This window comes from Mesorhizobium sp. BE184, from assembly GCF_031457045.1.
Lineage (GTDB): Bacteria > Pseudomonadota > Alphaproteobacteria > Rhizobiales > Rhizobiaceae > Mesorhizobium.
This window is the reverse complement of record NZ_JAVDVU010000002.1, coordinates 1-111,555: the sequence shown is the minus strand read 5'-3', so window position 1 is coordinate 111,555 and position 111,555 is coordinate 1. Positions and strand designations below refer to the sequence as shown.

111 protein-coding genes, 1 tRNA gene and 7 pseudogenes (1 of these 119 only partly in view) are annotated in these 111,555 nt (G+C 63.2%); 82 read left to right on the top strand and 37 right to left on the bottom strand.

The window, feature by feature from the left end; genetic code table 11:
* On the bottom strand, positions 1-1,293 hold the 5' portion of the coding sequence (locus J2X35_RS08760; protein WP_310183978.1) for an AsmA family protein. It extends 573 nt beyond the left edge of the window; 1,293 of the gene's 1,866 nt are visible here — the first part of the coding sequence; it begins with the start codon at positions 1,291-1,293; its stop codon lies beyond the left edge, outside the window.
* Positions 1,294-1,527: 234 nt separating this feature from the next.
* Between J2X35_RS08760 and J2X35_RS08755 the strand changes: the two genes are divergently transcribed.
* Complete coding sequence (locus J2X35_RS08755) at positions 1,528-3,429, top strand: acetoacetate--CoA ligase (protein WP_405023216.1); 1,902 nt, start codon at positions 1,528-1,530, stop codon at positions 3,427-3,429.
* Positions 3,430-3,687: 258 nt separating this feature from the next.
* On the opposite strand, the gene J2X35_RS08750 is transcribed toward J2X35_RS08755, so the two are convergent.
* Positions 3,688-7,560 carry a PAS domain S-box protein gene (locus J2X35_RS08750; RefSeq protein WP_310183973.1) on the bottom strand — a complete coding sequence of 1,291 codons (3,873 nt, stop codon included), beginning with the start codon at positions 7,558-7,560 and terminating at the stop codon, positions 3,688-3,690.
* A gap of 250 nt (positions 7,561-7,810) precedes the next feature.
* On the opposite strand from J2X35_RS08750, the gene J2X35_RS08745 reads away from it, so the two are divergent.
* The 3 genes from J2X35_RS08745 to J2X35_RS08735 all read left to right on the top strand — a co-directional run bounded on the left by J2X35_RS08745 (position 7,811) and on the right by J2X35_RS08735 (position 9,049).
* Entirely contained in the window at positions 7,811-8,260 is a 450-nt protein-coding gene (locus J2X35_RS08745) for a phasin (RefSeq protein ID WP_056115044.1), read from the top strand.
* A 276-nt stretch (positions 8,261-8,536) separates the two neighbouring features.
* Positions 8,537-8,613, top strand: a tRNA-His gene (locus J2X35_RS08740).
* Between the two features lie 178 nt (positions 8,614-8,791).
* Complete coding sequence (locus tag J2X35_RS08735) at positions 8,792-9,049, top strand: DUF768 domain-containing protein (protein WP_056115047.1); 258 nt, start codon at positions 8,792-8,794, stop codon at positions 9,047-9,049.
* 86 nt (positions 9,050-9,135) lie between these two features.
* Here the strand turns inward: J2X35_RS08735 and xseA are convergent, their stop codons facing one another.
* On the bottom strand, positions 9,136-10,779 hold the full coding sequence (gene xseA, locus J2X35_RS08730; RefSeq protein ID WP_310183971.1) for an exodeoxyribonuclease VII large subunit: 1,644 nt from the start codon (positions 10,777-10,779) through the stop codon (positions 9,136-9,138).
* 54 nt (positions 10,780-10,833) lie between these two features.
* Positions 10,834-11,790, bottom strand: a complete 957-nt coding sequence (locus tag J2X35_RS08725) for a LysR substrate-binding domain-containing protein (RefSeq protein ID WP_056115053.1) — start codon at positions 11,788-11,790, stop codon at positions 10,834-10,836.
* A gap of 174 nt (positions 11,791-11,964) precedes the next feature.
* Here J2X35_RS08725 and J2X35_RS08720 point away from each other — a divergent pair, with 174 nt between their 5' ends.
* The gene (locus J2X35_RS08720) at positions 11,965-12,255 is read left to right on the top strand and encodes a DUF1127 domain-containing protein (protein WP_056115056.1); all 291 of its coding nucleotides are present in this window, start codon (positions 11,965-11,967) and stop codon (positions 12,253-12,255) included.
* Between the two features lie 128 nt (positions 12,256-12,383).
* On the opposite strand, the gene J2X35_RS08715 is transcribed toward J2X35_RS08720, so the two are convergent.
* Entirely contained in the window at positions 12,384-13,337 is a 954-nt protein-coding gene (locus J2X35_RS08715; protein ID WP_310183966.1) for a DUF937 domain-containing protein, read from the bottom strand.
* Between the two features lie 88 nt (positions 13,338-13,425).
* A complete protein-coding gene (locus tag J2X35_RS08710; protein WP_056115062.1) occupies positions 13,426-14,799 on the bottom strand; it encodes a glutamate--cysteine ligase in 1,374 nt (457 codons plus the stop codon).
* Positions 14,800-15,067: 268 nt separating this feature from the next.
* On the opposite strand from J2X35_RS08710, the gene J2X35_RS08705 reads away from it, so the two are divergent.
* Positions 15,068-15,313 carry a hypothetical protein gene (locus J2X35_RS08705; protein ID WP_310183964.1) on the top strand — a complete coding sequence of 82 codons (246 nt, stop codon included), beginning with the start codon at positions 15,068-15,070 and terminating at the stop codon, positions 15,311-15,313.
* Positions 15,314-15,323: 10 nt separating this feature from the next.
* On the opposite strand, the gene J2X35_RS08700 is transcribed toward J2X35_RS08705, so the two are convergent.
* Positions 15,324-15,962 (bottom strand): DNA-3-methyladenine glycosylase I, encoded by a 639-nt coding sequence (locus J2X35_RS08700; protein ID WP_310183961.1) that lies wholly within the window; start codon positions 15,960-15,962, stop codon positions 15,324-15,326.
* A 207-nt stretch (positions 15,963-16,169) separates the two neighbouring features.
* Between J2X35_RS08700 and J2X35_RS08695 the strand changes: the two genes are divergently transcribed.
* A complete protein-coding gene (locus J2X35_RS08695; RefSeq protein WP_056115073.1) occupies positions 16,170-16,925 on the top strand; it encodes a L,D-transpeptidase in 756 nt (251 codons plus the stop codon).
* A 238-nt stretch (positions 16,926-17,163) separates the two neighbouring features.
* On the opposite strand, the gene glcF is transcribed toward J2X35_RS08695, so the two are convergent.
* Genes glcF through J2X35_RS08680 form a run of 3 tightly spaced genes read right to left on the bottom strand, consistent with a single transcriptional unit; the run spans position 17,164 to position 21,178 of the window.
* Positions 17,164-18,462, bottom strand: coding sequence for a glycolate oxidase subunit GlcF (glcF, locus tag J2X35_RS08690; protein ID WP_310183958.1), 1,299 nt, complete (start codon positions 18,460-18,462; stop codon positions 17,164-17,166).
* On the bottom strand, positions 18,462-19,682 hold the full coding sequence (glcE, locus tag J2X35_RS08685; protein ID WP_310183955.1) for a glycolate oxidase subunit GlcE: 1,221 nt from the start codon (positions 19,680-19,682) through the stop codon (positions 18,462-18,464). Before glcE ends, glcF begins: the two co-directional genes overlap by 1 nt.
* Positions 19,682-21,178 (bottom strand): FAD-linked oxidase C-terminal domain-containing protein, encoded by a 1,497-nt coding sequence (locus tag J2X35_RS08680; protein ID WP_310183953.1) that lies wholly within the window; start codon positions 21,176-21,178, stop codon positions 19,682-19,684. Before J2X35_RS08680 ends, glcE begins: the two co-directional genes overlap by 1 nt.
* Positions 21,179-21,374: 196 nt before the next feature.
* Between J2X35_RS08680 and J2X35_RS08675 the strand changes: the two genes are divergently transcribed.
* Genes J2X35_RS08675 through J2X35_RS08665 form a run of 3 tightly spaced genes read left to right on the top strand, consistent with a single transcriptional unit; the run spans position 21,375 to position 24,133 of the window.
* On the top strand, positions 21,375-22,172 hold the full coding sequence (locus J2X35_RS08675; RefSeq protein WP_056115086.1) for an FCD domain-containing protein: 798 nt from the start codon (positions 21,375-21,377) through the stop codon (positions 22,170-22,172).
* A gap of 30 nt (positions 22,173-22,202) precedes the next feature.
* Entirely contained in the window at positions 22,203-23,339 is a 1,137-nt protein-coding gene (locus J2X35_RS08670) for an alpha-hydroxy acid oxidase (protein WP_056115089.1), read from the top strand.
* 26 nt (positions 23,340-23,365) lie between these two features.
* A complete protein-coding gene (locus tag J2X35_RS08665; protein ID WP_244478800.1) occupies positions 23,366-24,133 on the top strand; it encodes a metallophosphoesterase family protein in 768 nt (255 codons plus the stop codon).
* Here the strand turns inward: J2X35_RS08665 and J2X35_RS08660 are convergent.
* Both J2X35_RS08660 and J2X35_RS08655 read right to left on the bottom strand, forming a co-directional pair.
* Entirely contained in the window at positions 24,106-24,237 is a 132-nt protein-coding gene (locus tag J2X35_RS08660; protein WP_274533102.1) for a hypothetical protein, read from the bottom strand. The two genes, J2X35_RS08665 and J2X35_RS08660, sit on opposite strands and share 28 nt — an antisense overlap.
* 285 nt (positions 24,238-24,522) lie before the next feature.
* Complete coding sequence (locus J2X35_RS08655) at positions 24,523-25,221, bottom strand: type 1 glutamine amidotransferase (RefSeq protein WP_310183947.1); 699 nt, start codon at positions 25,219-25,221, stop codon at positions 24,523-24,525.
* Positions 25,222-25,351: 130 nt separating this feature from the next.
* Here J2X35_RS08655 and J2X35_RS08650 point away from each other — a divergent pair, with 130 nt between their 5' ends.
* Together J2X35_RS08650 and J2X35_RS08645 are read left to right on the top strand one after the other, a co-directional pair.
* A complete protein-coding gene (locus J2X35_RS08650; RefSeq protein ID WP_310183944.1) occupies positions 25,352-25,996 on the top strand; it encodes a hypothetical protein in 645 nt (214 codons plus the stop codon).
* Between the two features lie 48 nt (positions 25,997-26,044).
* Complete coding sequence (locus J2X35_RS08645) at positions 26,045-26,782, top strand: 16S rRNA (uracil(1498)-N(3))-methyltransferase (RefSeq protein ID WP_310183942.1); 738 nt, start codon at positions 26,045-26,047, stop codon at positions 26,780-26,782.
* Positions 26,783-27,062: 280 nt separating this feature from the next.
* Here J2X35_RS08645 and J2X35_RS08640 read toward each other — a convergent pair whose 3' ends face one another.
* The gene (locus tag J2X35_RS08640; RefSeq protein WP_310183939.1) at positions 27,063-27,431 is read right to left on the bottom strand and encodes a hypothetical protein; all 369 of its coding nucleotides are present in this window, start codon (positions 27,429-27,431) and stop codon (positions 27,063-27,065) included.
* Positions 27,432-27,814: 383 nt separating this feature from the next.
* On the opposite strand from J2X35_RS08640, the gene hisS reads away from it, so the two are divergent.
* The 4 genes from hisS (at position 27,815) to J2X35_RS08620 (ending at position 33,175) form a co-directional block, all read left to right on the top strand.
* Positions 27,815-29,359 carry a histidine--tRNA ligase gene (hisS, locus tag J2X35_RS08635; RefSeq protein WP_310183937.1) on the top strand — a complete coding sequence of 515 codons (1,545 nt, stop codon included), beginning with the start codon at positions 27,815-27,817 and terminating at the stop codon, positions 29,357-29,359.
* 174 nt (positions 29,360-29,533) lie between these two features.
* Positions 29,534-30,655 carry an ATP phosphoribosyltransferase regulatory subunit gene (locus J2X35_RS08630; RefSeq protein ID WP_310183934.1) on the top strand — a complete coding sequence of 374 codons (1,122 nt, stop codon included), beginning with the start codon at positions 29,534-29,536 and terminating at the stop codon, positions 30,653-30,655.
* The gene (hisG, locus tag J2X35_RS08625) at positions 30,652-31,356 is read left to right on the top strand and encodes an ATP phosphoribosyltransferase (RefSeq protein WP_310183932.1); all 705 of its coding nucleotides are present in this window, start codon (positions 30,652-30,654) and stop codon (positions 31,354-31,356) included. Before J2X35_RS08630 ends, hisG begins: the two co-directional genes overlap by 4 nt.
* Before the next feature lie 64 nt (positions 31,357-31,420).
* Positions 31,421-33,175 (top strand): AMP-binding protein, encoded by a 1,755-nt coding sequence (locus J2X35_RS08620; protein ID WP_310183929.1) that lies wholly within the window; start codon positions 31,421-31,423, stop codon positions 33,173-33,175.
* Between the two features lie 33 nt (positions 33,176-33,208).
* On the opposite strand, the gene J2X35_RS08615 is transcribed toward J2X35_RS08620, so the two are convergent.
* Positions 33,209-34,114: a LysR substrate-binding domain-containing protein gene (locus tag J2X35_RS08615; protein ID WP_310183928.1), complete on the bottom strand. Its 906-nt coding sequence runs from the start codon at positions 34,112-34,114 to the stop codon at positions 33,209-33,211.
* A gap of 174 nt (positions 34,115-34,288) precedes the next feature.
* On the opposite strand from J2X35_RS08615, the gene katG reads away from it, so the two are divergent.
* The 5 genes from katG (at position 34,289) to J2X35_RS08590 (ending at position 39,823) form a co-directional block, all read left to right on the top strand.
* Positions 34,289-36,475: a catalase/peroxidase HPI gene (katG, locus tag J2X35_RS08610; protein ID WP_310183927.1), complete on the top strand. Its 2,187-nt coding sequence runs from the start codon at positions 34,289-34,291 to the stop codon at positions 36,473-36,475.
* A 159-nt stretch (positions 36,476-36,634) separates the two neighbouring features.
* Complete coding sequence (locus J2X35_RS08605) at positions 36,635-37,921, top strand: RsmB/NOP family class I SAM-dependent RNA methyltransferase (protein WP_310183924.1); 1,287 nt, start codon at positions 36,635-36,637, stop codon at positions 37,919-37,921.
* Between the two features lie 73 nt (positions 37,922-37,994).
* A complete protein-coding gene (locus tag J2X35_RS08600; protein WP_310183921.1) occupies positions 37,995-38,447 on the top strand; it encodes a TspO/MBR family protein in 453 nt (150 codons plus the stop codon).
* A gap of 82 nt (positions 38,448-38,529) precedes the next feature.
* A complete protein-coding gene (locus tag J2X35_RS08595; protein ID WP_056115115.1) occupies positions 38,530-38,988 on the top strand; it encodes a PaaI family thioesterase in 459 nt (152 codons plus the stop codon).
* A gap of 178 nt (positions 38,989-39,166) precedes the next feature.
* A complete protein-coding gene (locus tag J2X35_RS08590; protein ID WP_310183918.1) occupies positions 39,167-39,823 on the top strand; it encodes a 5'-methylthioadenosine/S-adenosylhomocysteine nucleosidase in 657 nt (218 codons plus the stop codon).
* Here J2X35_RS08590 and J2X35_RS08585 read toward each other — a convergent pair.
* Entirely contained in the window at positions 39,814-40,140 is a 327-nt protein-coding gene (locus tag J2X35_RS08585) for a hypothetical protein (protein WP_310183915.1), read from the bottom strand. The genes J2X35_RS08590 and J2X35_RS08585 overlap by 10 nt on opposite strands.
* A gap of 92 nt (positions 40,141-40,232) precedes the next feature.
* Between J2X35_RS08585 and J2X35_RS08580 the strand changes: the two genes are divergently transcribed.
* The 3 genes from J2X35_RS08580 to J2X35_RS08570 all read left to right on the top strand — a co-directional run bounded on the left by J2X35_RS08580 (position 40,233) and on the right by J2X35_RS08570 (position 43,865).
* Complete coding sequence (locus J2X35_RS08580; RefSeq protein WP_310183913.1) at positions 40,233-40,694, top strand: MarR family transcriptional regulator; 462 nt, start codon at positions 40,233-40,235, stop codon at positions 40,692-40,694.
* A gap of 52 nt (positions 40,695-40,746) precedes the next feature.
* Positions 40,747-42,315, top strand: a complete 1,569-nt coding sequence (gene guaA, locus J2X35_RS08575; protein WP_310183910.1) for a glutamine-hydrolyzing GMP synthase — start codon at positions 40,747-40,749, stop codon at positions 42,313-42,315.
* A gap of 293 nt (positions 42,316-42,608) precedes the next feature.
* Positions 42,609-43,865, top strand: coding sequence for a site-specific integrase (locus tag J2X35_RS08570; protein ID WP_104960301.1), 1,257 nt, complete (start codon positions 42,609-42,611; stop codon positions 43,863-43,865).
* On the opposite strand, the gene J2X35_RS08565 is transcribed toward J2X35_RS08570, so the two are convergent.
* Positions 43,837-44,115: an AlpA family transcriptional regulator gene (locus J2X35_RS08565; RefSeq protein ID WP_121583338.1), complete on the bottom strand. Its 279-nt coding sequence runs from the start codon at positions 44,113-44,115 to the stop codon at positions 43,837-43,839. The genes J2X35_RS08570 and J2X35_RS08565 overlap by 29 nt on opposite strands.
* Before the next feature lie 264 nt (positions 44,116-44,379).
* Between J2X35_RS08565 and J2X35_RS08560 the strand changes: the two genes are divergently transcribed.
* From J2X35_RS08560 to J2X35_RS08510, 11 genes are all read left to right on the top strand, one after another.
* Positions 44,380-45,324 (top strand): ArdC family protein, encoded by a 945-nt coding sequence (locus J2X35_RS08560; RefSeq protein WP_132004686.1) that lies wholly within the window; start codon positions 44,380-44,382, stop codon positions 45,322-45,324.
* Positions 45,321-45,725 (top strand): DUF2958 domain-containing protein, encoded by a 405-nt coding sequence (locus J2X35_RS08555; protein WP_104959423.1) that lies wholly within the window; start codon positions 45,321-45,323, stop codon positions 45,723-45,725. Before J2X35_RS08560 ends, J2X35_RS08555 begins: the two co-directional genes overlap by 4 nt.
* A gap of 124 nt (positions 45,726-45,849) precedes the next feature.
* Positions 45,850-47,976: a ParB/RepB/Spo0J family partition protein gene (locus J2X35_RS08550; protein ID WP_310183905.1), complete on the top strand. Its 2,127-nt coding sequence runs from the start codon at positions 45,850-45,852 to the stop codon at positions 47,974-47,976.
* Between the two features lie 424 nt (positions 47,977-48,400).
* Positions 48,401-48,565, top strand: a complete 165-nt coding sequence (locus tag J2X35_RS08545) for a hypothetical protein (RefSeq protein ID WP_310183903.1) — start codon at positions 48,401-48,403, stop codon at positions 48,563-48,565.
* A gap of 194 nt (positions 48,566-48,759) precedes the next feature.
* Positions 48,760-49,308, top strand: a complete 549-nt coding sequence (locus J2X35_RS08540; protein WP_310183900.1) for a hypothetical protein — start codon at positions 48,760-48,762, stop codon at positions 49,306-49,308.
* A gap of 64 nt (positions 49,309-49,372) precedes the next feature.
* Complete coding sequence (locus J2X35_RS08535; RefSeq protein WP_310183897.1) at positions 49,373-49,789, top strand: hypothetical protein; 417 nt, start codon at positions 49,373-49,375, stop codon at positions 49,787-49,789.
* Complete coding sequence (locus tag J2X35_RS08530; RefSeq protein ID WP_310183896.1) at positions 49,782-50,426, top strand: antitoxin of toxin-antitoxin stability system; 645 nt, start codon at positions 49,782-49,784, stop codon at positions 50,424-50,426. Before J2X35_RS08535 ends, J2X35_RS08530 begins: the two co-directional genes overlap by 8 nt.
* 219 nt (positions 50,427-50,645) lie before the next feature.
* The gene (locus tag J2X35_RS08525) at positions 50,646-51,683 is read left to right on the top strand and encodes a toprim domain-containing protein (protein ID WP_310183894.1); all 1,038 of its coding nucleotides are present in this window, start codon (positions 50,646-50,648) and stop codon (positions 51,681-51,683) included.
* A gap of 344 nt (positions 51,684-52,027) precedes the next feature.
* Complete coding sequence (locus tag J2X35_RS08520; RefSeq protein WP_310183892.1) at positions 52,028-52,954, top strand: DUF2493 domain-containing protein; 927 nt, start codon at positions 52,028-52,030, stop codon at positions 52,952-52,954.
* Positions 52,955-53,220: 266 nt separating this feature from the next.
* Entirely contained in the window at positions 53,221-53,661 is a 441-nt protein-coding gene (locus tag J2X35_RS08515) for a hypothetical protein (protein WP_310183889.1), read from the top strand.
* Positions 53,662-54,260: 599 nt separating this feature from the next.
* On the top strand, positions 54,261-54,587 hold the full coding sequence (locus J2X35_RS08510; RefSeq protein WP_047166144.1) for a DUF736 domain-containing protein: 327 nt from the start codon (positions 54,261-54,263) through the stop codon (positions 54,585-54,587).
* A gap of 65 nt (positions 54,588-54,652) precedes the next feature.
* On the opposite strand, the gene J2X35_RS08505 is transcribed toward J2X35_RS08510, so the two are convergent.
* Positions 54,653-55,894: a HipA domain-containing protein gene (locus J2X35_RS08505; RefSeq protein ID WP_310183886.1), complete on the bottom strand. Its 1,242-nt coding sequence runs from the start codon at positions 55,892-55,894 to the stop codon at positions 54,653-54,655.
* A complete protein-coding gene (locus J2X35_RS08500; RefSeq protein ID WP_310183883.1) occupies positions 55,887-56,192 on the bottom strand; it encodes a helix-turn-helix domain-containing protein in 306 nt (101 codons plus the stop codon). The genes J2X35_RS08505 and J2X35_RS08500 overlap by 8 nt, the downstream gene beginning before the upstream one ends.
* A 307-nt stretch (positions 56,193-56,499) precedes the next feature.
* On the opposite strand from J2X35_RS08500, the gene J2X35_RS08495 reads away from it, so the two are divergent.
* Positions 56,500-56,748 carry a helix-turn-helix transcriptional regulator gene (locus tag J2X35_RS08495; protein WP_047166147.1) on the top strand — a complete coding sequence of 83 codons (249 nt, stop codon included), beginning with the start codon at positions 56,500-56,502 and terminating at the stop codon, positions 56,746-56,748.
* Between the two features lie 117 nt (positions 56,749-56,865).
* On the top strand, positions 56,866-57,126 hold the full coding sequence (locus tag J2X35_RS08490) for a DNA -binding domain-containing protein (protein WP_310183878.1): 261 nt from the start codon (positions 56,866-56,868) through the stop codon (positions 57,124-57,126).
* 204 nt (positions 57,127-57,330) lie between these two features.
* Here J2X35_RS08490 and J2X35_RS08485 read toward each other — a convergent pair whose 3' ends face one another.
* Positions 57,331-58,179, bottom strand: coding sequence for an SDR family oxidoreductase (locus J2X35_RS08485; RefSeq protein WP_310183875.1), 849 nt, complete (start codon positions 58,177-58,179; stop codon positions 57,331-57,333).
* Positions 58,180-58,263: 84 nt separating this feature from the next.
* Between J2X35_RS08485 and J2X35_RS08480 the strand changes: the two genes are divergently transcribed.
* From J2X35_RS08480 to J2X35_RS08415, 14 genes are all read left to right on the top strand, one after another.
* The gene (locus J2X35_RS08480; RefSeq protein ID WP_243785034.1) at positions 58,264-58,665 is read left to right on the top strand and encodes a helix-turn-helix domain-containing protein; all 402 of its coding nucleotides are present in this window, start codon (positions 58,264-58,266) and stop codon (positions 58,663-58,665) included.
* 311 nt (positions 58,666-58,976) lie between these two features.
* Complete coding sequence (locus tag J2X35_RS08475; RefSeq protein WP_310183872.1) at positions 58,977-59,252, top strand: transcriptional regulator domain-containing protein; 276 nt, start codon at positions 58,977-58,979, stop codon at positions 59,250-59,252.
* 46 nt (positions 59,253-59,298) lie between these two features.
* A complete protein-coding gene (locus J2X35_RS08470; protein ID WP_291977453.1) occupies positions 59,299-59,742 on the top strand; it encodes a DUF2285 domain-containing protein in 444 nt (147 codons plus the stop codon).
* A 135-nt stretch (positions 59,743-59,877) separates the two neighbouring features.
* Positions 59,878-60,159, top strand: coding sequence for an AlpA family transcriptional regulator (locus J2X35_RS08465; RefSeq protein WP_213324352.1), 282 nt, complete (start codon positions 59,878-59,880; stop codon positions 60,157-60,159).
* A gap of 17 nt (positions 60,160-60,176) precedes the next feature.
* On the top strand, positions 60,177-61,325 hold the full coding sequence (locus J2X35_RS08460) for a replication initiator protein A (RefSeq protein WP_310183870.1): 1,149 nt from the start codon (positions 60,177-60,179) through the stop codon (positions 61,323-61,325).
* The gene (gene parA / locus J2X35_RS08455) at positions 61,322-61,975 is read left to right on the top strand and encodes a ParA family partition ATPase (protein ID WP_310183868.1); all 654 of its coding nucleotides are present in this window, start codon (positions 61,322-61,324) and stop codon (positions 61,973-61,975) included. The genes J2X35_RS08460 and parA overlap by 4 nt, the downstream gene beginning before the upstream one ends.
* Positions 61,972-62,226, top strand: coding sequence for a hypothetical protein (locus J2X35_RS08450; protein WP_310183867.1), 255 nt, complete (start codon positions 61,972-61,974; stop codon positions 62,224-62,226). Before parA ends, J2X35_RS08450 begins: the two co-directional genes overlap by 4 nt.
* The gene (locus J2X35_RS08445; protein WP_310183864.1) at positions 62,223-62,744 is read left to right on the top strand and encodes a DUF2840 domain-containing protein; all 522 of its coding nucleotides are present in this window, start codon (positions 62,223-62,225) and stop codon (positions 62,742-62,744) included. Before J2X35_RS08450 ends, J2X35_RS08445 begins: the two co-directional genes overlap by 4 nt.
* Entirely contained in the window at positions 62,741-63,286 is a 546-nt protein-coding gene (locus J2X35_RS08440) for a S26 family signal peptidase (protein WP_310183861.1), read from the top strand. The genes J2X35_RS08445 and J2X35_RS08440 overlap by 4 nt, the downstream gene beginning before the upstream one ends.
* 68 nt (positions 63,287-63,354) lie before the next feature.
* Complete coding sequence (locus tag J2X35_RS08435) at positions 63,355-63,693, top strand: DUF736 domain-containing protein (RefSeq protein WP_310183859.1); 339 nt, start codon at positions 63,355-63,357, stop codon at positions 63,691-63,693.
* Positions 63,694-63,696: 3 nt separating this feature from the next.
* On the top strand, positions 63,697-64,473 hold the full coding sequence (locus tag J2X35_RS08430; protein WP_310183856.1) for a lytic transglycosylase domain-containing protein: 777 nt from the start codon (positions 63,697-63,699) through the stop codon (positions 64,471-64,473).
* Between the two features lie 243 nt (positions 64,474-64,716).
* Positions 64,717-66,456: a DUF3363 domain-containing protein gene (locus tag J2X35_RS08425; protein WP_310183854.1), complete on the top strand. Its 1,740-nt coding sequence runs from the start codon at positions 64,717-64,719 to the stop codon at positions 66,454-66,456.
* A 23-nt stretch (positions 66,457-66,479) separates the two neighbouring features.
* Positions 66,480-68,462, top strand: a complete 1,983-nt coding sequence (locus tag J2X35_RS08420; protein ID WP_310183851.1) for a conjugal transfer protein TraG — start codon at positions 66,480-66,482, stop codon at positions 68,460-68,462.
* A 5-nt stretch (positions 68,463-68,467) separates the two neighbouring features.
* Positions 68,468-68,899, top strand: coding sequence for a CopG family transcriptional regulator (locus J2X35_RS08415; RefSeq protein WP_310183849.1), 432 nt, complete (start codon positions 68,468-68,470; stop codon positions 68,897-68,899).
* 206 nt (positions 68,900-69,105) lie between these two features.
* Here J2X35_RS08415 and J2X35_RS08410 read toward each other — a convergent pair whose 3' ends face one another.
* A complete protein-coding gene (locus J2X35_RS08410; RefSeq protein ID WP_310183847.1) occupies positions 69,106-69,966 on the bottom strand; it encodes a LysR family transcriptional regulator in 861 nt (286 codons plus the stop codon).
* Positions 69,967-70,196: 230 nt separating this feature from the next.
* Here J2X35_RS08410 and J2X35_RS08405 point away from each other — a divergent pair, with 230 nt between their 5' ends.
* The 11 genes from J2X35_RS08405 (at position 70,197) to J2X35_RS08355 (ending at position 80,610) form a co-directional block, all read left to right on the top strand.
* Positions 70,197-70,841 (top strand): putative quinol monooxygenase, encoded by a 645-nt coding sequence (locus J2X35_RS08405; RefSeq protein WP_198650766.1) that lies wholly within the window; start codon positions 70,197-70,199, stop codon positions 70,839-70,841.
* Between the two features lie 497 nt (positions 70,842-71,338).
* Positions 71,339-72,343 (top strand): P-type conjugative transfer ATPase TrbB, encoded by a 1,005-nt coding sequence (trbB, locus tag J2X35_RS08400; RefSeq protein ID WP_310183844.1) that lies wholly within the window; start codon positions 71,339-71,341, stop codon positions 72,341-72,343.
* Complete coding sequence (locus J2X35_RS08395) at positions 72,340-72,672, top strand: TrbC/VirB2 family protein (protein WP_310183841.1); 333 nt, start codon at positions 72,340-72,342, stop codon at positions 72,670-72,672. Before trbB ends, J2X35_RS08395 begins: the two co-directional genes overlap by 4 nt.
* Positions 72,672-72,953 carry a VirB3 family type IV secretion system protein gene (locus J2X35_RS08390; protein WP_310183839.1) on the top strand — a complete coding sequence of 94 codons (282 nt, stop codon included), beginning with the start codon at positions 72,672-72,674 and terminating at the stop codon, positions 72,951-72,953. The genes J2X35_RS08395 and J2X35_RS08390 overlap by 1 nt, the downstream gene beginning before the upstream one ends.
* A 9-nt stretch (positions 72,954-72,962) precedes the next feature.
* Positions 72,963-75,455, top strand: a complete 2,493-nt coding sequence (trbE, locus tag J2X35_RS08385) for a conjugal transfer protein TrbE (protein ID WP_310183836.1) — start codon at positions 72,963-72,965, stop codon at positions 75,453-75,455.
* The gene (gene trbJ / locus J2X35_RS08380; RefSeq protein WP_310183833.1) at positions 75,452-76,234 is read left to right on the top strand and encodes a P-type conjugative transfer protein TrbJ; all 783 of its coding nucleotides are present in this window, start codon (positions 75,452-75,454) and stop codon (positions 76,232-76,234) included. The genes trbE and trbJ overlap by 4 nt, the downstream gene beginning before the upstream one ends.
* Positions 76,235-76,254: 20 nt before the next feature.
* The gene (gene trbK-alt / locus J2X35_RS08375; protein WP_310183830.1) at positions 76,255-76,539 is read left to right on the top strand and encodes a putative entry exclusion protein TrbK-alt; all 285 of its coding nucleotides are present in this window, start codon (positions 76,255-76,257) and stop codon (positions 76,537-76,539) included.
* Positions 76,540-76,545: 6 nt separating this feature from the next.
* The gene (gene trbL, locus J2X35_RS08370) at positions 76,546-77,910 is read left to right on the top strand and encodes a P-type conjugative transfer protein TrbL (protein ID WP_310183827.1); all 1,365 of its coding nucleotides are present in this window, start codon (positions 76,546-76,548) and stop codon (positions 77,908-77,910) included.
* The gene (gene trbF / locus J2X35_RS08365; protein WP_310183824.1) at positions 77,907-78,596 is read left to right on the top strand and encodes a conjugal transfer protein TrbF; all 690 of its coding nucleotides are present in this window, start codon (positions 77,907-77,909) and stop codon (positions 78,594-78,596) included. The genes trbL and trbF overlap by 4 nt, the downstream gene beginning before the upstream one ends.
* Complete coding sequence (gene trbG, locus J2X35_RS08360; RefSeq protein WP_310183821.1) at positions 78,593-79,609, top strand: P-type conjugative transfer protein TrbG; 1,017 nt, start codon at positions 78,593-78,595, stop codon at positions 79,607-79,609. The genes trbF and trbG overlap by 4 nt, the downstream gene beginning before the upstream one ends.
* Positions 79,606-80,610 (top strand): TrbI/VirB10 family protein, encoded by a 1,005-nt coding sequence (locus J2X35_RS08355; RefSeq protein ID WP_310183819.1) that lies wholly within the window; start codon positions 79,606-79,608, stop codon positions 80,608-80,610. The genes trbG and J2X35_RS08355 overlap by 4 nt, the downstream gene beginning before the upstream one ends.
* A gap of 140 nt (positions 80,611-80,750) precedes the next feature.
* On the opposite strand, the gene J2X35_RS08350 is transcribed toward J2X35_RS08355, so the two are convergent.
* The 4 genes and pseudogenes from J2X35_RS08350 to J2X35_RS08335 all read right to left on the bottom strand — a co-directional run.
* Positions 80,751-81,140 (bottom strand): HEPN domain-containing protein, encoded by a 390-nt coding sequence (locus tag J2X35_RS08350; protein ID WP_310183818.1) that lies wholly within the window; start codon positions 81,138-81,140, stop codon positions 80,751-80,753.
* Positions 81,141-81,301: 161 nt separating this feature from the next.
* Positions 81,302-81,469 (bottom strand): annotated as a pseudogene (locus J2X35_RS08345) (ATP-binding protein); the annotation flags it as partial.
* Positions 81,466-81,678: pseudogene (locus tag J2X35_RS08340) on the bottom strand (IS21 family transposase); the annotation flags it as partial. The pseudogenes J2X35_RS08345 and J2X35_RS08340, both read right to left, overlap by 4 nt.
* 163 nt (positions 81,679-81,841) lie before the next feature.
* A pseudogene (locus tag J2X35_RS08335) lies at positions 81,842-82,057 on the bottom strand (recombinase family protein); the annotation flags it as partial.
* Positions 82,058-82,340: 283 nt separating this feature from the next.
* Here J2X35_RS08335 and J2X35_RS08330 point away from each other — a divergent pair.
* Positions 82,341-83,450, top strand: a complete 1,110-nt coding sequence (locus J2X35_RS08330) for an RHE_PE00001 family protein (RefSeq protein WP_310183815.1) — start codon at positions 82,341-82,343, stop codon at positions 83,448-83,450.
* 51 nt (positions 83,451-83,501) lie between these two features.
* Complete coding sequence (locus tag J2X35_RS08325; RefSeq protein WP_310183813.1) at positions 83,502-83,702, top strand: hypothetical protein; 201 nt, start codon at positions 83,502-83,504, stop codon at positions 83,700-83,702.
* Here J2X35_RS08325 and J2X35_RS08320 read toward each other — a convergent pair whose 3' ends face one another.
* The 3 genes from J2X35_RS08320 to J2X35_RS08310 are packed head-to-tail and all read right to left on the bottom strand — an operon-like array spanning position 83,703 to position 84,577.
* Complete coding sequence (locus J2X35_RS08320; RefSeq protein ID WP_310183811.1) at positions 83,703-84,020, bottom strand: hypothetical protein; 318 nt, start codon at positions 84,018-84,020, stop codon at positions 83,703-83,705.
* Positions 84,021-84,068: 48 nt separating this feature from the next.
* Positions 84,069-84,347: a hypothetical protein gene (locus J2X35_RS08315; protein WP_310183809.1), complete on the bottom strand. Its 279-nt coding sequence runs from the start codon at positions 84,345-84,347 to the stop codon at positions 84,069-84,071.
* Positions 84,344-84,577 carry a hypothetical protein gene (locus tag J2X35_RS08310; RefSeq protein ID WP_310183808.1) on the bottom strand — a complete coding sequence of 78 codons (234 nt, stop codon included), beginning with the start codon at positions 84,575-84,577 and terminating at the stop codon, positions 84,344-84,346. The genes J2X35_RS08315 and J2X35_RS08310 overlap by 4 nt, the downstream gene beginning before the upstream one ends.
* 284 nt (positions 84,578-84,861) lie before the next feature.
* On the opposite strand from J2X35_RS08310, the gene J2X35_RS08305 reads away from it, so the two are divergent.
* Complete coding sequence (locus J2X35_RS08305) at positions 84,862-84,990, top strand: hypothetical protein (protein ID WP_310183805.1); 129 nt, start codon at positions 84,862-84,864, stop codon at positions 84,988-84,990.
* 244 nt (positions 84,991-85,234) lie between these two features.
* On the opposite strand, the gene bhcR is transcribed toward J2X35_RS08305, so the two are convergent.
* Positions 85,235-86,044: an HTH-type transcriptional regulator BhcR gene (bhcR, locus tag J2X35_RS08300; RefSeq protein WP_405023200.1), complete on the bottom strand. Its 810-nt coding sequence runs from the start codon at positions 86,042-86,044 to the stop codon at positions 85,235-85,237.
* A 170-nt stretch (positions 86,045-86,214) separates the two neighbouring features.
* Here bhcR and bhcA point away from each other — a divergent pair, with 170 nt between their 5' ends.
* Genes bhcA through bhcD form a run of 4 tightly spaced genes read left to right on the top strand, consistent with a single transcriptional unit; the run spans position 86,215 to position 90,556 of the window.
* The gene (bhcA, locus tag J2X35_RS08295) at positions 86,215-87,408 is read left to right on the top strand and encodes an L-aspartate--glyoxylate aminotransferase BhcA (protein ID WP_310183802.1); all 1,194 of its coding nucleotides are present in this window, start codon (positions 86,215-86,217) and stop codon (positions 87,406-87,408) included.
* 13 nt (positions 87,409-87,421) lie between these two features.
* Positions 87,422-88,369, top strand: coding sequence for a beta-hydroxyaspartate dehydratase BhcB (gene bhcB, locus J2X35_RS08290; RefSeq protein WP_310183801.1), 948 nt, complete (start codon positions 87,422-87,424; stop codon positions 88,367-88,369).
* Between the two features lie 11 nt (positions 88,370-88,380).
* Positions 88,381-89,544, top strand: coding sequence for a 3-hydroxy-D-aspartate aldolase BhcC (gene bhcC / locus J2X35_RS08285; RefSeq protein WP_310183799.1), 1,164 nt, complete (start codon positions 88,381-88,383; stop codon positions 89,542-89,544).
* Between the two features lie 46 nt (positions 89,545-89,590).
* Entirely contained in the window at positions 89,591-90,556 is a 966-nt protein-coding gene (bhcD, locus tag J2X35_RS08280; protein ID WP_110378297.1) for an iminosuccinate reductase BhcD, read from the top strand.
* Between the two features lie 16 nt (positions 90,557-90,572).
* Here bhcD and J2X35_RS08275 read toward each other — a convergent pair whose 3' ends face one another.
* The 3 genes from J2X35_RS08275 to J2X35_RS08265 form a co-directional block, all read right to left on the bottom strand.
* Positions 90,573-91,784 (bottom strand): MFS transporter, encoded by a 1,212-nt coding sequence (locus J2X35_RS08275; RefSeq protein ID WP_170147536.1) that lies wholly within the window; start codon positions 91,782-91,784, stop codon positions 90,573-90,575.
* Between the two features lie 162 nt (positions 91,785-91,946).
* On the bottom strand, positions 91,947-92,291 hold the full coding sequence (locus J2X35_RS08270) for a RidA family protein (protein WP_110378295.1): 345 nt from the start codon (positions 92,289-92,291) through the stop codon (positions 91,947-91,949).
* Between the two features lie 15 nt (positions 92,292-92,306).
* The gene (locus J2X35_RS08265; RefSeq protein WP_110378294.1) at positions 92,307-93,560 is read right to left on the bottom strand and encodes an FAD-binding oxidoreductase; all 1,254 of its coding nucleotides are present in this window, start codon (positions 93,558-93,560) and stop codon (positions 92,307-92,309) included.
* 172 nt (positions 93,561-93,732) lie between these two features.
* Here J2X35_RS08265 and J2X35_RS08260 point away from each other — a divergent pair, with 172 nt between their 5' ends.
* From J2X35_RS08260 to J2X35_RS08240, 5 genes are read left to right on the top strand one after another with little or no spacing between them, the layout of a single operon-like run.
* A complete protein-coding gene (locus J2X35_RS08260; protein WP_310183788.1) occupies positions 93,733-94,893 on the top strand; it encodes an extracellular solute-binding protein in 1,161 nt (386 codons plus the stop codon).
* Positions 94,894-94,922: 29 nt separating this feature from the next.
* The gene (locus J2X35_RS08255; RefSeq protein WP_110378334.1) at positions 94,923-95,675 is read left to right on the top strand and encodes a hypothetical protein; all 753 of its coding nucleotides are present in this window, start codon (positions 94,923-94,925) and stop codon (positions 95,673-95,675) included.
* 57 nt (positions 95,676-95,732) lie between these two features.
* A complete protein-coding gene (locus tag J2X35_RS08250) occupies positions 95,733-96,740 on the top strand; it encodes an ABC transporter ATP-binding protein (RefSeq protein WP_110378292.1) in 1,008 nt (335 codons plus the stop codon).
* The gene (locus J2X35_RS08245; protein ID WP_310183782.1) at positions 96,737-98,539 is read left to right on the top strand and encodes an ABC transporter permease subunit; all 1,803 of its coding nucleotides are present in this window, start codon (positions 96,737-96,739) and stop codon (positions 98,537-98,539) included. The genes J2X35_RS08250 and J2X35_RS08245 overlap by 4 nt, the downstream gene beginning before the upstream one ends.
* An 8-nt stretch (positions 98,540-98,547) precedes the next feature.
* The gene (locus J2X35_RS08240) at positions 98,548-99,072 is read left to right on the top strand and encodes a flavin reductase family protein (RefSeq protein WP_110378290.1); all 525 of its coding nucleotides are present in this window, start codon (positions 98,548-98,550) and stop codon (positions 99,070-99,072) included.
* A gap of 42 nt (positions 99,073-99,114) precedes the next feature.
* Here the strand turns inward: J2X35_RS08240 and J2X35_RS08235 are convergent, their stop codons facing one another.
* The 3 genes from J2X35_RS08235 to J2X35_RS08225 all read right to left on the bottom strand — a co-directional run bounded on the left by J2X35_RS08235 (position 99,115) and on the right by J2X35_RS08225 (position 101,491).
* Positions 99,115-99,270, bottom strand: coding sequence for a hypothetical protein (locus tag J2X35_RS08235; RefSeq protein ID WP_310183780.1), 156 nt, complete (start codon positions 99,268-99,270; stop codon positions 99,115-99,117).
* Positions 99,271-99,303: 33 nt separating this feature from the next.
* The gene (locus J2X35_RS08230) at positions 99,304-99,711 is read right to left on the bottom strand and encodes a GntR family transcriptional regulator (protein ID WP_281064295.1); all 408 of its coding nucleotides are present in this window, start codon (positions 99,709-99,711) and stop codon (positions 99,304-99,306) included.
* 250 nt (positions 99,712-99,961) lie between these two features.
* Positions 99,962-101,491, bottom strand: a complete 1,530-nt coding sequence (locus J2X35_RS08225) for an LLM class flavin-dependent oxidoreductase (protein WP_310183777.1) — start codon at positions 101,489-101,491, stop codon at positions 99,962-99,964.
* Positions 101,492-102,095: 604 nt separating this feature from the next.
* Here J2X35_RS08225 and J2X35_RS19835 point away from each other — a divergent pair.
* From J2X35_RS19835 to J2X35_RS08210, 4 genes and pseudogenes are all read left to right on the top strand, one after another.
* A complete protein-coding gene (locus tag J2X35_RS19835; protein ID WP_405023215.1) occupies positions 102,096-102,302 on the top strand; it encodes a hypothetical protein in 207 nt (68 codons plus the stop codon).
* 436 nt (positions 102,303-102,738) lie between these two features.
* A pseudogene (locus J2X35_RS19830) lies at positions 102,739-102,849 on the top strand (2Fe-2S iron-sulfur cluster-binding protein); the annotation flags it as partial.
* A 607-nt stretch (positions 102,850-103,456) separates the two neighbouring features.
* Positions 103,457-104,173 (top strand): GntR family transcriptional regulator, encoded by a 717-nt coding sequence (locus J2X35_RS08215; RefSeq protein WP_210206586.1) that lies wholly within the window; start codon positions 103,457-103,459, stop codon positions 104,171-104,173.
* Positions 104,174-104,555: 382 nt separating this feature from the next.
* Positions 104,556-104,699, top strand: a pseudogene (locus J2X35_RS08210) (ATP-binding protein); the annotation flags it as partial.
* A 470-nt stretch (positions 104,700-105,169) separates the two neighbouring features.
* Here the strand turns inward: J2X35_RS08210 and J2X35_RS08205 are convergent.
* On the bottom strand, positions 105,170-105,622 hold the full coding sequence (locus J2X35_RS08205; RefSeq protein ID WP_281064293.1) for an ATP-binding protein: 453 nt from the start codon (positions 105,620-105,622) through the stop codon (positions 105,170-105,172).
* 46 nt (positions 105,623-105,668) lie between these two features.
* Positions 105,669-105,862, bottom strand: a pseudogene (locus J2X35_RS19825) (hypothetical protein); the annotation flags it as partial.
* A gap of 423 nt (positions 105,863-106,285) precedes the next feature.
* On the opposite strand from J2X35_RS19825, the gene J2X35_RS08195 reads away from it, so the two are divergent.
* The 3 genes from J2X35_RS08195 to J2X35_RS08185 all read left to right on the top strand — a co-directional run bounded on the left by J2X35_RS08195 (position 106,286) and on the right by J2X35_RS08185 (position 110,716).
* On the top strand, positions 106,286-108,667 hold the full coding sequence (locus J2X35_RS08195) for an FAD-dependent oxidoreductase (RefSeq protein WP_170147532.1): 2,382 nt from the start codon (positions 106,286-106,288) through the stop codon (positions 108,665-108,667).
* Positions 108,668-109,010: 343 nt separating this feature from the next.
* The gene (locus J2X35_RS08190) at positions 109,011-109,760 is read left to right on the top strand and encodes an electron transfer flavoprotein subunit beta/FixA family protein (protein ID WP_110378280.1); all 750 of its coding nucleotides are present in this window, start codon (positions 109,011-109,013) and stop codon (positions 109,758-109,760) included.
* Positions 109,760-110,716 (top strand): FAD-binding protein, encoded by a 957-nt coding sequence (locus J2X35_RS08185; RefSeq protein ID WP_310183770.1) that lies wholly within the window; start codon positions 109,760-109,762, stop codon positions 110,714-110,716. The genes J2X35_RS08190 and J2X35_RS08185 overlap by 1 nt, the downstream gene beginning before the upstream one ends.
* A gap of 141 nt (positions 110,717-110,857) precedes the next feature.
* Here the strand turns inward: J2X35_RS08185 and J2X35_RS08180 are convergent.
* Positions 110,858-111,173, bottom strand: a pseudogene (locus J2X35_RS08180) (transposase); the annotation flags it as partial.
* Between the two features lie 117 nt (positions 111,174-111,290).
* Here J2X35_RS08180 and J2X35_RS19820 point away from each other — a divergent pair.
* Positions 111,291-111,500, top strand: coding sequence for a transposase (locus J2X35_RS19820; protein ID WP_405023199.1), 210 nt, complete (start codon positions 111,291-111,293; stop codon positions 111,498-111,500).
* The last annotated feature ends 55 nt before the right edge of the window (positions 111,501-111,555 follow it).

Genomic DNA, 111,555 nt, shown 5'->3' with positions numbered 1-111,555 from the left:
CTTGCGGTCGAAGCGCAGGCTGGCCTGAATCGTGCCTCCGAAGGCCGTCGCGTCGGAAATATCGAACACGGAAAGGCTGTCCTTCACCTGCGCTGTCGCCGCCACATCGGTCATCTGAACCGCGCCGGCGCTGGCGCTGGCGGCTGACAATCTGAGATCCAGGTTGACGCGCGCTGTGTTGCCCATGCCGGACGGCTCCTGTGGGGCTGGGCTTCCGGGCATGGCAATCGGTGTAAAAGCGGCCAGAAAGGCGCTCAGATCGAGCGTTTCGAACGCCAGTGTTCCGGCGACAACCGGTACCGGCTCGGAAAACGAAAAGTCCAGCGCGCCCATGCCGGGGTTCTTGTCGAGGCTGATCTCGGTGCTGTCCAGCTTGATCCTGCCCATACCGCCGCTGACTTTGCTCGATACGGATAATGCCCCGATAGCAGCCCCCGAAGCCGTGGTCGTTCCGGACCAGTCGAGAGCCCTGCGCAGCGACGGCGCCGAGAATTTGGCCAGGCCGTCGATGTAGGAGTTTTCGGACACATTGACCGTGCCATCGAACGAGAATGTAGCCGGCGTCGATTTCACCGAAACGGTCAGAGGCGCGGTGCCGCCGGCAAGAAGCAGCAGCGGTTTCGCCGACGCGATATCGACCGACACGCTTTCGCCATTCCATATGCCGTTGGCCGAAACCGTGCCGCCGCCATTCAGCGTCGCCCAGCCGACACGGCCGTTGAGGCTGGTGAGAATTTCCGTTTCCTTGCCGTCGGCGGCGGTGATGACGCGCCCATCCCGGAATTCGACTGTGCCGAACGGATCGTTCGGCAGCCGGCCGGTATCGGGGTTCGCCGGATTGGCCTCGACCACGTCGCGCGCGGTGTCGATCGAACGCGTGATGCGTCCGCCAGTCGGCAGGGCAGGCAGGAAAAAACCCTGGGCAGTGTGCTCGACCCGCAGTGTCGGCCTGATCAGCCGGGTGGTCGAGAACACCACGTCGCCGCGCAGCGCCGCCATCGCCGATAGATCGATTTCGACCCGTTCGGCATCGATGACGGGCGGACTGTCGGGTTCCGACCACTTCGACAGCGTCACATCGGTCAAGATCGCCTGGAATTTCGGCCAGACCTGGATTTGCGGGGTGCCGTCGATGGCCACGCGAAAACCGCTCCAGGCGCTCATTTCCCAGGCGATGCGGTCGCGCACGATCCGCGTTGACGCGAAATAGGGCAGGGCCACCAGCGCGAACGCGGCGACGACCACGGCAAAGCCGATCGCCAGTAAGCTGCGCCGGATAAAAACTGATGACATCGCGCCTGTTATCGTCTCGCCGAGAATCGCCGCAAAGGTGTAACCCGTGCCTGACGCATTACAAGTCTTTATGACCCGGCCATGGCGGCTTTGCGTTTTTGCACGTTGACTGGCGCGAGCCTTGCGTCTCAGTAGCGCTTTGTGCTTTTAGGCCGGGAAGAAAGCATGGAGTGCGATGTGACGTCCGACAAACCTCTCTGGGTTCCGTCTCCGCAGCAGATCGCCACGGCGTCCATGTCGGATTTCATGCAGGCGGCCAGCGCCATGGCCGGGCGGGAATTGTCCTCCTACGCACAATTGCATGATTGGTCCATCGCCGAGAGCGAGCGCTTCTGGGACCTTATCTGGAATTACTGCGGCGTGGTCGGTGACAAAGGCGACCGCGTCCTCATCGACGGCGGGAAAATGCCCGGCGCCGCCTTCTTTCCCGACGCCAGCCTGAACTTTGCCGAAAACCTGCTTCGCAAGCAGGGCGCTGCGGAGGCCATCGTGTTCCGCGGCGAAGACAAGATCGAACGCCGGCTTACCTGGAACGACCTCCACGCGCTTGTTTCGAGGCTGCAGCAGCTTTTTGTCTCGCTGGGCGTCAAGCAGGGCGACCGCATCGCGGCGATGATGCCGAACATGCCCGAGGCGGTTGCGGCGATGCTTGCGGCTGCCTCGCTCGGCGCTGTGTGGTCTTCCTGTTCACCCGATTTCGGCGAGCAGGGCGTGCTCGACCGTTTCGGCCAGATCGAACCTGTCGTCTTCCTCGCGCCGGACGGTTACTGGTACAACGGCAAGCCTCAGGAAACGGGCGCCAGGGTCGCTGCCATCGCCGCCAGGCTTCCCACGGTCCGCAAAGTGCTGATCGTCGACTATCTCGGCACATCCGTCGACGTGGCGGCGACGATCCCGAACGGCGCGGCGCTCGAAGACGCGCTTGCGCCTTTCACGGCGAAGACGGTTTCGTTCGCACGGCTTCCCTTCTCGCACCCGCTCTACATATTGTTTTCGTCGGGCACGACCGGCATTCCCAAATGCATCGTCCACAGCGCCGGCGGCGTACTGATCCAGCACCTGAAGGAGCATCGCCTGCACGCCGGACTGATGGAGGGCGACCGCTTCTTCTATTTCACCACCTGCGGCTGGATGATGTGGAACTGGCTGGTTTCGGGGTTGGCGTCCGGCGCCACGCTCCTGCTCTACGACGGCTCGCCTTTCTATCCCGACGGCAACGCGTTGTTCGATTTCGCAGACGCGGAGAAGATGACCTATTTCGGCACATCGGCGAAATTCATCGATTCCGTCCGCAAGGCAGGGCTCGAGCCGATCCGCACGCACGATCTCACCGCGGTGAGGACGATCTCGTCGACGGGATCGCCGCTTTCGCCCGAAGGCTTTCGCTTCGTCTATGACGGGATCAAGAAGGACATCCATCTTGCCTCGATCTCCGGCGGCACCGATATCGTCGCCTGCTTCGTGCTCGGCGTTCCCATACTCCCGGTGTGGGAAGGCGAGATACAGGGCGCCGGCCTCGGCATGGCCGTCGATGTTTGGGACGAGGACGGCAGGCCCATTCGTGAGGAGAAGGGCGAACTGGTCTGCACCAAGCCGTTCCCATCCATGCCAGTCGGTTTCTGGAACGATCCTGACGGCACGAAATATCACGGCGCCTATTTCGAGCGTTTCGACAATATCTGGTGCCATGGCGATTTCGCCGAATGGACGCCGCATGGCGGCATGATCATCCACGGCCGCTCTGACGCGACGCTGAACCCCGGCGGCGTTCGTATCGGCACGGCTGAAATCTACAATCAGGTCGAGCAACTGCCGGAGATCGCCGAGGCCATTTGCATCGGCCAGGATTTCGAGGACGATGTGCGGGTGGTGCTTTTCGTCAGATTAGCGGAAGGCGTCACACTCGATGCCGGCCTGGAGAAACGCATCCGCGACAAGATAAGGACTGGCGCCAGCCCGCGCCATGTCCCGGCGCGCATCCTGGCCGTTGCGGACATTCCGCGCACTAAGTCGGGCAAGATCACCGAACTTGCCGTGCGCGACGTAGTCCATGGCAGGGCCGTCAAGAACCAGGAAGCGCTGGCCAATCCCGAGGCACTTGCGCTGTTCCGCGACAGGTCGGAACTGGCGACATAGCCGGATGCGGCGGTAGCAATATGGTTAACGAATGGTGTCGCCGAAATTTACCTAGATTTCACGAGTGGTACACATTCGTAAATTTTCCGGCGGACCGGTAAGGTTTTGTTAAGCTCCGGCCTCGATAGTCGCACGTAACTTGAGGGAGAAATCCCGTTTCCGCTTTGGCGGACCGATTTCACTCAGGCCCGTCGTGACAAATCCCCTACTTCAGGCGCCCTTGCGGCGCCTTTTTCTTTTGTATTCCTAGGCTTGCGTTCAATCGGCAAGAACGCGGGTCGACGGGAAGGCGACCTCGACAAGCGTCCCCTCGCCAGGTGTCGAACTGATGGTGAACCGCGCCCGGTTGGCCTCCACCATAGCCTTCGTCAACGGCAGGCCAAGGCCGGTGCCGTCGCCGCGCCCGCGCCGCAGCGCATTGATCTGCTTGAACGGTTTCAGAGCCTGTTCGATTTCCGCCTGGTTCATGCCGACGCCGGTGTCACGCACCCGCATGACCACGTCGCCGGAGGCTTCATATGCGGTAGACACAATCACCTGTCCGCCCGCTTGCGTGTAGCGGATGGCGTTCGACAGCACGTTGAGCGCGATCTGGCGGATCGAACGAAGGTCGGCAACCACCTCCGGCACGCGCGAGGCGAAACTGGAGCGGATGATGACACGTTCGCGGTTGGCCTGCGGCTGCATCAGCGCCACGGTTTCAGCGAGCGTGTCGTTGAGCGACACTGCCTCGTAGTCCATCTCCTGCTGACCGGCTTCGATCTTGGAAATGTCCAGAAGGTCGTTGACCAGATCCAGCACATGGTTGCCGGAACGGTTGATGTCGCGCAGATAGTCACGGTAGCGGTCGTTCGAGACCGGGCCGAACTTCTCGTCCACCATCAATTCCGAAAAACCGATGATGGCGTTGAGCGGCGTGCGGATTTCGTGGCTGATGCGGGCGAGGAAATCGGTCTTCTGCGACGAAGCCCGTTCGGCGACGGCGCGGGCCTGGGTGAGGTCTTCCTCGGCGCGCTTCCACTGGGTGATGTCACGCACCACGGCACAGAAACCGCTGTCTTCCGGCAACCTGCCGATGGTCATGAACAGCGGAATGAAACGTCCTTCCGCCTCGCGTCCAATGACCTCGCGTCCGTCGTTGAGCACGCTCGCCACGCCAGGTTCGGAAAGGCCGGCGAGATAATCGCGTGCGGCGCGCTGGCTTTCGATGGCGAACAGCGATGCGAACGGCTTGCCGGCCACATCGTCGCTGTCGAAGCCGAAAAGCGCCTCCGCCGGCCGGCTGATCGACTGGATGTTGCCTTCCGGATCGATGAGGACGACACCGTCGGTCGCGGTGTCGATGATGGTGCGCATTTCAGCGACACGCGCCTTGAGTTCGGAAACGTCTGGCTGCGTAACGCCGGCGCTGCTTGCCGCGAAGGACGGACCTTCGACGCTGCCGTTCGGTTCAGTCGTCGGTTGGATCACCATCATCAACGCCTTGCCGTCGCGCCATGGCACCGAGCGAAGCAGCGCATCGACGGGCAGTTCTCGTCCGTCAGCCGTCCTCAGCCGCAGGGATCGATCCGCCGTATCCAGGGCGGTATCGTCGGTATAAGGATCGACAAAAAGGGCATCGAGGCCACCCACCGCCTCCAGCCCGGCAAGGGACTTGTAGCCTGTAAGCGCGAAGAATTCCTCGTTGGCGTAATGCAGCGCATCTCCCGAATGGATCAGCACCGGCACCGGCAGTCTGGCCATCAGCGAGGTATCGGAGCCTGTGGCCGCAAAGGCCGAGGGCAGGAACCCTTCGGCGCGCAGGGGCGGCGACTGGCGCGCAGGGCGCTCATCGTAGTCTGGCGTGGCGGCCGTCGTTTCGACGGGCAGGGTTTCGTCGTCGCGCGCATCGCGGAAATCGGCGGCGGCGGTGCTGTCATCATCGTCGGCGAAATCCAGCAGGGAGCGACCGGATTGCCGGTCATTCGAATTCGACGGGGAATCGACCCCGTCCAGCCTGGCGAGGTCTGCCTGATTCTCTGTGTCGTCGATCTCGTCGAGGTTCGCGCCGTCGTCGATCGCGCCGGCGTCTTCCTCTTCGGCAAAATCGAGCAGCGAACCGCCGCCATATTTTCCGGGCTCGGTCGCGGGGGTGCGCAAATCCCGGTCTGGATCTCCCTCGGCGGGCTCCGTTGATGCCGTAGGCGCCGCGGGTGCAACGGGCTCGGCGCTTTCGCCTGGGGCGGAACCATGCGGTTCCAGCGCTGCCGTGTCCGCCAGATGCGGTTCCGAACCAGCCTCGATATCGACTCGCGTGTTTTCCACCCCGCTTTCGGCGGGTGTCTCCCCGGATGCTGTCTCTTTTTTCTCCGCCGGGATGGCGCCGTTGTCTTTCTTCAGTCGCTCGCCGATTTCACGGAAGGCGCTGCGCTCGACCGTGGAAAGGCCCTTGTCGTTGGCGGGCTGACGGTGCTCGGCCAGCCTGATGACCTTGTCGGCAAAACGGCGGTCCTGTTTCGGCACGATGCTCAATGCCGGTACTTCACCCTTGAACGGGTCGTCCGGCGACGCTTCGCCGTGGGGCGGTGGTGCCAGTGGTCCCGAGGTGTTGTCCGGCTGCGCCGGTTGGCCGCCATTCTGTTCGCCATCGGGTGCTGCATTGGGCACCAGCGCCAGCCCGATCTTCTCCGGGTCATCGACGGCATCGCCGGGGCGCGCGACACCGAAGCCGCGGAAGCCTTCGAAGGTCCGGCTGCGGCCATAGACAGGCAACGCCGCCAGATCGACGGGCACCTTCAACCCGGTTCCGGCCAGCGGCCAGAGCACCGAGCGGCCCGACCACGTGTCGCGCCGTTCCAGGAGGCCGCTGATTTCGCCGCTCGGATCGAGCCCGAAGGCGACTGCGACGTCCCTGAAGCGCCGGCCCAGAACGTCGGCAGCCGTCTGTCCGACAGCAGCGGCGAATTCAGGCGAGACGGCGCTGAACCTCCCTTCCGCGTCCGTGCGCCAGACGAAGCGCCGAGGCGTTGCGTTGCGATCGATCGTGGGAGCAGGTTCTTCGACCTTCTTATCGATGGTTTCAGGAGCATGGGTTGCCATGACGGGTTCGCCCTCGTCCGCAGTTGTCCCGGAACCGGCTATCGCCGGTTCTCCGTCCTCGTGGCCGATCTTCGAACCATCCGCGGAGGCTTTTTCCTCGGTCGCCGAAGGTTGTTGCGGGTCGGATGGCGTCGGATCGCCTCGCTCTTCGCTGAAATACCAATGGTCGTGATGCCCGGCCCCGACTGACGTACTTTTTCCGGGTTTCGATGACGTACCGGCATCGGCTGGCGCAGCGCCCCCTGCGGCCTGCGCCACCGGTTCAGATTGCGGCGCCGTTTCCGGATCGCTTGTGCCCACGCTTGGCGGTATTGATCGATCCTTGCCGGCTTCGGCAGTCTCGGCTTGCGTCTGGAACGGCTCTTTCGTCTCGTCCTCGTCGGCCAACTGCTCCTCGTCGATAACCACCAGGAGGTGGCGCACGGGTTCGTCGGCAAGCCGCGCGAGACCCGACGGGTAGCTTCTGTCGCCTGCGGCGATCAGGCGTTTGACGATACGGTCGCTTTGATAAGCCACCTCGGCCACCAGCCTCGCCAGCGTGGCGCGCGGAATGGCGAGCGCTTCGAAACCGGTCGATGCCGCCTCGATGTCGCCATTGCCGTCGACAAAGGCAAGGAACTGCCCCTTCTGTGTGAAGCCGCTGAGAGCACGGCGCTTCATATCCGGCGCACCGGAAGACCCGGCCTGCGCCGCGGGTACGGCAAGCAGGATCGCCTTCTCGCCGTCCGGCAGCGTCATGGCGCTGGCCATGAAACCGACGGTGCGGCTCATGATGCCGCCGGCCAGCCGCACCGTGATCGGATGGTCGACGCCGATGTCCGGGAAACCTTCCACAGCCAGGATATGCCGTTTGGCCACTGGCGGCAGGTGCGGCGAAGCGCCGACCATGCTTTCAATGTCGGAATAGCCGAAGAGCGCCGCCCCCGGACCATTGGCCCAGATGACCTCCTCCATGTCAGTCGACAGAATAGCCAGCGCATCGCCGGCGGCGAAACGCTTCCGCACCGCGTCCAGCACGGTGACATCAAGGAAAGAGTAGCTTTCTGAAGGCATGCGCTTCGGCGGCTCTCGCAAATCGGAACGGTGCAGTTAACACTTTGTTAATAAAAGCCTGCGGCCCGAAGGTCCACAAGGCAGTCTACGCCCGCGGCGGAAATTCGGCACGTGGTTAACGGTGGAAACCTGTGATTATGGTGCAGCGCAACAAAAATATTGCATTGCACCATAAACTGCCTTATATTGCCCATCATACATGAACGAGACGGCTTTCTGCCAAAGCCGCTGACGCCGAAAAGGATGGAAAATGTCCAAGATCAAGACCGCCGATACCGTTGAGTTCCCGAGCTTCGACGCCGCCAAGGCCACCGATCAGTTCCGCGCCTTCACCGAGAAGGGCGTCGAGCAGTCGAAGGAAGCCTATGCCAAGCTGAAGACCGGCGCCGAGGAAACCCAGAAGGTGCTCGAAAACACCTACGAGACCGTAAAGGGCGTTTCCAACGATTTTTCGCTCAAGGCGATCGCCGCCCTTCGTGCCAGCACGGAAGCCAATTTCTCGCATCTCGAAGCGCTTCTTGGCGCCAAGTCGCTGTCCGAAGTCGTTGAGTTGCAGACCTCGTTCCTGCGCAAGCGCGTTGAAATGACCGTCGATCAGGCCAAGGAATTGCAGGCTGCCGGCACCAAGGCCGCCGAGGATGTTTCCAAGCCGATCAAGACCGCCTTCGAAAAGGCGTTCAAGGACCTCAAGGTCGCCTGAAGCCGCAGAGGCAATTGTGAATACCCGGCCGGCGGTTCCTCCTCCCTCCGTCCGCCGGGATAGCGGCCAGCACCTCCCGCTGGCCATTTATAGAAAAAGGCCGGCACCTCCTCCCGCCGGCCTTTTTCTTTGCCTGTTTGCAGGCGCATGGGTGCTACGCCTTTTTGGCATTCCAAGAGCCTTGAATTTATGTCCGATTGTTCGTAAGTGACGCATCGCCGATTGAAGGAGCGGCAGACGAAGACAGAGCTTCGTTGATCATGCTCAGGCGCTTGCGCCGTTGTAGCTCAGATGGTTAGAGCGCCGGATTGTGGATCCGGAGGTCGCTGGTTCGATCCCAGCCAACGGTACCACCTCCCAAGGAACTGAATTGACTTTGGAAATCGACTTCAATCGGGCTTCGTACCTTAAATCCGGCTTGCCGGGTTGCCTCGCCGTGGCGACTCGGATTCAATTGGCCGGGCGGCATCCTTTTGAGATGCCGTACGTTTACGGCGATCAAAGTGGCGTAACCGGAGCAGGTTATTCATTATGAGCGAACATGCGATCGAGTTTCTTCAGGAGTGGATTGGCGAGAAATGCCAAGCTCCCAGCGAACCGATCAGGATAGAAAAGCAGGCCGAGGCGCTCGCGAGAGAGTGTTGCGCCAAGGCGGCTGAGGCCGGCATCCCGCTGGAGGATATCCAGGAGGAAGTCGGCGACATTCAGGAGCTCATCGCTTCGCGGCTGGAAGACGCCGTCGAGGCCGAACAGTCCGGCGACAAGAATCCGCTCCGGAAAGCTGGATAGGCAAGACGCGGAATACCCCTGCGTCATTGATGCCGGGACACATGCCACCAACCGCCTGTCGCGATTTTCCACGTTAGAGTCTGAGCCTAGAACAGCGACCCCTGGTTTCCGGGGTCCTTCGGCTTTGGGCGCGGTTTTGCCGTCGGCGGCGCTGCCGTCGTCGCTTCGGCGTCCCCTGCTGCCACGGCATGTATGGCGCCGTCGGCAAAGCGAAGTTCCAGCCCGCCGCCCACCACGACTTCCGCGGCGCGCCTGACCAGCTTGCCCGCATCGTCGAGCACCAGTGCGTAGCCGCGCTCGAGGATCGACTGTTCCGATAGTTTGAGTGTCGAGAGCAGCCGGTCGGCCTGTGTCAGCCTCGCCCTTAAGCGTTCCATCCGCACGGTCAGCGCTTGCTCATGCCGGCGCGCGGCGCTTGTCAGCCGGTCCGCGGCCTCTCGTCTCGATCTTTGCAGCGGTTGCAAACTGATGCGGGCCTGCGCGGCGTCGAATCGCTGCCGTTTTCGCGCCAGGGCTGCTTTTGCACATTTCGGCAATTGATCGGAGGCGCGACGCAGTTCCGCCCGCCTCGTGTTTGCTATGCCGCGCAAGGCAGCCTGCCCCCGCAGCACATCCCGCTCGGTCAACTTGCGCCATTCTGCGATACGCCGCATCAGGGTCGCGGTCGAGAGCCGCGCGCCATCGAGCCGCGCCCGCTTGCGATGAACGCCGACCGTGAGGCCGCGGCCGAGCCGGCCCGTCGCTTCGTCGAACCGGCGGCGCGGTACGGCCAGCAGTTGGTCGGGCGAGGGCAGGGCGCGCGCCGCAGCCCGCACTGCCTGCCGCTTGCGGTCCACAGTTCTTGCCGTGCAGGCCTTGAGCCGCGCGCCGAGATTGGCGAGCGTCGCTTCGAGGTCTGCCCTCACGGGCACGGCAATCTCGGCGGCGCCCGTTGGTGTCGGCGCGCGGACGTCCGCCGCAAGGTCGATCAGCGTCCAGTCGGTTTCATGCCCGACCGCCGAGATGACCGGAATGTCGGAGGCGGCGACGGCGCGCACCAGCGCCTCGTCGTTGAACCCCCACAAATCCTCCAGGCTGCCGCCGCCACGCGCGATGATCAGAAGATCGGGCCGCGCGATCGATCCGCCTTCCGCCAGCGCGTTGAAACCTACAACGGCCGCGGCCGCTTCCGCGCCTGCCGTCTCGCCCTGAACCCGCACCGGCCAGACCACCACATGCAACGGGAAGCGGTCGGCCAGGCGGTGCAGGATATCGCGGATCACCGCGCCGGTCGGCGAGGTGACGACGCCGATCACGCGGGGCATGTAGGGCAGAAGCTGCTTGAGCGCCGGGTCGAAAAGCCCTTCGGCCTGCAGCTTGCGTTTGCGTTCCTCAAGCAGCGCCATCAGCGCGCCGGCGCCGGCCGGCTCCAGGCTTTCGATGACGATCTGGTATTTGGACGATCCCGGGTATGTGGTGAGCTTGCCGGTGGCGATCACCTCCATGCCCTCCTCAGGGCGGAAGCGCAGCCGGCTCATCGTGCCTTTCCACACCACAGCTTCAAGGCGGGAGCGGTCGTCCTTTAGCGCGAAATAGGCGTGGCCCGACGAATGCGGGCCGCGATAGCCGGAAATCTCGCCGCGCACCCGCACATGGCCGAACTGGTCTTCGACCGCGCGCTTCAAGGCGCCGGATATCTCGCTCACAGTATATTCGGTGGCGTTTGTGCGTGATTCGGTTGCTTCGCTCATGGCGCGATTGACCGCCCGTGGACCCGGTCCGTCAAGGGCAGCTCATGCTGCGTGTTACCAACCCGGCACAAGCTGGTTCGGCTTCCCGCGTTTCATCCTGGCGGCGGCCAGCAGGGCGAAATCGAAGCTGCCGGCATCCTCGCCAAGCGGCACGGAAATATTGTCAAGGCTCTCCGAGATGTGCCGCGCCAGCGCATCGACGATCTCCGGCCGGCTGGTCTGGCCGCGCATGATGCCGATGCGGCAATCGGGCAGGGCGCCGAAGCCGTCGGCTTCGCCCAGCACCCGCATGCCGGGCCGCAGCGCGCATTCCGGCAGTACCGAGATCGCCAGGCCGGAAAGCACCGCGGCGGTGATGACGGTGGCGGAAAAGCTGGTGAAAAGAATGCGGTAGTCGCGGTTCATGGCGTCGAGCACGTCGCAACCAGCCCGCCGCCAGATACAGTTCGGCCGGCCGAAGGCCATCGGCAGCACTTCCTGCTCATGCGTCGCATGGTTGGCCGAAGTGACCCACAGCAACGGCTCGCGCCGCACCACTTCCGATTGGCCGCGCGCGTCGTTGTGCGTCACCAGAGCGAGGTCGAGATTGCCGCGCTTGATGTGCTCGACGAGGCCCGGCGTCGGCTCGCAGACGACCGTCAGCTCCACACGCGGATTGGAGCGGGCGAAACGGGCCATGATCTCGGGCAGGAAGCGGTCGGCATAATCGTCCGGCGTGCCGATGCGGATCGTGCCTTCCAGGCGGGTGTCGTCGAAGGCGGCAAGCGTTTCGCGGTTCAGGAACAGCAGCCGGCGGGCGTAGGACAGAAGCCTTTCGCCTTCCTCGGTCAGCTTGTTGGTGCGACCTTCCTTCTCGAACAGCGGCTTGCCGATCCGCTCTTCCAGCCGGCGCATCTGCATCGAGACGGCCGATTGCGTGCGATGCACTTCCTCCGCCGCCCGGGTGAAGCTGCCGGTGTCGGCGATGGTCACAAAGGTCTGCAACTGGTCGAGATCAAGCGGCGCTTTCATCGATCTAATCCATCATGACAGTTGATGATAAAGATTAGAAACATTCGTTGGATTAATCAATTCTCCCGTGGGAGATTGTCACCGTCCACATGAATCCATGTGAATCGGATTGGAGCCGCCGCGCATCGCGTGGCGGAAGGCCTTTTCGCGACCCTGAGATGAGGAAGAACGACAATGACGACGTATGACTTCGCTGGCGAAACCTCGCGCATCACTTCGCGCCCGGCCGTTGCGACGCGCGTAGTCATTGCCGTGGCCAATTTCTACCGAGCCTGGAAAAACCGTCGCGCCTTTTATCGCCTCGGCGAGATGTCCGACGCGGAACTCGCGGATATCGGACTTACCCGTTCTGATCTGCACGTCGCCATCGACGTGCCGTTCGGCAGCGATCCCACGGTCAAGCTTCGTTGCATCACCGGCGCACGCACCGGCACCATCGAGGATTTCGCCCGGCAGGTGGCTTGAGTTTCATCGCCGCGGGTGTCGCCCAAGCGGCAAGAGTTACGCAGGCTCCCCACACTCCCACCGGTTCCCCACAACCGGTAGCCTGCTTGCTGGCCCGGTCCTCGCGGACCGGGCTTTTTTGTGCGCGACTACCGCCGGTCCATGCCCTTCAGGAATTGGTCGAACACGGAGCCGATATTCTTCTCGTAGTCGTCGCGCTGCTGGCTGCCGGTCTCGAACATCTTGCCGAAAATGTCGTCGTAAGGGTTGCGCTGCCGTCCGCTCGGGTTCTGCTGCGGTTCCGGCTCGGGCGCTCGCCGCTGCTGCGGCGCGGAGCGGCCGGTCGAGGTTCCGGCGGGACCGCCTGCCTGGCCACCCGTCTGGCCGCCGAGCATGTCCTGCAGGATTTTGCCCCATGGACTGTCGCCAAGCGGATTCTGCGGCGCCTGCTGCTGCGTCCGGCCTTGCGGTGCCTGCTGCTGGGCGCCGCCGCCGAACATGTCTTTCAGCACCTTGCCGAACGGGTTGTCACCGAGCTGATCCAGTGGATTTTGCGATTGTGGCGCCTGGCGCTGCTGCGGGGTGGTCTGGCCGCCGCCCATGCCGCCGCTCTGCTTCATCATCTCCTCGATGATCTGCCCCAGCGGATTGTTGCCGCCGAAGCCGCCCGCCCCCTGCATCTGGTTGGTGGATTGCTTGAACAGGCCGCCCATCACCATCGAGGCGATCACCGGCAGCATCTGCTGCAGCGTCTGCTGGCCGAGGCCGGTCGCCTGCGAAGCCTGGGCGGCGACGGCGCGCGAAAGGTCCTTCGAGCCGAACAGATGACCGAGTATGCCGTTGCCTTCCTGCACGCCCTGCGGGGAAAAGGCCTTCGAGGCGTCCTCAAAATATTTCGCGTGCTGGCCGCTGGCGAGCGCGCTCATGAAAGCACTGACGCCGTACGGATCGGAGGCGTTGCGCTTCAGCCCCTGGCTGAAAGCCGGCATCAGCGCCTCGACGGCGGTTTGCGCCTGCTGTTGCGAAAGCCCGAACTGCCTGGCGAGCTGGTCAATTCCCTGGCCGTTCTGCGCATTGGCCAGCATGTCGATCAAGGGAAGCATGGGGTTCCTCCTCGGATTGCTCAGGAAATAACCCTAGAGTGTTTCCCTAACCGATTGAAGGGTGAAACGCAGGCCGGCCAGCCGGCAGTCAGTAGGCGTACTCCATGAACACCGGCTCGATGGAGCCGCCCCAGCGGGTGTGATAGGCGTTGAGCATTTCCTCGGCGCTGGTGGTGCCGCGCGCGACCACTTCCTCAAGCGTGTAGAGGAACGAGGTCTCGTCATAGCCATCCTGATTGAGCTGGCCGCGGCGCTTGAGGCCGTCGCGGGAAATCGCCAGCACGTCGCGCGCCATCTCGCGCAGGGTCGTGTTGCGAAATGGCGCGCCGATGCCGAGTTCCGGCACGGCGTTGCGCATGGCCAGCACTTCCTCGTAGCTCCAGTTCGACGTGAAAGTCTCGGCAGCATCGAGCGCCGCCTCATCGTAGAGCAGGCCGACCCAGAATGCGGGCAGGGCGCAGATGCGCCGCCACGGCCCGCCGTCGGCCCCGCGCATTTCGAGGAAGCGCTTCAGCCGCACATCCGGGAATAGCGTGGAAAGGTGGTTCGCCCAATCGCCCATGGTCGGCACCGGGTCGGGAATCTCCGTGCGTGCGCCGCCTTGCATGAACTGGCGGAAGGTTACGTCCGTCATGTCATGGTAGCGGCCATCGCGGATGATGAAATACATCGGCACGTCCAGCGCCCAGTCGACGTAATCGGCAAAACCGAAATCCGGCGAGAAGCAGAATTCAAGCAGTCCAGACCGCTGGTTGTCGGTGTCGCGCCAGATGTCGCCGCGCCAGCTGCGCAGGCCGTTTGGCTTGCCATCGGTGAACGGCGAATTGGCGAACAGCGCGGTCGAGAGCGGCTGCAGCTTCAGCGACACCTGCATCTTGCGGCGCATGTCTCTTTCGCTCTCGAAGTCGAGATTCACCTGGATGGTGCAGGTGCGGTACATCATGTCCAGCCCCTGCGTGCCCACCTTGGGCATGTAGCGGGTCATGATCTCGTAGCGGGATTTGGGCATTTTCGGCGTCTGCGCCAGCGACCATTTGGGGCTGCCGCCAAGGCCCAGGAAGCGCACGCCGAGCGGCTCGGCGATCTCGCGCAGCTGCGCCAGATGGGCGTTGCCCTCGCGGCAGGTCTGGTGGATATTTTCGAGCGGGGCGCCGGACAGCTCGAACTGCCCGCCCGGCTCCAGCGAAATCGCACCCTGGCCGGTCGGCTCCACCAGGCCGATGACGCGCCCCTCGTCGATGATCGGGTCCCAGCCGAGCTTGTGCTGCATCCCCTCCAGAATGGCGCGGATTCCCTTGTCGCCGCCGTAGGGTACGGGCGCGTGGCCGTCAATGTAGAAGGGAAACTTCTCGTGCTCGGTGCCGATGCGCCACTTGTCGCGCGGCTTGCAGCCTGCGGCGAGATATTCGGCAAGCTCGTCAATTCCCTGGATAGGTTGGGAATCCGTTGTATCGCGCGCCATGTGGCACTTCTCCTTGAGCGGCGGTTGCGGGCCGCCGCGCTTGATGGACGAAATGCCGCCAGCCTATCAAGCGAAAAATCCTGAGCCACAGTTCAACAGGGCTTGATGAAGATCAGGCTGCGTTGCTGGAACCGTCTGCCGGGTTGCGTTCACGACATCTTAACGGGCGTGGCAGCAAGACCAAAAACGAAACAATTCCGCCATTTTCGCAGCATTGTGCCGACACAATCGCGGCCGATGATTTCGCATCAGGCTAGGGGGCTTTGCCATGGCGACGGCAGGCGATTTTCAGACGCTCGATCGAGACGAAGTACGCACGGGTGCGGCACGGCTGCCCCGTGCTGAATCCGGTTTGATCGCCAGCCGGCCAGCCGGACCTTTCGACATCGCCGCCGACGCGGTGAAAACCACGACGGCGAGGGATACGCTGGTCACCGCCCTGCTGGTGATCTATCCGGCTTTCGCGACCGTGGCAGCGATCGTCGTCGGGCTTGCGTTGACGCGCGGCGTCTGATGATCGGCTGTCAGGGCCGTTTGAAGGCCTTGCGCTCCGCTTCCACGCTTTCCCGGCACATGCACCCCTCGAGATGGTCATTGACCAGTCCCATCGCCTGCATGAAAGCATAGACCGTCGTTGGCCCGACGAAGCTCCAGCCACGTTTCTTCAGTTCCTTTGAAATCCTCGTCGAGACTGCCGTCTTCGGATTGGCGCGCAGATGCGCCAGATCCACGATCTGAGGCCGCTCCTCCGCCTTCGGCTCGAATTGCCAGAACCATGCGGCCAGCGAGCCGGCCTCGTCCGCAAGTTCCCGTGCGCGCCGGGCATTGTTGATCGTCGAGACGATCTTGCCGCGATGGCGGATGATGCCGGCATTGCCGAGCAACCGCTCGACGTCCGTATCGGTGAATTTCGCGACGCGATCAAAATCGAAACCGGCGAAGGCCTCGCGGAAATTGTCGCGCTTGCGCAGGATCGTCAGCCACGAAAGGCCGGACTGGAAGCCTTCGAGGCAGATCTTTTCGAACAGCCTCGTGTCGTTGGCGACCGGCCGGCCCCATTCGTGATCGTGATAGTGGAGATAGTCCGGCAGATTGCCGTGCCAGAAGCACCGCATCGCGCCGTCCGGTCCGGCGATCAGGCCATTCTCATCACTCGATGCCATTTCTGGCTCCTGCACAGCGTCTTTACCGGCGCTTTACCAGATTCTTGAACCCCCCGGTAACCACACCAAAAGGTTTACTGACAAAGCGGCATTTTAATCGTTCGCGATTCACCATTCGGTTGCTCCCGCCGCCTCAGATTGAACGCCGCAGCCGGAACTGGACACCCGTTTCCGGCAAGGTTGACGATCGAGTTGAGAGTGCATCCGATGAACAGGTTTTTATCTTCGCTTTGTGCCGTGGCAGGCGTTCTGGCGGTCGCCTCGCCTTCCATGGCCAATGACCGATATGCGCAACGCCCGCCGGTGGTGGTAAGCCCCGACCTTTCAGCGCCTTGGGTGCTGCAGCTGGAAGGCGCGCCAGGCATCGTGCGCCAGGCGCGGCCACAGGCGCCGCGTGTCCGCTATCGCGATCCTGGCATGGGACAAGTCCGGTCGGCCCCCATGCGCCCCGATCCAACGCGCACCGCCGCCGTGCGGCCAAACAGAACGGCCAGCCGCCCGCAGATCAACCCGATCTATCTGCCGCAGGAGGTCGACTACGACGGCGGCCAGAAGCCAGGCACGGTCATCATCGACACCAGGCAGAATTTCCTTTTCCTGGTGGAAGGAGACGGCAAGGCGCGGCGCTATGGCGTCGGCACCGGCAAACCGGGCTTCGAATGGGCCGGAACCCACAAGGTCAGCGCCAAGCGCGAATGGCCCGACTGGCGCCCGCCGTCGGAAATGATCGCCCGCGAGAGGGCCAAGGGCCGCTATCTCCCCACCTATCTTGCCGGCGGCATCGAAAACCCGCTCGGCGCGCGCGCTCTCTATCTCGGCTCGACGCTCTATCGCATCCACGGCACCAACCAGCCATGGACCATCGGCGGCGCGGTTTCATCCGGCTGCATTCGCATGCGCAACGAAGATGTCGTCGATCTCTATGACCGCGTGACCGTTGGCACCAAGGTCGTTGTGATGTAGTCTTTTGGGACTAAAGGGGGACAGGCCGTGTGAGGGATACGGCCAGTCGGAATAAGGGCAGCGCCACTTCCATGGCGTTGCCCTTATTCTTTTGGCGGTTTGTCACCGGATTGGGACGGTCCGGGTTTGCGCCGGGAGCGCAGGTTTTCAAAGCCCATGTAATGATCCACGTCAGATGTGTTCCTCCGGCCGCCCGCCAACAACGTTTCCATGAAAGCGATACAGGGCGCTGCGAAATTCAGACACCTGCTGGGCGTTCGCCGCCATAGGCCCAGTCGAGCAGCTTGACCGTATGCACCACCGGCATCCGCGCCGCCGAGGCGATCTGCGTGATGCAGCCTATGTTGCCGGTGGCGACGATGTCGGCGCCGGTTTCCTCGATGTTGCGGACCTTGCGGTCGCGCAGTCGGGCGGAAATCTCGGGTTGCAGGATGTTGTAGGTGCCGGCGGAGCCGCAGCACAGATGTCCCTCGCGCGGTTCGCGCACGGTGAACCCGGCCTTCGCCAGCAATTCTTTGGGTTGCCGGACGATCTTCTGCCCATGCTGCATGGAACACGCCGAATGATAGGCGACGACGACACCGGGTTCGACCATCGGTTTCGGTAGTTCCAGCGTTGCCAGATATTCGGTGACGTCCTTGGCCAGCGCGGAGACTGTCTTCGCCTTCTCCGCATAGGCGGGGTCGAGACGCAGCATGAAGCCATAGTCCTTGATCGTCGTGCCACAGCCGGAAGCCGTGATGACGATGGCGTCCAGCCCGCCTTGCTCGATCTGCCGCGTCCAGGCGTCGACGTTGCGCCGCGCGGCGGCAAGCGCGTCCTTCTCCCGGCCCATATGGTGCACCAGCGCACCGCAGCAGCCTTCGCCTTCGGGAATGACGACCTCGACGCCGAGCCGGGTCAGCAGCGAAATCGTCGCCTCGTTGATGCCGGGCTCCAGCACCGATTGCGCGCAGCCGGTAAGCAGCGCGACCCGGCCATTTGGTTTGACCTGCGGCGCATGGCGGCCGGGTTTCGAGACGGGGGAGGAGGCGGGTACGCTGGCCGGCGCCAGCGCCAGCATGGCTGCCAGCGGCTTCAATGCTGGCATGCTGTTGAACAGCCCGACGAACGGTTTGCCAAGCTTCGCCAGCCTCAGCGCCGCGCGGAAGCGGGCCGGATGGGGCAGCACGAAAGCCAGCAGCGCGCGGATGGTGCGGTCCGCCAATGGCCGCCGATAGGTCTGCTCGATATGCACGCGGGCATGGTCGACCAGATGCATGTAGTTCACGCCGGAGGGGCAGGTGGTCATGCAGGAGAGGCAGGACAGGCAACGGTCGATATGTGTGACGGTTTCCTTGTCTGCCGCCCGCCCGTTTTCCAGCATGTCCTTGATGAGGTAAATGCGTCCGCGCGGGCTGTCCAGCTCGTTGCCCAGCGTCACATAGGTTGGGCAGGTGGCGGTGCAGAAGCCGCAATGCACGCAGGCGCGCAGGATTTTCTCCGACTCCGCCACATGCGGATCGGCAAGCTGGGCAAGGGAAAAATTGGTCTGCATTACGGTTCCTGGGCCGTGGTCATGCGGCCGGGGTTGAGAATGGTCTTCGGGTCGAACTCCGCTTTCAGCCGCGCCGAAAGCGTGGCGAGCGCCGGCGGTTGCGGCTCGAACACCGGCACTACGGCGCGGTCGGCCGGCGTGGCGCGCACCAGCGTGGCGTGGCCGCCGCCGAATTGCCGCACCAGTCCGCGAATGAGACCGGCTTCCGGATCGCCAGCCTCCATGCGCAGCCAGACCAATCCGCCTTGCCAGTCGTAGAATACCTCCGCCGCCGCCTGCATGCGCAGCGCCATGACCATCCGGTGGCCCTCGGCCGGCGCCATGGAAATGCGCCACAGCGGCTGCTTGTCACCGTCGGCAAAGGGAGCGCAGTCGCGTATGTCCCGCCACAGCGCGCGCGAAGCCGCGTCGGGAATCTCATCGAGCGGTCCGGCGTTCTTCAGCAGGCTTTTGAGATGTTCTATCCGATAGGTGACGGACGGCCCGAAACCTTCGACACGCAACAAGGTCGCCGCCCCGCCGCCGATCATTCCACCGGCAACGCGCGCGGCGATCCTCTGAGGCAGGTGCGCGGCGCTGGAAACCTCGGCGCTCGATCCCATCGCCAGGGCCATCGCCGCCGCGGCCTGCTCGTCGAAAAGCCCGCGCACGGCAAGAGTCGTCTCGGTTTCCGCCGCCGGCAGCACCTTGAAGGTCACGTCGGTCAGGACGGCCAGCGTGCCCCACGATCCGGCCAGGAGCTTCGACATGTCATAACCGGTGACGTTCTTGACCACGCGCCCGCCCGATTTGAAGGCCTCGCCGCGTCCGGACACCGCGTTTATGCCGAGGATATGATCGCGCGCCGCGCCCGCCTTGAGGCGTCGCGGGCCGGCAAGGTTTGCCGCAAGCATCCCTCCCAGCGTGCCTTTGCCCCGCGCGCCGCCGAGCAGCGGTCCGTAGTCCATCGGCTCGAAGGCGAATTGCTGGCCATTCTCTGCAAGAAGCTGTTCGATATCCGCCAATGGCGTGCCCGCTCTGGCCGAAAGCACCAGTTCCTCCGGTTCATAGAGCGTTACGCCGGTTAATCGGGAAAGATCGAGCGTGTGTTCGGTCTGTAGCGGCCGGCCTATGCCGCGCTTGGAGCCGTGGCCGACGATTTCGAGCGGCATATCCTTTCCTGCCGCCCATTGGACGGCGGCCAGAACCTCTTCGCTGGAACCGGGGGTGAAAGTCGCCACTAGAACCTCGGAATATCCGGAAACGCCGTCTGGCCGCGGTGAACGTGCATCCGTCCCAGCTCGGCGCAGCGGCGCAGTTGCGGAAACACCTTGCCGGGGTTGAGCAGATGGTTCGGGTCGAAGGCGCATTTCACCCGCATCTGCTGGTCGAGATCCACCTCGTTGAACATCTCCGGCATCAGGTCGCGCTTTTCGACGCCGACGCCATGTTCGCCGGTCAGCACGCCGCCGACCTGCACGCAGAGCCGCAAAATGTCGGCCCCGAAAGCCTCTGCCTTGTCCAATTCTCCGGGCACGTTCGCATCGTAGAGGATCAGCGGATGCAGATTGCCGTCGCCGGCATGGAACACGTTGGCGACGCCCAATCCGTATTTCGCCGACAGCTCCTTCATGCCGTGCAGCACCTTTGGAAGTTCCTTGCGCGGGATGGTGCCGTCCATGCAATAGTAGTCCGGCGAAATGCGCCCCACCGCCGGGAATGCCGCCTTGCGCCCGGCCCAGAAGGTCAGGCGTTCCTCCTCCGACTGCGAGACCCGGCAGGTGGTCGAGCCGTTGCGGAAGGCGATGGCCTCGACCGCGCCGATGAGGTGATCGACCTCAACCGCCGGCCCGTCCAGCTCCACGATGAGCAGCGCCTCGACATCGAGCGGATAGTCGGCGTGGACGAAATCCTCCGCCGCGTGGATCGCCGGCCGGTCCATCATCTCCATGCCGCCCGGAATGATGCCGGCGCCGATGATGTCGGCGACGCATTGGCCGCCCTGTTCGCTGCTTGGGAAGCCGATCAGCACGGCGCGCGCCGTCTCCGGTTTCTTCAGGATGCGCACCGTCACTTCGGTGACGACGCCGAGCAGCCCTTCGGATCCGGTCATCACGCCAAGCAGATCGTAGCCTTCGCTGTCGAGATGCTTGCCGCCGAGGCGAACGACCTCGCCGTTCATCAGCACCATCTCGATGCCGAGCACGTTGTTGGCTGTCAGCCCGTATTTCAGGCAGTGCACGCCGCCGGAATTTTCCGCGACATTGCCGCCGATGGAGCAGGCGATCTGCGACGAGGGGTCCGGCGCATAGTAGAAACCCTCGCGTTCGACCGCGGTGGTGATGCCGAGATTGGTGACGCCTGGCTGCGCGACCACGGCGCGGTTCGGATAGTCGATTTCCAAGATGCGGTTGAAACGGCTCATCACCAGCAGCACCGCGTCCTCCAGCGGCAGCGCCCCGCCCGACAGCGATGTGCCGGAGCCGCGCGGCACGACACGGATACCGCGCTCGTCGCAATATTTCAGGATGCGCGACACCTGGGCGACGGTTTCCGGCAGCACCACGACCAGCGGCAACTGGCGATAGGCGGTCAGTCCGTCGCTTTCGAAAGCCCGCATTTCGTTGACCGTGTCGACGACGCCCTCGCCGGGAACGATGATGCGCATGTCGCCGACGATCTCGGCGCGGCGCGCAAGCGTCCCTTTATCTGGCGCAGGCATGACGATGCCGGACATGAAGTGCCCTTTGCTGAATGGTAAAAAGGATTTACCAGTTGGCGATACGCGTTGCAAATCCTGCTTTGGATCAAGGCTGGTATCCTCAAATCCCATGCGGTGGAACCGGTTTGACTGCCGGTGCCAGATTGGATAAATAATTTTACCAGTTGGCAATAGCCCGCATGCGAGGGCGCGAACGCAACAGGCCCTTTCAGTGAGTGATATTTTCTCCAGGATCGAGCATTCGCGCACCGCCGACGAGGTGGTCGGGCAGTTCGAGACGCTCATTCTGGAAGGCGTCCTGCGCACCGGCGACCGTCTGCCCGGCGAACGCGAACTGGCGCGGCAGTTCGAGGTGTCGCGTCCCATTCTGCGCGATGCGCTCAAGCTTCTGGAGACACGCGGACTGTTGGTCAGCCGGCCGGGCGGCGGCACCTTCGTCGCCGATGTCATCGGGCAGGTGTTCTCCAAGCCGGTGATGGATCTGATCTCCACACATCGCAAGGCGACTGCCGACTATCTCGAATACCGGCGCGAGATCGAGGGCGTCGCCGCCGAATACGCGGCCCGCCGCGCCACGCCGGACGATCTTGCATTGCTCGACGCGATCATGGCGCGCATGGACGAGGCGCATCGCACCGGCAATTTCGACGACGAGGCGGAAATCGACGTCGAGTTCCACCACGCGGTCGGCGAGTGCGCGCACAATGTCATCCTGCTGCACACGCTGCGCTCCTGCTACCGGCTTCTGTCCGACGGCGTGTTCCACAATCGCCTGCTCGTCTTCAGCCTGCCCGGCGCCCGCGACGAACTGCTTGCCCAGCACCGTGCCATCCATGCGGCGGTGAAGGCCGGTGACCCGGCCGCCGCGCGCGAAGCCGCCATGGCCCACATCAGCTATGTCGAGCGCTCCATGGCGGAAGCCGAGCGCACCGGCGACTGGCAGCGCGTGTCGCGGCTTCGGTTGCGCCAGCGCGGCGGCGATCTCGAACCTGCCCGTAAACGCTCCTGAAGCACGATTTTTAAACAATGGATTGAACCCATGAGCACAGTTCTCACCATCGCCGACCTCAAGGAGCGTGCGCGGCGGCGCGTGCCGAAAATGTTCTTCGACTATGCCGATTCCGGCGCCTGGACGGAGGGCACCTATCGCGCCAACGAGGAGGATTTCGCCAGGATCAAACTGCGCCAGCGGGTGCTTGTCGACATGACGAACCGCTCGCTGGAAACCACGATGATCGGCGAGAAGGTGTCGATGCCGGTGGCGCTAGCCCCCACCGGCCTGACCGGCATGCAGCATGCAGACGGCGAGATGCTGGCGGCGCAGGCGGCGGAAGAGTTCGGCGTGCCCTTTACGCTGTCCACCATGAGCATCTGTTCCATCGAGGACGTCGCCTCCGTCACCAAGAAGCCGTTCTGGTTCCAGCTTTATGTCATGCGCGACCGCGATTTCGTCTTCAACCTCATCGACCGGGCAAAGGCGGCGGGCTGCTCGGCGCTGGTGCTGACGCTCGACCTGCAGATCCTTGGCCAACGCCACAAGGATCTGCGCAACGGCCTGTCGGCGCCGCCGAAATTCACGCCCAAGCATATCTGGCAGATGGCGACGCGGCCGCACTGGTGCCGCGCCATGATGGGCACGCAGCGCCGCACCTTCCGCAACATCGCCGGCCACGCCAAGGGCGTTACCGACCTGTCATCCCTGTCCGCCTGGACAGCCGAGCAGTTCGACCCCAAGCTGTCCTGGGCGGATGTCGAGTGGATCAAGGAGCGCTGGGGCGGCAAGCTGATCCTGAAAGGCATCCTCGATCGCGAGGACGCGGAAATGGCGGCGAAGACCGGCGCCGACGCCATCATCGTTTCCAACCATGGCGGCCGCCAGCTCGACGGCGCGCCGTCCTCCATCTCCGTGCTGGAGGAGATCGCCGATGCGGTCGGCGACAAGATCGAGGTGCATCTCGATGGCGGCATCCGTTCCGGCCAGGACGTGCTGAAGGCTCGATGCCTCGGCGCCAGGGGCACCTATATCGGCAGGCCGTTCCTCTATGGGCTCGGCGCCGGCGGCAAGGCCGGCGTGACGCAGGCGCTGGAGATCATCCGGCGCGAGCTCGACCTGACCATGGCGTTGTGCGGCAAGCGCGACATCAACACGGTTGGCAAGGACATGCTGCACCGGTAGGACGGCATTCGACAGCGGAGGCCGCTTTGACAGCCGTCGATTTTCTGCAGGCACGCGCGCCCCAAGGCGTGCGGCTCTATGCCATTGGCGACGTTCATGGCCGGTTCGACCTGCTGTCCGCGATGCATGAGCGGATCGCCGCGGATGTGGAGCGGGACAAGCCTTTCGACTGGCGCGTCATCCACCTTGGCGACTACATCGATCGCGGCCCGGATTCCCGCCGCGTGCTGGACTTCCTGATCGCGGCGAAGCAGCGGGACGACCGCGCCATCACGCTGACCGGCAATCATGAACTGGGGCTGCTGGATTTCCTCGCCAATCCCGACCCCGACGCACTGTTCGTCCGTTACGGTGGTGTTGAGACGGCGCGATCCTACGGCGTTGAGCTTTTGCGGGACGGGTCGGTCGCGCAAGGCCACCGCGATCTGCTTGCAGCTCTGCCGCGATCACATCTGGAATTCATCCGCTCGTTGGCGTTTTCCTTCGAGGCAGGCGATTTTTTCTTCTGCCACGCCGGTGTCAGGCCGGGCATTGCGCTCGCGCAGCAGTCAAACCGGGACCTGACGTGGATCCGCGACGAGTTCCTGAACGATGGCAGCCTGCACGGGAAAATCGTCGTCCATGGCCATACGCCGGTGCAGCAGCCCGATGTCCGGCGCAACCGGGTCAATCTCGACACCTATGCCTGCGGCAGCGGACGCCTTACGGCGCTGCGCGTCGATGGCGCCGTCAAGCAGATCCTGACGGTCTCGGACGATGGCAGGTTTCAGCGCAGGGATGCGGTGACGCCGTAGCCGTCCACGGCATTGTGTTCGTTGGAGGCATCGGCGGTGTAGATGCCGAAACCGCAAAGCGCGATGGCCGACAACATGGCAAAGGACAGAAGCGCTGCTTTCACGGAAGTCATCTCTGGTTTGGCTTTCTGCATCACTGCATGCCGTTTGTTACGAATGCGTTGCTAAACGCGTTTGCTGTGTCAGGGTTTCGGTGGTTTTGAACTTCCCCTTGCCTCTGTGTCGCTGAAGCAACACAAAAGGTTCAGCCCAAGGGTTGTTCGGTGTCATTGCCGCTACAGCGCGGCGCGGCTTCTAGGCCGGGGCACGGCCTCAGGCCAAGTGGAAAAGTGATCGTCCACAGTGGATTCCAGCCGGCGTGCCAAATCTGCAACGGTTGGTCCGACTGGTCAGACCATGTCCACCCAGGCGCGGGCGATGGCCAGCCCGGCGGCGTCCGCCCCCGGGCCTTTGCGCGCCATCTCGGCTTCAAGCCGCTGCGGCCAGTCCGGGTGCCTTGCGGCGATGGTCGGGGCGAAGGTCGTGCTCCAGTCACGCACCATCTCGCTGTCGGCCTCGAAATGGAACTGGAAGCCATAGACCGCGCGCCCGATCCGGAATGCCTGGTTCGCCGTTGCATCGTTGCCGGCAAGGCGCACCGCGCCGGGTGGCAGCGAGAAGGTGTCGTCGTGCCACTGGAAGATCGGGAAGCGTTCCGGAACCTTGCCGAGGACCAAGTCCGTTTTCGCTTCCGGCGCAAGCGCCACGCCGCACCAGCCGAATTCCATGGCGCCACCGATGCGGTTTTCGCCGCCGAACGCCCGCGCGACCAACTGCGCGCCGAGGCAGATGCCAAGCACGGCGCGGTCCCGTTCGGCAAAATCGCGAAGCAGCGCCAGCAGGTCGGGGAAATAGGGATAGTCGTCGTCGGCCAGCGCGTTCTGCTCGCCGCCCAGTACGATGACGGCGTCGTGCCGTGCCGCATCCGAAGGCAACGGATCGCCAAGGTAGGGCTTGCGCAGATCGGTCGCCGCTCCTGCCTCGATTAGCGCCGTGCCGACCTGGCCAAGGCCCGTATTGTCGAAATTCTGGACGACCAGCACCCGCATTGAAAACCTGCTGACATGAAATGAGCCCGATCAGCGATATCATTGCTGCCATGAGCCGGCCAAGAGGCGCCGGCATTGCCTTGGGAAAAATCTCGTGACGGCGCAGGACAGGCCTCAAAGGAAACGGCCATTGCAGAACCGGGTCGATCCGTTCGGCGCCATCCATGCCGTACCCGAGCGCGGCCTGTTCACCGGCAATCGCGGCATCATCCACGATCCGGACACCAAGACGCTGCTGCGCAAGCGCTGGGCCTTGCGCGCCTGGATCATCTGCGCATGCGACTTCAAGAGCCGCCGCCGCGAGCCGATGGGCCGCAACCGGTTGGTCGAGGGCGAGCCGAAGCCCGGCTGGACGGAACTGTTCTTCCTCGACGAAGTGACGGCGCTCGCCGCCGGCCACCGGCCCTGCTTCTTCTGCCGCCGCGAACGGGCTATCGACTATGCAAGCCGCTTCGGCGCGGCCTTCGACATCGCCGAACCGAGGGCGCCGATGGCCGATGCGCGGTTGCACCGGGAGCGGCTGGCCTCGGGCGGCAGGCCGGTTCCGCTTGCCTGCAAAGAACTCGGCCTGCTGCCGGATGGCGCGATGATCGCGGCGGACGGGCAGGCCTTCGCCATCCGCCAGGGCAGGGGGCTGCCGTGGTCCTTCGGCGGCTATGGCGCGCCGGTCGCGCTGGACCGGATAAGCGATGCGACCCTTTTGACACCCGCGACCTCGCTCGCCGTGCTGCGTCAGGGGTACCGCCCGGTGTGGCACGCGAGCGCGGAGGATTGAACCGAAGCCGCTCTTGACGCTCCCGCCAGCCTGCCGCATGGATCGCCCATGCGCGCCAATTACCGACTGCAACGGCTTTTCGTGCCCGACGATCTTGCCGAGGGGGCGGAGGTCGAGCCTGCCCCGCAGCAGAGCCATTACCTGATGCATGTGCTGCGACTGGCCGAAGGCGCCGAGGTGCTTCTGTTCAATGGCCGCGACGGTGAGTGGCTGGCCACGGTCGCGGTGCGCACGAAGAAGTCGCTGCGCCTGAAGGTCGGCAGACCGCAGCGCCCGCAGCCGCCGCTGCCCGACCTCGTCTACTGCTTCGCGCCGCTGAAACAGGGCCGGCTCGACTACCTGGTGCAGAAGGCGGTGGAAATGGGCGCCGGCACCCTCCAGCCGGTCATCACCCAGCACACACAGGTGGCGAAAGCAGGCACGGACCGCCTTGCCGCCAACGTCATCGAAGCCGCCGAGCAGTGCGGTATCCTCGCCGTGCCGGAAGTACGCGAGGCGGTCAAGTTCGAGCGCCTGCTGGCCGGCTGGGACAGCGAACGGCGGCTGATCTTCTGCGACGAGGATGCCGCGACCGACAATCCGCTGCCGGCGCTTCGGTCCATCGGCGAAAAGAAACTCGCTCTGCTGGTCGGGCCGGAGGGCGGTTTTTCGGACGACGAGCGCCGCACGCTGCGGGCGCTGCCCTTCGTCACCGCCATTCCGCTCGGGCCGCGCATCCTGCGCGCCGACACCGCCGCCGTCGCCGCCCTTGCCGTCATCCAGGCGACGCTGGGCGATTGGGGCTGAACGGTTGGTCACATCCTTTCAGGATAGCCGCCACCTTCGTCATCCTGAGCGTGGCGTGATCGCGCCATCTGCCTTCTCCCCTTGTGGGAGAAGGTGTCGAGGCGGAGCCGAGACGGATGAGGGGTTATAGGCAAAGTGCGCCCGAATGGGTCTGGAACACCCCTCATCCGACCGCGCCTTGGCTCCGCTTGGCCCGGCCACCTTCTCCCACAAGGGGGAGGGTAAAGCGCTGACACGCGTCATCCTCGCCACGCCCGGGTTTTCGCCCGTCTGGCCATTGTCATGGAAGATGCGGCAGGTCCGCCGCGATCTGGAAACGGCCGCCGCGCAGCATGTCGTGCGTGGACGGCGAGGCGGCTGGCTTCACGATGTGTCGGGAGTGGGCATTGCCGCTGCCGGACGGTCCATCCGCATGGCCGGCGGCGACGATCGCCCTGGCGGGAACAGGCGCGCCGAACCCGCGCGCCGCATCGGCGACGCAGCGATACGCGGCTTCCTCGGCGGGATTTAAAATCGCCAGGACGCGGCGGCGCACGAACCACGACCGGCTCGATGCCTGCTCGGCCAGAACGGCGAGCGCGAACAGCAGCGCCACGATGCGCTCCAGCACATCGCGGTCCCGGTTCGCGTTCCTGTCCCAGCCGTCCATCCTGTCCTCCGCTTCGCGTGGGCAAAGTATGGATGCGGTTTTGCGGACGTGGACGGATTTATCTGTTGTGGGAGCCGTGGCGCCTGATCTCGTCCTTGCTTCGCAAGCCCGAGGGCGACACCTTCTCCCACAAGGGGAGAAGGAAGGCATTTGAGCGCGGGCCGGGTGGAGGGTCGCGACCGCGGCCGATCGAGCCAGCACAAGGACCGGGCCGTGCCCGACGATCACAGCATCAATGGATCCCGGATGGCCTGCGCTTCGCTCGGCCACCTTCACAAGGGCAAGGCCGCCCTTGCCGCATGGGGCCGCATCGTCTAGGACACGCGCGGCGCGGGACCGGCAAATTTCCGGTCTCCGCCAAGCAAGGAATGCCGGGTAACATCATGGCCGATAAATCGCAGAAGATGCTGGCGCGCCTGCCGCGCGGCTTTGCCGACCGCGGCGCCGACGACATCCGCGCCGTCGAGAAGATGATGGCGAAAATCCGCGAGGTCTATGAGCTTTACGGCTTCGAGCCGGTCGACCAGCCGATGATCGAATACACCGATGCGCTGGGAAAATTCCTGCCCGACCAGGATCGTCCGAACGAGGGTGTTTTCTCCTTCCAGGATGATGACGACCAGTGGCTGTCGCTGCGCTATGATCTGACCGCGCCGACTGCGCGCTTCGTCGCCGAGAACTACGAGCGCCTGCCGAAACCCTATCGCAGCTATCGGTCCGGCTGGGTGTTCCGCAACGAGAAGCCGGGGCCGGGCCGTTTCCGCCAGTTCATGCAGTTCGACGCCGACACAGTGGGTGCGCCGGGTGTCGCGGCGGATGCCGAGATGGCGATGATGATGGCCGACGTGATGGAGGCGCTGGGCATCAAGCGGGGCGACTACGTCATCCGCATCAACAACCGTAAGGTACTCGACGGCGTGCTGGATGCGATTGGCCTCGGCGGCGACGCGAATGCCGGGCGGCGGCTGACGGTGTTAAGGGCCATCGATAAAGCGGATAAGTTTCCGCCGGAGGAAATTCAGAAGCTTCTCGGTGCCGGCCGCTGGGATGGCGGTAAGGAAGGCGAGGGCGATTTCACTAAGGGCGCTGGTTTGAATTCCGACCAAATCGCTCAATTGAGCGGCGCATTTATGTTCCTGCTCCCCAACCCGGGGCAGGCACAATCTGACTATATTGAAGATTTCTTCCGTGACTTCCGAACCACCGTGAAGGGATCGTCCAAAGGCGAAGAAGGAATTTCTGAGCTGGAGCAAGTATCCGAGCTCTGCATCGCTGCCGGATATGATCGTGACCGCATCCGCATCGACCCCTCCGTCGTGCGCGGCCTCGAATACTACACCGGCCCCGTCTACGAGGCCGAGTTGCTGGCCGAAATCCCCAATGAAGACGGCCAGATCGTCCGCTTCGGCTCGGTCGGCGGCGGCGGGCGTTATGACGGGCTGGTGTCGCGGTTCAGGGGCGAGCCGGTGCCGGCGACGGGCTTTTCCATCGGCGTCTCGCGGCTGATGACGGCGCTGAAGAACCTCGGCAAGCTCGACATTTCAGATGTCATCCAGCCGGTCGTCGTGCTGGTCATGGATCGCGATACGGAAAGCCTCGGCCGCTACCAGAAGATGGTGTCGGAGCTTCGCCAGGCCGGCATCCGCGCCGAAATGTATCTCGGCGGCGCCGGCATGAAGGCGCAGTTGAAATATGCCGACCGGCGCGGCTGTCCCGTCGCGATCATCCAGGGCGGCGACGAGCGCGCCAGGGGCGAGGTGCAGATCAAGGACCTGATCGAGGGCGCGCGGCAGGCCGCTGCCATCTCCGGTCACGCCGAATACAAGGAGGCGCGGCCCGGTCAGGTGACGGTAGCCGAGGCCGATCTCGTGGCCGAGGTGCGGAAAATCCTCGACGCGCAGAAGGCGGAGCGCGACGGTGGCCGGTGAGGCTGCGATCTTCCCTTCTCCCCGTGTGGGAGAAGGTGGCCGAGCGAAGCGAGGTCGGATGAGGGGTGTTGGCCGGAGCGTCGGCGTCTCCTTTCTTCCAGTATCCCTCATCCGTCTTGGCGCTGCGCGCCAATCCACCTTCTCCCACAAGGGGAGAAGGGCAGGGGCTGCTCAATGACCGCCCGCCGCCCCGCCATATCCGACGCCATCGAGGCGTTGTTCGCCACGCGCGGCGCGGCGCTCGTCGACGTGCCGGTGCTGCAGCCCGCCGATCCGTTCCTCGACATGGCGGGCGAGGATCTGCGCCGCCGCATCTTCCTGACCGAAAGCGAGACCGGCCGCAGCCTGTGCCTGCGCCCGGAATTCACCATTCCCGTCTGCCTCGACCATATCGCCAGCCAGGCCGGCACGCCGCGCCGCTATGCCTATCTGGGCGAGGTGTTCCGCCAGCGCCGCGACGGCGCCGCCGAATTCTTCCAGGCCGGCATCGAGGATCTGGGCGACCGCGACACCGCGAAAGCCGACGCCCGTTCCGTCGCCGACGCCATCGCGCTGTTGGAACTCGCGCTGCCGAAAGCCGGCCTCGTGACCACGCTGGGGGACCAGGCGGTGTTCGAGGCGGTGCTGGCGGCGCTCGGCCTGCCGCGCGGCTGGCGCATGCGGCTCGCCCGCGCCTTCGGCTCGCGCGCCATGCTGGAGGCGGCTCTTGCCGATCTCGCCAATCCGCCACGCAACGGCCAGTTTCCGCCGGAAGTCGCCGCGCTCGCCGTCGATGGCGACGCCGAGGCGCTTGCCGCCCATCTGGCCGAGGGCATGGAAAAGGTGGGCCTGTCCGCTTCCGCCGGCCGCACGCCGGCCGACATTGCCCGCCGCCTGATCGAGAAAGCGCAGTTGCGCTCGGTGCGCCTGTCGGACGAGGCGTTCGCGGCGCTGAAGGCCTTCCTCGCCATCAAGGTTCCGCTCGACGGCGCGGCAGCGGCGCTGGCAGGTTTCGCCGCCGATGCCGGGCTGTCGCTGGGCGCGGCATTGGACAGTTTCGCCGCCCGCGCCGCTGCGATCGCCGGACACGGGCGGAATGCCGGCGCGATCGTCTACGATGCCGCTTTCGGCCGTCCGCTCGATTACTACACGGGCCTGGTGTTCGAGATATCCATCGACGGCGGCGACAGGCCGCTGGCCGGCGGCGGCCGCTACGACCGGCTGCTGACGCTGCTCGGCGCGACCGCGCCGATCCCCGGCGTCGGCTTCTCCGTCTGGCTCGACCGCATCGAAGCGGCGCGGGAGGGTGTCCAATGACCATCTCCCTCGCCATCCCCTCCAAAGGCCGGCTGCGCGAGCAGGCGCTGGAAAAGCTGGCGGCGGCGGGGCTTGCCGTCAGCCTGCCGGAAGACGAGCGCAAATACCGCGCCCGCATCGAGGGCCGCGGCGACATCGAGGTGATGTTCCTGTCGGCCTCGGAGATTGCCGGCGAACTCGGCCAGGGCGCGGTCGACCTCGGCATAACCGGCGAAGACCTGGTGCGTGAGAATCTGGCCGAATGGGAAACACGCGCCGAAATCCTCGCCCGGCTCGGCTTCGGCCATGCCGACGTCGTGGTCGCCGTGCCGGACATCTGGCTCGACGTCGAAACCATGGCCGACCTCGACGACGTCGCCGCCGACTTCCGCCAGCGCCACGGCCGCAGGCTGCGCATCGCCACCAAATACTGGCGGCTGACGCAGCAGTTCTTTTCCGGCAAGCACGGCATCCAGGTCTACCGCATCGTCGAGAGCCTCGGCGCCACCGAAGGCGCGCCGGCGGCGGGATCGGCTGATGTCATCGTCGACATCACCTCGTCCGGCTCGACGCTGCGCGCCAACCACCTCAAGGTGCTGGCGGACGGCGTCATCCTGCGCTCGCAGGCCTGCCTCGTCGCGTCGCGCAAGCCGCGTCAGGATGCGGACGAGGCGTTGATCCGGGACATCGCGGAAAGAATGGCGCGCGCCGACATGTCTTGAACCTGGCGGCATTGCCTCGCGCCACATGGCTGCTAGATTCATTGTGGTTGCGGAGGAGATGGTCATGGCGAACAACACGGCGCTGCAAAGCCAAAGGAACGAGCCGCATCACAGGGCTTTCATCGCCCCGCTGGGCGGCAAGGCGCATGTGTCGGGCGAGCGCACCGTTCCTCTGCTGCACAAAACCATTCCGGCGCTGTTTTCCGAGACGGCGGCTGCCAACGGCTCGCGCGACGCCGCTGTTTTCCTTGGGCAAAACAAGCGGTTTTCGTGGGAGGAGCTTTCCGATGCCGTCGATGCGCTGGCCGCCGGCCTTCTGGCGCTCGGGCTGCGCAAGGGCGACCGCATCGGCATCTGGTCGCCGAACCGCTGGGAGTGGCTGGTCACCCAGTTCGGCACCGCGCGCATCGGCCTGATCCTGGTCAACATCAATCCGGCCTATCGCCTGTCCGAGCTGGAATATGCGCTGAACAAGGTCGGCTGCAAGGCGCTGGTCACGGCGGCCAGCTTCAAGACGTCGGACTATCTCGGCATGTTGAACACGTTGGCGCCGGAGCTGGAAAAGGCGGAACCCGGCAAGCTGACGACGAAGAGGCTGCCGACGCTCAAGGCGGTCATCCGCATGGGCGAGGAAAGCTCGCCCGGCATGTTCAATTTCGGCGACGTGCTGGCCATGGGCGGCCGCGACGAGCATGACAGCCTCGACCGCATTTCGGAGGGGCTGAAACCCGGCGACGCCATCAACATCCAGTTCACCTCGGGAACCACGGGCGCGCCGAAGGGCGCGACGCTGACCCACGGCAACATCGTCAACAACGGCAATTTCGTCACCTCGGCCATCAAGCTCACCGCCGACGACCGTCTCTGCATCCCGGTTCCGCTCTATCACTGCTTCGGCATGTCGATGGGTACGATGGGCTGCGTCACCAAGGGCGCGACCATGGTGTTTCCGGGCGAAGGCTTCGATCCGGGCGCCACGCTGAAGGCGGTGGAAGCGGAACGCTGCACCGGGCTCTACGGCGTGCCGACCATGTTCGTCGCCATGCTCGATCACGCCGATTTCAAATCCTTCGACCTGTCCAGCCTGCGCACCGGCATCATGGCCGGTTCGCCATGCCCGATCGAAGTGATGAAGAAGGTGATATCGCTCATGAACATGTCGCAGGTGACGATCGCCTACGGCATGACCGAGACCAGCCCCGTCTCCTTCCAGAGCGGCACAGGCGATCCGTTGGACAAGCGCGTCTCCACCGTCGGCCGCATCCAGCCGCATGTCGAATGCAAGGTGATCGACGCTGACGGCGCCACCGCTGCGGTTGGCGCACCGGGTGAACTGTGCACGCGCGGCTATTCGGTGATGAAGGGCTATTGGGAAGACGAGGAGAAAACCGCCGAGGCGATCGACCCTGAAGGCTGGATGCACACCGGCGATCTGGCGACCATCGACGCCGAAGGCTATTGCAACATCGTCGGCCGGGTGAAGGACATGGTCATCCGCGGCGGCGAGAACGTCTATCCGCGCGAGGTCGAGGAATTCCTCTACCGGCACCCCAAGGTCAAGGAAGTGCAGGTCTTCGGCATCCCGGACAAGAAATATGGCGAGGAACTCGCGGCCTGGATCGTTCTCAAGCCGGGCGAGAACGCCGGGGCCGACGAGATCAGGGTCTTCTGCGATGGCCAGATCGCCCATTACAAGGTGCCGCGCTACATCCGCTTCAAGGACAGCCTGCCGATGACGGTGACCGGCAAGCCGCAGAAATTCATTATGCGCGAAGCAATGATGGAGGAACTGGGGCTGGTGGAAGAAAAGACCGCCTGAGCGGACACGGCTTGGCGCCAAGGTAAGGGAAGGTCAGGCCTTCGCCGGTAAGCCGATCTGCCGCACGAACCGGGCCAGTTCCATGCAATCCTCCCCGCGTGGCGCATTGCGCCGCCACGCCACGCACAATGTGCGCTCCGGAACGGGATCTGCGAACGGCAATATGCGCAGGTCCCGCATTTCCGAGGCGGAACTGACGGCGATTTCCGGGATGAGGGTAACGCCGAGCCCATGCGCGACCATCTGCATGAGCGTGGTCAGGCTGGTGGCGCCGTAGTTCGCCATGACGGCGGGGCGCACCCGCCCGCAAACGGCCAGCGCCTGCTCGCGCATGCAATGGCCTTCCTCCAGCAGCATGAGCCTCTCCAAGGCAACGCTTTCCGGCGCAACCGGCGGTGTCACGAAAGCAGGATCGGACCGGGGAACGGCGAGGAAAAAGCGGTCGTGGAAAAGCTCCTCGACCGTCAATGCGGGCGCATCCAGCGGCGTTGCCGCGATCAGCCCGTCGAGCCGGCCGCCCAGCACTTCTTCCAGCAGCACGGTGGTTACCGCTTCCCTCAGTTCAAGATGCAGGGCGGGATATCGCCGCTTCAGCGCCGGCAGGACGACGGGCAGCAGATAGGGCGCGACGGTGGGGATGATTCCGAGCCGAAGACGGCCCTCCATGGCGTTCCGCTTCAGCCCTCCCATGGCTTCGAGGCTGCGGATTTCTCCCAATATCCTCTCGACTTCAGGCGCCAGCTCCAGGCCTTTTTCAGTCAGGGAAATGCCGCGGCTTGAACGGTCGAAGAGACGGCAGCCGAGGCGCTGCTCCATCTCGGCGATCTGCGCCGACAGCGCCGGCTGGCTGACACCGGCGCTTTCCGCAGCGCGTCCGAAATGGCGCGTCCGCGCCAGCGCCTCGAAATATTCCATCTGCCGGATGGTGATCTGTATCATAGTTTAAAGTTATTGCAGTGAACAGGAAAGGCAATTTGAATTTATTGGAGGCAGCGGCTAGTCTGGAATCATTCCAGCCCGAACATCGCTCAGACCTGCACCCGCGCAGATGTCATGGCGATGGACCCATGCGCTGCGACGGACGAATTCGACAAAATCTTTTGGAGGCCAGATATGGACGCGAAGACTGACGACCCCGCCGGCAAATGCCCGGTCGCGCATGGAGGCGGCAAGTCGCCGAGGTCCAATCGGGACTGGTGGCCGAAGCAGCTGGATGTCTCGGTCCTGCACCGCAATTCCGACCTGTCCGATCCGATGGACAGGGATTTCGACTATGCCGAGGAGTTCAAGAGCCTGGATCTGAACGCGGTGATCCAGGACCTGCACGCCGTCATGACGGATTCGCAGGAGTGGTGGCCGGCCGATTTCGGCCACTATGGCGGCCTGTTCATCCGCATGGCGTGGCACAGCGCCGGCACATACCGCATCACCGACGGCCGTGGCGGCGCCGGCGCCGGCCAGCAGCGTTTCGCGCCGCTGAATAGCTGGCCGGACAATGCAAATCTCGACAAGGCGCGCCGCCTGCTTTGGCCGATCAAGCAGAAATATGGCCGCAAGATATCCTGGGCCGACCTGCTGGTCCTGACCGGCAACGTCGCCCTGGAATCGATGGGCTTCAAGACTTTCGGCTTCGCCGGCGGCCGCAAGGATGTCTGGGAGCCCGAAGAGCTTTACTGGGGTCCCGAGGGCTCGTGGCTCGGCGACGAGCGCTACAGCGGCGAGCGCCAGCTGGACGAACAGTTGGGCGCTGTCCAGATGGGCCTGATCTACGTCAATCCGGAAGGACCGGGCGGCAATCCGGACCCGGTCGCGGCGGCGAAGGACATTCGCGAAACCTTCTTCCGCATGGCGATGAACGATGAGGAAACCGTCGCGCTGATCGCCGGCGGCCACTCCTTCGGCAAGACCCACGGCGCGGGCGACCCTTCGCTGGTCGGCGCGGAACCGGAAGCGGGCGCGCTCGAGGACCAGGGCCTCGGCTGGAAAAGCACCTACGGATCCGGTCGTGGCGCCGATGCCATCACCGCCGGGCTGGAAGTGACCTGGACGCAGACGCCGACGCAGTGGAGCAACTTCTTCTTCAAGAACCTGTTCGAGAACGAATGGGAATTGACGGCCAGCCCGGCGGGCGCCAAGCAGTGGCAGGCCAGGAACGCCGCCGCGACGATTCCGAACGCCTTCGACCCGTCGAAGAAGCATGTGCCGACCATGCTGACGACCGATCTTTCGCTGCGGTTCGACCCGGAATACGAAAAGATTTCCCGGCGGTTCTACGAGCATCCCGAGCAGTTCGCCGACGCCTTCGCCCGCGCCTGGTTCAAGCTGACCCATCGCGACATGGGTCCGCGCGTACGCTATCTCGGACCGCTGGTGCCGCAAGAAACCCTGATCTGGCAGGACCCGATCCCGGCCGTGGATCACCCCCTGGCCGACGAGCAGGACATCGCGGCGCTGAAGGCGAAGGTTCTGGCTTCGGGCCTGACGGTTCCGCAGCTGGTCTCGACCGCCTGGGCCTCGGCTTCCACCTTCCGCGGCTCCGACAAGCGCGGTGGCGCCAACGGCGCGCGCATCCGGCTGGCCCCGCAGAAGGACTGGGAGGTCAACCAGCCGGCCCAGCTCCAGACGGTGCTGGACAGGCTGGAGGCGATCCGGGCCGAGTTCAACGGCGCGCACTCCGGCAAGAAGATATCGCTGGCCGACCTGATCGTGCTGGCCGGCGCCGCCGCGGTGGAAAAGGCGGCGCGGGATGGCGGCGTGGATGTCGCGGTTCCCTTCGCGGCCGGACGCGCCGATGCCTCGCAGGAACAGACGGACGTGCAGTCCTTCGCGCCGCTCGAACCGCGCAATGACGGCTTCCGCAACTACATCAACGGCAAGAAGCCGCAGTTCATGCAGCCGGAGGAAGCGCTGGTCGACCGGGCGCAGTTGCTGCGCCTGACCGGCCCGGAAATGACCGTGCTGCTCGGCGGCCTGCGCGTGCTCGGCGCCAATGCGGCCGACGCCAGGCACGGCGTCTTCACCGACAGGGTCGGTACGCTGACGAACGACTTCTTCGTCAATCTGCTCGGCATGGATACGGAATGGCAGCCGGCCGGCGACAACCTCTACCAGGGCCATGACCGCAAGACGAAGGCGGCCAAATGGACGGCGACACGCGTCGATCTGATCTTCGGGTCGCACTCGCAGCTCCGCGCCTTCGCCGAGGTCTACGCCACGGCGGACGCGAAGAAGAAGTTCGTGAAGGACTTCGTCGCGGCCTGGACCAAGGTGATGAACGCCGACCGCTTCGATCTCGCCTGAGTTCCCGGAGCGCTGAGACACGGATTTGGAGCCGGGCATCTTGCCCGGCTTTTTCTTTTCGCGCTTCGCAAGGGCCTCCGCGTGGCCATCGGGCTTGCCGTCCGCGGCCTTCGCCTGTAGCAGAACGCCAAACGGGCAAACCGACGACGGGATCACCGAATGCGACTTGGCGGAAGGCTGGCGGCAGCCATCGAAGTGCTGGAAGACATCCAGCGGCGGCACCGGCCGGTGGCCGAGGCCCTGCGCGACTGGGGTGTCTCGCATCGTTTCGCCGGCGGCGGCGACCGTTCCGCCATCGGTAACATCGTCTATGACGCCCTGCGCCGCAAACGCAGCGCCGCCTGGTTGCTCGGTGCGGACACGCCGCGCGCCGTCGGTTTCGGCGCCCTGCTGCTGGAATGGGGGCAGACGCCGCAATCCTTGAATGCGGCACTTGACGGCGACAAGTTCGCGCCGCCGCCGCTCGATGCCGATGAGCTCCAGGCCGCCTCCCGCGCCACGCTTGCCGATGCCCCGCCCGCCGTGCAGGCCGATTGCCCCGACTGGTGCGCGCCGCTTTTCGAACAGACCTACGGGCCGGAATGGGTGAAGGAGGGCGCTGCGCTGGCCGAGCGTCCGCCGCTCGACCTGCGGGTGAACACGCTGAAATCCGACCGCGCCAAGGTGATCCAGGAACTGGTGGAGACGGGTGCTGCGGCGTCCGCGCTCGCGACCCAGGGCATCCGCATAGCGCCCATCCAGGGCGACGGCCGCCATCCCAATGTCCAGGCCGAGCCGGCCTTCCAGAAGGGCTGGTTCGAAATACAGGACGAAGGCTCGCAGATCGCCGCCGAACTCGTCGGCGCCGAGCCCGGAATGCAGCTTCTCGACTATTGCGCAGGCGCCGGCGGCAAGGCGCTGGCCCTCTCGGCCATCATGGACAATCGCGGCCAGATCTTCGCGCACGATTCCGAAAAGCAGCGTCTTGCGCCGATCTTCGATCGCATCCGCCGGTCCGAGAACCGCAACATCCAGGTCGTTTCCAAGCCCGGCGAACTGACGCCGCTTGAGGCGCATATGGACATCGTTCTGATCGATGCGCCCTGCACCGGGTCCGGCACCTGGCGCCGCCGGCCCGATGCCAAATGGCGGCTGACCCAGCGCCAGCTGGAGGCGCGCATGGCGGAGCAGTCAGCCATTCTCGACGCCGCATCCACCTATGTGAAACCCGGCGGACTGCTCGCCTATGTCACCTGCTCGGTCTTCGACGACGAGAACGGCGCGCAGATCGCCGCCTTCCTGGCGCGTGCCAAAAATTTCGAACTGGTCGACCACCGCGCATTGTGGGACCGGCATTTCCCCGGCCATGGCGACAAGGCGCGCTTCGGCGCCTTTGGCATTTCGCTGTCGCCGGCGCTGAGCGGCACTGACGGTTTCTACTTCTGCGCGCTGCGCTGCGCCGGCTGATTTTTCCCTGCGTTGACAGATCCGGACGCTGTTCCATCTCTTGCAGCGGCCTGCGGATCGATCGGGTGTGTTCGTGCAGAAATACATTTCGCTTCTCGTCTTCCTCATTGTCGTGCTCGGCGGCGGGCTGCTGATCGGCTACGCCACGCTGCCGGGCGAATGGTATGCCTCGCTCGTCAAGCCATCGTTCAATCCGCCCAGCTGGGTGTTCGGTCCCGCCTGGTCGCTGCTCTATGTGCTGATCGCCATTGCCGGCTGGCGGGTATGGAGACGCGAGCCGCATGGCGCGGCGATGAAGCTTTGGGTGGCGCAGCTTGTGCTCAACTTCCTCTGGTCGCCGGTGTTTTTCGGCGCACAGCGGATTGCCGGCGCGCTCTCCATCATCGTGCTGCTGTTGATCGCGATCATGGCTTTCATGGCGGCGGCGCGCAGGGTGGACCGCGTCGCCTTCTGGCTGTTCGTTCCCTACGCGCTGTGGGTCGCCTTCGCGACCTCGCTGAACGCCTCGATCCTCTGGCTCAACTGAGCCTTGTTGCGGCGCAGCAAAGCGATTGCCTGCCTGCCCCGGCTCTGCAATAAGCTGGATCGTTCAAGCGAAGGTACCGGGCATGGCAGCCAAGATCGTTCCGTCCGCTGACTACGAAGAGCGCGTTCGCGCGTCTTTCGAGCGTCAGCAGGTTATGAAAACCATCGGCGCCGAGCTGACGCTGGTGACGCCCGGCACCATCGAGATCGAAATGCCCTATGCGCCGGGGCTGACGCAGCAGCACGGCTTCCTCCATGCAGGCATCATCTCGGCGGCGCTGGATTCCGCCTGCGGTTATGCAGCCTTCTCCCTGATGCCGGAAAATGCGGGCGTGCTGACCATCGAGTTCAAGGTCAATCTGCTGGCGCCGGGCAGGGGAGAGCGCTTCCTGTTTCGCGGCTCCGTCACCAAGCCCGGCCGCACCATCATCGTCGCGGACGGACAGGCCTATGCCATTGCCGCCGATGGGGAGGCCAAGCTCATCGCCACCATGACGGGGACGATGATGACGGTCACGGGCCGCGAGGGGATCGAGGGGTGAGAGCCCGGTTCGCCGTAGGCGAATTGAAAGGTCCGGTGGATCTTTCAAAGGGCTCGAACGCCCGAGGCCCAGGCCGAGGGCAGGAGCCGGCCGCCGCAGGCGAATTGAAAGGTCCGGTGGACCTTTCAAAGGGCTCGAACGCCCGAGGCCCAGGCCGAGGGCAGGATCAGGCCGCCGCATGACCCACGCCACGGCAGCCAGCCTCAAGACCCTCGCCGGTCAATCCGTGCTCTTCGTCATGGCGGCGCAGGCCGAATACGGCCCGCATCTTCGGCGTCTCTTCACGCCGTTCATGACCGGGGTCGGACCGGTCGAGGCCGGCGTCATGCTCGGAGCAGAACTTGCCGGGCTGAGGGCGAACACCGCTCTGCCCGACCTGGTCGTGTCGCTCGGCTCCGCCGGCTCCCGCGTTCTGGAGCAGACCGAAATCTATCAGGCCGTGTCCGTCTCCTATCGCGACATGGACGCCTCGGCGCTTGGCTTCGCGAAGGGACAGACGCCGTTCCTGGACCTGCCGGTGCGGGTCCCCTTGCCGTACCGCATTCCAGGTATCGAGGCGGCGACGCTGTCGACCGGCGCGGCGGTCGTGTCCGGCGCCGCCTACGACGCCATGGATGATGACATGGTCGACATGGAAACCTACGCCTGCCTGCGCGCCTGCCAGCTTTTCGGCGTGCCGCTGGTCGCCTTGCGCGGCATTTCCGACGGCGCCGCCGAGCTTCGCCATGTCGGCGACTGGACCGAATATCTGCACGTCGTCGACGAGAAACTCGCCGCAGCGGTGTGCCTGCTGGAGCGCGCGCTGGGCGACGGCACGCTCAGGCTTCAGGACTGAACCGGCAGGTTCTTCGGATTGCCGAAAAGAATGCCGATCATCCTGATACGGGCGGAGGTGTCGAGGTTCACATAGTCGATGCCGCCGCCGGCTCCCTGCTCAAGCATCCAGCGCCCGATCGCGCCCGTGTCCCATTCCGCCGTGTAACCCCGATGCGAAAGTTGCCAGCGGCCGCTGCGGGTTTCGCCGTCCTCCAGCCGCATGTGCGAGCCGCCGTCGCGCGCCAGATAGACGTAGGCTTCCTTGCCGTTTCGATCCAGCACATGCGTTGCGCCGGAAATGAGGACCGCCAGCGTCTCCTTCTGGAAAGTTGTCATGATGAATCTCCTGTCTTGCCGGTTGCCTTGAATAGGGGCAGCCCCTAATGTGGTCATATGGTCAAGTATCTTGACTATAGAAGGAACGGTAAGTGGTCAAGGGCCTTGACGAAAATCCCGACTTTTTGCTCGATCATGTCGGCTGGCGCCTGTGGCGCGCCAACCGCGCATGGCAGGCGCGTTTCGCCGCCGGCATGCGGGCGGCCGGGCACCCTTGGTTCACCGAAGCGCGGGCCACCCTGCTCGGGCATCTGTCGCGCGCCGGCAGCCGCCAGTCGGCGCTGATCGAACGCATGGGCATCTCCAAGCAGGCGGTGCAGCAGTTGCTGGACGGGCTTGAGCAGGAAGGCATCGTGGAAAGGGTCGCCGACCCCCGCGATGCCCGCGGCAAGCTGGTGCGCTACACCCGCAAGGGGCTGGACGCGCTGCGCGATGGCGACCGGATCAAATACGAGATCGAAACCGATATTGCCGAGGCGCTCGGACGGGACCGCTTCGGGGCTTTGATGGACGGCCTTGCGGCAATGCATGAGGTTTCCGAATCGGATTCTTAGCGCGACGCCGCAACCCATTGCGCCGACTCAACTTTGTCTCTAAACGCTCGCCATGACGACACATCCCGACACAGTTCTCATCATCGATTTCGGCAGCCAGGTCACGCAGCTGATTGCGCGCAGGGTGCGCGAAGCCGGCGTCTACTGCGAGATCGTGCCGTTCCAATCGGCAGCCGAAGCTTTCAGGCGGATCGATCCCAAGGCGGTGATCCTCTCCGGCAGCCCGCATTCCACCGTCGACATCGGCAGCCCGCGCGCGCCCGACGAGATTTTCCAGGCCGGCATTCCCGTGCTCGGCATCTGCTATGGCGAGCAGACCATGTGCGCGCAACTGGGCGGCAAGGTCGAGGCCGGGCATCATCGCGAATTCGGCCGCGCCTTCCTTGAGATCGAGGGCGACTGCGCCCTGTTCGACGGCGTCTGGGCCAAGGGCACGCGTCATCAGGTCTGGATGAGCCATGGCGACCGCGTCACCGCCATACCGGCGGGCTTCAAGGTCGTCGGCACCTCGACCGGCGCCCCCTTCGCGGCCATCGCCGACGAGGCGCGCAAATTCTACGCCGTGCAGTTCCACCCGGAAGTCGTGCATACGCCGGACGGGGCGAAGCTGCTGCGCAACTTCGTCCACACCATCGCCGGCCTGCGCTCCGACTGGACGATGGGCGCCTATCGCGAACAGGCGGTGGAAGCGATCCGCAAGCAGGTCGGCAAGAGCAGGGTGATCTGTGCTTTGTCCGGCGGCGTCGATTCCTCGGTCGCAGCGCTTCTCATCCACGAGGCGGTCGGCGACCAGCTCACCTGCATCCTCGTCGACCATGGCCTGATGCGAAAAGACGAGGCGGCCGATGTCGTCGCCATGTTCCGCCAGCATTACAATCTGCCGCTGATCCTGGTCGACGCCTCGGACAAGTTTATTTCCGCCCTCGAAGGCGAGAGCGACCCGGAGAAGAAGCGCAAGACCATCGGCCGCCTGTTCATCGAGGTGTTCGAGGAAGAGGCGAAGAAGCTCGCCAAGGACGGGGAACGTGCCGATTTCCTCGCCCAGGGCACGCTCTATCCCGACGTCATCGAAAGCGTTTCCTTCACCGGCGCGACCTCGTCGACCATCAAGTCGCACCACAATGTCGGCGGCCTGCCGGACCGCATGAACATGAAGCTGGTCGAGCCGCTGCGCGAACTGTTCAAGGATGAGGTGAGGGCGCTGGGCAAGGAACTCGGCCTGCCCGACAGCTTCATCGGCCGCCATCCGTTCCCCGGCCCGGGGCTGGCGATCCGCTGCCCCGGCGGCATTACCCGCGACAAGCTGGAAATCCTGCGCCAGGCCGACGCCATCTATCTCGATGAGATCCGCAAGGCCGGGCTGTACGACGCCATCTGGCAGGCCTTCGCCGTGTTGTTGCCGGTGCAGACGGTGGGCGTGATGGGCGACGGCCGCACCTACGAGTTCGTCTGCGCGCTCCGCGCCGTCACCTCGGTCGATGGCATGACGGCGGATTTCTACCACTACGACATGCAGTTCCTGGGCCGCGCCGCCACCCGTATCATCAACGAGGTCCGCGGCATCAACCGCGTCGTCTACGACGTAACGTCGAAACCGCCCGGGACGATCGAGTGGGAATGATTCAGGCCCATCCAAACGCCGCCGACAACGCGCCAGAATTTCCCCTAACACTCTGATTAAAAATATTTTTTTATCCGCCACCTATCGAGACCTATCGGTGGATAGCAATCACAAGTACCGTCACGATTGACGGTGCTTGCTCATATTGATCACGGCCGTTTCAGAAAGTACCGTCACAAGAACTGAGGATCGTGACGGTACTTTTTTCAACATAAGACACTGATAACAAAGTGATTTAGGCGTCACGAACCTCCCAAAACCGCATGACGGTACTTTTCGGAGGCTGCGCGAACATGTTGACGGACGCCGCGCTTAAGGCGCTGAAACCAAAAGACAAAGTCTACAAGGTGTCGGACAGGGACGGCATGTATGCCCGTGTCACGCCGACAGGTCTGATCTCATTCAGCCTGGATTACCGGCTGAATGGGCGCCGCGAGACCGTCTATCTCGGCAGGTACGGACGTGACGGCATTTCGCTCGCACGGGCTCGCGAACTCTGCCTGGACGCCAAACGCGCAGTCCGAGAGGGCCGCTCACCCGCAATTGAAAAACAGCGCGAGAAGCGCCGCCTGAAAGAGGCCAAGAGCTTCGGTCAGTTCGGCGAGAAGTGGCTGGACAAGGCTCCGATGGCGGACAGTACCAGAGCGATGCGGCGCTCGATCTTCGATCGAGAGTTGCTGCCCGTCTGGCGCAACCGGCTGCTGCGCGAAATCACCCCAGATGATCTGAGAGCTCTCTGCGCCAAGATCGTCGATCGCGGTGCGCCTGCAACGGCCATCCACGTCCGCGACATCCTCAAGCAGATCTACAGTTTCGCGATCCTGCACGGCGAGAAGGTGCCCAATCCCGCCGATGAAGTCGGCCCAGCTTCGATTGCTGCATTTCGGCCCAGAGACCGTGCGCTTTCACCGACAGAGATCCGCATCATGCTGAGGCAACTGGAGCATGTCCCGACTTTGCCGACCATTCGCCTCGGCATGAAGCTCTTCCTGCTGACGATGGTTCGTAAAAGCGAGCTGCAGGACGCCGTATGGGACGAAGTGGACTTCGAGAACGCGGTTTGGAGCATTCCGAAGGAGCGGATGAAGCGCTCCAAGCCGCACAATGTGTATCTTTCCCGACAGGCGCTCGACATCATGATCGCGCTCAAGACCTGTGCCGGCAATTCCCGGTATCTGCTGCCCTCGCGTTACGATGCGGATGCCCCAATGTCGCGGGCGACGTTCAACCGCATCACCTACGCGGTGGTCGATCTGGCGCAGAAGGAGGGGCTGCCGCTCGAGCCGTTTACAGTCCATGATTTGCGACGGACCGGCTCAACGCTGCTGAATGAACTCGGTTTCAACAGCGACTGGATCGAGAAATGCCTCGCCCACGAGGACGGGCGATCTTCGCGCGGCGTCTACAACAAGGCAGAGTACGAGGTTCAGCGCCGCCATATGCTCCAGGAATGGTCGGACGTCGTTGACGCATGGGTGGAAGGTCGCAAGCGGCCTGTCACCCTTCTCCCCCCGACCATGCCTATGCTTGAGCCCGACCCTGCCCTTTGACCGGCCGGAACTTCCGCTGGGCGACGTCGGGGTGTTTGGCGCGCGGGATTGGCCGCGTGCGCCGGCTTTCGAGCCACGCTTCGACCTCGGCAAGATCCCAGACGACGCATCTGGGTGAAAGGGCAAAGCGGCGAGGAAATTCTCCGCGCTGCTCCATTTCGTAAATGGTGCTGTCCGCCAGAGGAACGATTTCTCGCAGTTCATTCCTTCGGATCGAACGTTTGACGGGCCGGTCGCTAACGGATGGCATCTGCAGCTCCTGATCGTGGTGCGGTGATGCGATTGGAGCCGATATGTGCCGATAAGGGCCAGCAGAAATTGGCCGCGGCGTATGGTCGGCGACCATGGCGTGCAGATCGGACAGGCCTGATGCTGTTTGCGGCCGCTTTCTCAGGCGGGTCTTCTCCATTTAGGCCCCACCGCGGCTCCTAGAGTGAGAGTGCGGACGGGGTTTGCCGTGACGGGTTGAAGGTCGGGAGAGAGGCTTCCGGCGCCCGTCGCGGAGACAATCTCGATGGCCAGACAGAACCGCGCCGCACGCGACGGCGGCGACCGCACCAATCTCTATGACGAGATCACCGCGAAAATCATCAACGAGCTGGAGCAAGGGCGCTTGCCCTGGGTCCAGCCCTGGGGCACGGCGGCGAAGGCGCCGCTCGCGATGCCGAGGAATGCCGCGACGGCCCGGCAATATTCCGGGATCAACATTCTGATCCTCTGGGGCACCGTTGTTCAATACGGCTATCCGACCCAGCATTGGTTGACTTTCCGCCAGGCCTTGTCGCTCGGCGGCAATGTCCGGAAAGGTGAGCGCGGCACGACCGTCGTCTATGCCGACCGCTTCACGCCCGAGGATGAGAAGCGCCGCGCGCGGGAGACGGGGGAGGAAGCTGGCAGCATCCCGTTTCTCAAACGCTTCACCGTGTTCAACACGGCGCAATGCGAGGGCTTGCCTGAGGATGTTGCTATCGAGGCGCCGCCACCGCCGCCCCACATGATCGAGCCAAGGGTCGAGGCGCTGATCCGGGCGACCGGAATCGACTTTCGCATCGGTGGGAACCAGGCCTTCTATGTTCCAGCGCACGATTATGTTCAGGTGCCGCCGCCACAGGCCTATTTCGAGCCGATCGACTGGCACCGGACCGCCCTGCACGAGCTGGGGCACGCCACCGGCCATGCCTCCCGGCTTGGGCGGGATATGTCGGGCCGCTTCGGCACCAGGAAATACGCATTCGAAGAATTGGTCGCCGAAATGAACGCTGCCTTCTGCTGCGCCTCGCTCGGCGTTGTGCCGACCGTACGCCATGCCGACTACATCGGCTCCTGGCTCGAGGTGCTGCGCGAGGACAACCGCGCCATCGTGCGCGCCGCTTCCCAGGCCAGCAAGGCGGCCGATTGGCTGCTGGCGCATCTGCCCCGCGAAGATACAGCATCGACGGATCGGAGGGCTGCGGCATGATCCTCCTGACCAGCACCCAGCGCGAGCAGCTCCTCGCCAATGGCCGCCAGAGCGATGTCGACCCCGTCCCCGTGGTAAAATTCTTCAATCCGTTGGGTAGCGGCGTCTGGCTTGCGACCGAATTGGATAGCGACGGTGACACCCTTTTCGGCCTTGCCGATCTGGGGTTTCCAGAGCTTGGAAGCTGGAGCCTTGGCGAAATGCAGGCGATCCGCTTGCCCTTTGACATGAGGATCGAGCGCGATCTGCACTTCACCGGCGATTTCCCGATCTCGGTCTGGGCTGACATGGCGCGGCGGGCCGGTGGCATCCGCGAGGCCGAGCGCATTCTTTACTCCGGCGCCCGAGCCGCCTCCACGCCGACCCGGAAACAGACCGATACACAGAGCCGGAAACACTGAATCCCGCTTCTCCGGCTTTACGATTTTGCGCCGCTCTCTTGAGAGGAAGAGGGCGGCGCTTTGCTTCGTGACGGGTTGGTGGCCGGAGAGAGAGGCTCCCGGCGCCCGTCATGGAGTAAGGCATATGGCTGCTGCCGTTCAGAAGATCACCCTCGCGTCCTCGCGCGATATCCCGTTCAACAAGCTGGCGCTGAGCCAGGCCAATGTCCGGCGCGTCAAAGCCGGCATCTCGGTCGAGGAACTGGCCGAATCCATCGCCCGCCGCGGCCTGATCCAGTCCCTGCATGTGCGGCCAGTCCTCGATCCCGAGGGCAAGGAAACCGGCATGTTCGAGGTGCCCGCAGGCGGTCGCCGCTATCGGGCCCTTGAATTGCTGGTCAAGCAGAAGCGTCTCGCAAAAACTGCACCGGTACCATGCGTCATATCCGAGGCCGATGCCGACATCCTGATCGACGAAGTCTCGCTCGCGGAAAATATCGAGCGCGCGCCGCTTCATCCGCTCGATCAGTTTCGGGCCTTCCAGGCGCTGCGCAACAAGGCGATGAGCGAGGAAGCCATCGCAGCCGCCTTCTTTGTCGACCCGAAGGTCGTCAAGCAGCGCCTGCGTCTTGCTGCGGTCTCGCCCGTGCTTCTCGACGTTTACGCCGAAGACGGCATGACGCTCGAACAGCTCATGGCCTTCACCGTGTCGGAAGACCATGCCCGGCAGGAACAGGTCTGGGATGCGATCAAGGATTCCTGGCAGAAAGAGCCGCACTATATCCGCCGTCTCCTGACTGAAACCGCAGTGCGCGCCTCTGACAGGCGAGCGCTTTTTGTCGGTATCGAGGCCTATGAAGCCGCCGGCGGCTATGTGCTGCGCGATCTCTTTCAGCGCGACGACGGCGGCTGGCTTCAGGATCCGGAGCTGCTCGATCGCCTGGCAGGCGAAAAGCTGAAAGCCGAAGCCGAGTCCATTGCGGCCGAAGGCTGGCAGTGGGTCGAGGTAGCGGTGACCTTTCCCTATGGCCACGACCACGGCCTGCGGGAACTCGAGGGCTCGGTCGCCGATCTGACCGACGATGAGCGCGCCACCCGCGAATCCCTGCGCGAGGAATATGACCGGCTCGAAGCCGGATATGCCGAGGCCGACGAGCTGCCCGATGAGGTCGATCAGCGGCTTGGTGAGATTGAGCAGGCGTTGGAAGAATTCGAGCGCAGGCCGATGATCTATGATCCCGAACAGGTTGCGCGGGCGGGCGTCTTCGTCAGCATCGATGGGAACGGCAAGCTGCGGGCCGAACGGGGTTATGTTCGGCCCGAGGATGAAGCGGCGATTGATGGCGAAGATCCCGATGGCTCCTCCGGCCCGGCCACAGAGGGCGCAGTAGCTGGTGTGTCGCATGCGGTTGTCCAAGTCGGTGGCGGCAGCGAATCTCCGGAGGACGACGATGAGGCCGAGATTGTGCGGCCGCTGCCGGACCGGTTGATCAGCGAGCTGACCGCGCATCGCACGCTCGCGCTGCGCGATGCTGTTGCGATGAATCCCCATATTGCGATGACCGCGCTGCTGCATCGGCTGGTGATGGACACCTTCCTGCCGCAGCCCGCCAGGGGATGCCTCGAGGCCCATGTCCGCCAGGTTCACTTGCCGGCACAGGCTGAGGATTTGCGCGACAGCGTCTCGGCGCGGTCTGTTACCGAACGGCACGAACGCTGGGGCGATCACATCCCGGCTGACGATGAGGCGCTCTGGAACTGGCTGATCGATCTCGATGAGGAGTCCCGCATGGAGCTTCTCGCCCATTGCGTCAGCTTTGGCATCAACGCCCTTTACGAAAAGCCCAGTCCCTATAGCGGCACGGGCGTCAGCCAACACGGGCTGGAGGTGCGTCTCTCCCAGGCGAACCGTCTGGTGTGCGCTACCGGTCTCGACATGGTGGTGGCGGGCTGGAAGCCGACCGTCAGCAACTATCTCGGCCGTGTGACCAAGCCGCGCATCCTCGAGGCGGTTCGCGAAGGTGCAGGCGAACGGGCATCGGAGCTGATCGGGCATCTCAAGAAGGGCGACATGGCCAAGGAAGCCGAGCGCCTGCTCGCCGATACCGGCTGGCTGCCCGAGCCGCTGCGCACGATCGATCCTGCTGCGGACCCTGACGCTTCGGCGGAAGGCGATGTCGATGTGGACCTTCCTGAATTCCTCGCAGGCGACGCCGAGGATGACATTGTCGACGAAGAGGATGAGGCGCAGCAGATGATCGCCGCGGAATGATCGTCACGCGGGGCGGCTCCGGCTGCCCCGTCTCTTCCTGACGCAATCGGGATGGAGCAAGCCGCGCCAGGGTCGCCCCAGGATCAATCCCCGTCATGGCTGGCGCAATGGGTGCCGTCCCCGGGGCTGAAGGATCATCGCTTATTGCCCGCGTGGTAACCAGGCTGGCGCGGCGAACCGATCCGCAACGGATATGCGGATTCCTGTCAGGGGCAGAACACCACCCCCGCTTCCATTCGCAAACCTTGGTCTGAGCCGTCGTCTTTGCATTCAACCCGCAAGGGGTCGGCTTGACGCTTTGCGTGCCGCCCTCGCGGATCCGGACAAGCCGAACGCGCGAGGGTGATTGCAGATCCGGTCAGACACTTCGGGCGCCTGTCGCGCGGGGGATGGTCCCCCGCCTCCAAAACAGGAGCCGGAACCCATGTCCTATGCAGATGCCACCGCCTTTGCCGCCAGCCTCGCCACCACGCTGATGACTGTGATCGTCGTGTTCCAGGCCGCGGACGGCACCCATGGCGCCATGCCCGCCAATGAGTTCGATGGCGACGAAGAGATGGTGAAACTCGAACTTGATCCGTGGATCTGAGGCACGAGAAGAGCCTCATCCCGATGGCCTGGCGCGCAGGCAACGCAGCCGAGCCATCGCTTTGCGGATGATCTCTCACTGCCGGCGGTAGCGGCCATACCGCGATACGAAAGAGTTAGAGTGCGGGCCGGTTGGCCGTGACGGGTTGGTGGCCGGAGAGAGAGGCTCCCGGCGCCCGTCGCGGAGTAGTTCCCATGTCCCTCCACCGCTCATCCGGCTTCCGCCCGATCGGCGAAATCCTCGCCCGGCAGGTGCTGCCCGGGCTGCGTAGCGCCCTTCGGTATCCGCTACGGGTTTCCTGCCTCGGCACTGTCAGTTTCGTCGACGATCACGATACCAGCCAATTCGACCAGACTATCGTTCTCGGTGAATGTACCACTCCCGAAGACGCCATGACGATCGCGGCACACCGCGTTTCGCGTGACGATATTCGCGTTGGAGAGGACGACACGCTGCGCTTTGAGGCGCGCATCGCCGCAATTCATGACTCGACCTACGGTCTGGTCCTCGCCGGAGAAATCCGGGCTCGGGCCATTCTCTGGCAGCAGCCTGTCATCTCTGACGCGCAAGCCCGCCGTATCGTGAGCGAGGCAAGCCGGTTGCGCGGCAGCGCCTCGGCGTCTTGCGATGCCCGGTCGGCGCGCAACCTGCGCTACCGCGCCAGTCTGCTCGAAACACGCCTGGTCGATCGCGGCTGGCGGGAGACCGCTGCGGAACTGCTTAGCCTGCCCCGCGCCGCCTGATTTTCACCCCTTCCACGCAATCGGCCTGGTCCTGCGCCAGGCCTCGTCATGTCCGGAGGCCGTCATGGCTGACTATTACACCCATTTTTCCTGCCTGCTCGATGTAGGCACCCCTGAGAACGCTGTCCGTGCGCTCGAACTCTATAATGCGCTGGCGGACGAAAATGCAGCCGAAGATCCCTCATCGGATGGCTTCCTGCTGTCGATCCAGCCCGAACATGGCGGTACGCAGCTCTGGATACGCGACGATCCCACCGGCGATCCCGAGCACGTTATCCAATTCGTCAAGCGCTGCGCCGCGGCGTTGGGGCTCAACGGCCGGTGGGGCTTCCAATATGCCAACACCTGCTCGAAACCGCGCCTCGATGGTTTCGGCGGCGGCGCACACGTGCTCGATCTTTCGACCGGCGAGACCGTGGACTGGATCTACACCGACGGCTGGCTCGCGACCGTGCTGGAGGGAGGCGATCCCCATGCCTGAGATTATCGAAACCACGGTCTATCGCCTCGACGAGCTTTCCGACACGGCGAAGGACAAGGCCCGGGCCTGGTATCGTGAAGGCGGCTTCGACTACGATTGGTACGACGCCGTTTATGAGGATTTCCAGAACATCTCCGAGATCCTCGGCATCCGCCTCAAGACCCGAACCGCTCGCCTGATGGGCGGCGGATCGCGGCAGGAACCCTGCATCTGGTTCCAGGGCTTCTGGTCGCAAGGTGACGGCGCGTGCTGGGAGGGGTTCTACTCCTACTGCAGGAACGCTTCTGCCGCGATCCGGGCTTACGCGCCGCAGGACGAGATGCTGCATGGCATCGCAGATGCGCTTCAGGATGCCCAGCGGCGCAACTTTTATCAGCTTCGCGCTGACGTCGGTCATCGCGGCCATTACTACCACGAATACTGCATGGACATTGCGGTCGAGCGGGCCAGCCCGAACTGGCAGGACATGACCGCCGACGCGGAGGACGTCGTCGCCGAGGCGCTGCGTGATCTCGCCCGCTGGCTCTATCACCAGCTCGAGCGCGAATACGACTACCTGTCCTCCGATGAGGTGGTGGACGAGACCATTCTGGCCAATGGCCATACCTTCACCGAAGACGGTCTTCGTTTCGGTTGACCCTGCTTGAAGCGCCCCTGCCTCACGGTCGCGCGCTTTCCATGTCGCTTCAGTCAGAGTGAGAGCGCCGCCGGAACGGGTGAGCCTGGGAGGTTGCGCGCCTGGGCTTTTTCACCGAGATCATATTATGGAAACTGCGCTTCTTTGCGCCGATCAGGGCAGCCGGCTCTGGGATTATCGGCAAGTTTATCGAGCGCATCAAGAACGGGAGGCGGCCTGATGTCCCGTCTTAACGCCACCGATCTGGCGCAACGTCTCAGCCGGCAGGCCGAGGCGGTTTGCCGTCACTACCTCTCGAATGGCCACAAGCAGGGCCATTACTGGCATGTCGGCGACGTCCGCAATGGCGCGGGACGCTCGATGTTCGTGCGGCTGCATGACAGCGCCAGGGGACCGGCAGGCAAATGGTCCGATGCCGCCACCGGCGAACATGGTGATCTGCTCGATGTAATCCGCGAAAGTCTCGGTCTCCTCGACTTCGCCGAGGTCGCTGCGGAAGCCCGCCGCTTTCTCAGCCTTCCCCATCCAGAACCAGTCCCCACCGGGCGGCGTCGCGGAACTCCGGCAATATCGGGTTCGGCAGAGGCGGCACGCCGGCTCTGGCGCATCGCGCAACCGATCACGGGCACTCTCGCAGAGACGTATTTGCGGAGACGCGGCATTACGGATTTGCACGGAACCTGTGCGCTGCGCTTCCATCCGAACTGCTACTGGCGGCCCGAGCATGAAGGGCCGACCGAGACCTGGCCGGCCATAATCGCGGCGGTCACCGATCTCGATGGCGACATAACCGGCGCCCACCGCACCTGGCTCGCGCGTGACGGGTCGGGCAAAGCGCCGCGTGATCCGCCGCGCAAGGCCATGGGGGACCTGCTTGGTAACGCCGTCCGGTTCGGAAAGGCACAAGATGTCGTCGCGGCGGGAGAAGGCATCGAGACCATTCTGTCGCTGCGGCAATTGCTGCCACAGATGCCGATGGCCGCCGCACTCTCGGCCGGACACCTCGCCGCTGTCGTTTTCCCGGCCCAACTGCGCCGGCTCTATATCGTGCGTGACAATGATCCGGCAGGCGACAGCGCACGAGACAGGCTCCTCGAACGGGCGGTGGCGGCCGGAATCGAGACCATCACGCTCTCGCCGATGATGGGCGACTTCAACGAAGACCTCACCTCGTGCGGGCTGGATGCATTGCGGGTAGGGCTTCGCAGGCAACTGGCTGCAGATGACGTCGGCCGTTTCATGGCTTTGGCTGCATAGCCGGGATGAGAAGCGGGCGGGCGCTCGCGTTCCGTTGCGGCGTACAAGAAGCCTTGCCTATTCGGCAGGGGACCGCTCCTCGGCCTTCGAGAGGGGCGAGCGGCCCACAAACGGCCCGGCCGGGCAATGGCGGCGCCCGACTGATTTCCGTCGGCGGCCCGCCACCCCACGCGACAGGTCGCGTGGGGACCCCGTCTCCCCCGCCTTTACAGCGCGAAGCAAATCAGCCGGGCTTTGCCATCGAGACCCTCGCGGAAAGGCTCGGGCTGCCTGGCCGGACCGCCTGCGGGCTTGTCGTCGCCATCAGGCCGCGACGGTCGCGGTCCTTGCCATCGGAGCCTGCCATGTACACCCATGATGAACGCGAACCCGATTACGCGACATCTGCCACCGGCCATGTCATCGAAGAGCTTGAGCTTTACGGCTATCGTCCTTCAGAGGACGAGCCCGATCCCCGGATCACGCCCGAGGATCACATCATCCGGAGCGCGGTCGCTGACATTTTCGACGCCCTGATCTCTACCATGGCCGACACCAGTCTCGATTTCGACCTTGCCGAGATCCTCTGGTCGAGCGTCAATACCTTCCACCGCGCTGTCGAACGGATCGAAAGGAAGCTCGACGACAACGAGCAGGCCCAAAAGCGCCTCCAGCGCGAACAGGACGGGTCCGAGGTGAAATCCGTCCAGCTCGAGACCCTGATCGGGGTCGGGCAAAGTCTCATCGAACGCCGTGACAGTCTTGAGCTTTTCCGCGAGACCGCTGCCGATATCTATCTGCGCACCCTCGGCATGCCCTGGTCGCCGCGCTCGGGTTCACGGGTCAATCATCGCCAGATGACGGCGGCCATGATCGATAGCCGGGACTTCATCACCGCCAAGCGACGCGCCGACAATGACGTGCTGTTACCGGCCGGCACGAAGATCGCCTTTTCGGGTGGCGAGACCACCGATCATCGATTGATCTGGGACAAGCTCGATCAGGTTCATGCCAAGCATCCGGACATGGTGCTGCTGCATGGTGGATCGCCGAAGGGCGCCGAGCGCATCGCCGCCGCCTGGGCCCACAATCGGAAGGTGCCGCAGGTCGCCTTCAAGCCCGATTGGGCCAAACACGCCAAGGCCGCGCCTTTCAAACGCAACGATCAGATGCTCGGCACGATGCCGATCGGGGTCATCGTCTTTCCCGGTACCGGCATCCAGGACAATCTCGCCGACAAGGCGCGCAAGTTGGGCATTCCTGTCTACCGCTTCGGGACGGGCGGCGCGTGAGCGCTGCCCGCCATTCCTCAAGGCCGTCGACGAACCGGAAGCGCCTCGACGGCCTGTCATGCCGGCGAAACACATTGTCTGTAGGGCGATGGGCCGCTGGATCCGACCATGTCCAGGCAGAACAAGGAAGAGGGCCGGACAGGGTCAGTGGATCTCTTTGATCCCTATTTGTTCTTACTGATCGTTGGCACTTCTGCTACTGTTCCGATCGCGCCGTGGAGGTGGTGGCAGGCGCACCGTCCAATCCATTGCACGGAGACACCACCATGACCTTTCTCGGTATTCTCGTCGCCATGGCCGCCATAGGTTTCATGTGCTGGCTGCTGTTCAACCTTGCCGTCTTTGCGATGCCCTTCTTCATCGGTGTGAACGCCGGTATCTGGGCCTACGGCACCGGCGCGGGCTGGCTTGGGGCCGTTCTTGTCGGATTGCTCGCTGCCGGCCTGACCTTGGCGGCAGCTCAAGGCCTGCTCATTCTGGTCCGGCCGCTATGGGCGCGGTTGCTGATCGCGCTCGTCTTTGTCACTCCGGCTGTCGTCGCCGGCTTTTACGCTACTCTCGGCATCGCCAAACATATGATGCCGTCCGAGACCTGGCAGCTCATCTTCTCGGTCATTGGCGCAATTGCCGTGGGAGTGACGACCTTCCTGCGGCTTGCGGCAATGGCATCTGCCGAGGCTGCTGGTACGGGCCATGCGCGCATCTAGCCGCGTGCAGAATCCGGATAGAGGCCATGACAGAGAGATAAGCTCGCTGTCGTCAGAGATACGTGGCGCGGGATCGGCGTAGTGAACTCGCATCAGCCCGGTGGAGCGATGCGGCCCATAGCGGGAGCGCAGGACGGGTGGCGCGAATTTCACAGGCACATTACGGAACCCAGGCGGGATGCGTTCTCGCTGACTTCGGTTGGGCCAAATATCGGTACGCGTGCCAAGGACAGGGGCAACGTCACGGATCCGTCGCCACCGGTCTGGTGAAACTCGGATGCGCCAGGCTCTGCGTTCTTCTCGTATCTCTGACCGCTCCAAGCGGCCTCTTCCATGGCCTGATCTGGCCGAAGACCAGCGCGCGGCGCGCGCTTCGATCGCTTTGGCGCAACAGCGACGTCACAACTTTCTTCCCCTGACGGCCTCACCCCATGTTCCATGGGACCCCGAGGCGCGTCATTCCTCGCGCGAGCAAGAAAGTCCCTCCTATGCTGTCCAGTCCCCGCAAACGGGAATGCGCCAGCGATCATCTCCGTCCCGTCGATCGCCATCGAGGCCGCAATGGTGCGGGCTCGAAACCGGAAAACGGAGATTTGAAAATGGCGACCATCGGTACCTTCAAGAAGACCGGTTCGAACGAATTCACCGGCGAAATCGTCACCCTCAGTGTCCAGGCCAAGGGCGTGCGCATCGTTCCCGACATCCGCGCAAACGGCGAGAACGCTCCCAGCCACCGGGTCCTGGTCGGCCGCGCCGAGATCGGTGCCGCCTGGTCCAAGCGCTCGGGCGAAGGCCGCGATTATCTCGGTCTCAAGCTCGATGATCCGAGCTTCACCGCCCCGATCTACGCCAACCTCTTCGATGACGAGGACGGCGAGGCCTACTCGCTGATCTGGTCCCGCCCCAACCCGCGTCGCGGCGACTGAAGCGCAAATGGCCCCGGCGACACAGCCGGGGCCATTTCTCTGTCAGCCGCACCAATGAACGGCGCTCAGTCCAAGAGGACAGGCATCATGGCCCTCACGTGGGCGTCGATCCGCTCCAGAACGATCGACGGGACGGCATCACGTTCCGGCAATTTCCACCAATGCGCATCGATACGCTTTACAGTTTCGCTGACAGTTTTCAGGACGGCAGGCTCTGGAAGCCGCGCCCGATTGGCGAACGCCTTCCACCGCGGCAGCGTCAGTGCCTTGAACGCGCGTTCGCCGCCAAGTGACAATGCCAGATTGTCAGCCGGGATATAGGGGACCGTCGAAAGCACGTCGTAGATCGGTGCCAGGGCGGGCGAATTGCCGTCACCGGGGTAGATCAGCGACCAGTTTTTCAGGTGCATGTCGCCATTGCCCATGACCACCGACAAGGTCAGGCGGCGGACGAACTCCAGCGCCGCTATCGGCGAGATCGCCACATTCAGAGCCGCGGCGATGTCATGATAGGCCGCGCCTTCATATTTTCGTGTCGGATAGATGCCGAAGACCTGAGCGAAATCCTCGATATGAATTCGTCGCGCGCCGGCGGTGCGATCGAACCGCCGGATAAGAAGGACCAGCCCCTCGGCCAGGGTCTCGAACTCTTCAGGGATGCCTTCGAACTGGTCTTTGCCCACCAGCTCGCGTTCGGGCACGTCCATGCCGATGGCTTCGGCCAGCGCGAGATTGGCGAACTCGTTCTCCGACACGCCTGGAAAGGCGGTCGAAGGAAACTTGGCGATGTACTGACCGTCGCTGTCCCCGAGCGGCACTGTCAACCCGCCGCCCTTGCCGGTGTTCTTCATCACCGAAAGCTTCATCTGCACGCCAGCGAGCGAGAAGCGCGCCTTCGGCTCGCCCTCAACTGCAGCGGTTGCAGCGACGATATCGCCGTTACTCGGGACAACCCGCACAGCGCCTGGCAGGTCGGCGCCCAGCGCAGCCAGCAGATCGAAATCATTGCCGGGCCGGACGGTCCGGGCGTGATGCTTTTCCATCGCCTCGCGCAGTTTGTCCTCGGGCAGGAGGTTGGCAAAGAAGGGCGGCAAGGCGCCTGCCACCGGGCGCGGATCCTTGCGCAATCCTCCTGTTGCCGCGCGGAAGGACAGGCTCAACACGGGATGCCCTCCGCTCGCGCGGTAGGCAGGATCGAAGCTGAAGGCGTTGAAGTCGCCCGGTGTCCTGACGATCGTGCCGACCTTCACCTCATTGAGGAGAACATCGAGAGACAGGACGGTTTCGGCGGAGCGGGGTCTATTCATCATCACCTTCCGCTTGCGGGCTGAAAGCCGGCCGGTCGTCCTCGCCCTCATGGCTGAGCAGCGCCTCAATGGCCGGGACCATCGCCTGAGGAACCAGCATCATCTCCAGGCCAAGCGCCCTTGCAACATTGATCAGAGTCGTGGCGCGTGCCGCTGCGGCTCCGGTTTCGATGTCGCGATAGCGGGGACGGGATATGCCGGCGAGATCGGCGACCTGTTCCTGCGTTAGGCCCGCCGCTAGCCGTGCACGCCGAAAATGGTCGCCGATCATATTCAGAGCCTCTGCTTCGGCTTTCACGCGAATCCTTTACAGATCAATTTGCACGATTTGATCCGGATACGTATCATTAATCGGCCTGGAAGGCAAGGCGATGATCCGCAAGCATGTCTCAGTAAGACAGATTGATACGTTTGAGGATCATTCAAGCGGTCTTCAATAGTCAAACCCATCAGCCTTTGGCGGCCGAATCAGTCGTCTGACAACAGAGGTCAGCGCCGCCGTAGCCGAGGAACAGAGGGCCAATTCCCGATGACTATTTGCCAAGAACGACTATTATAGTCGTAGTTCTGGAGTGCGCGCCGGTCGCAATGGGAGGTGATCATGCATGATCACCGCCCGACAGTCGCGGGCCGCGCGCGCCTTGCTGGGTTGGACACAGGAGACGCTTGCTGACAAGGCCCGTGTATCACTGACCGCGCTCAAGCGCCTCGAATCCGAAAGCGGCCTCGAGGTGTACGAAAGCACGCGCGATCAGGTCCGTCGGGCTCTCGAAGCAGCCGGTGTCGTCCTCTTGTCGACCGAGCGTGGACACGGAGTGCTGCTGGTCCATGATGGTGGTGACAAAAAGCGCTGACGGGCAAGCGGCAGACGCCGTGTTCCCTCCGAGCGATATTCTCCCAAAACACACAATCTTGGAGTATCTGGTGTTACCCCGCGTCCTGCAGTGGGCAGCACGCACCAGGCAACTGACATGCCCCCGATAGAACCCTTCGAGGATGCACCGCCGGTCTCCAGCGAATTAACCGCCTACGACCGTGCCCATATCAAGCTGTACATGCGACTGCTGGATGCCGCTGCTGATGGCGCCGAGTGGACCGAAGCCGTTCATATCCTGTTTGGCATCGACCCCGCTTTCGAGCCGGATCGCGCGCGCCGGGTCCATGATGCTCATCTGGCGCGCGCCAAATGGATGGCGCAGACTGGTTACCGTCATCTTCTCTGGAAGCGATAGGTCTGAAGTTCGCGTCCCGCGCGGCGCGCCAAATCTCCACCATTCCGGAACAAAACCGGGCACGAAGGTCGGCTATAAACCCCTTGTGCGCTTCCGGACTGGTCTCACCCAACCCGGAAGCGATCATTCTTGACGCGTTGCGGAGGCAGCCTTGCCTCATCGCGTACGGCAGTCCGGCGCATGAGCGGTCAGGGTCTGTCGCGTCTATGATTTGAGGGCCGCAGCCACCGCATCCGACAGCCGGGTAGACGGACGCCCGATCAGCGCCGAAAGCTGGCCTTTGTCGTCGAACAGCGCTCCATTGGAGGCGTCGATGTCGAAGGCGGCCAGAGCACCGGCGAAATCTGCAGGGATACCCACACCCTTCAGCACGGCGGCATATTCATCCTGCGGCAGGTTCTTGTAGGGGATGTCCTTGCCAGTCTGTTTGGAGATCTCCGCCGCGAGATCAGCCAGCGTATAGGCGTCGTCGCCAGCCAACTCGTAGACCTTGCCGTCATGGCCCTCGCCAGTCAGCACGACGACGGCGGCCTCGGCCAGATCGGCGCGCGTTGCCGACGAGATGCGGCCCTCGCCCGCGCTGCCGACAAATGCGCCGGCCTTCACCGCGCCGGGGACCGAGACCGTGTAGTTTTCCGTGTACCAGCCATTGCGCAGAACAGTGTGGGCGATGCCCGACTGTTTCAGGAGGCTTTCGGTTTCTACATGCTCGGGTGCAAGGCTCAGTGACGACGTATCGGCATGGAGCAGGCTCGTATAGACGATGCGCCTCACGCCGGCCTTTTTGGCGGCGTCGATGATATTCCGATGCTGCGCGGCCCGCTTGCCGACCTCGCTGGAGGAAACCAGCATCAGCGTCTCGACGCCTTGCAGCGCCCGGTCGAGGGTTTCGGGCTTCTCGTAATCGGCTGCGCGCACTTCGACGCCGAGGTCGGACGCCTTCTCGACGCTGCGCGCCAGCGCGACGATCTGGCTGGGCTCAATCTTCTGCTTGAGCTTCTGGACGATGAGGCGGCCCAACTGGCCCGAGGCTCCGGTTACGGCGATGGTCATGGCGAGTGACTCCTTGTCTTGATGATCCAAAGCCATGATATAGGCTTATACTAACGCAAAGTAAGTACGCACAGGAAGGTAAGTATGAACATTCACGATGACGGCACGGCGATCGGGCTTTCCGACAAGGTGCATGGCGAGCTTCTGTCGGCAGGTTGTCCTTCGCGCGACGTGCTCAAACATGTGACCAGTCAATGGGGTGTTCTGGTGCTGATCGTGCTGGAAGGAGGAACGCACCGCTTTTCTGAACTGCGCCGCAAGATTGGCGGCGTGAGCGAGCGCATGCTGGCGCAGGCGCTGCAATTGCTGGAGGCGGACGGGTTCGTCTTGCGCCGCGCCTATCCCGTTGTGCCGCCCCATGTGGAATATTCATTGACCCCCCTTGGCGAAGAAGTCGCGGAGAAGGTACGGATTCTGGCCGATTGGATCGAAATCAACTTCCATCGCATTCCTGCAAGCGGAGGGAATGCTGAACCGCCGGGATAGCCTGCGGTGGCAGCGTACTGAACTCTGCCGTTTTGATGAATGACCGCTTCGCTGAGACTCTGGACCAGAAACAGGCGGTCTCGCCCCCAAACGCTGGTCACTGCTACAAGAATTATAGAGCGCCTACAATGACATAGCGGTGCCCAGTTTCATCCTCACCGGCGCACGGAGACACGCGGGCGAGATACGGCGTTTCGCCTGTCGGAAGATTTTCCGCATTGCTGGCCGCCGTGTCATGCTGCTGCAACAGAACTTGTCGTAAATAGCTCGGCGAAAAATCTGACCTGCGCTTTGCACGTGAGGAGGGACGGGTGCGACCGGACACTTCCCATTGGCGAGACGGTCGTCGCTATGAATTCTTCGACACGCTCTCGGTCGAAGGGCTCGCATGGGAATGTTTGCGGCGGTTTGAACGCTACCAGGAGCATTATGGCGAACTCGTCGCCATGAAGGCCGAAGATCATCCCTATTCAACCGACGCCCAGCGTCACTGGGGGTTGCGATTTCCCGGCTCGTCCGAGCCTTTCCGCGCTTCGTCAGGACGTCCTATGGTCGCCGCTCGCCAATCCGGCGGTCTTGCTTGCTGACGACGCTCCGGAATTTCTGCCTCCGTCACCATCTCCGTCGCCGGCCGTGTCTGCTGCCGTTCGCCCGAGTCCGGAAGGTCTTCATGCCATCCATCGCGGCGGCATCGTCGCGCAGATCCTGCTGCTGTCGGGCCGAAAGACCGATAGAGCCTCGGCTGTCATCCTGCCACTCGACGACAATCTGCCCGATCGGGTCGAGGCAGTGCTGCGGCTCTGGCAAGCGCTGAGCGCGCGCCCCGTTACGCGCGACGGACGCATCACGCCGTATCAGCGTCGACGTATCCGACTGATGATGCGAGCCGCTGACGGCCGGGCCAATGGCGCGACCTATCGGGAGATCGCCATCGCTCTGTTCGGCCCCGAGCGGGTTGCGGCCGAGCCCTGGAAGACCTCATCCTTGCGTGATGCCGTGATCGGGCTGATCGAAAGCGCCGGGCCGCTCATCAATGGCGGCTATCGCAAATTGCTACGGCATCGTCGCCGATCCTGAGCGCGCTTCGAGCCCGGGGTGGGGATTGTTCGCCTGTAATCTTCCCCATCCACCCCGCCTGCATTCCTTCGCCACCGTGATCGCGATCCGCCGTTGCTCCGCAGCGGCGCCCGGCAACGCCACGGAGGCCCGACAATGCGACCCAATCTCGCCGCCCTGCCGCCACGCTACCTGCGCACCAAGGAAGCGGCGGTGTTTCTCAGCCTTTCGGCGCGCACGCTGGAAAAGCACCGCACCTATGGAACCGGCCCGGCCTATCGCAAGCTCGGCGGGCGCGTCGTCTATTCGGTAGCCGATCTCGAAGCCTGGGCTTCGCGCGGCGCGGTCACGTCAACCTCCGATCCGCGCGGACAGGTTCTGCCAGCCAAACGGCACATGCCAGCGGCCTGTGGGTCGGCCGGCGGCATCAATCGCTGATCGCGCGAGGATTACCCATGGCGATCCGGCGACGTTCCCCGTCCGAGCGCGGGCAGCTCAACCTGTTCAGAGCGCTTCCCGGTGACTTCGCACCGCGGGACGCGCAGGACCTCATGGCGTATCCATTCTTCTCGCTCGCCAAATCACATCGCATCACCCCGATCGACTTCACCGCCGGAAAAATTGCGATCCGCGTCGAGGCGGTTGCCGACCACGGCATGGCAACGATCTGGGACGCTGATATCCTGATCTGGGCTGCCAGCCAGATCGTCGAAGCGCGCGATACAGGCCTGCGCACCTCGCGGCTCATGGCGGCGACGCCCTATGAGATTCTCACCTTCATCGGCCGCGGCACCAGCCTGCGCGATTACCAGCGCCTCAAGGCGGCGCTCGACCGGCTGCAATCCACCACCATCTCGACCACGATCCGCCAGCCCGCCGAAGGACGGCGACACCGCTTCTCCTGGATCAATGAATGGCAGGAGCGAACCGACGGCAACGGGCGCCCCGACGGTATCGAACTGATCGTGCCGGACTGGTTTTATCGCGCGGTTCTGGACGATGCGCTGATCCTGACCATCGATCGGGCCTATTTCGATCTGACCGGCGGGCTCGACCGCTGGCTTTACCGGCTCGTGCGCAAGCATGGTGGCCGCCAGAAGGGCGGTTGGCGGTTCGATTTTCGTCATCTGCACCAGAAGTCCGGCTCTCTCTCGCCCTATAAGCGCTTTGCCTTCGAACTGCGCGATATCATCCGCCGTCAGCCGCTGCCCGGCTACAGGCTCTTTACCGAGATCGAGACCGGGCGCCGGGCGCTGCTCGCCTTCGAGCCATGGCCGGCCTGTGGAAAAGCTGTGGACGGCCTCGTGCTATCGGGAACCCGGACTATCGTGCCATCGGGAACCGGTGGCTCGTGCTATCAGGAACCCGATCCGGGTTTAAGGCACGGAGATCGTTCGGCAAATCGCGCCCGTAACAGAGAGTCTAACACAGAATCTAACCTTGAAGAGCGCAGGCGCGATGTTGAAAACCTCATCGCCCGCACCGGCCAGGCGCTCAGAGCGACGGCGAACCGGCGGCCGCCAGCGCCATCCGATCACACATCAGAAATCCGCTTCGACACCATGCGCCCGCTGCGCGGTGAGCGTGAGGACGGTCAGCGATGATCGTTGCTCTGCTCAACCAGAAGGGCGGTGTCGGCAAGACGACACTGGCGCTGCATCTCGCCGGAGAATGGGCCGGAAGAGGGCAGAGGGTCACTTTGGTCGACGCCGATCCGCAAGGCTCGGCGCTCGACTGGTCTGAGCAGCGCGGTCATGAGGGCCTGCCGAGGGTGTTCGGTGTCATCGGTCTTGCGCGCGACACGCTGCACCGGGAAGCGCCGGAACTGTCCCGGCAGGCCGATCATGTCGTCATCGATGGGCCGCCGCGTGTCGCCGGTCTCATGCGCTCCGCTCTGCTCGCCGCTGACCTGGTGCTGATCCCAGTGCAGCCTTCGCCCTTCGATGGCTGGGCTTCCGCCGAGATGCTGTCGCTCATCGCCGAAGCGCGCATTTACCGGCCCGATCTCCTCTCCCGCTTCGTCCTCAATCGCTGCGCTGCGCGCACCATCCTTGGCCGCGAAACCGCCGCTGCGCTCGCCGATCACGATCCTCCGGTGCTCGCGAGCCGGATCGGGCAGCGTGTCGCCTTCGCCAGCGCTGCCCAGACCGGCCGTCTCGTTCACGAATTGGACGGCGCCACGTCCGCGGCCGATGAGATCGCAGCGCTGGTTGATGAAATCGAGCGGCTCCCGCGCACGCGGAGGGCGTCATGAGCACCCGAGCGCCCAGGAGCGGCTTTGCCCGCCGGCCGGCCGATCCCGAAACCTGGGTCAGAGCTGCAAAAGAGCAGCCGGCCGGTAGGGCGGACGGCGCTGCGAACACGGCGCGGCTCACCATCGATGTGACGCCGGCGCAGCGCGGCCGCATCAAGATCGTGGCCTTCGAGCGCGGCATGACCGTCGCCGACATGCTGCGCGCGCTGCTGGAGCGTGAATTTCCACCTGCCGGGGATGATAGCCAATGACCGGCTTAGTGGCCCATCGAAGGCTGGTGGTCGAGGGCGCGCGCTCCTCATCGGCTACAGCGCTGACCGAGGTGGAGCTGATCTGGATCGAGAAGTCGATCGAATATTGGGTGCGGTTCGGGAATCCGGTTCAGGAGCGTGTTATCGACCGCAGACGGCGTGTCCTCGGCTTTCCTCCCGGGAGCTTTTTCGCCTTCGTGCGCTGGACGGCGAATGACTACGGCACCGTCGCCTCCCATCTCGATATCCTGCGCGCGGTCGCGCCGCACGAAGCCTACCAGACCGTTCCCGCCGTCACACCGGGCGGCGAGCTTCTGCTGACGGTCTCTGGCTGGCCGAAAGTCGAGCGCGTGCTGCAGCTCATCGATGCGATCGATGCGAGCGGCATCGACGGGGCCGATGTCGCGCCCGATCACTGGCGCCACGTTCATAACCGACTGGCGGCCGGGGAAAGTCCCCGCGCCTACACGCGCGCGCAGCATTGCGCCTGGATCAAGCGGCGGAGCATTCTCCCATGACCCGGCGCGCCATTCTCGCTTCAGCGCTGGTGTCGGTCGGGCTGGTCATCGCACCCGTCCTCACCGGGCACGGTCCGCGCTTTATCTGGAACGCCTCGACCAGTGCGCCCATCGGCCTCTACGCCGTCGAGCCGGCCGGCCCTATCGAAGTCACCGATCTGGTCGCGGTCCGGCCGCCAGACGCGCTGGCCGAGCTGCTTGACGCGCGCGGCTACCTTCCGCGCGGCGTGCCGCTGATCAAGCGCGTTCTGGCGCTCCACGGCACGAGAGTTTGCCGCCATGGCACGGCCATTACCGCCTACGACCACCTTTATGGCCATGCCCGTGAGCGCGATCGGATGGGCCGCAAACTGCCCTCCTGGCAGGGCTGCCGCGTGATCGCCAAACGCGATGTGTTCCTGATGAACTGGGACGCCGCCGACAGTTTCGATGGCCGCTATTTTGGGCCGCTTCCGCTTTCTGCCGTCACCGCCCGCGTCGTGCCGATCTGGACCGATGCGAATGGTGACGGCCGCTTCGAATGGCAGGCGTCAGCGCGGTGAACGCCTGTCCAAGGGCGGGCGCGATGTCCGCCCGATCGTCCTTCACCGCTTGAGGAAAGGAAACCGCCATGCCGCAGATCGGTGAATTTACCAGGCACAAGACAGGTTTTGCCGGGCGCATCGAGACGCTCACGCTCGCCCGCGAGATCGCCATCGTCGCGGTGGATCCGGCCAATGTCGAAAACGCCCCGGACCATCGCGTCCACCTCGGCGAAGATGACGCCGGCCCCGAGATCGGGGCGGCCTGGACACGCACCGGCGAGAAGGCCGGAGAATATCTCTCCGTGCTGATCGACGATCCGGCATTGCCGTATCCGATCCGTGCCGCCCTGTTCCAGAACGGCGCTGATGCGGCGTCCTGGTCGCTGCACTGGAACCGGCCGCCCAAACGCGATGCAAAGGACTGAGCCATGCCGCGCTGTCGCCTCGGGCATGGCCACTCCGTTGCGATCGGGCGTCACCGCGCCGCCCGTTCCATTGCCTTCCTTCTCCTTACCGGCCTGTTCTGCAACCCGGCCGGCGTCGCGGCGCAGGCGCAACCAAGTCTGCTCGCGCCGCGCGGCCTGCACGATGCATATGCCGACCATGTCGCCGAGGCTTCGCGGCGTTTTGGCATTCCCGAGACCTGGATCGATGCGGTCCTGCAGGCCGAAAGCGCCGGCGATCGCCGCGCCATATCCTCGGCCGGGGCGATGGGCCTGATGCAGATCATGCCTGCCACCTGGTCGGCGCTACGGCAGCGCCATGGCCTGGGCCGCGATCCTTATGATCCACGCGACAATATCCTCGCGGGCGCGGCCTATTTGCGCGCCATGTTCGATCGCTACGGCAATGTCGCGGCGATGCTGGCGGCCTATAATGCCGGGCCGGGCCGCTACGATGAATACCTTTCAGCGGGCCGCGTCCTGCCCGCCGAAACGCGCGCCTATGTCGCCAGGCTCGAACCGATCCTGGGTAACACGATGCCGTCTCACGGCGCTTCCATGCCCGTTGCGCTGCCGCCCGATTGGCGCGAGGCGCCGCTCTTTGTTGAGCGCGGTAGCAACCGACCGAGGGTTATCGGTGACGCGGCGTCTGCGCAGGGCAACGACACCCGTATTCCCGTTCCGGATGCGACCGGTGCGCCCGACTCGGGACAGCACGAGGCCATTTTTGTCACTCAAGCCGATAGCGGTGTCGTCCCATGATGCGGCTTTTGCGTGATCGCACGGCATCGTGCGCCAGCGTGCCATGGCGTACTGGCTGGCAGGGGAGGACCGCAACAACCGACCGATGGCAGGATAAAAGGCCGCACATTGTCGGCCAGACGGTCGGTTGTTTTTGCTTGGGCTTTTCTGCGATTCCGCACCTTGTGGCGCAAGCGCGCAATGTGTGTGCAAGGCGGGATCGCCCGTTTTCGCGCGGGTTTTCACACATTGCGGGACCGCCTCATGCCCGATGAGCACGAGTTCCGTATTCGTCCAGGGCGTATCCGTTCGACCCGCGCCCAACAGGCGCGGCCCTTCATTGCCCAGGCGCTGGCGGCGGCGAAAAAGGCCGGCGGCGGCGTTTCACGCTCAGGCCGGATTGTCTCGGGTAACCGCTCGCGGTTCGGGCATGGCCAACGCGCCAGCATTCAGGCCAATCGCTTCATTACCGCCCGCTCGCGCGGCGCCGTGATCAAGGCGCGCGTCGTCCGTCACACCGCCCGCAAGGCGCCGCTTGGCACGCATCTCGATTATCTGCGCCGCGATGGCGTCACCCGGGACGGGGAGAAGGCGCGGTTGTTCGGGCCGGACGTCGACGCGGCGGATGGCGGCGCCTTTGCCGAACGGTGTGGCGGGGACAGGCATCATTTCCGCTTCATCGTCTCGCCCGACGACGCCCTCGACATGGCGGACCTCAAATCCTTTACCCGCGATCTGGCCGGGCAGATGGAAAAGGATCTCGGCACCCGGCTCGACTGGGTGGCGGTTGATCACTGGAATACCGAGCATCCCCATATCCATCTGATCGTGCGCGGCGTGCGCGACGACGGCCAGGATCTCGTCATCGCGCGCGACTACATCAAGGAAGGGATGCGCGACCGGGCGCGCGATCTCATCACCCAGGAGCTCGGGCCGCGAACCGAACACGACATTCGCCGAACGCTCGAGCGCCAGATGGCTGCCGAACGCTGGACCGGTCTTGACCGCCAGCTTGTGCGCGACGGACGCGGCACCGGGATCATCGATGTCGCTCTGCGGGCTGGCGAACCGCCCGATGAGTATCGGGCGCTAAAGCTCGGGCGGTTGCGCAAGCTCGAAACCCTCGGCCTGGCCGAGCAGATCGGCCCCGGCCAATGGGCGATCGACGACAAGGCGCCAACGGTGCTGCGTGAGCTCGGCGAGCGCGGCGACATCATCAAGCGCATGCACCGTGCGCTGACCGAGCGCGGCATAGAGCGCGGTGCGGCGAATTATGTGCTTGCCGGCGAAAGCCTGGAGGCGCCTGTCATCGGCAGGCTGATCGCGCGCGGGCTTGATGACGAACTCAAAGGCACTGCCTATGCCGTGGTTGATGGTGTCGATGGGCGAACCCATCACATCAAGCTTCCCGATCTCGATGCGGCCGGTGACAGCGCACCCGGTTCCATCGTCGAACTGCGCGGCTTCGACGACGCCAGAGGACAGCGGCGAGTGGCAATCGCCGTGCGCTCGGATCTCGATCTGCACAGCCAGGTTTCGGCTCCGGGCGCGACCTGGCTCGACCGGCAGGCCTTGGCGCGCGATCCGGCTGCGCTGTCCCCAGGTGGTTTCGGGGCCGAGGTCCGTCAGGCCATGGAGGAACGCGCCGAGCATCTGGTGGGGGAAGGACTGGCCACGCGCCAGCATCGCCGGATCATCTTCAGCCGCAACCTGATCGAGACGCTGCGCCGGCGCGAACTCGAGGCTCTCGGCAGCAGGCTGTCGCGAGAAACCGGCCTTGCCTTCAACCGCGCCGCCGAGGGTGACTATGTCGCCGGCACCTACCGCCAGCGTCTCACGCTCGCGTCGGGCCGCTTCGCCATGATCGATGACGGGCTCGGCTTTCAACTCGTCCCCTGGTCGCCCTCGCTCGAAAAGCATCTCGGCCGCCATGTCTCGGGTCTCGCCCGCGGCAATGGCGGGGTGGACTGGAGTTTTGGACGAAAGCGCGGGCTTGGCCTCTGAGCGCCGCATCGAAAGGACCTGCCATGTCAGCCACGAAAATCCTCTGGGGCCAGATCCTCACGGTCTTCCTGATCATCCTGGTGACGACCTGGGCGGCCACGCAATACGTCGCCTGGGAGCTCGGGTTTCAGGCCCAGCTCGGAACCCCTTGGTTTCGCCTTGCGGGCTGGCCCGTCTACTATCCGCCGGCAATCTTCTGGTGGTGGTATTTCTACGAGGCCTATGCCCCGGAAGTCTTTGCCAAAGGCGGCCTGATCGCCGCTTCGGGCGGATTCATCGCCATCGCCGTCGCGATTGGTATGTCGGTCTGGCGCGCCCGCGAAGCCAGGAATGCCGAAACCTACGGATCTGCCCGCTGGGCGAAGCCGCAAGAGGTCAGGGCAGCGGGCCTGCTCGATCCCGACGGCGTGGTGCTCGGCCGTTTCGAGACCAGCTATCTTCGCCATGATGGGCCCGAGCATGTGCTGTGCTTTGCGCCCACGCGATCGGGCAAGGGCGTAGGCCTCGTCGTGCCTTCGCTTCTGACCTGGCCAGGCTCAGCCATCGTCCACGACATCAAGGGCGAAAACTGGCAGCTCACCGCCGGCTTCCGCGCCCGGCATGGCCGCGTCCTGCTGTTCGATCCCACCAATCCGAAATCGTCCGCCTACAATCCGCTGCTCGAGGTCCGCCGCGGGGAATGGGAGGTGCGCGATGTCCAGAATATCGCCGACATCCTGGTCGATCCCGAAGGCAGTCTCGAAAAGCGCAATCATTGGGAAAAGACCAGCCATGCGCTTCTGGTCGGCGCAATCCTGCACGTCCTCTATGCCGAAAAGGATAAGACCCTCGCCGGGGTTGCCGCCTTCCTTTCCGATCCCAGACGTCCGATCGAGGCAACGCTCGCCGCCATGATGAAAACCGCGCATCTGGGCGAGGCCGGCCCGCACCCGGTCATCGCCAGCGCGGCGCGCGAATTGCTGAACAAATCCGACAATGAGCGTTCGGGCGTGCTTTCGACCGCCATGTCCTTTCTCGGGCTTTACCGCGATCCCGTCATTGCCGAAGTCACCCGCCGCTGTGATTGGCGCATTGCCGATATGGTGGAGGCGAAGGCCCCGACGACCCTCTACCTTGTCGTGCCGCCCTCCGACATCAATCGCACCAAGCCGCTGATCCGTCTGATCCTCAATCAGGTCGGGCGCCGGCTGACCGAGGACCTTCAGGCCAATGGCGGCCGCCACCGGCTGCTCCTGATGCTCGACGAGTTTCCCGCGCTGGGGCGGTTGGATTTCTTCGAAAGCGCGCTGGCCTTCATGGCCGGTTACGGGCTCAAGAGCTTTTTGATCGCGCAATCGCTCAACCAGATTGAGAAGGCCTATGGTCCCAACAACTCAATCCTCGACAATTGTCATGTGCGGGTCAGCTTCGCCACCAATGACGAGCGCACCGCCAAACGCGTGTCCGATGCGCTTGGCACGGCAACCGAGATGAAGGCTATGAAAAACTATGCCGGGCACCGGCTGTCGCCCTGGCTCGGACATCTGATGGTCTCGCGATCCGAAACCGCCCGCCAATTGCTGACGCCGGGCGAGATTATGCAGCTGCCGCCGACGGACGAGATCGTCATGGTTGCTGGAACCCCGCCGATCAGGGCGAAGAAGGCGCGCTATTACGAGGACAGGCGCTTCACCGAACGCGTGCTGCCGCCCCCGGATCTGGTGGCATCTGCCACGAAGCAGTCCGACGATTGGAGTGCTTTGCCTCTGCCGGAAAGCTCAGGTGCCGCGGCCGAACCGGTGATGGCTGACGAGGATGAGGACCCCACCCAGTCCGAGCGCCGGCAGCAGCCAGAGCTGAGCGGTGTCAGCCCGATCGAGAAAAGGGCGCCGATCGAAAACGAGTTCGAACCCTTGTCCTATGACGGCAGCGACGATGCCGCCGCCCGCAACCAGCGACTGACCCGCGTGATGCGCGGCGTCGCGCGGCAGGTCTCGATGGATCCCGGCGACGGCATGGAGCTGTGAGCATCATGGTTCGTCGCAAGAAGAAGGCGCAAATCTCGGTCTATCTCGATACCGAAATCATGACGATGCTGGCGGATTACGCTGCCCGCCGGGACCAGTCCCAGTCGATGATCGCGGAAGCCGCTATCGCGTCGTTCCTCTCGCCCGATGCTGACGAGAGACGAGAAGCGGCTATCGCCAAGCGGATCGACCAGGTCGACCGTCGCCTGATGCGCCTGGAGCGCGATCTCGGTATCAGCGTCGAGACCATGGCGGTGTTCATCCGCTTCTGGCTTTCCTCGACACCCGCGCTGCCCGAACCCGCTGCCCAAGCGGCGCGGGCGAAAGCGGCCGAACGGTACGATGCTTTCGTAACCGCGCTTGGGCGCCGCCTCGCGCAAGGGCCAAAACTACGGCAGGAAATCAGCGAGGACATAGATCCAGCGGAAAATAGCTGAGAGCTCTGCTGCCGGCTACAAGCATAGGTCGTTCTGTCACCGGCTCGCTCTCATCAGGGGAAACAATTCCGAACTGGCGCGCAATCGATTCGACAGCTTCCGACCCCATTCCGGCCATTCGCGATTGGCTTCCGGAACGACCGCTTCGAGCCCAAAGTACCAGTTACTGCACTATGCGCGAATGTCGGCCATCAATGATACTACGCCTACACACGCGCAATCTCACGGATCAGATCATTTGTCTCTGGTCTCGTCGTTTGGTGCCGATAACGAAGAGCAGAAACAGTTCGCGAAATTTCAAGGCCGTCGATGAGTATCGAAACGAGGCCCCTGTCTGCTGGAATTGCCGTGGTTGGCAAAATCACCGCGCCTAATCCCTGCCGCGCGAGTTCGACTAACCAATCCACGCGATTTGACCGATAGGCCGCGTAGAGTTCGTGACCTTGGTCTGCACATGCCCGATGCAACGCATCGCGCATTTCGCAATTGGGTCGATCGAGCATGTCAGTTTCAGCGAGTGTCGAAAGAGAAATAGCGTCTCGTTCAGACAACGGGTGCGACTTGGACACCACAACCTTGTAGGACTCGTCATAGAGCTGGTCTATTCGATAGAGGTCTTCACTGACCGTCGCCGCTGTGACAACGACGTCAAATTCACCCTCTCGCAATCCGGCCAGAAGCTTGGAGGCAGACGCCACGATCAACTCTATTTCGGCTTGCGGCAATCGTGTACGGAAGCGTTCCACGGCGGCTGAAATCCGGTTGTGACCAATCGTTTCGCCAACACCGACAGAAATAGGAACCCGCTCTAGTCGCGTGTGGCGGACGGCTTCTGCCTTAGCTGCCTGCGTTTCGTCATGCGCTTTCTGTAGCCTTGGCTGCATGAGTTTTCCGAGTGCCGTCAACCTGCATCCCGCGCGGTCCCTGACAAACAGATCACCCCCGAGCTCGTGTTCAAGTTTCTTGATCGCGGTCGTCAAGGACGGTTGGGAAACATTTGAGGCGCTAGCGGCATGGGTGAAGTTGCGATGCTGGCAGACAGCCAAAAAATACCTGATCTGGTTCATCTCCACTGCCACAGTCTCCGTCACTTTCCGCCATGAGGTTCACCATAGCACATGTCTATCAAAGAATAGAAGTTCGGGATTGGTGCCTGAGGCATTCGGCATGGGAAAAGGATGCATCGAAACCAAACACAACGACCTCTCAATCAGGAGGCGACCATGAAAGCCCAATTCTCAAGACACTCGCCGCTTTGGCCTTGATCACGACATCTGCAGCCGCACAGGAAACCCCAATGGAAAATCACACTGCCAGCTACATCGCCATGCCCGCCGCTGAAGGCCAGACCGAAGCATTCGCCGAATTTCTGGCCGGAGCCGCCCCGATTGTCGCGGACACCGAACCAGGCACCGTGCTTTGGTTTGCCTTACAAGCCGACGATACGCTCGCGATCTTTGATATCTTCGTGGATGAAGAAGCGCGCAATGCGCATTTCTCCGGCGCTGTGGCCGCGGCTTTGAACCAAAATGCCGACGCGCTGGTCGCCGGGGGCTGGGACGATGGTGTTGTCGCGAATATCAACAATTCCGATGTCCTGTCGGTGAGGGAACCGGTTGATCTCTACTCGGCCACGACAGCCACGTATATCACGCTCGAAGCAGCACCCGGCAGAGGGCCGGAATTGGCAGCCTTGCTGACCGCAGCTGGTCCCATCGTCGGAGAAACCGAACCCGGCACATTGTTCTGGGCGGCGCTGCAGATTGACGAAACATCCTTCGCAATCTTCGACATCTTCACCAACAATGCTGGCCGTGAAGCACACTTTGCCGGTCAAGTCGCCGGGCTGCTGAACGAACGGGCAGCGGAGTTGGTCGCTGGCGGGTGGGACGACGGTGTGGTCGCTAACGTCCACAACTTCGACATCCTCGCCATCAAGTAACGCGATGTGACAGGAACAAGAGGCGCCCGGTGCAACGCATCAGGCGCTTTGCCGAACGAATTTAGATTCACCGTGAAGCGGTCGTTCGAGTAACTGCGGCGAATTAGCGCTTTGTCCACATAGCTGCATTCAGGGGCTGGTCGCGGGAACGGCAGGTTCCCACCCCATCTAGGCCGCTAGAAAATCGAATTGGTAATCTCCACGCCGCCGGCAACGTCCAGTTGCGCTGCAATGCTGCTGGCTGCGTGAAGCATGCCACAATTGACTGCGCGCGAAAGTTTAAGCTGCATCGGACCGGGCGACCCCTCGGCCAAGCTCCACGCACCTCAAACCGTTGTCGCTACAGAATTCGGCCCACCGCACCCTACGCGTTTCCCTGTATTTGCACGCTAGGCTACGACGCCGCCAAGCAGGTGTTGAATCGGCCCTGCTTCGGGTTCTTTTAATCGTCCCCGTCGGGACAGGATCGTCTTGTCTCCGGCCAGATCGGGGACACAATGGCGGCCTCCCACCACAATAGCGAAGGACACGCGCGCAGCTCGCGCATGCTGCGCACCGCGCTCGGGGGCGCCATCACCCGGCTTCTCGATGACCCCGGCGTGGTCGAAGTCATGCTGAATCCCGACGGCCGCATCTGGGTCGATCGTCTTTCCGAGGGTCTTGCCGATACCACAGAGCGCCTCGCACCCGCCGATGGCGAGCGTATCATCCGCCTTGTCGCCCATCATGTCAGCGCCGAAGTTCATGCCGGCGCACCGCGCGTTTCGGCTGAGCTGCCCGATAGCGGGGAGCGCTTTGAAGGTCTGCTGCCGCCGGTCGTGACCGCGCCAGCCTTCGCCATTCGCAAGCCCGCCGTCGCGGTTTTCACGCTCCATGACTACGTCGCCGCCGGGATCATGACAGCGCGCCAGGCCGAAGCGCTACGCGTTGGGGTTGCCGAGCGGGCCAATATCCTCGTCGCAGGCGGCACCTCGACCGGCAAAACGACGCTGACCAATGCGCTGCTCGCCGAAATGGCCACGACATCGGATCGCGTAGTGATCATCGAGGATACACGCGAGCTGCAATGTGCGGCGCCCAATCTCGTCGCCATGCGCACCAAGGACGGTGTCGCGTCGCTGTCCGATCTGGTGCGCTCGTCGCTGCGCCTGCGGCCCGACCGGATCCCCATCGGCGAGGTGCGCGGCGCCGAAGCGCTCGAACTGCTCAAGGCCTGGGGCACGGGCCATCCCGGCGGCGTCGGCACCATCCATGCCGGAAGCGCCATCGGCGCGCTGCGGCGCATGGAGCAATTGATCCAGGAGGCGGTGATTACCGTTCCGCGCGCGCTGATCGCCGAAACCATCGACCTTGTCGCCGTCCTGTCTGGCCGCGGCTCCGCGCGCCGCCTCGCGGAGCTCGCGCGCATCGAGGGTCTCGGCCCGGACGGGGACTATCGCGTCGTGCCGGCTTGTGAGCCTTCCGCTGCCCATCCCGAAATCCTTGAGGAACCCCAAGCATGACCCATGCCTTGCGCACCCTTCGTCGCCATTTGTCGCTCGCCGGCGCCATCATCGCGCTCAGCGTGATGATGGCGCCCGCGGCCCATGCCTCCGGGTCATCGATGCCCTGGGAAGCGCCGCTTCAGAGCATTCTGGAATCGATCGAAGGTCCGGTCGCCAAGATCATCGCGGTGATCATCATCATCGTCACCGGCCTCACCCTGGCCTTCGGCGATACGGCGGGCGGCTTTCGGCGGCTGATCCAGATCGTCTTCGGCCTGTCGATCGCCTTTGCCGCCAGCTCCTTCTTCCTCAGCTTCTTCTCATTCGGCGGCGGGGCGCTGATCTGATGGCGGTGGGTCTCGAACAGCTTGGCGAGGTGCCGGGCTTCATGGTCCCGGTCCATCGCGCCCTGACCGAACAGATCCTGCTCGGCGGTGCGCCGCGTTCGATCGCCATCATGAACGGCACGCTTGCCGGAGCGGTCGGCCTCGGCCTGCGTCTCTGGCTGGTCGGTCTCGCTATCTGGGCGATCGGACACTTCGCTGCGGTCTGGGCCGCCAAGCGTGATCCGCTCTTCGTGGAAGTCGGCAGGCGCCATTTGCGCATCCCACCCTTTCTGGGCGTGTGAGGGCAGCGCATGATGAACCTCGCCGAGTATCGCAGCCACAACGCCAGACTGGCCGACTATCTGCCCTGGGCGGCATTGGCCGCCCCGGGCGTGGTGCTGAACAAGGACGGCTCGTTTCAGCGCAGCGCAAAGTTCCGCGGTCCCGATCTGGATTCGGCCGTAGCGGCCGAACTGGTCGCGGTCGCCGGTCGCATCAACAATGCATTCCGCCGGCTCGGTTCCGGCTGGAGCATATTCGTCGAAGCGCAGCGCTTCGAAGCCGCGACCTATCCTGAAAGTTTGTTTCCCGATGCCGCGTCTGGCTTGGTCGACGCCGAACGCAAGGCTGGATTCGAGGAAGCCGGGGCGCACTTCGTCTCTAGCTACTTTTTGACATTTCTCTGGTTGCCGCCGGCGGAAGACGCTGCCCGCGCTGAAACCTGGCTCTACGAAGGCCGTGAGCAGTCGGGCGTGAACCCCTACGAATTGCTGCGCGGCTTCGTCGATCGCACCGACCGGATATTGGCGCTGCTCGACGGGTTCATGCCCGAGTGCCGCTGGCTCGATGACGCCGAGACGCTGACATTCCTTCACTCGACCATTTCGACGCGCCGCCATCGCGTACGCGTGCCCGAGACGCCGATCTATCTCGATGCGCTCCTGGCCGATCAGCCCCTCGCGGGCGGACTGGAGCCTCGCCTGGGTGACCAGCATCTGCGAGTCCTCACCATCATTGGATTTCCGAGCGCGACGACACCGGGCCTGCTCGATGAAATGAACCGGCTGGCGTTTCCCTATCGCTGGAGCACCCGCGCCATCCTCCTCGACAAGCTTGAGGCGACGCGGCTGCTGACGAGGATCCGCCGCCAGTGGTTTGCCAAACGCAAATCCATCGCCGCGATCCTCAAGGAGGTCATGACCAACGAGGCATCTGCTCTGGTGGATACCGATGCGGCCAACAAGGCCGCCGATGCCGACCTGGCCTTGCAGGAACTCGGCGCCGACACCGCCGGCATGGCCTATGTCACGGCCAGTGTCGCGGTCTGGGATGCCGATCCGCGCATCGCCGACGAAAAGCTGCGACTGGTTGAGAAGGTCATTCAGGGCCGCGACTTCAACACCATGACCGAGACCGTCAATGCGGTCGACGCCTGGCTCGGCAGCTTGCCCGGACATGCATACGCCAATGTGCGGCAGCCACCGATATCGACGCTCAATCTCGCCCACATGATCCCGCTGTCGACCGTGTGGGCGGGGCCGGAACGGAACGAACATCTCGCAGCGCCCCCCTTGCTTTACGGCAAGACCGAGGGATCAACGCCATTCCGGCTTTCCCTGCATATCGGCGATGTGGGCCATACCCTGGTCGTCGGCCCGACCGGTGCGGGCAAGTCCGTGTTGCTGGCGCTGATGGCGCTGCAGTTCCGTCGCTACGCGCGCAGTCAGATTTTCACCTTCGACTTCGGCGGTTCGATCCGCGCCGCCGCGCTCGCCATGGGCGGCGATTGGCATGATCTCGGCGGCGGGCTGACCGAGGGGTCGGATGCATCGGTCTCGCTGCAACCGCTCGCCCGCGTCGACGAGTCGCACGAACGCTCCTGGGCCGCCGACTGGATCGGCGCGATCCTTCTGCGTGAAGGCGTCGCCGTCACGCCCGAGGTGAAGGAGCATATCTGGACGGCACTGACCTCGCTCGCCTCGGCGCCTGTCGAGGAACGCACCATCACCGGGCTCGCCGTGCTGCTGCAATCCAGCGATCTCAAACAGGCGCTGCGGCCGTACTGCGTGGGCGGTCCCTATGGCCGATTGCTCGATGCTGAAACCGAACATCTCGGTTCCGCCGATGTCCAGGCGTTCGAGATCGAGGGTCTGGTCGGGACGGGCGCAGCGCCGGCCGTCTTGTCATATCTCTTCCACCGCATTGGCGACCGGCTCGACGGCCGCCCGACACTGCTCATCATCGATGAGGGTTGGCTGGCGCTGGACGATGATGGGTTTGCCGGCCAGCTGCGCGAATGGCTGAAGACGCTGAGGAAGAAGAACGCCTCGGTCATCTTCGCCACGCAGTCGCTATCGGACATTGACGGCAGCGCGATCGCGCCGGCCATCATCGAAAGCTGCCCGACGCGTTTGCTCTTGCCCAATGAGCGCGCCATTGAGCCGCAGATTACCGCGATCTATCGCCGCTTTGGATTGAACGACCGGCAGATCGAGATCCTGGCGCGGGCTACCCCCAAGCGGGATTACTATTGCCAGTCGCGGCGCGGCAATCGGCTGTTTGAGCTGGGGCTGAGCGAGGTCGGGCTCGCGCTCTGCGCCGCATCCTCCAAATCCGATCAGAGCGCCATCGCGGGCATCCATGCCGAGCATGGAAGCGATACCTTTCTTGAGGCGTGGCTGCGTCATCGCGGCGTCGATTGGGCCGCTGAGCTCATCCCCGACCTTACCAATCTCGCCCGCCAGCCGGAATTGACCGAGCCCGCCGCGCTCGCCGGCGTGCCAGAAAAGGAGACCCACCCATGATCCGTATCCCCATTGCCCGTTTCGCCAGGACGTCGGCCGTGGCGTTTGCGCTCGCCGTGCCGGTGGCGCTTGCACCCATGGCATCGAGCCCGGCCCATGCCCAGTTCGGGTTCGGGCGCATCGTCTATGACCCGACGAATTATGCGCAGAACGTGCTGACCGCCGCGCGTACGCTGGAGCAGATCAACAATCAGATCACCTCCCTTCAGAACGAAGCGCAGATGCTCATCAATCAGGCCCGCAACCTCGCCAGCCTGCCATATTCCGCGCTTCAGCAGCTTCAACAAAACGTGCAGCGCACGCAGCAACTCCTCGGGCAGGCGCAGAACATCGCGTTCGAGGTCGGACAGATCGACCAGGCGTTCGAGCAGCAATATGGCCAGGTCTCGCTCTCGGCCACCGATCAGCAGCTGATCACCGGTGCGCGCACGCGCTGGGAAAACACCGTGGGCGGTTTGCAGGATGCGATGCGCGTTCAGGCCGGCGTTGTCGGCAATATCGACACGAACCGCGCCGAAATGGCCACCCTGGTTGGCCAGAGCCAGAATGCCAGCGGAGCGCTACAGGCAACGCAGGCCGGCAATCAGCTTCTCGCGCTGCAGTCGCAGCAGCTTTCCGACCTGGTCGCGCTGTTATCGGCCAATGGCCGGTCCGAAGCGCTGATCGAGGCCGAGCGCGCCACCGCCGCCGAGCAGGGGCGTGTTCAGCGCGAGCGCTTCCTCACGCCAGGTTCGGGGTATCAGCCCGGCAATGCGCAAATGTTCGGCAGCGGCAATTAAGACGCTGGGGAGGGGTGGCCATGGACAGCAAAATGCTGGTCCGGCTTGGCGCGGTCATATTCGTCGCCATCGCGATTACCGCCACGGTGATTGAGCTGATCCGGCAGGAGGATACCGCGCGCGTCAGGTCCGTGCCGCAGCTTCAGCCCTCGGCGGACCCTTTGCAGGCGATGCTCCGCCGCTGCCAGGGACTTGGCGAAGCCGCCACCCGTGATGCCGATTGCCTCTCGGCCTGGGCGGAATCTCGCGACCGCTTTTTGGGCAACACGCCTGCGCCCGCCGCGCCGCAACCGGGCGAGAGATAGCGACCCATGGGCGGAACCGGCGTCATCGACAATTTCCTAGGGGTCTTCACCAGCTACATCGATTCCGGTTTCGGTCTGCTTGGCGGCGAGGTCGCTTTCATCGCCACCACCCTGATCGTCATCGATGTGACGCTGGCAGCGCTGTTCTGGAGCTGGGGTGCCGATGACGACATCATCGCGCGCCTCGTCAAGAAAACGCTGTTCGTTGGCGTCTTCGCCTATCTCATCGGCAACTGGAACAATCTGGCCAAGATCATTTTCGAGAGCTTTGCCGGGCTCGGGCTGCAAGCCTCGGGAACCGGCTTTGCCGCCGCCGATCTCATGCGGCCTGGTCGGGTGGCGCAGACCGGTCTCGATGCCGGGCGCCCGCTGCTCGAATCCATCTCTGGCTTGATGGGTTACTGGTCCTTCTTCGAGAATTTCATCCAGATCGCCTGCCTGTTTTTCGCCTGGGCGCTGGTGCTGCTCGCCTTCTTCATCCTCGCCGTCCAGCTCTTCGTCACGCTGATCGAGTTCAAGCTGACGACCCTTGCCGGCTTCGTCCTCATCCCCTTCGGACTTTTCGGCAAGACGGCCTTCATGGCTGAGCGTGTGCTCGGCAATGTGGTTTCCTCGGGCATCAAGGTGCTGGTGCTCGCCGTCATCATCGGCATTGGCTCGACCCTATTCGGCCAGTTCACCGCAGGCTTTGGCGGCACCATGCCGACCATTGACGATGCCATGGCGATCGTCCTGGCGGCGCTGTCGCTGCTTGGCCTCGGCATTTTCGGGCCCGGCATCGCGTCCGGGCTCGTTTCGGGTGGGCCGCAGCTGGGCGCAGGATCGGCCGTCGGCACCGGCCTTGCCGCCGGCGGCATGATGGTCGCTGGAGGCGCTGCAACAGGCATGGCGGCGAAAGGCGGCCTAGCTGCGCTTTCCGGTGGAGCCGCCGCTGTCCGGGGCGGTGCGGCCGCCGCGGGCGCTGCCACATCCGCCTATAGCCTTGGCTCGTTCGGTCAGACTGGCGCGGCCGGTGTGGCTTCCGGTGTCGGCGGTGTCGCTCGAGCAGCGGGTTCGGCCGCCATATCGCCGTTGAAAAACGCCGTCTCCAAGGCTTCGCAAAGCGTGAAGTCCAGCTTTTCCGATGGTGCGCGTGCCGGTCTCGGTCTGACCGGAGGTTCATCCTCCACGGGCGGCGCCGGTGGTGCGAGCATCGCTCCAGGAGCGACAGGATCGTCCTCGCCGGCCGGTGACCCGCCCGCCTGGGCGCGGCAGATGCAGCGGCGGCAGGCGCTCAGCCACGGCACCACCATGACCGCCCATGCCGTCCGCTCCGGCGACAGCCATGGCGGCGGCTCTTCCGTCTCCGTCTCCGAAAGTGACCGATCATGAGCTTGTTTAAACGCCCCGCCGCCCATTACGGCAAATCCCCCGAGCCTGAGACACCCTATCAGAAGGCCGCTCAGGTCTGGGACGAGCGCATCGGCTCGGCCCGCGTCCAGGCGCGCAACTGGCGCTATATGGCGTTCGGCTCTCTGATCCTGACCGCTGGCTTCGCTGCGGCTCTTGTCTGGCAATCGGCGCGCGGGTCCGTGGTGCCCTGGGTCGTGCAGGTCGACAATCTCGGCCAGGCGCAAGCGGTCGCGCCGGCCACGGCCGACTACCGGCCGACCGACCCGCAAATCGCCTGGCATCTCGGCCGCTTCATCGAGCAGGTGCGCTCGATTCCGGCCGATCCGATCATCGTGCGGCAGAACTGGCTGCGCGCGTATGAATGGACGACCGATCGCGGGGCAGCGGCCTTGAACGATTATGCCCGCGCCAACGACCCGTTCACCCGTGTCGGGCGCCAGCAGATCGCCGTCGAGGTGTCCTCGGTCATTCGCGCTTCGCCGGATTCCTTCCGCGTCGCCTGGATCGAGCGGCATTACGAAAACGGCCAACTCTCCACCACCGAGCGCTGGACCGCGATCCTCACCATCGTGATCCAGACACCGCGCGATGCCGAACGCCTGCGCGCCAATCCGCTTGGCATCTATGTCAACGCCATCAGCTGGTCGCGGGAGATGAGCCAATGATCTCCGCCATCCGTACATCCGCAAATCCGGCTTTCCGTAAACCCGCATTGGTAGTTGTGATGCTCGGCGCCACCCTGCTCGCGGGCTGCGCCACAAATCGAACGCCGCAGTTTAGCTACGACGCTGACGTGCCGCCGCTACCGGCAGTCCAGACAACCGTCACCGATGATCGGCCGCGACCGCTGCACACGCCTCCTGGCTGGACCGTCGCGCGCGGCGGAGAACCTGCGAGCACTGCGGCGGGGCGAGTTGAAAACGCTAACGCTGCCGCGCGCGTCGAGCCGCGCCGCGCGGGCTATTACAATGCCATTCAGATCTACCCATGGTCGCAGGGCGCGCTCTACCAGGTCTATGCCGCACCGGGGCAGATCACTGATATCGCGCTTGAACCGGGGGAAAGCCTGACCGGCGCGGGGCCGATCGCGGCCGGTGACACAGCCCGCTGGATTATCGGCGATACGACGAGCGGGTCGGGCAATGCCGCGCAGGTGCATATTCTGGTCAAGCCGACGCGGCCGGAAATTTCGACCAATCTTGTCATCACCACCGACCGGCGCACTTATATGATCGAACTGCGGGCTCTCGAGGCGCTCTATATGCCGGCGGTTGCCTGGGCCTATCCGGCGCCACCACCCGGGCAGCGGCAAACTGCGCCTGCCGCGCCGATCATCCCCAAGGAAGCCGCGCGTAACTACCGCTACGGTCTGACCGGCGACAGCCCGCCATGGCGTCCTATCTCGGTCTTCGATGATGGCCGCCGCGTCTATGTCGTTTTCCCGCGCGGCATCGTGCAGGGCGAGATGCCGCCGATCTTCGTTCTTGGCGCCGATGGCGAGCCGCAGATCGTCAACAGCCGCGTCCACCACAATATCCTGATCGTCGATCACCTGTTTGGTGCGGCCGAGCTTCGCCTTGGCAGCGGCGATCACCAGCAGACGGTCCGCATTGTCCGCACTGAGCGGAGACAAGCTGCGGCATCGTCTCCTCCTGCGACCGGAGGTGCCTCGTCATGACGGAAACCACTACCCCCAAGGATGCTGGCGCAGCACCGATGCGGCTGCGCGCGGAACCGCCCCGGGTCACCCGCCTGTCCCGCAAGATGCTCGCCGCTATCGGCGGTATCGCACTTCTCGGCATTGGCGGTGCGCTCATCTACGCGCTGCAGACGCGCGATGCCGAGCCTGGAGGCGAAGAGCTTTATTCTGTCGAAAACCGTCCGACGGCAGACGGGCTATCCGGACTGCCGCGCGACTATACCGGCCCGGTTCTTGGACCGCCCTTGCCGGGCGATCTCGGCGGTCCGATCCTCGATGCCCAGAACCGGGGGCAGCCGGTCGCGCCGCCCGCAATCACTGCGCCGGCCGTCGATCCCGAGGAGCAGCGCCGTTTGGCCGAGGAAGAAGCCGCTCGCACCAGTCGTGTGTTCTTTCAGACCGCTCCTGCAACTGGAGCCACACCGAGTGCGGCTGCATCCAGCCTTGCCGGCCTCAATCTTGGGGGCCTGCCTGCCACACAGGACAGACATGCTGCTTTCCTGAATGGTCCCGTCGATCGGCAAACAGTCGCCCTCGATCGCGTCACGGCACCCGCATCGCCCTACATCCTTCAGGCGGGCGCGGTGATCCCGGCAGCGATGATCACCGGCATTCGTTCCGATCTGCCGGGACAGGTCACCGCCCAGGTGACCCAGAACGTCTATGACAGCCCAACCGGCAGCCTGCTTCTGATCCCCCAGGGCACCCGCATCATCGGCGAGTACGATGACGGCGTGACTTTCGGTCAGCGGCGCGTGCTGCTGGTGTGGAACAGGCTGATCTTCCCCAATGGCCATTCCATCGTGCTGGAGCGCCAGCCTGGCGCGGACGCTTCGGGCTATGCCGGACTTGAAGACGGCGTCGACTATCATTGGTGGGATTTGATGAAGGCCGCCGGGCTTTCGACATTGCTCGGCATTGGAACCGAACTCGCGACCAGCGACGAGGACCGGCTGATCCGCTTCACCGACCAACCCTGAACATGAAAGGCGCGGCGCACCTTGGCTATCGTATCCACTGACTTCATCCCCTGCCCACCCGTTCAAAAGCAGAACGAATGGACCAATCCGAATTAAAATTGGGGGGTCAAATTTGGATGCCGGTTACCCCAAAAACGGGGTCAAAATTGCACGCCGAAACACATGGCCTGCGCGAAGGCGCGCGAGGAGGCTTTGAAACGCTCTTCCCAATCCTCGAAGCCGACAATCCCGTTATGGTGCTGCCAGAACGGATTGAAGACGTAGCGGTTCTCCATCAGCAGCCGCACCGGTCCGGAAAAGCGCTGCCAGATCGCCCCATAGATGCGGCGCTGCTCGTCGAGCGCGATCAACTTGCCGAAGAAATCGGCGAAGGCGGCGCGTTCGCCCGGCTGGATGGTCTGGAATTCGCCCTCGTCGGCATAAGCGGCGTTGAACGCGATCCATAGGAAGATGAATTTGGCGTCGTCGTCGGTCCCGCAGGTCTCGGCGCGGCCGATCCAGCTGATAGCGCGGTGGACACGCAGGCCCATCGTTTGCGGAAAGCCCTCACGGATCGCGTGTCAACGGCGGAGCAAAAGTCGGCCACTGGGCGGCGCAAAACTAGGCCACTTAAGGCCGCCAGCGGGGAACGCCGGGATGGCGTAGCCCGACCAGAGTTTTCCGCTGGCGGGTCGGCGTTTTGTGAGGGGTTTCAGCCTGCCGTCCGGGCGCGGCTTTGAGCGAGACGGTAGCTTTCGCCATTCATCTCCAGGATATTAACGTGATGGGTAATGCGGTCGAGCAGAGCGCCGGTCAGACGCTCGGACCCGAATGTTTCCGTCCATTCGTCAAAGGGAAGATTGCTGGTGATCATGGTCGCTCGAACACCCGCTTGGCCGTGTGGCGCTGCTTGCGCGGCACGTGTCGGTCCTCGTCGAGCCAATGATCGATCGTCGAAACAAACGCATCCAGCTTTGGCCGGCGCACAGCTGACCTGCGCCGATAACCGGGCGGTGTAGAATAGGACAGCATCTTGCTGACCGTGTCGCGCGATATGTTGAAATGCTTCGCAGCCTGACGTCGGCTCATCCCTTCCGAGACCGCCAGTCGCACCTTCAGATAAAGTTCCACGGTGTAGATCCCCAAACCCTCCTGCGATCATTGCAGAAGGAAAATAGGTGGCCGGATTTTACTCCGCCCGCGGCCGGACTATCCCGCCGCTACCGTGGTCGAATTTTGCACCGCCGCTCTCAGTGTCGCCGGCGCCGATCTCGCGCACGAGCCTGGAGAGGGCAGGGCGTGCGCGCGAAGCGCCGGAGCCGTGCTCCTGGACAATTCTGTCGCAGCCGGCCGACCGCAGCTCCATTTCCTGCGCTTCGGTCGTCTGCTCGTCCGTTGAGACGCGTGCGTAGCCGATTTGTCGGCCCTCTGGTCGACGGGAGGCGCGATTTTGCGTGTCGGCGGCCATTTGCTGCGCCTCAGAGTGCGTTTCGGTGCGGTTTTCCAAACGCAGAGGATAAGGATAACCGATCGTTTGTAAACGTCTCTAGAGCGCCTTTTCTTCGCCTCTATGGCGCCGAAGACGGCGGAAAACAATGCTTTTCGGGCTTCTGAGGCCTCTAGTGCGCAGTCCTGTACAGTCCCGATGCGGGGGCATTATCGATAGTGAAAGCGCCCGCCAGAGAAATCCTCTGTCGGTCCACCAAAGGAGAAGATGGCTTGACCAAGGCGAATCAGATAGCGTTATTTCAATGGCTTACGCACTCGACAATTTACCCCTGGACATCCTCATCGGACCGATTTCCCGCGCCACGGAGGCGCTCACCCGTCTCGACGAGCGCCTGGCGCGCTCTCCCGTCCGCGACGGCTGGGTCGAACGCTCCCATTTTGCCGACGCGGCTGCCGCGCTGTGGCTCGAAGGCGAGCTCGTCCATCTGGAGGACCTCGTGCTGCACGATGCGCACATGAACATCCGCGCCCCGACACACGCGCTCACCCGGGCGCATGGCGTACTGCGGGCGCGGCGCCAGATTTTTGCCCAAGAACGCGACTGGGCGCTCGGCCGCCACGGGCTGCGCCAGCTTGTCGGGCGCGGCGGTGTGCCGGCGACGAAAGGCGGCCGGGCAGGGGAGGGGACCTTTGTCCCTGAGGGGGAGACCGGGGAACCGGCCGAGTCGGATCCGCTCGCCAACGCGTTCGCGGCGATCGACGCAGTGCTCGAGCGCGCCAGCAGGGTGCTCGACGGCGCCGCGGTAGCCCCCACCGAGAAACCGGCGCCGCCAGACCGGCAGACGCTGGTCTACGATCCCGACTGGGACGAGGACGCCCGCCTGGACGAATGGCGGGCCGTGCTTGCTGACACGCGAGACCTTCCGGTGGTCCTGCGCGCGGCAATCGGGCTCGAGGCCTGGACCGAGATCGACGTGCTGCAGCATGGCGGCTGGCTCGGGCCGCTTCTGGTGGCGGCGCTGCTGCGGCAGGAAGGGCTTGCCGCAGGCCATCTCGCCAGCCTGCACCTCGGCGCCAAATACATTCCGCGGGAGAGAAGGCGGGCGCGCCATCGCAGCGACCGGCTGCTCGCCGCGCTCGACGCCATTCACGAGGCGGCACTCGCCGGGCTAAAGGTGCACGACCGTCTCATCCTGGCGCGGGAGCGGATGGAGCGGCGCCTCAGGTCGCGCCGCGCCAGCTCCAAACTGCCCGATCTGGTGGACCTGGTGCTTGCCCGGCCGCTGGTATCCACCGGCATCATCCAGGCCCGGCTAAAGGTATCGAAGCAGGGGGCGCTCAACCTGATCGGCGAACTCAGCCTGCGCGAGATGACGGGGAGGGGACGCTACCGGGCCTGGGGGATCCTTTGATCGGCCGGTCTGCGACGGAATGGGTTTTGCCGATGCCGAGCGGCTCAAGCCTTGCATGCGATCCTCCGCAACGGGACGGACGCTCAACTGAAGGGCCGGCACGAGATCCGCGCGACGCGCGAGGGCGATGGCTCGACGGGCTTTGAGCAGCCCGGCGTCAATGGCCCGGTCATCGACCGCAACATATTCCGCGCCGGTCAGGCGGTCGCAGGCATCGAGCCTGCGGTGGGAGCGGAACAAACGTGGGGATGATCAGCCTGTCAGACGAAGCTGACCGCCCGCGAGCCGGCCATCGACCACAGCCGCGCGGACCTGCAGCACGCGGTGAGCACCTTGTGGTGATAACCGCATCTGCCGGCGGTTGTTCATTCGCGTATTCACAAGGCTATTCACGGTCGACTCGGCGCGTGATATCGAGATAGGCAGGCCGGCTCGATAACGGCGTCCGTAGTTAATCAAGGCGCTGGTGTTCAGCCCCAAGTAGGTCTCGAGCTCCCGGACGAGCCGCGCAAAACGCGCAAAACGAGCTCGTCCTTGCCGCCCGTTCAGGACCACGGCGTTGGCGGCCATCTGCATGATGCCAGGCAGGGTGCGGCGAGCCTCTTCGGCATAACCGTTTCAGATCAGGTGTCGCAGGCGATCGACGTTGAAGGCAGCATAATCCAGCGGACCCTTGTGCTCCAGGCCCGATCCGAGCAGGCCTGCCAACGCCTGCTCGACATGACGCACACGCATGGAAATGTGGAACCAATCCAGAATGTGCGTTACGGACCAACGTATTGCTGTACGCACCGCTCCACCGAGCGAGGGATCACCATCGCTGAGTACGATCACCTTGCGGTCGGGGAGCCAACCTTGAGCTCGGAGAGCGTTGCGGATTGTGTCTGGCCCGCTCATGGAGACGTTCGGCGCGACTGCAAAGTGCCGTGCCGGTCGTTCTTCGCATCGACACGGCCGGTGGTCACTTCGAAATGGCGGGTCTGAAATCCTGGGACGGCGCGGATGTGGGCTCCGTCAAGGGAAACAATCAGCGGTCCACCCTTGGACAGGTTCATGCGATGCGGGCTGGCATTGTCGCGCGCCTCAACTTGATCGGCGATCCCGGCGAGACGGCGGCGCACCGTCATGTGATTGGCGCCGACGCCACTTGAAGGAACAAGTCAGTGACACGGGCGGCCTCGCGAAACGACAATCTGGCACCGAGTTCAGTCTGGATGCCGACGAGTTCGGGCGTGGCACGCCCTTTCAGAAGCATCGACACACGTCTGGATCGCCCGCCAGATCCCGAAGAATCGGCCTCGGGTCGACGGCAAGGGCAAGTACGGAGCCGCGGTTGGCGGACAGGCACCATGCCGAACAGGGTTTGGATGACCCGCTGCCGGCGATCGTGAAGAGGACGCGTCAAATCACAATGACAGCATCTTCGATCCAGGGCGGCGCTCTGATCGATCTGGCCGTCGATCATCCGAAGCTGAAGCTGCTGCAGCAGATCTTTCGCCTCCGCAAGTCGAAGACCAAGGTCGTCCGGAACGGGTGCTGACAGGTCGCGGCGGATTGCACCGATTTCGCAGCGCTCGCGACTCCCATCGGGTCGCCTCGTCTCAATATAGATTGCCCACTCCGTCACTGCCATTGCGCGCTCATCCCGGTTCTGTCGCCAAAGCGCTCATGATCGGATGCAATCGTTACCCCCAAGTTTGTTCCGCTCCCATCACAGTGTATGAAGCTCACGAGCCAATGACATGGTCTCTCTCCCGGCGACGCGAGAGGGTTGGAGGTGAGGCTCAGTCTGCACCCAGACGCCTGGAGATTTCGCGCGCGGCATCGGTGACAAGAACTCCTATCTCGCGGAGCCGCACGTCCGGCATCCTGGCAGTCGGACCGGAGACGGAGATTCCGGCCACGGCTTCGGAGTACCTGTTCAGGATGCAGGCGGCGACGCAGCGCATGCCTATGGTCCTCTCCTCGTCGTCGACTGCGTAGCCTCGCTGGCGAGTGGCCTGCAGTTCCTCGCGCAGCCTGCCGGCGGATGCAATCGTCTTGTCGGTGAAACGCGTGAAAGTCGCCCCTTTGATGAACCCTTCCAGCCCTTCCTCGTCGAAGGCGCTGAGCAAGGCCTTGCCGATGCCCGAGGCGTGCAGGGGCGATATGGCACCGGGCGGAAAATAGGCGCGGATCATCTCGTGCGACTCCACCTGGCTGACGAACAGTACATGCCCTTCGCGCTCGATACCGAGGTTGGACGTCTCGCCCGTCTTCGACATCAGGTCGCGCATTACCGACCGGCTGCGTTCGACGATATTGGTGCGGCGCAGGAAAGCTGAACCGCGCTTGAAAGCTTCCGGCCCCACGAACCACTGGCCTTCCGGGCTGGCCTCGGCGTAGCGGCGCTGCTCGAGCGTCGTCAGGACACGGTACATCGTGGCCGCCGACTGGCCGAGATGCACCGAAAGCTCGGTCAGCGTGACGCCCTCATGGGAAGCAAGTGCTTCCAGCACATCGAGGCCCCGATTCAAAGCCTGGATGCCCGTAGAGGAGGAGGGCGGATTAACACTCTTAGGTCGCCCACGCCGCATGGACGCTTTTGGTGCCATAGCTCATCCCCCATTTTACGATTCTCACAAAGAACATCAATTAAAAAATTGTAACATATTGATTTTTCAAAACCTATAGTCTTGAAAAGGAATTATGAAAAAAACTATCAAAAAAATTTACCCGGCCGAGAACCTGTGGTAATCGTCTCCTCGAGCAGGGATTAGTCGTCATGAGTAACCAGAATCCGATCTTCATTCCGGGACCTACCAACATTCCGGAAGCCTTGCGCAAAGCTGTCGACATGCCGACCATCGATCATCGCAGCCCCTTGTTTGCCGAGATACTCGGCCCCGCTCTCTGCGGCGTCAAAAAGGTGCTGAAGAGCGAACAGGCCGAGGTGATCGTATTCCCGGCAACCGGCACGGGCGGTTGGGAAGCGGCTATTAGCAACGCACTTTCGCCTGGTGACAAGGTGCTGGCGACGCGCAACGGGATGTTCAGCCATCGCTGGATCGACATGTGCCGGCGGCACGGGCTTGATGTAATCGTCATCCCGCGGGAATGGGGTGAAGGCATTCCCGCCGACCGTATTGAAGAAATCCTGGCTGCGGACGGATCGCATCGGATCAGGGCCGTTCTCGCTACGCACAACGAGACGGCGACGGGCGTGCGTTCCGACATCGCGGCTGTGCGCCGCGCCATCGACGCGGCCATGCACCCTGCGATGCTCTTCGTCGACGGCGTGAGCTCGATCGGCTCGATGGATTTCCGCATGGACGAGTGGGGCGTCGACATCGCCGTCACGGGCTCGCAGAAGGGTTTCATGCTGCCACCGGGCCTGGCGATCCTCGGCATATCTCCGAAAGCGATGCAGGCCATGAGCGAGGCAGGGTTGCCGCGCACCTACTTCGATATACGCGACATGGCCGCCGCCTATGCCGCGGGCGGCTTCCCGTACACACCACCAGTCGGCCTGCTGAACGGCCTTAGGTCCGCCACCGAGATGCTGCTTGCGGAAGGTCTCGAAAATGTCTTCGAACGGCATCATCGCATAGCAGAAGGCATCCGCCGTGCGGTCGGCGCCTGGGGGCTGCAGCTCTGCGCGATGCGACCGGAGCTTTATTCCGACACGGTGAGCGCGATCCGCGTTCCGGACGGCTTTGACGCGAACAGGCTCGTGGCGCATGCGCTCAACGCCTACGGCGTTTCATTCGGCACCGGCCTCGGGGAGTTGGCCGGCAAGGCATTCCGCATTGGCCATCTCGGCAGCCTGACAGAGACGATGGCCCTTTCCGGTATTGCCGCAGCCGAGATGGTCATGGCGGATCTGGGGCTGCCGGTCAGGCTGGGCTCAGGCGTAGCAGCCGCGCAGGAGCACTATCTCTGTGGTGGTACCGGCAACAGCAGGCAGAAGGCCGCATAGGAAGGGGTTCACCATGGTTATTCCCACGCTCGCAGACATGCAGGCCGCGCGGGCTCGCATAGCGCCCCACATCCACGTGACGCCGGTGCTTTCCTCGCGCATGCTGAACGAGCTTTCCGGGGCGGAACTTTTCTTCAAGTGCGAGAATTTCCAGAAGGGCGGTGCGTTCAAGGCGCGTGGAGCCAGCAATGCCGTATTTGGCTTGTCGGACGAACAGGCGGCGAGGGGGGTGGCGACGCATTCGAGCGGCAATCACGGCACGTGCCTCTCCTACGCGGCCCGTCAACGCAGGGTTCCCTGCACGGTCGTCATGCCGAAAACCGCACCGCAGGCCAAGAAGGATGCCGTCAGGGGATATGGCGGAAGCGTGGTCGAATGCGAGCCTTCGATCTCCAGCCGCGAGGCGGCTTTCGCGCAGCTCGTGGCCGAGACGGGCGCGGAGTTCGTCCACCCCTACAACGACCCTCGGGTGATTGCGGGGCAGGCGACCTGCTCGGCGGAACTGATCGAACAGGTGGAAGGCCTCGACGCGGTAATCGCTCCCATTGGCGGCGGCGGCATGGTATCTGGCGCTTGCCTCACGCTCTCCAGCTTGGCGCCGAGGATAAAGATCTACGCCGCCGAACCGGAGCAGGCCAATGATGCCTGCCGCAGCTTCAAGGCCGGTCAGATCATCGCGGACGACTCGCCAAACACCGTTGCCGACGGGCTGAAGGTGCCGCTGAAGGAGCTGACGTGGCACTTCGTGCGAAACCATGTCGCCGACATCCTGACAGCTTCCGAACAGGAGATCGTCGATGCCATGAAGCTGACCTGGAAGCGCCTGAAGATTGTCATGGAGCCCTCCAGCGCGGTTCCGCTGGCAACCATCCTGAAAAATCCGAGGATATTCGCCGGCAAGCGGGTCGGCGTCATCGTAACAGGCGGGAACGTCGATCTCGACAAACTGCCATGGAACTGAGGAGGATCCCAATGAACGCACCCGCTGATCTTGCCAGCTACGAGGTGGGCTTCGACATCCCTGCAGCGATCGGTATGGACGAGTCCGACATCCAGACGCCGTGCCTGATCCTCGATCTCGACGCGCTGGAGCGCAACATCATGAAGATGGGCGACTATGCCAAGGCGCACGGCATCCGCCACCGCGCCCATGGCAAGATGCATAAGTCCGTAGACGTGCTGAAGCTGCAGATGGAACTGGGAGGTGCCGTGGGAGTGTGCTGCCAGAAAGTGTCAGAGGCGGAGGTCTTCGCCCGTGCCGGTATCAAGGACATCCTCGTGTCGAACCAGGTACGCGACCCCGCCAAGATTGATCGGCTCGCCCGCATGCCCAGGCTGGGCACACGCGTCATCGTCTGCCTGGACGATCTGGCGAATGTGGCCGACCTTTCCTCTGCGGCTGAGACCCATGGCACAATCCTCGAATGCTTCGTCGAGATCGACTGTGGAGCCGGCCGCTGCGGTGTCAAAATCACCGAGGAGGTGGTCTCGATCGCCAGGGCGATCAACGCCGCGCCGCACCTGCGTTTCAGCGGCATTCAGGCTTATCAGGGCGCCATGCAGCACATCGAGGGCTATGAAGACCGCAAGGCCAAGCTGGATGCTGCCATTGCCCAGGTGAAGGAAGCCGTCGCGGGCCTGAAGGCAGCGGGACTGGAGCCCGAGCTCGTTTCGGGTGGCGGAACCGGCTCCTATTACTTCGAAGCGGCGTCTGGAGTTTACAATGAACTGCAGTGCGGGTCCTACGCGTTCATGGACGCCGACTACGGGCGTATCCTCGACCGGGAAGGCAAGCGCATCGATCAAGGCGAATGGGAGAACGCGCTCTTCATCCTGACCTCGGTGATGAGCCATGCCAAGGCCGACAAGGCAATCTGCGATGCCGGCCTGAAGGCGCAGTCGGTCGATAGCGGGCTCCCCTTCGTTCACGGCCGCGACGATGTGAAATACATCAAATGCAGCGACGAGCACGGCGTCATCGAGGATCCGGCCGGTGTTCTCAAGATCAACGAAAAGCTTCGTCTCGTTCCGGGTCACTGCGATCCCACGTGCAACGTTCACGACTGGTACGTCGGAGTCCGCAACGGCAAGGTCGAGACCGTCTGGCCGATATCGGCCCGCGGCAAGGCATATTGAGGTTTGTCGTGACGCGGTTCCCGGCTTCTCCACGCGGCAGGGCATCATGATCGTCATTCCCGAACGCGATATTGTCCGCCTTGTGTCCGCGGCCGACTGTCTCATGGCCGTGGAGCGGGTGTTTGCTTCGTCTGCCCGCAAGATGGCCCGAAATTTTCCGGTGATACGGGAAGCTATCGGCCATGCCGATGCGCTGTATGGGTTCAAGTCGGGATTCGACCGCGAGAACCTTGCGCTGGGCCTGAAGTCGGGCGGGTATTGGCCGAACAACGCATCGAGGGGACTGACCAACCACCAGTCGATGATATTCCTCTTTGACGCGGACACCGGACGGTGCCGCGCCGTTGTCGGCGGCAACCTGCTGACGGCCTTGCGGACGGCCGCCGCTTCCGCAATTTCGATTAAGCACCTTGCCCGGATCGATTCCAGAGTGCTCGGCATTGTCGGCGCCGGTCACCAATCCACTTTCCAGCTGCAGGCAGCACTTGAGCAGCGGCAGTTCGAGAAGGTCCTCGGATGGAACAAGACGCCCGAAAAAATCGGGCGTCTGGCAAAGGTGGCGCAGGAGAGAGGCGTGCCGTTCCATGCGGCGGGCTTGGAGCAGTTGTGCGCAAGCGCCGATGTCATCATCACCATCACCTCGTCTTTCGCTCCCATCATCCCGGCAGGCCTGATACGACCCGGCACGCACCTAGCTTGTATGGGCACGGACACGAAGGGGAAGCAGGAGATCGCTCCGGAAATTGTCGGGGCAGCGACGGTCTTCACGGACGAGATCGAACAATCAATATCCATTGGCGAGGCCCAGCACGCGTTCACCCAGGGATTGCTCGACCCGGCGCAAATCGTCTCTATCGGCGATGTCATAAACGGCGACCATCCCGGACGCCGAAGCATGGAAGAAATCACGCTGTTTGACGGCACCGGCGTCGGGGTTCAGGATCTGGCCGTTGCGTCTGCCGCTGTCGATCTGGCGGTAGCCAGCGGCATGGCCATTGAGATCGATGCCTGACCTGATCGCCGTCTGGCTATCCGTTCGGGCTATCCTTCACCGAGAACCAGAGAAAAAGGGCCGCGTAGATCAATCGGATGAGGCCAGCTGCTACGAGGTGCCAGCCGACCGTCGAGGATGACAGCAAAAGCCAGCCCGACAGAAAGGGTGCCACCGCCGCAGCCAGGCTGAACGGCATTAGGGTGACGCTGATGGCGGCCGCTCGCTCCTGCGGCGCAACTTGGCTAAAGACGAAGGCTGCGCGTGTCGGTACGTCGAGCTGCGATAGGAAACCGCGCAGGACGAGGCAGGCCGCGGCGATGCCGAAGCTAGGCGCGAGCGCGGCGAGGATCAGCAGCAGGCTGGCGGGGACATGGCCGACCAGCATCGTGCCGCCGAGGCCGATCCGGCGACTGATCGGTGCTGCGAGAAGATGAGCCGCCGCGGCCATCACCCCAGCTGTGAAGAACAGCGCTCCGCTCTCCACCATCGAGGCGCCAAACCGGTTCGTGAGCCATAGGATGATCAGCGCATTGACGATGAAGCCGCCGCCGAATGCGTCGACGCAGAAGATCGCCGTCAGCTTCAGCACCTTGCCGCGCGAACCGGGAGCAAGAGCGCGCTGGCGCGGCGTTTCCGAGCTGTGCAGGTCGATCCGGGCATAGATCGCGCAGACAGCAATGCCCATGACGGCGTAGCCGATAAAGATCGCCGTCGAGGTCGTCCGTTCGCTAAGCGCGTCGAACAGCGTCGGCAGGGCGCCGATAGAGAGCGCTCCAAACGCACCCGCCAGGGCGCCCAGGAAGGAATAGTAGCCGAAGACCGTCGCTTGGGAAGTTGCAGGTACCAGATCGGCGAGCGCCGCATGCTCGATAGGGCGGAACAGGTTCGCCTCGCCGCCATGCGGGTTCAGCGAACCGAAAAAGGCGATCAGCATTAGCGAAGGCAGGGCGGGGTCCATCGACCAACCCACGCCCGAAACAACCATGCCGAGGCTGGCAACGCAGAGCAGTGCCCTCACGCCAAGGCGGTGCGCGAGCGCCCCAGCAGCGCCCAGCGTGAAGGCCGAACCAAGGAGCATGCAGGAGGCAATCGTGCCGACAGCTACGGCGTCAAAGCCGCGCGAAGTCAGGTAGAGCGGGATCAGCAATGCTACGAAGCTGTCGCAGAAAACCCGGACGGTGCGGATGCCCAGGATCGCTCTGGCCTGAAAGGCCATCGCTCCGAACGAACGCCCGATCGTCGTCACCGGCATCCCTCCGCTGACAGCGTGATGCGCCGTGGACGGTCATCGCACGTCTCGGCGGAGGCACGCTCGCCGGTGACACGCGCCGACCAGGAGATCATGTCCATACTTTCAGCTCGATTGAGAGGCGACCGCAGCTTCTTTGCCGGCCACCGCCTCGGCCGCTCAGACGGCGCAGACGAAAACCACTTCGATGAGTACCGACCGTCCCAGGTCGGCAACTCCGATTGTTGCTCGCGTTGGCAGCGTCTCGGCCGGGAAACAGGCTTTCCAGGCTTCGTTCATCTCGGCCTTCATCGACATATCGGTGATATAGACCGTCGATTGAAGTATGCGGCCCATGTCGGAACCGGCCTCGGCCAGGATTTCGGCGAGGCGTTCGGCGATGTCCCGGGTCTGGCCGCCAATTGTCTGGCTGAGATCGTTGGCGACAAGGCCGCTGACATAGAGCGTGTCGCCATGCCGCACGTAACGATGGAAGATCGGGGTCTGCTGGCCGCGCTGTATCATCTGGGTCCTTTCCTGTTAAAAACGTGTATGCCGGAACGGCGCGAGGTCTATCTTCGGGGGGCGGCCGAGGATCAAGTCAGCGACGAGATGACCGGTCATCGGCGCGCCGGTCATTCCGACATGGCCGTGTCCGAAGGCATAGACAATGTCCGGACACCGGCTCGCCCTGTCGATCACCGGCAGGGAATCGGGCAGGCTCGGGCGGTGACCCATCCAGAGCACGAGGCGCTCTTCCGCAATGCACGCCGGAAGCCCAGGCAGCATCTTCTGGCCCAGCTTGATCAGAGCGCGGGCCCGCTTCCAGTCCGGCGCCAGTTCAAGCCCCGCCAGCTCCACCGTCCCCGCCAGGCGCAGTCCATGCTTCATCGGTGTAGTGACGAACTTGCCGGATGCGTCGCAGGTCGGAACGCGCGGCTGCGACTCGGGATCATTTATCATCACGTGGTATCCACGCTCCGTCTCCAGGGGGACCCAGTCGCCGAGCATCTTCAGGAGCGCGTTGGAATGGGCTCCGGCGGCTATTACGGCAGAGTTGGCCGGCACGACCCCGTCCTCAGTCTCGACGGATTGCAGATGCCCTCCGTCAAGCCGAAAGCCGGTTGCCTTGGCACGGTGGATGGCGCCGCCCTGCCTGACGAAATGCTCCGCCAGACGCAGGACGAGGTCGCCCGGATCTGTCGTATGTCCATTTTCGCGGATCAGAACGCCGTGCGTGTAGGACGGCGATAGGGCGGGGTCGAAGTCTTGGAGCTGGCGTCGATCCAGCCAATCGAGTTGGACGCCGGCGTCCCCGCGAAGCTGCCAGCCGAAACGGTCGCCGGCCAGGGCTTTCTCTGAACGATAGACGTAGAGGTGACCCTGCTCGCGGATCAGGTCGTCGACATCCGCCCCGGCAGCGAGTTGCTTGAGGTAGGGAAGCGTGGGCCCGAGCAACGCGCGCAGCGCCGCCGCTTGTTTCTTCACCTCCTCCCGCCGGCCGGCTCGAAGGAAACGCCATAGCCAGGGAAAGAGGGTCGGCATGTAGGCCAGTCGGATCGACAATGGACCGAGCGGGTCGAGCATCCAGCGCGGTACGCTCGTCCAAATTCCCGGCATCGACATCGGCACCACCGACGACCCGTTAAAGCAGCCGGCGTTGCCGTGGCTGGCGCCGGTGCCCGGAGGATGGGAGTCGATCACGATGACTTTTCGGCCTGCTCGCTGAAGCCAGAGAGCCGAGGCGATGCCGACCATGCCGGCTCCAATCACAACGGTCATCTTGGTGCGCATAGGTCTCCACCACAGTTTCTCGAAACCTCTTATCCCCTCCATCGGTGTTGCGCAATATGGTGCACGTTAATGAATACATTTTTGTGCACGATATCCCAAACCGACGTTTTTTGGGGTTGCCAAGCACGAATGGGAGAGTCATAGTGAGCGAAGTGCAGAATAAAATTCAAAAATGTATTCAGTCTGCGCTGCCAACCGCGGGGAGCTCGGTTCCCCCGCGCTCCGGGGAACAGAAGCGAGCATCATAATGGAGAGAAACATGCCGATCGGAACGTCGCGCCGCACTTTCTTGAAGGTCGGGGGCCTTGCCGCAGGTGCCCTGGCTGCTCCGACCTTCCTGCGCAAGGCCTGGGCGCAGCAACCCTTTACGGTCCGGGTGCCGGGCGGCTACGGCGACATATGGGAACTCGCGTTCTTCAAACCGTTCGAAGCCGCAACCGGGATCAAGGCGACCGGTGTCGTATCGAAGGACTTTCCCTTCAACGAGTTCAAGATCTCTGTCGAGACTGGCGCCTATCGCTGGAGCATGGCGGCGGGCGTGACCAAGGACCTATACTTCCGTCTCAGAGAAGCTGATCTGATGGATCCCATCGACGTTAATTCGCCGGATATAGCCGACCGACCGGCCGAGAACGTAATGCCCGACTGGCTGCCCTACGGCCTTTATTGCTTCACCATGGCCTATCGGGAGACGTCGTTCCCTCAGGGCCTGGAATCCTATCGCGACATGTGGAACGTCGCGCAGTTTCCGGGCCGCCGGTCGCTCCGTAAGCGCGCGGTCGACGCAATCGAAATGACGGCCCGCGGGATCGGCATTCCGGCTGAAGATATCTATCCGACTCTCAAGACGCCCGAAGGGTGGGACAAGGTTTTCGCCGGGCTTGACGAGATCCGGCCGCACATTGCTGTGTGGTGGGAATCCGATCCGCAGATGGACCAGCTTATCGGCAGCGGCGACCTCGACATTTTTCCCATCAGCAGCCATCGGGCGCAGAAGCTCAAGAACGACGGAGCTCCCGTTGGCATCAGCTACACGGACGGCTACTTCACCACGCAAGGCTGGGCCATTCCCAAAGGCAGCCCACAGGGTGACGTCGCTCGCGAGTTCATCAAGTTCGCGGCCCAGCCCGAGCTTGAGGCAGAGTTCATGAAGTCCACGCTGATGGGGCCGATGCACCCGAAGGCGTTCGACCATCTCGACGCCGACTTCGCCCGGACGCTCCCCACCTACCCGGAGAATCTGGCCAAGATGCGCGAGCAGGACGCACAGTTCTGGCTCGAGCATGGCGAAGCGGCCAACACCCGCTTCGAAGAATGGATCTTGCGCGGCTGAGGACCCGGGTCGTGGGCCGCCAGGACAAGATGAAACTCGGACTGTCTGTCCGGGGGATAGGCTACCATGTTGCGGCTTGGCGGCACCCCGATGTTGATCCGCGCAGCGAGATGGGCTTGCCGCACTATCTTGCGGCAGCCCGCACAGCCAAGCGGGGACTTTTCGATATGATCTTCTTCGCGGATGGCGTTGCAATCCGCGAGAATGCCGGGGAGGAGCAGGCGCTGTCAGGATTCAGCACCCTAGCGTGGTCCGATGCGGAGGCGCTCAATTTCAGTCTGAAGGAGCAGATCGACATCGACATTCGCTACGAGCACGCGACCGAGTTCATCGACGTTGTGCTTGGGTTGTGGGACAGCTGGGATGACGACGCCCTCCTGTTCGACAAGGTCGGCGATGTTTCGAATTACGACGTTGACGATCCCCTGCCTCAGGTGGAGAATCACAGGATTCAGAGCATCGGCAAGGCGATGCCGGAGCAGGCGCGCAACGAACACCTAACCATTCGCCAGCCTTACGAGAAGGTAGCGAACGGGCGCGGTCATCTCTCGCTCGTGGGAAGTGCAGAGCAGGTAGCGGACACTCTCGTCCACTGGTTTGAGCGAGGGGCCTGCGATGGGTTCAACGTCGCGGCTCCTTACCTGCCCGGCTCCCTGGACGACTTCGTAGATATCGTAGTGCCGATCCTCCAGGATCGGGGTGTATTCCGCGGCGAATACGAGGGTGTGACGCTACGTGAGAATCTTGGACTTAAGTACCCGCATAGCCGGTATGCACACTGAGGGAAACTTTGGAGCCAGCCGTGGCGCATGGCGCCGCACGGTCGAGCAGGATATGCAATGAAGACGAAACTACGACTAGACCAAGTTGCCAAGAGCTACGGATCCGTCCGGGCGCTGCGGCCAACCACCCTCGACGTACCAGAGGGAGAATTTCTGACGCTTCTTGGCCCCTCCGGTTCAGGGAAGTCCACGCTCCTGCAGATACTCGCCGGGCTCACGGCCTGCGACCACGGCGACGTCTGGATCGATGGCCGCCTGTCCACCGATACGCCGCCGCACGACCGTGGCATCGGCCTGATCTTCCAGAATTATGCGTTGTTCCCGCATCTCACGGTTGCGCAAAACATCGCCTTCCCGCTTGAGATGCGCCGCCTGCCGCGTGCCGAGATCGACCGGCGTGTCGCACGGATGCTTGAGGTGGTGCAACTGCCGCATGTCGGTGACCGACTTCCCCGTGAGCTTTCCGGCGGCCAGCAGCAGCGCGTGGCCTTTGCCAGATGCTCGGTATACGAGCCCTCGATCATCCTGATGGACGAGCCGCTTGGCGCACTCGATAAAAGGCTGCGTGACGACATGCAGACGGAGATCAGGCGCCTACACAAGGAATTAGGAGCGACCATCCTCTACGTAACGCACGATCAGGAGGAGGCGATGGCAATGTCCGACCGCATTTGCCTGATGAACGATGGCGGCATCGCGCAGTTGGGAACGCCGTCCGAGATCTACTTCCGCCCGCGCAGCGTCTTCGCCGCGGAGTTCGTCGGTCACGCCAACTTCATTGCTCCCACACCCGCCAGCGCGACCAGCAAATGTATGGTACGGCCTGAAAACATCCGCCTCCTGAGGGAGGGGGAAAAGGCTGACACGGTCGTCGACGCGATTCTGGAGGATACGATCATGCTCGGCGCGTTTAGCCGACACGTTGCAAGGCTCATTACCGGAGAGCGGTTGGTCGCCGTCAACTGGAGTGACGAAAAGGGCGCACCGCATCATCCGGGCGAGACCGTTCGCCTTGGTTGGGATGCGTGCAACACGGTCCACCTAGCTGCGGAAGTCGGGCGATGACGGTGATCGCAACCGAGTTGCCGGCGACCAGAGCCGACAGGCGCCTGCTCGCCCGCTATCTGCCGCTTGTTCCTGCGGTGGCCTTCCTGGCCATCGTCTTCGTGATTCCGGTCGCGCAGCTCCTCTTTCTCAGCTTTTTTGACAACAAGGGTGTACCGACCGTCGCGCATTATGAGCGCCTAGTCGCCAACACGACCTATTTCCAGGTTGTGCTGAATACGCTGAGCTATTCGGCCTGGACGACGCTGTTCTGCATCGTCGGCGGCTATCCCATAGCATACCTGATCGCGACCATCTCCGCGCGCCACCGCAATCCGCTGTTGATTTGGATCCTGGTGCCTCTTTGGACCAGCTTCCTGGTGCGTGTGCTCGCCTGGATGGTGATCCTCGGAGTTCAGGGCGTGATCAACCGGACATTGCTCTCGCTTGGGTTGATCGAGCGGCCTTTGGACCTGATCTACAATTTCTTCGGTGTCATGGTCGGCTCGGTCCACGCTCTGATGCCGATCGCCATCCTCATGATGCTGTCGGTGATGTTGAACATCGACCGCAGCCTGTCGAGCGCCGCAAGCACGCTCGGCGCGAGTAAGTCGATGGCCTTCTGGCGGGTCTATTTCCCGCTTTCTCTGCCGGGCGTCGCGGCCAGCGGTCTCATGGTCTTCGTCACGGCACTCGGCTTCTTCATCGCGCCGCAGCTCCTCGGCAGCCCATCCAATATCATGCTTGCGCAGCTCATCATCGTCCAGCTCGAGGAGGCGCTCAACTGGGAGTTCGCGGCGGCGCTGAGCGTCGTGCTCCTCGCGGCAACCATTCTGGTCGTTGTCGTCTTTGATCGTACGCTCGGCCTCTCCAGCCTGACAGGAGAAGTTCGTGCAGGCGCCAGCACCCGCAAGGGAGGGTTAGGCAGGCTGTCCGGCGACCTGGGCCGGCAGCTTGTCTCCGGCATCGGATGGGGATCTGTCTATGCCGGCATGTTACTCGGCAAAATCCTGCCTTACCGCCGCCGGCGTCTCGGGGAGGAACGCCGACCGTTCCTGTGGATCCTCGGCCTCATCGGCATAGCTTTTCTCGCGCTGCCTACCTTCTTCCTCATTCCCATCTCGGTCTCGGAAAACCGGTTCCTTGCTTGGCCGCCTGAAGGCTTCACGTGGCAGTGGTACCAGATCTATTTCTCGTCCGCGATCTGGGTTGATGCGACTTTTCGTTCGATCGGCGTCGGACTTGCAACGGCTGCGCTATCGATGGTCCTGGGCGTGCCGGCGGCCTTCGTGCTGGCCCGTCAACGGGTCATCGGGAAGAGCGTTATTATCAGCCTGATGCTTCTGCCCATGGTGCTTCCCCACATCATCGTCGCCGTGGGTCTTTTCTATCTATACGCCAAGGTTGGTCTCGTCGGCACGAACATCGGCCTCATCATAGGCAATACGATCTTCTCGCTGCCCTATGTGGTGATCACTGTTATGGCGGTGCTGCGAAACTACGACGAGCGGCTCGACCAAGCCGCCTGGACGCTGGGCGCGACCCGCGGCGTTGCCTTCCGGCGCATCACCCTGCCCCTTCTCAAGGCGGGGATGGTGACGGCGTTCCTTTTCGCATTCGTCAAGGCGATGGATGAGCTGGCGATTGCACTCTTCGTCGCCGATGCGGGAACGCCGCTACTGCCAAAGCAGCTCTGGCAGGAAATGAGCTACAAGATCGATCCATCGCTCGCCGCAGTCTCGACGCTCATCCTGGTGATCGTCGGGCTGTCCATCGCCATCGTCCAGATCCTGAACAGCTTTGGCGCCAAAAGGAGCTAAGGCGACCGATGACGAAGCCGAACCATGCAGCTAAGAGCGCGCAGATTGCGCCTTTCTGGGAAGTGTTGGGGGAAAGGCCGATCGGCTTTACGGTGCTGACCGCTGCGGGGGATGAGCCTGTCGGTTTCGTCGGCCTCTCCGTGGCGCATGTGAGTGCCGACCCGCCGCTTCTTTCGGCCGCACTCGGCCCGGGAAACAAGGCTTTTGGGCCGATCCGTCGATCCGGAGCGTTCGCCGTCAACTTCCTCTCGTCCCGAGACGACGCGATCGCCCGGACCTTCATGAAGAAGGGAGCATCGGCTGCGGAGCGCTTCCGGCCCGACGATTGGGAGACCCTGGCGACCGGTTCGCCAACATTGTCAACCGCGGCCGGCGTTTTCGATTGCGTGGTGGAACGCGTGGTCGAGCTCGATCATGCCAAGCTTCTGGTCGGCCGCGTCGTCGCATCGCGGACAGGCAAGGGGGGCGCGCCGCTGGTGTTCTTCCGCGGCGGATTAGGTGTTATGGCCATTCAGCGATCCAAAGATGCGTGATCGACCGAAAAGGCTGGAAAGACAGGTCCAGCGCGTTGAGCATCAGCGAGCCTTACGAGAGCTCTCGCTGTCGCGGGTGTAGATCTCCGTAACGGCGCCGCGATTGATCTCGCGAATCTGATCGAAATGCTTCTGGATATGAGCCAGCACGTAGGCGGTGCATTCCTCTTTCTTTCTCTCGGTGAGAAGCGTGGTCATATACAGATGCTGTCCGTGGCTCAGGCGGCGCGCTCACAAGTCGATCCCTCGTGCGAAGCGAATCCGTTCGGAGTTTGACCGCACCGTCTTCAGGAGTTCCTCATTCTGCGACAAGCCGACGAGGCGGAGGTGAAACTCCTCGTCCAATTTCAGCATCTCGCCAGCCGAGATTTCTTCGCTATCGTCCTGTTCCAGCAGAAAGTCACGCAGGGCGGCGATCTCTTCGTCGGAAGCACGCTGGCAGGCGAGGCGCGCGGCGGCCTGCTCCAGGAAGGCGCGCAGTTCGTAGAGGTCGAACAAAGTGTTCGCCTCCAGCACACGCGCGAAGAAGCCCTTGTTTGCCGTGGTGGTGAGAAATCCCTCGGTGGCGAGACGGTTCAAAGCCTCACTGAGCGGCGTGCGGCTCACTTTGAGCTGCGCCGCGAGTTCGACCTCGTTGATCCGTTCGCCCGCCTAAAATGATAGGAAACCGCCTTTTCCTTGAGCCGGTCTTAGAGTCTCGCGGCGCTGGTCACCACCGGCGTATGGAACGGCGGGGCCGCTTCTACAGTCGATCCTGTAGTTCGCGAATGATTGCTGTGGGCCACCGGGCGCCTTCGCCTCCCCTCGTCGCCGACACCATCCTATGCAGCGGCTTCTTGGGGATATACACCCCCAAGGGTGGTTCGCCTGTCTCGGCTGCTATCTCTGCTCAAGATGGTTTCGCCACAGAATTCTTCGGCCGCGCCAGGCCGAGACGGTCCCGCAGCGTAGAGCCCTCGTACTCGGTACGAAAAAGGCCGCGGCGCTGAAGTTCCGGCACCACGAAATTGACGAAGTCGGTCATGCTTTCGGGCAGGTAGGGAGGCAGGATGTTGAAGCCATCCGCAGCTCCCTCATATACCCACTGCTCGAACTGGTCGGCTATCTGCTTCGGCGTGCCCCAAAGGCTGCGGTGGCCGCTCGCGCCGGAAATGTGCTGGTACAGCTGACGGATCGTCAGGTTCTCCCGCCGCGCCAGGTTGATGATCACGTCGCGTCGGCTCTGTGATCCCTTCGCCTCGGGCAGGTCCTCGGGCAGCGGCCCATCTATGTCGAACTGTTTTAGGTCGATCTCGCCCAGAAGGTCCGACAACATGAACAGGCCGAAATCAGGCGGAACCAGATTGCTGACCGTCTCATACTTCGCCTTCGCTTCAGATTCCGTCTCTGCGACGTAGACCACCACGCCAGGCAGGATCTTCAAGCTATCGCTCGACCGGCCGTACTTGGCCATGCGCCCCTTAACGTCCGAATAGAAGGCCTTGCCGTCGGCAAGGGTCTGCTGCGCCGTGAAGACAACTTCCGCCGTGCGGGCGGCGAGCTCTTTGCCGGGTTGGGAGGAGCCTGCCTGCACGATGACAGGATGACCCTGCGGCGGGCGCGGTACGTTAAGCGGGCCGCGCACCTTGAAGTGCTCTCCTACGTGATTGATGAAATGGATCTTGTCGCTGAGCCCATATTGCCCCGCCAGCTTGTCGCGAATGTAGGCGCCATCCTCGATGCTGTCCCAAAGCTTGAAGACAACGTCGATGAATTCCTCCGCGCGGGCGTAGCGGTCTCCGTGTTCGACATGGCTGTCACGCCCGAAATTATGTGCCTCTGCGAGATTGGCCGATGTGACCACATTCCATCCCGCGCGGCCATTGCTGATGTGATCCAGCGAGGCAAACAGGCGCGCGATCGTATAAGGCTCATTGTAGGTCGTCGTCGCGGTGGTCACCAGACCGATGTGCTCGGTGACCATCGCGAGCGCTGCCAGGAGCGTGAAGGGCTCGAGAAGGCGCTTCGGCTCGGCCGCCATCAGCGCTTCTTTGGAGCGGTCCTGCTTTTCGGCACTGCCTTCGTAGGCGGCGATGCTGTCTGCCAGGAAGCAGAAGTCGAGCTTACCCCGCTCGGCCGTGCGCACAACCTCGGCGTAATAGCGGATGTCCGCCGCGCGCTTTGGTTGAGCGCTTGGGTAGCGCCAACCGCCATAATGGACCCCTGAGATCTGGAACAGGAATCCCAGATTCATCTGCTTGTCCGCACCCATCTTCGCGATCTCCTGTCCCTTTATGTCTGTCTGACACCAATTGCCATACAGCGGATCCGAACGATCTGCAACAAATGAATATTGATTGCAATTCAGAAGTGTAGACAGGTTGATCGGCGTGAGTGAGAGCGTGCCCGAGGCTATTCGTACAGCGAGCCGTCGAGGCAAGCGCACAGGATGTCGCGATCGTGTGGGGGCGGCACTGTAGGACTGGCGATAGCCTACGGCATCCTCAACCTCGGACTCTCGGTGGGTCCGCTTTGACGGATACGATTCCGCCTATCGTGCCTCACGCGGAAGTTTCGCCCTCGTGTGGGCCAGGCCAAAAGTGTTGGCGCACCCTCCTATGCTCGCTGGACTCAGGTGTCCATCGGCTTTTGGACGAGGTTTGCAAAGGAGCTTTCGGACGTCTGGGCTCGAACTTACTATCGGTACTTCGACGCGGGCGAGTTCGCGCGAAGGCTGGCCGTGCTGGAGCGGCATGCACTCGAACCCGGTGCCGATGGTGGCAGCAGACGAGTTGTGGAGGATTTTCCCTGCCCTCGGACCTTCGATGGCGGGGGCCAGCTTTTTGCCACGCGGCGGCAACGTAAACTCACTCCAGCCTTACCACGCCCTGATTGCCGCTTTCTGCAGGCTCGGCGGGAACTATCTCCCAGGTACGCCTGTCACGAAGATTGGCCGCGACGGCGCTGGCTTCGCGATCGTGGCGGATGACGAGTGAACGACCGCGCAGACGGTCGTCGTCGCCGCCGGCCTCGAGACCCGCCGGCTGGGCGCCCAGATCGACCTGGACATACCCGTCCGGCCGCAGACAGGCCAAGTCATCGTCACGGAAAAGGCTGTTCCGTTTCTGCCGCAGCCGATCTCGACCATCCGCCAGACGGATGAAGGCGGCGTGATGCTGGGCGATTCCGTCGAGGAAAAGGGTACCGACGACGCGACCATCCCGGGAGTCCTCAGCGTGACCGCGGCGTGACCGCGGCACGGGCGGTGGCGGCGTTCCCGGTGATCGCATGGCTCGCCGTGGTGCGCAGCTGGGCAGCTCTGCGGGTCATGTCGCCCGACGGGCTGCCGATATACCAGCAATCCTCCACCAATCCCAGGAACCTTCGCCTGCGCATGCCACAGCGGCGTCACGCTGGCGGCGGCTCATGTGCGCACCCTTGCGCGTCAGATCGTCGACGGCCGCCCTCTCAGGACTTGCCAGCTCCTTCGACACTGCGAGGTCCGATGTTCGAGCAGCTTGAGTGGAAGACTGCGGAGATAACCTTCACCTCCGAAGCCAGGCAGTGAGTCGGCAGGGAAGGCGACAGCGTTGCCGCCGCACTAATAGGCGGGCGTGCGGGTCTGGCGGACGACGCCCGTCAGCGGCGCAGAACGCTCCGCTTTCTGCATGATCCGGCGCCTGCTTCGACTGCCTCGTCGTGATCGACGGGACCGACAGCCGGCAGGCCTGCCCGACCCTCCTTCGCGAAGGCATGGCTGTGGAGCGGCAGTCCGGGCGGCGGGAACCTGTGCGATGACGGAGAACGGTGTTTTCGACGTCGTCGTCATCGGCGCCGGCCGGCTGATGCCGCCACGGCGCCTACCGCTGCACGATTTGGCGCAGCCATCTTGCTTCTCGACGAGGGCAGGGAGCCGGCTGGCAAATCTATCGCAATGTCGGAGGGAGTTCGACCCGATTGCGGCGGATCCTCGGCGGCGACTACACGAAAGGTCTGGAGATCGTCGCGACCGGCGCTCATGAGCGGCCCTTTCCGATCGAGGGCTGGGATCCGCCCTGCGTCATGGCGGCCGGCGCAGGCTGGTCAACCGTAGCCTCCAGGATCTGCCGGTCCAGGGCAAGCCGGTGACAGTGAAGCTCCTGCTGAGCCGCTGGCGATGCGCTAATCGGAAATGTGAGGCGATATCCAGGCTGATTGGGCTAACCCTTTCCATGGACGGTTCTCCCTCATGTGACTTTCGACAGCCACACTTTGGCACATTGCGATTCCGGGAGCGGAGGCCGTCCACCATATCAGGTCATTGCCAAAAGATTAATCTCCTCCATCTGTACACAAAGCGATCCACTGGATATCCTACAATTCCCTATGCCGTTCTGATTCCTAATTAGCAGGTTGCGAGGAACGCTTGAAAACTGAAGCTAAGCAACAACTGGTCCGATCCGCTAGCCGAGTTTATGATCGTGTCCAACAGATGGCGATCACTTATGCCTTGAAGCCAGGTGAACGAATCAATGAGGTAGAACTTGCGGCGAAACTGAACGTCAGCCGCACTCCGTTGAGGGAAGCCCTTAATCGGCTGGTGGCGGAGGGATTCCTTGTGGTGAAGCCCAACCTCGGTTTCTTCCGCCGGTCTCTGGACCCCGAGGAGGTATATCACCTCTACGATTTGCGCTGTTCACTAGAGATCCAATCCAGCAGACTGGCAGCAGAACGAGCAAGCGATGAGGCTCTGGAAGGCTTAATGCAAATGGTGTCTGCGGAGGAAGAGCTGGACAATGAACTTGAATTGCTCCGTCAAGATGAGACCTTCCACATTAAGATTGCGGAGTTGACCGGCAATCCGGAACTCGTCAACGTGTTGCGCGGCGTGAATAATCGGATTCATTTTGCGCGTTGGATCGATAGGCGTACGCGGCGCAATTCGCGCGAGGAACACATTGCAATTGCGCGCGCTATCGCTTCACGGGCCCCAGATGAGGCTGGCCGGTTGATGGAAAGTCATATACGCCGCCGCTATCAACAGATCGTTGAAATCATCAAAATCGGCTATGGCGAGATATTCGCAGGGGCGAACGAAATCAGTAGTATCGGTGAGGATGACCCTACGATTGCTGCAGAGTGATCGCAACGAAGCAGTTGGCTGCGCAGCGAGGCATCGCGTGCCCACTGTCAACAGCATTGAAACAGGGCTCTGACGCAATCTCGATGATCACCCATTCCGCCGATGGTAGTCTACCGTTTTGAGGAAAGTTGCGGCGGCGAATGCGTTCAATGGCATCTAGAGCAGGGTCGACTTCCTCGGGGGGGCATAGCCGGCTGCCTGAGTAACGTGCTCCCCGATTTGTCCTCGCCTATAGGTTACCCTGCCGGCGGATGGACCGCTCCCCAATGCGCTCTCGGCTGGCGCTAGAGTCCGGCCTTGATCAGCAACACGGGATGGCTGCGTGGGCCGATTTCATGAGCGCGGCCGGGACGTTGTTCCTGATCGCGCCGTGTGGTCGCTATCCCGCCTGCTGCGCAAGCACGGCAGTGTGCAACTGCTGATCCTCGACGATTGGGGCCTGGAGCCGCTCGACGACCAAGCCTGTCATGACCTCCTCGAATTCCTCAAGGATCGCTACGGGCGTCGTTCAACCATCATCACCAGCTAATTGCCCATGTCGGCATGGCACGGCGCAATCGGCAATCCTACCGGGCGAGATCCGTCTCGAAGGCCGCCCAGCTCGTGAAAGAATGCCCCGCAATCGCGTTCTTCTTCACGACGCCGCTCTCCGTCTTGCCCTTCGTGCGCGCCCGATACGGCGCGCATTCGCGCAGCATTCCTGAGGAGAAGGGAGAGGGAGGGCCGCACTTTCGATGTTCGGCGGCTCGTCGAACGTCTACCGCGATCCACCCAACATTTTCGCTCGCGTGCCAACCGCTCGTCGCCGGGCCCGGCGCTTGCGAAGCGTCCCTTCCTCTCGGAAGAGGTTGATCCCCGACGGGTAGCCCTCCCGCCGCAGCAGGACGAACTGCGTATTTTGCAAAAGCCGGACAGGGATTCCGCTAAGTCGCGGACAGTAGTTTCACTAAGTTGCGGACAGCTTGGCGGCGATGGTCCTCGTGTGCCTGATTGTCGTCATTGGTGATTGATTTCGCCGTTTTCGCTGCCGGTCAAGAGGGGCGCTGCTTTTTTCTTTCGCATGCTGTCGCCCTGAAGTGCGCTGCGGTGTGCATTGTGAACGACCCGGTCGAGAATGGCGTCGGCGACAGTGGGGTCTGCGATCAGGTCATGCCACTTGGCCACCGGGAATTGGGCAGTGATCAGGGTGGATTGCCCCGATAGCGGTTTCTCGACGATTTCGAACAGCTGGAAGCGCTGCTGGTCGGTGAGGCTGTGGGTTCCGAAGTCGTTGAGAATGAGCAGTTGCTCGCGGGTGAGCTTGTCGAAGAGGCGGGGAAAGCGGCCATCGAAACGGGCGAGCGACAGATCCTCGAACAGCCGTGGAACGCGCATAGAGCACAGAATGGTCGAGCCTAGCCGACAGCGCAGTTCGGTCTTCGCCGGACTGCCCGACTGGTAGCGGATCATCTTGCGATCGGCACCACGAAGGAACAGGCCCGACGGTCCGGCAGACGCGCCAGTCGTCACCCGAAAGCAGCCGCCAGCAAGCATTCTGGCGCGCAGCTGCGGAGAGATGGCTCTCCCCCGGAAGGTTGGCGCCCTTTTCGAGCCAGCCGTCGCCGTCGGTGATGGCCATGACCTGCGCCTTGGAGATCATCGCACGGCCTCGAACTCGAAGCTGTCGAGGGTCTGCCCCGGCAGCAGACGCTGGGAGACGCTCGATGCGGCGCCGATTGCCCGGCGATTGTTGCAGGAGGCGACGCGGCCACGCGGCAGCGACATAAAAGGCCTGCCGATTTGTTTGTGTGTCGTGCTGTCTACACTTTTGTATTGCGGTCGAGCGGCACTTCTGCCATTCTCCCGCCAGTGGCCGGTCGAAGGCGCGTACAAGGAGCTGTCGGTTGGGTAGATCACTTTCTTGCCAAGGGGTCGAGTCGATCATTCGGCTTGATCGCGGTGCTAAGGCCTATACAGGCTCTCGCGCGAGCACGCTTGCAGATGTCGATCTGTCAATTTTTTGCAGGGTGAATTCCTGACGCTGCTTGGGCGGGTGCGCGTCGGCATGTCCGCGTATGCAACTGTTCTTCTCGCCGCCGGCGAAGAGCCTTCAAAATGATTGGGAGTATCCAGATGAAGAGTCATGCCCGTGTCGTCGTGATCGGCGGAGGTGTCATCGGTTGTAGCATCCTCTACTACTTGGCCAAGAACGGTTGGACGGATGTGGTGCTGATCGAGCGCATGGACCTCACCGCGGGAACGACTTGGCACGCTGCTGGAAACGTCTCTCTTGCTGACGGTAATCGAGCCGTCAACCAGTTCAATGTGCTCGCTTATAAGCTCTATCGCGAAATGGAGAACGAGACGGGCGAGCATCTCGGTTGGACCCGCACGGGATCAATCCTGATCGCAAAAACAAATGATCTGCTTGAGCGATATGCGAGCCGCACGGAAAGCGCCCGAGCGGTCGGCATTGATTATCACATGATCGGGCCGGACGAGATTAAGAAGCTGCATCCCCTGATGGAACTCGACGGTATTCTTGGCGCAGCCTACGTACCTGACGAGGGGGTGCTTGATCCGAGCATGACGACCCACGCTTTCGCTCGCGCATCGCGCGCCAAGGGCGCGGAGATCTATCGTCATACCAAAGTTACTGGTCTTACCGAGCAGTTGAATGGGGAATGGAAGGTCGGCACTGACAAAGGCGATATCATCACCGAGTACGTGGTGATTGCCGCTGGCTTTTGGTCGCCGGTCGTTGCGCGCATGGCGGGTGCACACATTCCAATTGTGCCGACCGAACGTCAATACCTTGTCACCGATGAGGTGCCGGAGCTCAGGCAACTTGATCGCAAGGTGCCGATGCTGCGCGACTTCGCGGTCCCGTTCTATGTTCGCCAGGAGCGTAATGGTTTGCTCATTGGCGTGCACGAGCCGCATACACCGTACTGCTTCCTCGACGGAATTCCTGACGACTTTGGTCAAGAGCTTTTTCCGGTGGATCTCGAACGGGGCGCTCATAGTCTCGAATCCGCAATGGCGCGCGTTCCTGCGCTCGGCCGGGTTGGGATTAAGACCGAGATCTGTGGTCCAACGAGTCGAACCCCCGATTTGCAGGGCCTGATTGGTCCCATACCTGGACTGCGAAACGTTCACATATCGGCGGGATTCGCCAACGGCATTAGCCAGGCAGCCGCACTGGGGCATGTCGCCGCCGAATGGCTGATCGAAGGCAGTCCGAGCGTCGACGTCTCTATGCTGTATGCGAGTCGCTTCGGCTGCTACGCCAACAAGCGGTTTATTCGCGCCATGCTGAGCGAAGCGCATGTCTTCGGAACTGTTGATCTCTCAGGGGAACGGTTAGCGGGTCGGCCTGCGCGGGCTAGCGCGCTTTACGATCGCCTCAAGGCTAAAGGGGCGCATTTCTCAGCCCAGCTTGGGTGGGAAACGCCTATGTGGTTCTCGCGAGGCAATGCGCGTTCAAACGGCGTCGAGGAGGCGCGCGCCGAAGCACTAGATGTGCGCAAAAGCGTTGGCATTCTCGATCTCACGGCGCTTGCGAAGTATGAAGTATCTGGACCGGCCGCCAGTACCTTTCTTGATCGGCTCTGCGCCCGTCGTCTCCCCGCCGTCGGGAGTATTGTTTCCACACCCATGCTGAATGAGCGCGGTCAAGTGATGTGCTTCACGACAATCGCGCGCGTTGAGCCTAATCGCTTCTATTTGACTGCTGCTCCGCAAGCGGAGCTGCACCATTACTCTTGGATGAATGAACAATTACCGAGGGACGGAAGCGTACAGCTTGAGAATGTCACCGGTCGCTATGGAGCGCTGCTGTTGTCAGGGCCAAGAGCCCGCGAAGTGCTCGCCAAAGTGAGCGAAGCGAAATTGTCCAATGACGATTTCCCTTGGTTGACGGTTGCAGATATCGATATTGCGTTCGGTCGCGCGCGCGCATTGCGCTTCAATATGGTCGGCGAGCTTGGATGGGAGCTTCACCACCCTCTCGAATATCAGATAGGTATCTACGAAGCGCTTGCGGCCGCGGGCGAGGAATTCCAAATAGTTGATTTTGGATTTAAGGCGTACGACACCCTGCGGCTCGAGGCCGGGTGGCCAATCTGGGGCGCAGACTTCAACACAAGTCAGACAGCAACTTCAGCTGGCCTCAGCCGCTTCGTCGATCCGAGTAAGGAAGGCTTCATTGGTCGCCGCGCGATCCTTGATACGGCACGGCCCGTGCCCTATCGCCTCGTCCACATATCGTTCGATCTCGATGGATCTCCCCCCGAAATTGGCGATCTCTTGTTCGACGGCAATGACGTGGTTGGATTCGTCCATTCGTCGACCTATGGGCCGTCCGTAGGTTCGGGCATCGCGTTTGCATCCGTGAAGGATGATTTGGTGCGGGGTGGCAAGACGATCAACTGCTTGGTGCGAGGCAACAGACTGCCCGTAAGTATTCTGGAGCGTACCCCGCATGATCCAGAGAGCCTGCGTGTCAGTAGCTGAAGAGGAGATCATGACAATGCTCCGTCCGGACATGTTCGTATTGTCGACGCGTGTCAACGTGGGGATCAATAGCCGGGGCTTCGTGGCGGGTGCCAGGCGGTTGTCAAAGCCTATTTGGAAGCCAAAGCTTTCATTTACGCCGCACCGTGACGCCGCTCACGCGGCGCTTAGCTCCTCCATCATGAGTTTCGACGCAGACTCTAAGGCATAACGGATGATTCCGAATTTTGACGCCACACAGCTGCCTTCGGCAACGTTGATTGGTGGCTAAAGATCTCGCCGCTAACGCTAGAACAACTGGTTGTAAGCGAGTTTTCGTATCGGAACGGGAGTTAGTATTTTGATGAAAGTGCTCGTGCCCGTGAAGCGGGTGGTGGATTCCAATGTGAAGGTCCGGGTGAAGTCGGACGGTTCGGGGGTTGAGCTTTCGAATGTGAAGATGTCGATGAACCCGTTTGACGAGATCGCGGTCGAGGAAGCTTTGCGCCTGAAGGAGGCCGGCAAGGCGAGCGACGTGGTGATCGTCTCGATCGGGCCGCAGCAGGCGCAGGAGACGATCCGCACCGCGCTCGCCATGGGCGCCGACCGCGGGATCCTGGTAAAGGTCGAGAGCGCGGTAGAACCGCTTGCAGTGGCGAAGATCCTTAAGGGTGTGGTCGAGGCGGTGCAACCGGGCCTTGTGATACTGGGCAAGCAGGCGATTGACGACGATTGCAACCAGACCGGACAGATGCTGGCGGCATTGCTCGGCTGGCCACAGGGCACCTTTGCCTCGAAGATCGCCGTCGAGGACAGTGCGTTCCTGGTCACCCGAGAGGTTGACGGGGGCTTACAGACGGTGAAGCTCAACAAGCCGGCGATCGTCACCACCGATCTGCGCCTCAACGAGCCGCGTTATGCGTCGCTGCCGAACATCATGAAGGCGAAGAAGAAGCCGGTCGACGAGAAGGTGCCGGGCGATTACGGCGTCGATGTCGCGCCGCGCCTTGAAGTGGTCAAGACCACGGAACCGCCGAAGCGGCAGGCGGGGGTAAAGGTTGCGTGCGTCGCCGATCTTGTCGGTAAACTCAAGAACGAAGCCGGAGTCTTCTGATGACCACGCTTTTGATTGCCGAGCACGACAACACGACGCTCAAGGACGCGACCAATAAGACGCTCACGGCCGCGAAGGCGATGGGCGGCAACGTGCATATCCTCGTTGCGGGCATGGACTGCCAGCCGGCGGTCGAAGCGGCCGCCAAGCTCGACGGCGTCGGCAAGGTCCTCGTTGTCGACGATGCCGCTTACGAGCATGCGCTCGCCGAGCCGCTTGCCGCGCTCATCTTGTCGCTCGCCGAACCGTATGACGCGATCATCGCGGCGGCGACCACCTCGGGCAAGAACTTCATGCCCCGCGTCGCCGCGCTCCTTGACGTTATGCAGATCTCCGACATCCTCAAGGTCGACGGGCCCGACACCTTTGAGCGGACAATCTATGCCGGTAACGCCATTCAGACGGTGAAGTCGAAGGATAAGAAGAAGGTGGTTACAGTGCGCACTGCCGCCTTCCCAGCGACAGGCGAGGGCGGCAATGCGCCAATCGAGGAGGCGAAGGTGGCGGAGGCGCCGGCTATCTCGAGCTTTGTCGGCGAGGAGCTCTCCAAGAGCGAGCGGCCTGAGCTCGCTTCGGCCAAGATCATCATCTCCGGCGGCCGCGCCATGCAGAGCCGCGAGAACTTCACCAAATATATCGAGCCGGTTGCGGACAAGCTGGGCGCGGCCATTGGCGCCTCGCGCGCGGCGGTCGATGCCGGCTACGCGCCGAACGACTGGCAGGTGGGGCAGACCGGCAAAGTGGTGGCGCCGCAGCTCTACATTGCAGTCGGCATCTCCGGCGCGATCCAGCATCTCGCCGGCATGAAGGACTCCAAGATCATCGTCGCCATCAACAAGGACGAGGAGGCCCCCATCTTCCAAGTCGCCGACTACGGCCTCGTCGCCGATCTCTACCAGGCCCTCCCTGAGTTGGAGAAGCAACTGACATTCCTGTCAAGCGACTCCGGGGATTGACCCCCTTTGGCGACATGAAGAACTAACCCCCTCAATGTTGGCGGTTTCACTTTGCCGTTCGTGCGTCATGCCGACCTTCTGCAGAAGGCCGGCACGACGCGTTTCGCGCAAGCGGCAATCTTGCCGCGGATGGTGATGAGTAAGGCTCCGGTGCGCAATGAAGGCGAATCTCATATCGCTTCCCTCGCGAAGAAGGCTGCGGCCTTCTTTAGGATGTCGCGCTCCGCCTTCAGCTTCGCGACTTCCTTGCGCAGCCGGTCAATCTCAAGCTGCTCCGGCTTCATCTGTCCGTAGGCCGGTAGAACGCACGCTGCGGATCGGCGCCGAGTTCCCGAATTTATTTGCGCAGCACGTTCTGGTGCAGATCCAGATCACGGGCTGCCTGCGCCACCGCAACGCCCTTCACCAGCCTCACCGCCTCAAGCTTGAGCTTGCGGCTGAACTTCCTTCTTCGCATTCCCACTCTCCAGTTCCGTCAAAACACCTTGTCTCGGTGTCCACGAAACCGGCAGCAGGCCAACCCCCCGCACTCAAGCTAGCGCTCATGGACAAGGGTTGACTGAGGAATCCGGTTTTGATTCAAGGCTTCCATTTGGAGGCAGCCTTGGGCGAACGGATTGGTTTGACGGACGAGGAATGGGCGCTGATCGGTCCGCTTCTTCCTGCTGAACGGGGGCGCGGATGCCGCCCTGCTCATGACAATCGACGTTATTTCGAGGGCATGATGTGGATGGCGCGCACGGGTGTGTTTCGGCGTGCAATTTTGACCCCGTTTTTGGGGTAACCGGCATCCAAATTTGACCCCCCAATTTTAATTCGGATTGGTCCATTCGTTCTGC

Bases quoted from the DNA above. Each gene is read 5' to 3' on its own strand.
- J2X35_RS08755 (WP_405023216.1), top strand. From the start codon at position 1,528: ATGTCGGATTTCATGCAGGCGGCCAGCGCCATGGCCGGGCGGGAATTG.
- J2X35_RS08750 (WP_310183973.1), bottom strand. From the start codon at position 7,560: ATGCCTTCAGAAAGCTACTCTTTCCTTGATGTCACCGTGCTGGACGCG.
- J2X35_RS08745 (WP_056115044.1), top strand. From the start codon at position 7,811: ATGTCCAAGATCAAGACCGCCGATACCGTTGAGTTCCCGAGCTTCGAC.
- J2X35_RS08735 (WP_056115047.1), top strand. From the start codon at position 8,792: ATGAGCGAACATGCGATCGAGTTTCTTCAGGAGTGGATTGGCGAGAAA.
- xseA (WP_310183971.1), bottom strand. From the start codon at position 10,779: ATGAGCGAAGCAACCGAATCACGCACAAACGCCACCGAATATACTGTG.
- J2X35_RS08725 (WP_056115053.1), bottom strand. From the start codon at position 11,790: ATGAAAGCGCCGCTTGATCTCGACCAGTTGCAGACCTTTGTGACCATC.
- J2X35_RS08720 (WP_056115056.1), top strand. From the start codon at position 11,965: ATGACGACGTATGACTTCGCTGGCGAAACCTCGCGCATCACTTCGCGC.
- J2X35_RS08715 (WP_310183966.1), bottom strand. From the start codon at position 13,337: ATGCTTCCCTTGATCGACATGCTGGCCAATGCGCAGAACGGCCAGGGA.
- J2X35_RS08710 (WP_056115062.1), bottom strand. From the start codon at position 14,799: ATGGCGCGCGATACAACGGATTCCCAACCTATCCAGGGAATTGACGAG.
- J2X35_RS08705 (WP_310183964.1), top strand. From the start codon at position 15,068: ATGGCGACGGCAGGCGATTTTCAGACGCTCGATCGAGACGAAGTACGC.
- J2X35_RS08700 (WP_310183961.1), bottom strand. From the start codon at position 15,962: ATGGCATCGAGTGATGAGAATGGCCTGATCGCCGGACCGGACGGCGCG.
- J2X35_RS08695 (WP_056115073.1), top strand. From the start codon at position 16,170: ATGAACAGGTTTTTATCTTCGCTTTGTGCCGTGGCAGGCGTTCTGGCG.
- glcF (WP_310183958.1), bottom strand. From the start codon at position 18,462: ATGCAGACCAATTTTTCCCTTGCCCAGCTTGCCGATCCGCATGTGGCG.
- J2X35_RS08680 (WP_310183953.1), bottom strand. From the start codon at position 21,178: ATGTCCGGCATCGTCATGCCTGCGCCAGATAAAGGGACGCTTGCGCGC.
- J2X35_RS08670 (WP_056115089.1), top strand. From the start codon at position 22,203: ATGAGCACAGTTCTCACCATCGCCGACCTCAAGGAGCGTGCGCGGCGG.
- J2X35_RS08655 (WP_310183947.1), bottom strand. From the start codon at position 25,221: ATGCGGGTGCTGGTCGTCCAGAATTTCGACAATACGGGCCTTGGCCAG.
- J2X35_RS08645 (WP_310183942.1), top strand. From the start codon at position 26,045: ATGCGCGCCAATTACCGACTGCAACGGCTTTTCGTGCCCGACGATCTT.
- J2X35_RS08640 (WP_310183939.1), bottom strand. From the start codon at position 27,431: ATGGACGGCTGGGACAGGAACGCGAACCGGGACCGCGATGTGCTGGAG.
- hisS (WP_310183937.1), top strand. From the start codon at position 27,815: ATGGCCGATAAATCGCAGAAGATGCTGGCGCGCCTGCCGCGCGGCTTT.
- J2X35_RS08630 (WP_310183934.1), top strand. From the start codon at position 29,534: ATGACCGCCCGCCGCCCCGCCATATCCGACGCCATCGAGGCGTTGTTC.
- hisG (WP_310183932.1), top strand. From the start codon at position 30,652: ATGACCATCTCCCTCGCCATCCCCTCCAAAGGCCGGCTGCGCGAGCAG.
- J2X35_RS08620 (WP_310183929.1), top strand. From the start codon at position 31,421: ATGGCGAACAACACGGCGCTGCAAAGCCAAAGGAACGAGCCGCATCAC.
- J2X35_RS08615 (WP_310183928.1), bottom strand. From the start codon at position 34,114: ATGATACAGATCACCATCCGGCAGATGGAATATTTCGAGGCGCTGGCG.
- katG (WP_310183927.1), top strand. From the start codon at position 34,289: ATGGACGCGAAGACTGACGACCCCGCCGGCAAATGCCCGGTCGCGCAT.
- J2X35_RS08605 (WP_310183924.1), top strand. From the start codon at position 36,635: ATGCGACTTGGCGGAAGGCTGGCGGCAGCCATCGAAGTGCTGGAAGAC.
- J2X35_RS08595 (WP_056115115.1), top strand. From the start codon at position 38,530: ATGGCAGCCAAGATCGTTCCGTCCGCTGACTACGAAGAGCGCGTTCGC.
- J2X35_RS08590 (WP_310183918.1), top strand. From the start codon at position 39,167: ATGACCCACGCCACGGCAGCCAGCCTCAAGACCCTCGCCGGTCAATCC.
- J2X35_RS08585 (WP_310183915.1), bottom strand. From the start codon at position 40,140: ATGACAACTTTCCAGAAGGAGACGCTGGCGGTCCTCATTTCCGGCGCA.
- guaA (WP_310183910.1), top strand. From the start codon at position 40,747: ATGACGACACATCCCGACACAGTTCTCATCATCGATTTCGGCAGCCAG.
- J2X35_RS08570 (WP_104960301.1), top strand. From the start codon at position 42,609: ATGTTGACGGACGCCGCGCTTAAGGCGCTGAAACCAAAAGACAAAGTC.
- J2X35_RS08565 (WP_121583338.1), bottom strand. From the start codon at position 44,115: ATGCCATCCGTTAGCGACCGGCCCGTCAAACGTTCGATCCGAAGGAAT.
- J2X35_RS08560 (WP_132004686.1), top strand. From the start codon at position 44,380: ATGGCCAGACAGAACCGCGCCGCACGCGACGGCGGCGACCGCACCAAT.
- J2X35_RS08555 (WP_104959423.1), top strand. From the start codon at position 45,321: ATGATCCTCCTGACCAGCACCCAGCGCGAGCAGCTCCTCGCCAATGGC.
- J2X35_RS08550 (WP_310183905.1), top strand. From the start codon at position 45,850: ATGGCTGCTGCCGTTCAGAAGATCACCCTCGCGTCCTCGCGCGATATC.
- J2X35_RS08545 (WP_310183903.1), top strand. From the start codon at position 48,401: ATGTCCTATGCAGATGCCACCGCCTTTGCCGCCAGCCTCGCCACCACG.
- J2X35_RS08540 (WP_310183900.1), top strand. From the start codon at position 48,760: ATGTCCCTCCACCGCTCATCCGGCTTCCGCCCGATCGGCGAAATCCTC.
- J2X35_RS08535 (WP_310183897.1), top strand. From the start codon at position 49,373: ATGGCTGACTATTACACCCATTTTTCCTGCCTGCTCGATGTAGGCACC.
- J2X35_RS08530 (WP_310183896.1), top strand. From the start codon at position 49,782: ATGCCTGAGATTATCGAAACCACGGTCTATCGCCTCGACGAGCTTTCC.
- J2X35_RS08525 (WP_310183894.1), top strand. From the start codon at position 50,646: ATGTCCCGTCTTAACGCCACCGATCTGGCGCAACGTCTCAGCCGGCAG.
- J2X35_RS08520 (WP_310183892.1), top strand. From the start codon at position 52,028: ATGTACACCCATGATGAACGCGAACCCGATTACGCGACATCTGCCACC.
- J2X35_RS08515 (WP_310183889.1), top strand. From the start codon at position 53,221: ATGACCTTTCTCGGTATTCTCGTCGCCATGGCCGCCATAGGTTTCATG.
- J2X35_RS08510 (WP_047166144.1), top strand. From the start codon at position 54,261: ATGGCGACCATCGGTACCTTCAAGAAGACCGGTTCGAACGAATTCACC.
- J2X35_RS08505 (WP_310183886.1), bottom strand. From the start codon at position 55,894: ATGAATAGACCCCGCTCCGCCGAAACCGTCCTGTCTCTCGATGTTCTC.
- J2X35_RS08495 (WP_047166147.1), top strand. From the start codon at position 56,500: ATGATCACCGCCCGACAGTCGCGGGCCGCGCGCGCCTTGCTGGGTTGG.
- J2X35_RS08490 (WP_310183878.1), top strand. From the start codon at position 56,866: ATGCCCCCGATAGAACCCTTCGAGGATGCACCGCCGGTCTCCAGCGAA.
- J2X35_RS08485 (WP_310183875.1), bottom strand. From the start codon at position 58,179: ATGACCATCGCCGTAACCGGAGCCTCGGGCCAGTTGGGCCGCCTCATC.
- J2X35_RS08480 (WP_243785034.1), top strand. From the start codon at position 58,264: ATGAACATTCACGATGACGGCACGGCGATCGGGCTTTCCGACAAGGTG.
- J2X35_RS08465 (WP_213324352.1), top strand. From the start codon at position 59,878: ATGCGACCCAATCTCGCCGCCCTGCCGCCACGCTACCTGCGCACCAAG.
- J2X35_RS08460 (WP_310183870.1), top strand. From the start codon at position 60,177: ATGGCGATCCGGCGACGTTCCCCGTCCGAGCGCGGGCAGCTCAACCTG.
- parA (WP_310183868.1), top strand. From the start codon at position 61,322: ATGATCGTTGCTCTGCTCAACCAGAAGGGCGGTGTCGGCAAGACGACA.
- J2X35_RS08450 (WP_310183867.1), top strand. From the start codon at position 61,972: ATGAGCACCCGAGCGCCCAGGAGCGGCTTTGCCCGCCGGCCGGCCGAT.
- J2X35_RS08445 (WP_310183864.1), top strand. From the start codon at position 62,223: ATGACCGGCTTAGTGGCCCATCGAAGGCTGGTGGTCGAGGGCGCGCGC.
- J2X35_RS08440 (WP_310183861.1), top strand. From the start codon at position 62,741: ATGACCCGGCGCGCCATTCTCGCTTCAGCGCTGGTGTCGGTCGGGCTG.
- J2X35_RS08435 (WP_310183859.1), top strand. From the start codon at position 63,355: ATGCCGCAGATCGGTGAATTTACCAGGCACAAGACAGGTTTTGCCGGG.
- J2X35_RS08430 (WP_310183856.1), top strand. From the start codon at position 63,697: ATGCCGCGCTGTCGCCTCGGGCATGGCCACTCCGTTGCGATCGGGCGT.
- J2X35_RS08425 (WP_310183854.1), top strand. From the start codon at position 64,717: ATGCCCGATGAGCACGAGTTCCGTATTCGTCCAGGGCGTATCCGTTCG.
- J2X35_RS08420 (WP_310183851.1), top strand. From the start codon at position 66,480: ATGTCAGCCACGAAAATCCTCTGGGGCCAGATCCTCACGGTCTTCCTG.
- J2X35_RS08415 (WP_310183849.1), top strand. From the start codon at position 68,468: ATGGTTCGTCGCAAGAAGAAGGCGCAAATCTCGGTCTATCTCGATACC.
- J2X35_RS08410 (WP_310183847.1), bottom strand. From the start codon at position 69,966: ATGAACCAGATCAGGTATTTTTTGGCTGTCTGCCAGCATCGCAACTTC.
- J2X35_RS08405 (WP_198650766.1), top strand. From the start codon at position 70,197: ATGGAAAATCACACTGCCAGCTACATCGCCATGCCCGCCGCTGAAGGC.
- trbB (WP_310183844.1), top strand. From the start codon at position 71,339: ATGGCGGCCTCCCACCACAATAGCGAAGGACACGCGCGCAGCTCGCGC.
- J2X35_RS08395 (WP_310183841.1), top strand. From the start codon at position 72,340: ATGACCCATGCCTTGCGCACCCTTCGTCGCCATTTGTCGCTCGCCGGC.
- J2X35_RS08390 (WP_310183839.1), top strand. From the start codon at position 72,672: ATGGCGGTGGGTCTCGAACAGCTTGGCGAGGTGCCGGGCTTCATGGTC.
- trbE (WP_310183836.1), top strand. From the start codon at position 72,963: ATGATGAACCTCGCCGAGTATCGCAGCCACAACGCCAGACTGGCCGAC.
- trbJ (WP_310183833.1), top strand. From the start codon at position 75,452: ATGATCCGTATCCCCATTGCCCGTTTCGCCAGGACGTCGGCCGTGGCG.
- trbK-alt (WP_310183830.1), top strand. From the start codon at position 76,255: ATGGACAGCAAAATGCTGGTCCGGCTTGGCGCGGTCATATTCGTCGCC.
- trbL (WP_310183827.1), top strand. From the start codon at position 76,546: ATGGGCGGAACCGGCGTCATCGACAATTTCCTAGGGGTCTTCACCAGC.
- trbF (WP_310183824.1), top strand. From the start codon at position 77,907: ATGAGCTTGTTTAAACGCCCCGCCGCCCATTACGGCAAATCCCCCGAG.
- trbG (WP_310183821.1), top strand. From the start codon at position 78,593: ATGATCTCCGCCATCCGTACATCCGCAAATCCGGCTTTCCGTAAACCC.
- J2X35_RS08355 (WP_310183819.1), top strand. From the start codon at position 79,606: ATGACGGAAACCACTACCCCCAAGGATGCTGGCGCAGCACCGATGCGG.
- J2X35_RS08350 (WP_310183818.1), bottom strand. From the start codon at position 81,140: ATGGGCCTGCGTGTCCACCGCGCTATCAGCTGGATCGGCCGCGCCGAG.
- J2X35_RS08330 (WP_310183815.1), top strand. From the start codon at position 82,341: ATGGCTTACGCACTCGACAATTTACCCCTGGACATCCTCATCGGACCG.
- J2X35_RS08320 (WP_310183811.1), bottom strand. From the start codon at position 84,020: ATGGCCGCCAACGCCGTGGTCCTGAACGGGCGGCAAGGACGAGCTCGT.
- J2X35_RS08315 (WP_310183809.1), bottom strand. From the start codon at position 84,347: ATGAGCGGGCCAGACACAATCCGCAACGCTCTCCGAGCTCAAGGTTGG.
- J2X35_RS08310 (WP_310183808.1), bottom strand. From the start codon at position 84,577: ATGACGGTGCGCCGCCGTCTCGCCGGGATCGCCGATCAAGTTGAGGCG.
- J2X35_RS08305 (WP_310183805.1), top strand. From the start codon at position 84,862: ATGACAGCATCTTCGATCCAGGGCGGCGCTCTGATCGATCTGGCCGTC.
- bhcR (WP_405023200.1), bottom strand. From the start codon at position 86,044: ATGGCACCAAAAGCGTCCATGCGGCGTGGGCGACCTAAGAGTGTTAAT.
- bhcA (WP_310183802.1), top strand. From the start codon at position 86,215: ATGAGTAACCAGAATCCGATCTTCATTCCGGGACCTACCAACATTCCG.
- bhcB (WP_310183801.1), top strand. From the start codon at position 87,422: ATGGTTATTCCCACGCTCGCAGACATGCAGGCCGCGCGGGCTCGCATA.
- bhcC (WP_310183799.1), top strand. From the start codon at position 88,381: ATGAACGCACCCGCTGATCTTGCCAGCTACGAGGTGGGCTTCGACATC.
- bhcD (WP_110378297.1), top strand. From the start codon at position 89,591: ATGATCGTCATTCCCGAACGCGATATTGTCCGCCTTGTGTCCGCGGCC.
- J2X35_RS08270 (WP_110378295.1), bottom strand. From the start codon at position 92,291: ATGATACAGCGCGGCCAGCAGACCCCGATCTTCCATCGTTACGTGCGG.
- J2X35_RS08265 (WP_110378294.1), bottom strand. From the start codon at position 93,560: ATGCGCACCAAGATGACCGTTGTGATTGGAGCCGGCATGGTCGGCATC.
- J2X35_RS08260 (WP_310183788.1), top strand. From the start codon at position 93,733: ATGTATTCAGTCTGCGCTGCCAACCGCGGGGAGCTCGGTTCCCCCGCG.
- J2X35_RS08255 (WP_110378334.1), top strand. From the start codon at position 94,923: ATGAAACTCGGACTGTCTGTCCGGGGGATAGGCTACCATGTTGCGGCT.
- J2X35_RS08250 (WP_110378292.1), top strand. From the start codon at position 95,733: ATGAAGACGAAACTACGACTAGACCAAGTTGCCAAGAGCTACGGATCC.
- J2X35_RS08245 (WP_310183782.1), top strand. From the start codon at position 96,737: ATGACGGTGATCGCAACCGAGTTGCCGGCGACCAGAGCCGACAGGCGC.
- J2X35_RS08240 (WP_110378290.1), top strand. From the start codon at position 98,548: ATGACGAAGCCGAACCATGCAGCTAAGAGCGCGCAGATTGCGCCTTTC.
- J2X35_RS08235 (WP_310183780.1), bottom strand. From the start codon at position 99,270: ATGACCACGCTTCTCACCGAGAGAAAGAAAGAGGAATGCACCGCCTAC.
- J2X35_RS08205 (WP_281064293.1), bottom strand. From the start codon at position 105,622: ATGATCCGCTACCAGTCGGGCAGTCCGGCGAAGACCGAACTGCGCTGT.
- J2X35_RS08195 (WP_170147532.1), top strand. From the start codon at position 106,286: ATGAAGAGTCATGCCCGTGTCGTCGTGATCGGCGGAGGTGTCATCGGT.
- J2X35_RS08190 (WP_110378280.1), top strand. From the start codon at position 109,011: ATGAAAGTGCTCGTGCCCGTGAAGCGGGTGGTGGATTCCAATGTGAAG.
- J2X35_RS08185 (WP_310183770.1), top strand. From the start codon at position 109,760: ATGACCACGCTTTTGATTGCCGAGCACGACAACACGACGCTCAAGGAC.